Raw genomic sequence first — 115,343 nt, 5'->3', positions numbered from 1 at the left:
AGCCATCTTCGAAGTTCAGCACCATTACCTCACCGCCGTTGGCCCACACCTCTTCACTGCCGGCAATCTGTTCGGGGCGATAGTCGCCGCCCTTGACCAGCAGATCGGGCAGGATGCCGGCAATCAGCCGCTGCGGCGTATCTTCTTCAAAAGAGACCACCCAGTCCACCGACTCCAGCGCGCCCAGTACGATCATCCGCTGATCCAGCGGGTTCACGGGCCGGGTTTCGCCTTTCAGGCGGCGGGTTGAGGCGTCGCTGTTCACCGCCACAATCAGGCGATCCCCGAGGCGTCGCGCGTTGGCCAGATAGGAGACGTGGCCGGCGTGCAGAATGTCGAACACGCCGTTGGTCATTACCACTTTCTCGCCGCGTTTGCGGGCGGCGGCAACCGCCTGCTGGAGTTCGCTTTCGCTCATCACGCCGAAGCCGGTATCGGCGCGGCCGCGCACCGCATTTTCCAGCTCAATCGGCGAGACGGTGGAGGTGCCGAGCTTGCCTACCACCACGCCCGCGGCGGCGTTAGCAAAGAAGCAAGCCTCTTCCAGCGAGTTGCCCGCGGCAAGGGTCGCTGCCAGCACGCCGATCACCGTATCGCCCGCGCCGGTGACGTCGTACACCTCCTGCGCCAGCGTCGGCATGTGCAGCGGCGGCTTGCCCGGCTGCAGCAGGGTCATCCCCTGCTCCGAGCGGGTCACCAGCAGCGCGGAGAGATCGTAGTCGGCGATAATGTTCATGCCGCGCGCCACCAGCTCCACTTCATCTTTGCATTTACCGGCCACCGCTTCGAATTCCGAGAGATTCGGGGTCAGCAGCGTCGCACCGCGGTAGCGCTCGAAGTTGGTGCCTTTCGGATCGATCAGCACCGGCACATTCGCCGCGCGGGCCAGCTGGATCATCGCCTGCACGCTTTCCAGCGCCCCTTTCGCGTAGTCAGAGAGCACCAGCGCGCCGATGTCGCCCAGCGCCTGCTGAATACGATCGTGAAGCGGCTGCGGATCGACGCCGGCAAAACCCTCTTCAAAATCGAGGCGGATCAGCTGCTGGTTGCGGGAGAGCACCCGCAGCTTGGTGATCGTCGGATGCGTCGGCACCGCCACGAAGTCGCACTGCACGTTGACCCCGGCCAGCGCGTTGTTAAGCGCCCGGGCCGCGTCGTCAACGCCGGTGAGGCCCACCAGCCGCGAACCGGCACCGAGCGCGGCGATGTTCATCGCCACGTTGGCCGCGCCGCCGGGACGCTCTTCAATGGTATCCACTTTGACCACCGGCACCGGGGCTTCCGGAGAGATACGGCTGGTCGGCCCATACCAGTAGCGGTCCAGCATCACGTCGCCGACCACCAGCACGCCCGCGCGTTCAAACTCCGGCAGCGTTACTTTCATTTCAGACTCCTGCAATATTCTTCATCGTGCGATTTGCGCGGGATGATAGCACAACTCACCGCGCCGCCAGCCACTTGTGCCAGCAGGCGCTAACCAGCTCACGTTCGGCGGCAAAAGCCTCCGGCGCCACGTGGCCGGGCGCCTCCTGCAGCGCCAGGTGGTGCAGCGCGTCGCGCAGCGTGGTGTAGGCGCGGCTCAGGGCCAGCGCCTGAGCATCGTCCATAATGTCGTTTTGCGCCAGCAGTTCCAGAATGCGCACGTTATCGGACCAGCGGGTCAGCTTCGGCTTATGGTGGGCGTAGCGCAGCACCAGGTACTGGGCAATAAACTCGATATCGGTGATGCCGCCCTCGTCCGCCTTGATATCAAAGCGCTCCCGATGCTTGCCGCCGAGGTGGGCGCGCATCTTCTCGCGCATCTCGCGCACGTCGGTTTGCAGTTTTTCAGCGTCGCGCGCGGTGGTCAGGATGTCCTTACGAATAGCATCGAACTGCGCGTGCAGCCGCGCGTCGCCGTAAACCACCCGGGCGCGCACCAGCGCCTGGTGCTCCCAGGTCCAGGCTTCGCTGCGCTGGTAGTCGGCGAACGCCTCGGCGGTGGTCACCAACATGCCGGCGGCACCGGACGGGCGCAGGCGCGCGTCCACTTCGTACAGGATGCCGGAGGAGGTGCGGGTGCTGAACAGGTGAATGATGCGCTGGACCAGCCGGATGTAGAACTGGCGGCCGTCGATTTCCCGCGGGCCGTCGGTCATCACGTCAGGGGGGCAGTCGTGCAGGAACACCAGATCCAGGTCGGAACTGTAGCCCAGCTCCCAGCCGCCGAGCTTGCCGTAGCCTATGACCGCGAAGCCCCGGCCTTCGCGCCCGGCCAGGTGGCGCGGCTGGCCGAAGCGGGCCACGGTGTGGGTCCACGCCTGCTGGACGACCGCGTCGATCATCGCTTCCGCCAGCCAGGTTAAGTGATCGCTCACTTTCATTACCGGTAGCGTGCCGGCGATGTCTGCCGCCGCCACGCGCAGCAGCTGCGCCTGCTTAAACTGGCGCAGGGCCTCCAGCTGCTGCTCCTCATCGTCTTCCGGCACGCGCAGCAGATACTGGCGCAGCTCGTCGCGGTAGGCGTCGGTGGCGGTCGGCTGATAGAGCGTGTTGGGATCGAGCAGCTCGTCCAGCAGCAGTGGATAGCGCGCCAGTTGGCTGGCAATCATCGGCGAAGCGGCGCACAGGCGGATCAGATGCTTGAGCGCGCCGGGAAACTCGCTCAGCAGCTCAAGATAGGTGGTGCGGGTGGCGATGCCGGTCAGCAGCGGCATAATGCGCGTCAGGGTCAGGGGCGCGTCGTTCCGGGGGCAGATTTCGCTCAGCAGGTGCGGCATCAGCGCGTCCAGCACCTGTCTGCCGCGCGGGCCGATGGGGCGCCGGTCCAGCTCTTTGCGGAAGTCGGCAATCTCCGCCACCACCCGCAGCCGCTCGACGTCGCTAAGGTGGGCGAGCACCGGCGTGGTGTCCTCCTCGTGCAGCGCGTCCTGCCACAACTCGCGCCACTGCTCCGACAGCTGCTCGTCCGGACTATCTTCTTCATCATCACCAATCAGAGCGTTGAAGATGCGGCGCACGGCAGCCATTTTTTCGCCCAGCCGCGCGTACAGCGCTTCCCAGTCGCCGTAGCCCATGCCCCACGCCAGCCGGGCGCGGCTGAGCGCGTCCTCCGGCAGGGTCTGGGTCTGCTCATCATTAATGCTCTGCAGCAGGTTTTCCAGGCGACGCAGGAACAGATAGGCGTCGCGCAGTATCCCGGCGTCCCCTTCCGGCAGCAGGTGCAGCGCGTCAATGGCATCCAGCGTCGGCAGCAGCGAGCGGCTCTGCAGTGCGGGCTCCCGCCCGCCGCGGATCAGCTGAAAGACCTGAACGATAAACTCAATTTCGCGAATACCGCCCGCCCCGAGCTTGATGTTGTCTCTCAGGCCGCGGCGGCGCACTTCCCGGGCGATCATCCCTTTCATGTTGCGCAGGGACTGGATCACGCTGAAGTCGATATAGCGGCGGAAGATAAACGGCCGCAGCATGGCGCGCAGCTCGTCGGCGTAGGCGCCGCCGCTGTCGCCCATCACCTTCGCTTTAACCATCGCATAGCGCTCCCAGTCGCGGCCCTGCTCCTGGTAGTAATCTTCCAGCGCGGAGAAGCTCAGCACCAGCGGGCCGCTTTCGCCAAACGGGCGCAGGCGCATATCCACCCGATAGACGAAGCCGTCCATGGTCGCCTGATCCAGCACTTTGATCAGCCGCTGTCCGAGCCGGGTGAAGAACTGGGCGTTATCCAGCTCCCGCCGCCCGCCCTGAGTGGCGCCGTGCTCCGGCCAGGCAAAAATCAGGTCGATATCCGAAGAGAAATTCAGCTCGCCGCCGCCGAGCTTGCCCATGCCGAGGATCAGCAGCGGCTGCGCCTCGCCCCGGGCGCTGGTCGGCGTGCCCCACTCCCGGCAGCAGGCGTAGTACAGCCAGTCGCGGGCGGCAACAATCAGCGTTTCGGCCAGCTCGCTCAGCTGCCGGAGGCTCTGTTCGGTGGTGACCTGCGATAGCGCCTGGGCCCAGGCAATGCGCACCATCACCCGGCGGCGAAACAGCCGCAGGGCGTGCATCAGGCTATTTTCATCGCCGACCTCCGCCAGCGTCTCGCTGAGCCACTGCGGGTAGTGCCGCCACTCGTCGGCCTGTACCGGCACCTGCTCCAGCTCCGCCAGCCACTGCGGATGGGCGATGAGGCCGCGGGTGATGAAATCGCTGAAGGCCATCGCCGCCCGCGCCTGCGCGCTGAGCCCGGCGGCGGGAAAATCGTCCGGGAGGCGGTCGGCAACCGTCTGCCAGTGCTGCTGTAGCGGGAGGGAGAGCGCGGTCATGGTATTCCTCTGTTATCGTCCGGTGACAAGAAATGCGGTGAGCATCAGCCTGGCGCGGGCCACCTGCGGATTGAAGGCGGCTTCGTCGGCGCTGGCGGCGGCATCAATAACCGCGCCAACCTGCGCCATCTGCTCGGCGGCCATTTCGTGCTTGTCGGCCAGCGCCTCGCGAATGGCGTTTACCGCTTTCACCACCTCCGCTTTGGCTTTTTTATTGCCGCGCAGCCACAGCTCTTCGTGGTACTGCCAGTGGGCCAGCGCCGCTTCCAGCCCGGCCTCGCCCGATACCAGCGGCGCGCTGTTAATCTCCCGGGGCGGATTGCCCTTCGCCAGATGATAGCCGCGGGCGGCTTTGCTCAGGCTGCCCTGGCGCAGCACGCCGGTGGCGATAAGCTCGCCCGCCAGCGCCAGCACGTCTTCGACCCGGCCCTCCAGCAGCTCCAGCTCCAGTTCGCCGATGGGCTCGCGGTGCTCGCCGGCGCGGACTTCACCGAGATCCAGCGCAATCTCAATCCGGCTCTCGCCCTCATCCACCAGCCACTTTTCGCGGTCAAAATCGGTGCTGAACAGCGGCTTGACGCGCGCGGCGAGATCCTCCGGCAGCGACCCGCCGGGCCAGACGTCGGCGGGCAGCTTCTCCAGCGCCAGCTCGGCGTTATCGAGCGCAATGTTGTACTCCGGGCGCTGGTGCAACCCGCCCACCACCCGCCCGGCGGTTTTCAGCGTCATTTCGTACTCGCCGCCGCGCCCGCGGATGCGCAGGCCCATGTCGTGGCGGCGTAGCCAGCTGTCGTCGGTTTCGTAATAGATGTTGAGGAGCTGCGCGGCGGGAATGTGCCGCACGCCGGGGGTATTGAGCCGCTGGCGGAGAGTCTCCACGCCGCGCGGCGCAATGATAAACTTCAATTCGATTTCCTGTTCCATGACCGCTTTCTTATGGTTGAGTTGCCGGGATTGGGGGGTAACGTCGAACTTACGCGTAATTTCCTTGTCAGTAGAGTGTATTTCTACGCACTTTGCCATGCAATCTCCTCCTGGAGGATTCCGATTGCAGCAGAATGCCTGGCGTCGTCAGACTGATGCCTCTACTATCTCGTGCGACTTTTTCGTTCCACCCCATGACTAAAATGACGACCTGATGCTTAAATTACGCCTGATTGGACTCACTTTACTTGCACTTAGCGCTTCCACCATCGCCCACGCCGATGAAAAACGTTATGTCTCCGACGAATTAAATACCTGGGTCCGCAGCGGCCCGGGCGATAACTACCGCCTGGTCGGCACCGTCAACGCCGGAGAGGCCGTCACCCTCCTGCAAACCAATAACGACACCCAGTATGCGCAGGTGAAAGACAGCAGCGGCCGCACCGTGTGGATCCCGCTGAAGGAGCTGAGCACCAGCCCGAGCCTGAAAACCCGCGTACCGGACCTGGAAAACCAGGTTAAGACCCTGACCGACAAGCTGAACAACATCGACACTACCTGGAACCAGCGCACCGCCGACATGCAGAAAAAGGTGGCGGGCAGCGATAGCGTGATTAACGGCCTGAAAGAAGAGAACCAGAAGCTGAAAAACGAGCTTATCGTGGCCCAGAAGAAGGTGAATGCCGCGAATCTGCAGCTTGATGACAAACAGCGCACTATTATTATGCAGTGGTTCATGTACGGCGGCGGCGTGCTCGGCGCGGGCCTGATCCTCGGCCTGGTGCTGCCGCACCTGGTACCGAGCCGCAAGCGCAAAGACCGCTGGATGAACTGACGCCCGATTAGCTATCGCCGCTGCACTTCCGTATCATCGGTCAATAACCAATGCGAAGAGGAGCCTGGCGGCGTGAAGAGTTACCTGGTTGGCGGGGCAGTGCGCGATGCGCTACTGGGCCTGCCGATAAAAGATAAAGATTGGGTGGTTGTCGGCGCGACGCCGCAGCAAATGCTTGACGCGGGCTACCAGCAGGTAGGCCGCGATTTTCCCGTGTTTCTCCACCCGCAAACCCACCAGGAATACGCCCTCGCCCGCACCGAGCGGAAGTCCGGCTCCGGCTACACCGGCTTTACCTGCTACGCCGCCCCCGATGTCACCCTCGAACAGGATCTGCTGCGCCGGGATCTCACCGTTAACGCACTGGCGCAGGACGACAGCGGGCAGATTATTGACCCTTACGGCGGCGAGCAGGATTTACGCGATCGCCTGCTGCGCCACGTCTCTCCCGCTTTCAGCGAAGATCCGCTGCGGGTGCTGCGGGTTGCCCGCTTTGCCGCCCGCTACGCCCACTTAAGCTTTCGCATTGCCGATGAGACCATGGACTTGATGTGCGGGATGACCGCCGCCGGCGAGCTGGCGCACCTGACGCCAGAGCGGGTGTGGAAAGAGACGGAAAGCGCGCTCGCCACCCGCAACCCGCAGGTCTACTTTCAGACGCTGCGCGACTGCGGCGCGCTGAAGGTATTGTTCCCGGAGCTGGACGCCCTGTTTGGCGTGCCCGCCCCGGCCAAATGGCATCCGGAAATCGACACCGGCGTGCACACGCTGATGACCCTGTCGATGGCCGCCATGCTGACGCCGTCGGTCGACGTGCGTTTCGCCACCCTGTGTCACGATCTCGGCAAAGGCCTGACGCCGCCGGCGCTCTGGCCGCGCCATCACGGCCACGGCCCGGCGGGGGTCAAGCTGGTAGAAGCAATGTGCGCCCGGCTGCGCATTCCTAACGACCTGCGTGATTTAGCCAGGCTGGTCGCCGAGCATCACGACCTGATCCACACCTTCCCGATCCTCAAACCCGCCACCATCGTCAAACTGTTTGATGCTATCGACGCCTGGCGCAGGCCGCAGCGGGTGGAGCAGCTGGCGCTGACCAGCGAGGCCGACGTGCGCGGGCGCACCGGCTTTGAAGCCAAAGCCTATCCGCAGGGAAGACTGCTGCGCGAAGCGTGGGAGGTGGCGCGGAACGTGCCAACTAAGCCGGTGATTGAAGCAGGATTTAAAGGTCCCGAGGTGCGGGAGGAACTGACGCGACGGCGGGTTGCCGCCGTCGCGCAGTGGAAGGATAAACGCTGTCCGCAGGCTACATAAACACCGCGAACACCGCCGCCGCCACGATAAAACGGTAGATGGCGAAAGGAATAAAGGTGATGCGCTTGATGATATGCAGGAAGGTTTTAATCGCAATCAGCGCCACCACAAAGGCGGTAACAAAGCCCACGGCAAACATCGGAATATCGGCGGCGGTCAGGAAGCCCATGCTCTTGTAGAGATCCAGCGCCGTCGCGCCCATCATCATCGGCACCGCCAGCAGGAACGAGAACTCAGCCGCTACGTAGCGGCTGATGCCGAGCAGCATACCGCCGGCGATGGTAGAGCCCGAGCGGGAGAAACCCGGCCACAGCGCCAGACACTGGAAGCAGCCAATCAAAAACGCCTGCAGGTAGGTCATGTCGTCCAGTCCCTGGGTCTTCGGCACTTTCGGCTTGAACAGTTCGGCGGCGATCAGCAGTACGCCGCCGACGATCAGGGCATACATCACGTTTATCGGATTAAACAGCGATTTGATCGTGTCATGCAGCACCAGCCCCAGCACCACGGCGGGCGCCATCGCCAGCAGGACGTGGATCAGCGACAGGCGACCGGCGCCCACGCCTTCGTGCACCGGCGGACGGCCAAAATGAATGCCAATCAGAGAGAATAAGCGGCGCCAGAACATCACGACGACTGCCAGAATTGAACCCAGCTGAATAACCACTTCGAAGGTTTCGGCCGTTTCGCCTTCAAATCCCAGCAGATGGCCAACAATGATCATGTGTCCCGTACTGGATACAGGCAGAAACTCCGTTAATCCTTCAACAATCCCCAGAATTGCCGCAATCAGCAGCGAGTGCATATCACCCATTACATAACCCTTAAAAATAATAAAAAAAGCCGTTATAGATTCACGGCGCTTAAGACACAAATATCTATGATTTGTTTAATTAATATGACTACTTTCTCAGGCGGTGATTTTTTGTCCACGCTCGATGATCACGCCAACGTTAGCCGCGCGGGCCACCGCGCCGGGCTTGCTGACCTTGATCCGCACCCACGGCGAGTTAAAGCGGGTCAGCAGCAGCTGCGCCACCTCTTCCGCCACGCGCTCCACCAGCGCAAATTTTCCGCCCTCAATGTGCGCCACCACCGCGTCGCTGATGTCGGCGTAGCTGAGGCAGTCCTCCACCGCGTCGCTGGCGGCGGCGCGGCGGTTGTCCCAGGCCATTTCGATATCGAGCACCAGCTTCTGCTCAATGGTTTGTTCCCAGTCGTAAACACCGATGGTGGTGATTACGGAAAGCTGTTCCAAAAATACAATGTCCATCACGCCCCGCCTGCTTTTTGCCCTGGCCGGATACCACTTCCGGCAAAATATGCGTATTATCCACAGATGATGAGAATACCGATACATTTTCTAAACGGAACAGGATTATGAGTGTAATCGCGCCTGGAATGGCCATCCTCGCCTACCTTTGCGGCTCTGTCTCCAGCGCGATTCTGGTCTGTCGCCTTGCCGGATTGCCCGATCCTCGCCTGAACGGCTCCGGCAACCCCGGTGCCACCAACGTGCTGCGCCTCGGCGGCAAGGGCGCGGCGGTGGCGGTTCTGGTTTTCGATATCCTCAAAGGCATGCTGCCCACCTGGGGCGCCTGGGGCCTTGGCCTCACGCCATTCTGGATCGGGATGGTGGCGCTGGCCGCCTGCCTGGGCCATATCTGGCCGGTCTTCTTTGGCTTTCGCGGCGGCAAGGGCGTCGCCACCGCCTTCGGCGCTATCGCCCCTATCGGCTGGGATTTAACCGGCGTAATGGCGGGCACCTGGCTGCTGACGGTTTTGCTCGGCGGCTACTCTTCCCTCGGGGCGATCGTCAGCGCGCTGGTGGCACCGTTCTACGTCTGGTGGTTCAAACCCCAGTTCACCTTTCCGGTCTCCATGCTCTCGTGCCTGATCCTGCTGCGCCATCACGACAATATTCAGCGCCTGTGGCGGCGGCAGGAGCCGAAAATCTGGACGCGCCTCGGCCGCGGTAAAGCGAAGCAGGACGCTGATAAAGACCCGGAGTAGCTCAGCCTCCGGGCCACTTATTCCATTTCGCAATAAACCATAACCAACCCGCCTTTTAGACGTCTATATGTCTGTGCGATGCTCAGCGCATACATTTCTTAGCGAAGCACAACGCCATGACAGACGTTTTAACAGCCTCTTCCCCCGCGCCCGCCGCGGAAAATACCGCCGGCGACGTTCACTGGATCCGCAGCGCCGCGGATGTCTCAACGCTGGTTAACCAGAGCGACCGCCCGCGCACCAACGCGCGCATCGTTATCGGCATCGCCCTGGGCGGCATTTTCCTCGACGCCTACGATTTAGGGGCGCTGGCTTTCGGGCTGAAGGACATTACCCGCCAGTTTAGTCTGTCCCCTGCCGGTACCGGCATGGTGGCGTCGGCCATTACCTTCGGAGCCATTATCGGCGCGCTGGTCGGCGGCTACCTGACGGATAAGATTGGCCGCTACCGGGTGTTTATGGCGGATATGATCTTTTTCGTGGTCGCGGCAGTAGCCTGCGCGCTGGCCCCCAATGAGTACGTCCTCGCCGGGGCGCGGTTTGTGATGGGGCTGGGGGTCGGTATCGATCTGCCGGTGGCGATGGCGTTTCTCAGCGAGTTTGCCCGGCTGAAAGGCCCCGGAAATAAAGCCGCCAGCGTCGCCATGTGGTGCCCCACCTGGTACGCCGCCATCAGTATTTCGTATCTGCTGGTGCTGCTGTTTTATACCGTGCTGCCCGCCACCCACAGCGACTGGCTGTGGCGGATTATTCTCGGCTTCGGCGCGGTGCCGGCGCTGGTGATTATTGCCATCCGCAGCCGCTATATGAGCGAATCGCCGGTGTGGGCGGCCAACCAGGGCAACCTGCAGGAGGCGGCGGCGATTTTGCGCAAGGCCTATAACATCAATGCCCGGGTAGCGGGAGATGCGCCTGCCGCCCGGCCCGCGGGACGCACTGCGGGATGGCGCAACTACGCCACCCTGTTTCGCGGACGCTACCTGCCGCGCACCGCGCTGGCGACGCTGCTGTCGGTGGTTTCCTCCTTTGCCTATAACGCCGTGGCGTTCGGCCTGCCGGTGATTATCGCCAGCTTCTTCGTGCAGTCGATGCTGACCACCATTCTTATCTCCCTGGCGCTGAACCTGCTGTTTGCCTTTACCGGCGGGCTGCTGGCGGTGCGGCTGGTGCCCCGGCTCGGGGCGTGGAAAATGTCGCTCGCCGGCTACGCCTGCCAGCTGATCGCCCTGGTGGTGCTGGCTATCGTCGGCCGCCCGGACGGCGCCGGCGAAGGTATTATTGCCGTGGCGATGCTGGCGCTGTTCCTGTTCGGTCAGGGTTTCGGACCAGGGGCGCACACCATGACCTTTGCCTCACTGAGCTATCCCACCTCCCTGCGCGGCACCGGCGTCGGCCTTAACCAGACGCTGATGCGCAGCAGCTCGACCCTGTCGCTGTTTCTGTTCCCGCTGCTGGTGGCGGCGTTCGATACCGGGGTGTTCTGGGTGATTGCCGCCGCGCCGCTGATTGGCCTGCTGTCGCTGTTGACGATCCGTTGGGAACCATCCGGCTATGATATTGACGCTGAGGATTACCCGGCATAGCCGGCGCCCGCGTCCAGATCATTTTCCTATGACGGACTGCCCCCGGTGCCGATCAATACTCATTTCATCTGTATTTACTGATTTTCAGAGGCACAACCGTGCAGGGTACTACATCCGCCAGGGGCGGCTGGCGAGCGTCGCTGGCGCTGCACTTTCGCAACGATCTCGGGCGTACGGTGCTGGCGCGCGCCGCGCACGTCGGGCCTTTGACCGTGCAGCGCCCGTTCTATCCGGAAGGGGGCACCTGCCATCTCTATCTGCTGCATCCGCCCGGCGGTATCGTCGGCGGCGACGAGCTGGACATTACGGTGATGCTCGATCCGGGCAGCCATGCGCTGATCACCATGCCCGGCGCCAGCAAATTTTACCGCAGCGCCGGGGCCGAAGCCCGGCTCAGCCAGCACATGACGGTGGGGGAAGATGCCGCGCTGGAGTGGCTGCCTCAGGACACCATTTTCTTTCCCGGCGCCCGCGCCCGGCAGACCACCGCTTTTCATTTATCCCGCGGCTCGCGCCTGCTGGCGTGGGAGCTGTTCTGCCTCGGGCGGCCGGTGAACGGCGAGGCCTTCAGCGAAGGCGAGCTGCACAGCCGACTGGAAGTGTGGCTGGAGGATAGCCCGCTGCTGGTTGAGCGCCTGCACCTGCGCGAGGGCGATTTGAGTCCGGTTGCCGAACAGCCGTGGGTCGGCACCCTGCTGTTCTATCCCGCTGATGAGCAGATGCTGGAGGCCGTCCGCGATGCTCTGCAGCCGCTGGAAAACTTCTCCGGCGCTACCTGCACCGATAACCTGATGACCGTCCGCTTTCTGGCCGACGATAACCTTATCTGCCAAAAAGCGATGCGCAACGTCTGGCAGCTGATGCGCCCGCTGCTGCTGAACAAATCCCCCGAACCGCCCCGTATCTGGCTGACCTGAGAGAAGCGTATGGAACTGACACCCAGAGAAAAAGACAAACTGCTGCTGTTTACCGCCGCGCTGGTGGCGGAGCGCCGCCTCGCCCGCGGGGTGAAGCTGAACTACCCCGAATCCGTCGCCCTGATCAGCGCCTTTCTGATGGAAGGCGCGCGGGACGGCAAAACGGTGGCCTCATTAATGGAAGAGGGCCGCCACGTGCTGACCCGGGACCAGGTGATGGAAGGCGTGCCGGAGATGATCCCCGACATCCAGGTTGAAGCCACGTTTCCGGACGGCACCAAGCTCGTGACCGTTCATAACCCGATACTCTGAGGAGAGGGCGATGATCCCAGGAGAATACCGGCTACAGCCGGGCGCTATCGAGATTAATGCCGGCCGGGAAACCCGTACGACGATCGTTGAAAACCACGGCGATCGCCCGATCCAGGTGGGATCCCACTACCATTTTTACGAAGTGAATCCGGCGCTGAAATTCGATCGCGAAGCGAGCCGCGGCTTTCGCCTCAACATTCCCGCCGGCACCGCGGTGCGTTTCGAGCCGGGGCAAAAGCGCGAGGTGGAGCTGGTGGCCGTGGCTGGCGATCGCCGGATCTTCGGCTTTCGCGGTGACGTAATGGGCGCGCTGGAGGATAAAGCATGAGCACACTTTCGCGGCAGGCCTATGCGGACATGTTTGGCCCCACCACCGGCGACAAGGTGCGGCTGGCGGATACCGAGCTGTGGATCGAGGTCGAAGACGATCTGACCACCTACGGGGAAGAGGTGAAATTCGGCGGCGGGAAGGTTATCCGCGACGGCATGGGCCAGGGGCAGATGCTCGCGGACGACTGCGTGGATCTGGTGCTGACCAACGCGCTGATCGTCGATCACTGGGGGATCGTGAAGGCGGATATCGGCGTCAAAGACGGCAGGATCTTCGCCATCGGCAAGGCGGGCAACCCCGATATTCAGCCAGACATCACCATTCCCATCGGTGCGGCGACGGAAGTGATCGCTGGCGAAGGGCGGATCGTGACCGCCGGCGGGATCGACACCCACATTCACTGGATCTCACCGCAGCAGGCCGAAGAGGCGCTGGTGTCCGGCGTCACCACGATGGTGGGCGGCGGCACCGGCCCGGCGGCGGGCACGAACGCCACTACCTGCACGCCGGGCCCGTGGTATATCGGGCGCATGCTGCAGGCTATCGACAGCCTTCCGGTCAATATCGGCCTGCTGGGCAAGGGCAACAGCGCCAACCCCGAAGCGCTGCGCGAGCAGGTGCGGGCCGGGGTTATCGGCCTGAAAATTCACGAAGACTGGGGCGCAACCCCCGCCACCATCGACTGCGCCCTGACGGTGGCCGACGAGATGGACATTCAGGTGGCGCTGCACAGCGATACCCTGAACGAATCCGGCTTTGTGGAGGATACTCTGGCGGCCATCGGCGACCGGACTATCCACACCTTCCACACCGAAGGCGCCGGCGGCGGCCACGCGCCGGACATTATAACCGCCTGCGCGCATCCCAACATTTTGCCCTCCTCTACCAACCCGACCCTGCCCTACACGGTGAATACCGTGGACGAGCACCTCGACATGCTGATGGTCTGCCACCACCTGTCGCCTGACATCGCCGAGGACGTGGCCTTCGCCGAATCGCGCATTCGCCGGGAAACGATCGCCGCCGAAGACGTGCTGCACGACATGGGCGCGTTCTCGCTGACCTCATCGGATTCCCAGGCGATGGGCCGGGTTGGCGAAGTTATCCTCCGCACCTGGCAGGTGGCGCACCGGATGAAAGTCCAGCGCGGGCCGCTGGCGGAAGAGACCGGCGATAACGACAACTTCCGCGTGAAGCGCTTCGTCGCCAAGTACACCATTAATCCGGCGCTGACCCACGGCATCGCCCACGAAGTCGGCTCGATTGAACCGGGCAAGCTGGCGGATCTGGTGCTGTGGTATCCGGCCTTTTTCGGCGTGAAGCCAGCCTGCGTACTGAAGGGCGGGATGATCGCCACCGCGCCGATGGGCGATATCAACGGCTCTATTCCCACGCCGCAGCCGGTGCACTACCGGCCGATGTTCGCCACGCTCGGCAGCGCGCGGCATCAGTCGCGGCTGACCTTTCTGCCCCAGGCGGCGCTGGACGGCGGCGTGGCACAAAAGCTGGGACTCAAAAGCCAGATTGCGGTAGTGAAAGGCTGCCGCACGGTGAAGAAGCGCGACATGATCCACAACGATTATCAGCCGGATATTACCGTCGACGCCCAGACTTACGAGGTGCGGGTAGACGGCACGCCGATCGTCAGCGAGCCGGCAGAGGTTCTGCCGATGGCCCAGCGCTATTTTCTGTTTTAAGGAGCAACGATGCTGTATCTGACTCAACGTCTTGACCACGCCCACCGGCTCACCGCCAGCGTCACGCTGCCCATCGACGTGCGGGTAAAAAGCCGGGCCAAAGTCACCCTTAGCGACGGGCGCGAAGCCGGGCTGATGCTGCCCCGCGGCCTGCTGCTGCGCGGCGGCGATATTCTCAGCAACGACGACGGCAGCGAGTGCGTGGAAGTGATTGCCGCCGACGAGGCGGTGTCCGTGGTGCGCTGCGACGATCCGTTCCAGCTGGCAAAAGCCTGCTATCACTTGGGCAACCGCCACGTGCCGCTGCAGATCATGCCCGGCGAGCTGCGCTATCACCACGATCACGTGCTGGACGAGATGCTGCGCCTGCTCGGACTGGCGGTGGATTATGCCGATCTGCCCTTCGAGCCGGAGGCCGGTGCCTATACCAGCGAGGCGCAGGGTCACCACCACCATCATCATCACGATCACTAGCGATGGAGAGCACGCGCCAACAGCTGCGCCTGATGCAGCTCGCCAGCAGCAACCTGCCGGTGGGCGGCTACAGCTGGTCGCAGGGCCTGGAGTGGGCGGTAGAAGCGGGCTGGGTGAATACCGCTGACGCCTTCGCCCGCTGGCAGCGTCAGCAGATGGAGATGAGCTTTTTCCACGTCGATTTGCCGCTGTTTGCCCGGCTATACCGCGCCTGCGAACAGGACGACGAGGCGGCCGCCCGCCGCTGGACAGCAATGCTGCTGGCCTGCCGGGAGACCAAAGAGCTGCGCGACGAAGAGCGCAACCGCGGCGCGGCTTTTACCCGGCTGCTCGCCGACTGGTGTCCGGACGCCGCCCCCGAGTGGCGCGCGCTATTTCGCCAGAGCCAGCTGTGCGGCATGGCGTGGCTCGGCGTGCGCTGGCAGCTTCCGCTCCGGGCGCTGGCGCTGGTGCTGGGCTACAGCTGGATCGAAAGCGCGGTCATGGCGGGCGTCAAGCTGGTGCCCTTTGGCCAGCAGGCGGCGCAGCAGCTGATTATTACTTTGAGCAACCATTACGCCGACTGCGTCGATCGCGGGCTTGACTGCCCGGACGACGACATCGGCTCGGCGACGCCGCTGTCGGCTATCGCCTCGGCACGTCACGAAACGCAATATTCCCGACTGTTCCGTTCCTGAGGAGAAGGTATGGCAAATTACAAACATCCCCTGCGCGTTGGCGTGGGCGGCCCGGTGGGCTCCGGTAAAACGGCCCTGCTGGAAGCGCTGTGCAAGGCAATGCGCGACAGCTACCAGCTGGCGGTGGTCACCAACGACATCTACACCAAAGAGGATCAGCGCATCCTGACCGAAGCCGGAGCGCTGGCGCCGGAGCGTATCGTCGGCGTTGAAACCGGCGGCTGCCCGCACACCGCCATTCGCGAGGATGCCTCTATGAACCTGGCGGCAGTGGAAGCCCTCAGCGAAAAATTCGGCAACCTCGATCTGATTTTCGTCGAGAGCGGCGGCGATAACCTGAGCGCCACCTTCAGCCCGGAGCTGGCGGACTTAACGATTTACGTTATCGACGTGGCGGAAGGGGAAAAGATCCCCCGCAAGGGCGGGCCGGGGATCACCAAATCCGATTTCCTGGTGATCAACAAGACCGATCTGGCCCCGTACGTTGGCGCGTCGCTGGAAGTGATGGAGCGCGATACCAACCGCATGCGCGGCGACAAACCGTGGACCTTCAGCAATCTCAAGGCGGGCGACGGGCTGCAGACGATTATTGCGTTTCTGGAAGATAAGGGAATGCTGAAGGTGTAGCGGGGAAATACCGGGCGCGGATCGGGTGATATGTCGATAAAAACCGATTTTTTAAACATATCGCCAGAACATGTTTACCGCATCGACACGTTTTGAGGACGTGTCGATAAAATGCGATTTTTTAAACATATCGCCAGAATATGTTTACCGCATCGACATATTTTGAGGACGTGTCGATAAAATGCGATTTTTTAAACATGTCGAGGTGACATGTTTACGCTATCGACCTATTATCGGGATATGTCGATAAAAACGGTTTTTTTAAACATATGACCTGGCACCCCCATATTCCCTACAATACTTTGCCGCTGCTGCCGCCCGATCTTGAGCACGTGGAGACTCGCGCCGTGCTGAAAGCATGCATCAGCGCCCGGGCGGCGCTGGCAGAGTTAAAAACGGCTGGAGAACTGCTACCCGATCAGGGATTGCTGATCAATATCCTGCCAATGCTGGAAGCGAAGGACTCCTCGCGCATTGAGAATATTGTCACCACAAGCGATCGGCTATTTCAGTACGCCGATCGCGAGGAGGGTGCCGATCCGGCGACCAAAGAGGCGCTGCGCTACCGGACAGCGCTATACGATAGCTATCGCCATCTTGAAAACTATCCTCTCTGTACAGGTACAGCGATCCTCATCTGCACTACCCTGCGCGAAGTGCAGACTGATATCCGCAAAATGCCGGGCACTGTCCTGCGCGACCGTAACAATGAAATTGTTTACTCCCCTCCTGAAGGTGAGGAAGCGATCCGCGACCTGCTGACAAACTGGGAGCAGTTCATTCACGGTGAGGACGACATCGATCCACTGATTAAAATGGCGATTGCCCACTACCAGTTTGAATGCATCCATCCTTTTCACGACGGCAACGGCCGTACCGGGCGCATTCTCAATATCCTGTACCTGATTCAGGCTGAACTGCTCTCCCTGCCAATCCTTTATCTCTCGCGCTTTATTCTTGAACGACGGGATGATTACTACACGCTTTTGCGCAATGTAACCGCAGAGGGAGACTGGCAGTCGTGGATTCTCTTCATGCTGGAAGCCGTGGAAAATACCGCCCGCTGGACAACGGAAAAAATTGCGGTTATCCGGGCGTTAATCAGCGAAACAGCGGCATACGTCCGCGAAAAGCTGCCGAAAATCTACAGCTACGAGCTTATTCAGGCCCTCTTTGCCCAGCCCTACTGCCGGATCGACAACCTTGTTGAACGCGGCATTGCCAGACGGCAGACGGCGTCAGCCTACCTTAAGCAACTGGTGGAGATTGGCGTGCTGGAAGAGATGAGTGCAGGACGGGAGAGGCTGTATCTCAATACTCAACTCCTGCAGGAGCTGAACGGATAACCCCGGCTAGCGCAGAGCCGCCGGGGGATCCGCGGTTCAGGCCGCAGGCAGCTCCGCCAGCGGCCAGCGCGGGCGGACGGTAACGCCGAGATCGGCGCGGGCGCCCGCTTTCAGGCGCACCATGCCCGCGTAGGCAATCATCGCGCCGTTATCGGTGCAGAACTCCGGCCGGGCGTAGAACACCTCTCCACCGCGCTTGTGCATCATCTCAGCCAGCTTCGCGCGCAGGGTGCGGTTGGCGCTGACGCCGCCGGCCATCACCAGCCGTTTAAAGCCGGTCTGATCCAGCGCGCGACGGCACTTAATCATTAATGTATCCACCACCGCATCTTCAAACGCGCGGGCGATGTCGGCGCGGGTCTGGTCGTCGGTGCCGTTGTCGCGAATGGTGTTGGCGGCGAACGTTTTCAGCCCGGAGAAGCTAAAGTCGAGCCCCGGACGGTCGGTCATCGGGCGCGGGAACACGAAGCGCTTTTCAACGCCCTGCGCGGCCATTTTCGACAGCAGCGGGCCACCGGGATAGTCGAGCCCCAGCAGCTTGGCGGTTTTATCAAAGGCTTCCCCGGCAGCGTCATCAATGGACTCGCCGAGCAGAGCGTATTCGCCGATGCCGGTGACGCTAATCAGCTGGGTATGACCGCCGGAAACCAGCAGCGCCACGAAGGGATATTCGGGCGGATTATCTTCAAGCATCGGCGCCAGAAGGTGGCCTTCCATATGGTGTACCGGGATAGCAGGACGATCCCAGGCAAAGGCCAGCGAGCGACCAACGGTCGCGCCGACCAGCAGCGCGCCTACCAGGCCAGGCCCGGCGGTATAGGCGACCGCGTCGATGTCGTTCGGGGTCAGGTTTGCCTCTTTCATGGCGGCCTGAATAAGCGGCACGGTTTTACGCACGTGGTCGCGGGAAGCCAGCTCCGGCACTACGCCGCCGTAGTCGGCGTGCAGTTTCACCTGACTATACAATTGGTTGGCTAACAGCCCTTTTTCATCGTCATAAATAGCGATGCCGGTTTCATCGCAGGATGTTTCGATTCCCAGTACGCGCATGGTTCTTTTTACCTCGTTTCAATACCGCGCAGTGTAGGGCGAATGCCGGTGGATGTATACCCTGCGCGGGCACTTAGTGTATACTCTGCCCCCTTACAAAAGTCCCGTTCAAAAACGGCATTGGTGCTTTACAAAGCAGCAGCAGTTGCAGTAAAATTCCGCACCATTTTGAAATAAGCTGGCGTCGATGCCAGCGGCAAACCGAATTTATTAAGGTGAGAGTTACATGCCGGTAATTAAAGTACGTGAAAACGAGCCGTTCGACGTAGCACTGCGTCGCTTCAAGCGTTCCTGCGAAAAAGCGGGTGTTCTGGCTGAAGTTCGTCGTCGTGAGTTCTATGAAAAACCGACTACCGAACGCAAGCGCGCTAAAGCTTCTGCCGTGAAACGTCACGCGAAGAAACTGGCTCGCGAAAACGCACGCCGCACTCGTCTGTACTAATGTATTGAGCGCGATGTCGCTCAATTCAGAACGAGTTCTAGCTGTAAAGGCCGTGCTTCCGGAAGGAAAGCGCGGCTTATTTTCGTTGGTTCCCTGAGCAATTCAGCGCGTTTACTGAACAGCGACAGGGCAATGTATTGGTAACATTGCGGGGCCTATGGCTGGACGAATTCCACGTGTCTTTATCAATGACCTGCTGGCAAGAACCGACATCGTCGATTTGATCGATGCGCGCGTGAAGCTCAAAAAGCAGGGCAAGAATTATCACGCGTGTTGTCCCTTCCATAACGAAAAAACGCCCTCCTTCACCGTAAACGGTGAAAAGCAGTTTTATCACTGTTTCGGCTGTGGTGCACACGGCAACGCTATCGACTTTTTGATGAACTACGACAAGCTCGAGTTCGTGGAAACCGTCGAAGAATTGGCGGCGATGCACAATCTCGACGTGCCGTACGAAGCAGGCTCCGGTCCCACGCAGATAGAGCGCCACCAGCGGCAGAATCTCTACCAGCTTCTTGATGGCCTGAGCACGTTTTATCAGCAATCCCTGAATCAGCCCGTTGCCGAACCCGCGCGCCAGTATTTAGCGCAGCGCGGCTTAAGTAGCGAGGTGATCAGCCGCTTTGCTATTGGCTACGCCCCGCCTGGCTGGGACAACGCGCTCAAGCGCTTTGGCGCCAACCGTGAGAACCAGCAGTCGCTGACTGACGCGGGCATGCTGGTGACCAATGACAAAGGGCGCAGCTACGACCGCTTCCGCGAGCGGGTCATGTTTCCGATCCGCGATAAGCGGGGCCGGGTTATAGGTTTTGGCGGGCGCGTGCTGGGCGACGGCGTGCCGAAATACCTCAACTCCCCGGAAACCGATATTTTCCACAAAGGCCGCCAGTTGTATGGCCTTTATGAAGCCCAGCAGGATAACGCGGAACCGCAGCGTCTGCTGGTGGTTGAAGGCTATATGGATGTCGTTGCGCTGGCGCAGTACGACATTAATTATGCCGTTGCGTCGCTGGGGACATCCACGACAGCCGATCATATTCAGCTGCTGTTTCGGGTGACCAACACCGTGGTCTGCTGCTACGACGGCGACCGGGCCGGACGCGATGCCGCGTGGCGCGCGCTGGAAACGGCGCTGCCGTACATGACCGACGGGCGTCAGCTACGCTTTATGTTTCTGCCCGACGGCGAAGATCCCGATACGCTGGTGCGTAAAGAGGGCAAAGCGGCGTTTGAAGCGCGGATGGAGCAGGCACAGCCGCTCTCCACGTTTTTATTTAACAGCCTGCTGCCGAAGGTGGATTTGAGTTCCCCGGACGGCCGCGCCCAGCTCAGCACGCTGGCGCTGCCGCTGATAGGCCAGGTGCCGGGCGAGACGCTGCGCATTTATTTGCGCCAGGAACTGGGTAACAAGCTCGGCATTCTCGACGATGCCCAGCTGGAGCGCCTGATGCCAAAACAGGCAGAAAGTGGCGTTCCCCGCCCGGCTCCCCAGCTAAAACGCACAACCATGCGTATACTGATAGGGTTGCTGGTGCAAAATCCGGCGCTGGCCGCACAGGTGCCGCCGCTTGCGGGATTAGATCCTAAAAAGCTCCCGGGACTGGCATTATTTGCAGAACTGGTCAATACCTGTATATCGCAGCCTGGACTGACCACCGGCCAGCTGCTTGAGCAGTATCGCGGCACGGATAAGGCCGCAACCCTTGAAAAACTGTCCATGTGGGACGATATAGCTGATAAGGATATTGCTGAACAAACCTTCACCGACTCGCTGGATCATATGTTCGATTCGCTGCTGGAGTTAAGGTTTGCAGAATTAATAGCGCGTTCCCGTACTCAGGGGCTGACCCCGGCGGAGCGTGAAGAAGTTCGCGTGATCACCGAGTCACGCGCCAAAAAATAGCATTCAACGGCTTAAGTGCCGATTAAAACTCGGGTAGAACCCGACAGCCGCACTGAGGCGCAGCGGCAAATATACAAACAAGCCCTCGCTTTTAAAGTCGGTTGTTCTGTTCGCCGACCGACACCAATCAATGAATTAAGTGTGGATACCGTCTTATGGAGCAAAACCCGCAGTCACAGCTGAAGCTTCTTGTTACCCGTGGTAAGGAGCAAGGCTATCTGACCTATGCTGAGGTCAATGACCATCTGCCGGAAGATATCGTCGACTCCGATCAGATCGAAGACATCATCCAGATGATCAACGACATGGGCATTCAGGTGATGGAAGAGGCGCCCGACGCCGATGACCTGCTGCTTGCTGAAAACTCCAACAATACCGACGAAGATGCTGAAGAAGCAGCCGCCCAGGTATTGTCCAGTGTTGAATCTGAAATCGGACGCACAACCGACCCGGTGCGCATGTACATGCGTGAAATGGGCACCGTTGAGCTGCTGACTCGCGAAGGCGAAATTGACATCGCCAAGCGCATCGAAGACGGCATCAACCAGGTTCAGTGCTCCGTGGCCGAATACCCGGAAGCGATCACCTATCTGCTGGAGCAGTACGATCGCGTTGAAGCTGGCGACGCCCGCCTTTCCGACCTTATCACCGGCTTTGTCGATCCGAATGCCGAAGCGGACATGGCGCCGACCGCCACTCACGTTGGCTCCGAGCTCTCTCAGGAAGAGCTGGACAACGATGAAGAGGAAGAAGAGGACGACGACGACTCCAGCGATGATGACAACAGCATCGATCCGGAGCTGGCCCGCGAGAAGTTCGGCGATCTGCGCACCCAGCACGAGCTGGCGCGCGATACTATCAAGGCTAAAGGCCGCAGCCACGCCGCGTCGCAGGAAGAGATCCAGAAGCTGTCCGACGTGTTCAAGCAGTTCCGCCTGGTGCCGAAGCAGTTCGACTACCTGGTGAACAGCATGCGCGTGATGATGGATCGCGTTCGTACCCAGGAACGCATCATCATGAAGCTGTGCGTCGAGCAGTGCAAAATGCCGAAGAAAAACTTCATCACTCTGTTCACCGGCAATGAAACCAGCGAAACCTGGTTCAACGCCGCCGTGGCGATGAACAAGCCGTGGTCTGAAAAACTGAACGACGTGAAAGAAGACGTTCTGCGCGGCCTGCAGAAACTGCAGCAGATTGAAGAAGAGACCGGCCTGACCATCGAGCAGGTTAAAGACATCAACCGCCGCATGTCCATCGGTGAAGCGAAAGCCCGCCGCGCGAAGAAAGAGATGGTTGAGGCAAACCTGCGTCTGGTTATTTCTATCGCCAAGAAATACACCAACCGCGGCCTGCAGTTCCTTGACCTGATTCAGGAAGGCAACATTGGCCTGATGAAGGCGGTTGATAAGTTTGAATACCGCCGCGGCTACAAGTTCTCCACCTACGCAACCTGGTGGATCCGTCAGGCCATTACCCGCTCCATCGCGGATCAGGCGCGCACCATTCGTATTCCGGTGCACATGATTGAGACCATCAACAAGCTCAATCGTATCTCCCGCCAGATGCTGCAGGAGATGGGCCGCGAGCCGACGCCGGAAGAGCTGGCCGAGCGCATGCTGATGCCGGAAGACAAAATCCGCAAAGTGCTGAAAATTGCTAAAGAGCCGATCTCCATGGAAACGCCGATTGGCGACGATGAAGATTCGCATCTGGGTGATTTCATCGAGGATACCACCCTCGAGCTGCCGCTGGACTCTGCCACTACCGAGAGCCTGCGCGCCGCCACTCACGACGTGCTGGCCGGCCTGACCGCCCGCGAAGCGAAAGTCCTGCGTATGCGCTTCGGTATCGACATGAATACCGACCACACGCTGGAAGAAGTCGGCAAGCAGTTTGACGTTACCCGCGAGCGTATCCGTCAGATTGAAGCGAAAGCACTGCGCAAACTGCGCCATCCGAGCCGCTCGGAAGTGCTGCGCAGCTTCCTCGACGATTAATCTGCCGCATCATGAAAAAGCTCCCGTTCGGGAGCTTTTTTTTGCCTGTTTTACAGCCCCCGCGCCGCCAGCGCCTCGTCCAGCTCGCGGTAGGCCTCTACCAGCTTCTCAAGCGTCGCCCGGTTCAGGCCGCTAGGGTTCGGCAGCACCCACACCTGGGTCGCGCCGATGGTTTGCGCCTGCCTGCCCCACTTCGCCCCGCGCTGGCTGAACGCCTGCTCGTACGCCTGCTTGCCAAGTACCGCCAGCGCGGCGGGCTGATAGTCCTCTATCTTATGGATCAGCTCCCGCCCGCCGCTGCGCAGCTCCTGCAGGTTCACCTCGCTGGCCTGCACCGTCGGGCGCTCTACCAGCATGGTGATGCCGCAGCGGGTATCGAGCAGGTGCTGCTCTTCCTCGGGGCGCAGCTGCCGGTCGGTAAATCCAGCCTGATGAATCACCTTCCAGAAGCGGTTGCCGGGATGGGCAAAGTGAAAGCCGGTGTGCGCCGAGGACTTGCCCGGGTTGATGCCGCAGAACACCACCCGCAGGCCCGGTGCCAGAATATCGTTGATCATCGCATTTCCTGTCTCGCTGAATACCTGACAGAGTATAGACCCGTCGATTAAGGTATAAAGGATTGAAATTGCGTTGTTTATAAAAACAGCAACTATGCGCGGCGGGCTGGATTGAGGCGCAGAGTTACTTTATAATCCCCCACCTCAGGCCCCTTAGCTCAGTGGTTAGAGCAGGCGACTCATAATCGCTTGGTCGTTGGTTCAAACCCAACAGGGGCCACCAAATTTTATTCAATATCAAAAGGTTAAGCCACTTCAATGAAGTGGCTTTTTCTTTTTGGGGTCGGGTGTGGGCAGTAAAGTGGCAGTATTAGTAGGTTCGTTAGTCATGCTGCAATTAATGCATTTTCCGTTACTGGCAGGATGGGAATAGCCGGAGGATGGCGGCATAATGCTCCAGGCAGGCTCAGAATAACGTCTGAGTGCAAAGATGGGGTATCTCAATGAAGCGTCCGTTATCCTGGTTACTGCAATCCTACATATACCTGCTACCTCTGGTGCTTATCCTGGCAGGTGTGTACATTTTCGCCCGCTTCACACCCGATTATTTTGGTGCGCTGAGTATTATCTGGATCGTCATCGTCGTCTTTTGCTATGTAAAATATAATCGCTGGTATTAAAGCAATCCTCTTAGCAGCCGTTATGTACCCTGTGCCACCTTTATAAAGACTCCTTTCATGCCCGGTTTACAGATTCCCTGGGCTTAATTTTTCAGCACATCCATTAACAACGAAATAAAATAGGCAAGAATAATAAAACCAACAAATCCAGCTAGCTTCATCCAGCCATCAAGAATATACAAACTACCAAAAGATGCAAAAGCGCACATACAAGTTGATAACCCCTGCATTATATCAGCAAATAGAACCCTGATGATTTTAAAAAACTTAGCCAGAGAGATGGTTGCAAATTTCATTCTCAATTCCTTTGCACTGCATCGGGTGGCTATTGAAGTATATTAAATATGGCTCTAGTTCATCCTCTGCAAGAAAATAGATCATATCTAAATTCATAGTGGATACCTTATAGTAGGTTTGCGGATACTGTAACCTCATTCGCCGTGATGCCCTTGCCGATTCTTCAATCAGTCCTTGTATCATTAAAATGTTGAGAGTAAAAGCAGTGCCTAACCGTACCAATTGTTGCACTCTCCTTTTCATACGTACACGCTGAACGATAATCTCTGTAATACGCTGAACTATAAAGGTCTGAGCGCCTAAACGGCTTCCCAGCTTTGCATTAGCATAGTCCTGCTTGCCTGCGATAGCCTGCTTGCCTTGCTGATCCAGCCTTGCATAAAAATCTGTGATAACAATAGTAACCAGCTGTCTGAGAGGAGACTCACTTCGGGTCATACTTTTTAATACATGAAAAAAACGTTCGTTCTCCATCTCATTTCGTATTTTATTACGACGATCGATAACACCTGACCCATCCCACGTTCTCATTATTGAGAGATAAAGCCCCTCCGGAATTGAACTCAGGCCATCAATAATGCCTCTGGCTATCTGCTCTGCATTCATAAAATCCCTCTCATGAAATTCGTAAAGACCGAATCGTAAGCCAAAGAGAGTATGGACACTAGCTGCGACTGTTCTAATTCAGAATATCCATAGTTTTTAAATCACATTATCATTAATCATTACCATCCTTACATCATAATCTTCACGACATAGTGTCCATTTTAATAGTAGATATAATTACACGAATAAGTAACAAGTCTAATTAATATTTCGGTAAAACGCCCAATTCATTGTAAATGTGGAGATGTTGCACAATAAAATATCACTTCCGCCAAAAATAAGAACCACGACTCTGACAATAAAATACCCAAATATCCGGGCAACTGGCCACTTTTAATTAAACCTTATCCCTTCTCCCCGGCCTCCCTCTCCAGAAGCACCCGCTTGCGCTCCACGCCCCAGCGGTAGCCCGGCAGCGCGCCGTCGTTGCGCACTACCCGATGGCACGGGATCGCCACCGCCAGGATGTTGGCGGCGCATGTACCAGCAACGGCGGCAGAATTCAGTCATATCGTATTATGGTCTTCTTCAAAACTGCACCTGCTTTACGCGAGCGCATTCTCTTTCTTCAACGTTCGAATGACCGTATTAGTACTCACATTCAACACGCGCGCGGTTTTCCTGATCCCTGCGCCGCTGAGATACATCTCCATAATCTTTTCTTTTACACCCGGCTTGCGGGCTTCATAGACATAGGTGAGTTGAAATACGCGTAAACAGTCGCAGCAGCGAAATCTGTCCCGGTTGTTTGGATTATGGCCGTGGCGATAAACGTGGGCGGAATGACACTGCGGGCAATGAACGTTAACGTCAGCCATTTCTAAACCTCAAAAATTTATGCTCTTGATAAATTAACAATGTGAAGTTGTCGTTCAAAAAATAACAAATGAATGAATTAAAAAAACTTCGAACATGGTCATCTGAATAAAAATATTATTCAGATGACCATGTTCGAAGTTGACATAAGCGACAATTAAATAATATAAATCTATTCCACTACAGCAGATACATTTTAATACACGGGGTGACTTAAAAGGTTCATCATCTTTGTATTAACGTAGTGTTTATAACAGGGCTCTGCTCACGAGAGTTTATCAGCGGTTAGCTTTATATCTACTCAAAAGTCAGCTTTGTATTAAAACGCTATAACCTCTATTTTGTTAAAGATTAAATAGCTTACGGGAGTTTTCACGGCCAATTTTAATACGGTCATTATCGCTGATAGGTGCCGCATCAAACCACGGACTGATCTCGCTGGCATCTTCATAAGGCGAATCCACGGAGAACAGAATGCGATCGGAACCCACTTCCAGCATCGTATCGAGCAGCGCCTGGGAACGGAAAGTACCGCTGGTGGTCAGGTAGAAGTTTTTACGCAGATACTCGGTAACAGGAAGTTTATGGCTACCCTGCGTTTCCGGGCGCTGGTGGCGCAGGCGATGCTCAAGGCGCGGCAGGGTGAACGGCAGCGCCTCACCGAGGTGACCGAGGATAATCTGCAGATTCGGATGGCGGTCAAATAAGCCGCTCAGGATCATACGCACCGCGTGGGTGGACGTCTCAACGCCAAAGCCCCAGGCAGAGCCCAGCAGCCCGTCATAACCCTCATAGATACGGCGCTGGGTCACGAGCGGGATGCGCGGGTGCAGGTATACCGGCACGCCAAGCTCTTCCACTTTCTCCCAGAACGGCTCCACCTGCGGTTCATCCAGATACTGCGCCGTTTCTTCATTGCCTACACAGGAAAAACCGTTAATTAACGCCCCGACGAAACCGTGTTGTTTCACCGCGCGCTCCAGCTCTTTCGCCGCAGCCTGCGGATTCTGCATGGGTACGCAGGCAAAGGCGCGCAGGCGATCGGGATGTTTTGAAATTAACTGAGAAGCGCAGTAATCATTCATTTTTACCGCCATTTTCTGCGCGGCTGCCGGATCGGGAATACCTTCAATACCGGGCTGGGTTAATGACATAATATAAGTTTCAATGCCATTCTTATCCATGTCCTGAATACGCAGATCGATATTCAGAAGCCTTTCCTTCACATTTCCAAAATACTCTTTTTTGGTGAAGTCGTGGGAGCCGGCAGCATTAAAGTCAGGTGATTGATAATGCTCTTCCAGTGCGATTTTAGCTTTCATATTACTTCTCCTGTTTAGATTTATAATTGTTGGAACGCGATTAATCGCTGAGTAAATTATTAATCCTCGCCAAATAATAATTCAAGCAGCTAATGAACCCTCAGCACTGATAGCTTAAAGCAGAGTGTCTCTAATTAGTTTAAATATACTTTTGGTATAATTTTTAATGACACTTCCATAACATTCAGAATAGAAAAATTTCATACGAAATAATAATAACATCCGAATAATACCGTGTATTTTCATAAAAAGATAAATAAAGAATGGCACATGTGGTGAAGAAATTAACTGGAAAGAAGTCTGTAACCTGAACATTATTGGCGGCGCATGGAAACAGGATAAAAATCAGCTCAATGTATCGCAGAATTGGAATGAATAAGTTGACCACCCTGAATATATACCTTAAGAAACTCGGGTGACATGCCGGAGTTAGTTGCCGGGAGAATGGCACATCTGTTCTGGTGTAACCAGAGGATCGACGGACGGTGCCCCTTAAGAACGAAGCTTATGGTTAACCGTTGAGATGAAAATCATTTAAAGAAGTGATAAAGCAAGCCATTGAATATATTATATATTTTAAATGTGAAATTTCTTTCCCCTTTGAGACTGAATAAGTGAAGCATGTTTTTTTCTAATTCCGCCAAAATTAACTCCATCCCCTGAAATAAAATATTTCAACGGAGCGGCGTTTCCACGCAGCCGCTCAAAATAAATAATAAAGACCGATCGTGCCCGCCTGTCAGGCGCACTGGCAGTGCTATACGGGCCAGTTGCTCAAGTCCGTCATTACCAGTCAAATACTTACTCTTATCGGTTAATGCTCTGGACGTTTATCACCCATATCCTTTCCACACGCTCACGGCTTTTCTTTAGCCTCCCTCTCCAGAAGCACCCGCTTGCGCTCCACGCCCCAGCGGTAGCCCGACAGCGCGCCGTCGTTGCGCACGACCCGATGGCACGGGATCGCCACCGCCAGGAGGTTGGCGGCGCAGGCGCCGGCAACGGCGCGGGCGGCAGTCGGAGAGCCGATGCGGCGGGCAATCTCCGCGTAGCTCACTGTTGCGCCGGGCGGCACGTTGCGCAGGGCCTGCCAGACGCGCTGCTGAAAAGCCGTACCGCGGATGTCGAGGGGCAAATCCAGCCCGGTTTCCGGGGCTTCAATAAAGCCGACAACCTGCGCCACCCGCGCCTCAAAGTCGGCGTCGCCGCCCACCAGCTCCGCCCGGGGAAAAGTATCCTGCAGCTCGCGCAGCAGCGCGTTCGCGTCGTCTCCCAGCAGGATAGCGCAGATGCCGACGCCGCTTTGCGCCACCAGAATATCCCCCAGCGAGCAAGCGCCGAGCGCAAACCAGATCCGCGCCCCCTGCCCGCCCGCGCGCCAGGCCTTCGGCGACATGCCCAGCATCGCCGGGGAAGCCTCGTAAAATCCGCCGCTGGAGGTGAACCCGGCGTCATAAAGCGCGCCGGTCACGCTGTCGGCCTCGCCGAGTGCACCGCGCAGCCGCTGCTGGCGGCGGGCGTCGGCATAGGCTTTCGGCGTCAGGCCGGTGGCGGCCTTGAAGCTGCGGTGAAAATGGGAGGGGCTCATGCCCGCCTCGGCGGCAATCTCTGCCAGAGACGGCAGCGCGTCGCGGCTTTCAATAAACCGGCAGGCGCGGGCGATGCGGGCCGCCGGGCCGTGCTGCGCCTGCTGGCGCAGGAAGCGCTTGCTCGGGCGATATCCCCGTCGCTCCGCCTCTTCTGGCGTGGCAAAAAACTCGACGTTCTCGCGCCGGGGTAGCCGCGCCGGGCTGGAAGGCAGGCAGTAGAGCCCGGTGGTACGCACGGCATAGACGAAATGGCCGTCAGCGGCGCGGTTGCGCTCTGTCACCGCCTGCCAGCGGGCGTCGTCGGTACTCCAGAGTGGGTGGCTGCTCATGGGCGCCTCCTGTCTATGGCTGCTGCATCAATAAAGTGACGTTCAGTGTGGCGCGTTTTAGCGGCAAAAACGTCCGGGTTCTTGCTTTTTATTTCTTTAAGGCATTTTCACCGCTGTCCGCACCGTTATCAAAATGTAACAAATTGTTCTTATGCTGGCTTTAAACCTCAATCCTCCGGGTAACAATAAAAAAGGAAGCAGACATGGGCAAACCACTTAAGGCGCTGTTTAAAAGCGAACACCGCGACGATATCAGCAACCGCAGCGCCAATCCGGCTTTTTCAGAGGTGGCGGATGTGTATCTCTCCCGACGCCGCCTGCTGCAGCTCGGCGCGGCGGCGGGCGCGGGCGCCGCCTTTCCGTTTTTAGCCGGTAGCGGTGAGGCACTTGCGGCAGGCGCGCCGCGGCCCTCCCCGCTGACGAAGGCCGTCTCGCTGGGCTTCAGCAGCATTCCCGTCTCATCCGCGGACGCGGTTATCGTGCCGGAGGGCTACGTCGCGCGGCCGTTTTACCGCTGGGGCGATCCGGTCGGCCTGAAAGGCAATATGCCGATCTTCAAATTTGACGCAAGCAACACCACCGATGAACAGGCGGCGCAGGCGGGGATGCACCACGACGGCATGGCGTGGTTCAGCCTGCCCCAGGGGCAGGACAACCCCGCGCACGGCCTGCTGGCGCTCAATCACGAATACATTGATAACGGCATGCTGTTCAAGGACGGCACCGCCGGCTGGAACCTCGATAAAGCCCGAAAAGGCCAGAACGCGATGGGCGTGTCGGTGATTGAAGTGAAAAAAGCGGCCGGCGAGTGGCAGGTGGTACGCCCCTCCGCCTTCGCCCGCCGCATCACCGTCAATACGCCGATACTGTTCACCGGCCCCGCCCGCCATCAGGATCTGCTCAAAACCGCCGCCGATCCGCTGGGCGAGCGGGTGCTGGGCACCATGCAGAACTGCGCCAACGGGCGCACGCCGTGGGGCACCTACCTCACCTGCGAAGAGAACTGGTCAGATATTTTCGTGAAAAAGACCGCCCTGACGCCGCTGGAAACGCGCTACGGCATCAGCACCCGCGATGCGTCCTACCGCTGGAGCGAAGTGGACCCGCGCTTTGACGTCGATAAAACCCCCAACGAGCCTAACCGCTTCGGCTGGGTGGTGGAGATTGACCCTTACGATCCCTCCTCCACTCCGCGCAAGCACACCGCGCTCGGCCGCTTCAAGCACGAAGGCGCTGCCGTCACACTGGCGGCAGACAACCGGGTGGTGGTGTACATGGGCGATGACCAGAAGTTCGAGTACATCTACAAATTTGTCTCCACTGAAAAGTACGATCCGGACAGCCACCGGGCCAGCATGGATCTGCTGGCGTCCGGGACGCTGTACGTCGCCCGCTTCAACCAGGACGGCTCCGGCGACTGGCTGCCGCTGGTGTACGGCGAAAACGGCCTGGATAAAGCGCACGGCTTCGACAGCCAGGGCGATCTGCTGATTAAAACCCGCCTCGCTGCCGACGCGGTGGGCGCCACCAAAATGGATCGCCCGGAGTGGATCGCCGTCGATCCCCACGCCGGCGGCAGCGTCTACTGCACGCTCACCAACAACAGCGATCGCGGCAAAGAGGGTAAGGCGCCCGTCGACGCCGCCAATCCGCGCGCCAATAACCTGTTTGGGCACATTATGCACTGGCTGGAAGCGGGATCGGATCCTGCCGCCGCGCAGTTTCGCTGGGATATTCTGGTACTCGCCGGACGCACCGACGGTGACGATCCGAAAGACAAAGGCAGCATGCAGGGCGCGGCGTTCGGCAGCCCGGACGGTCTGTCATTCGATCATCGCGGGGTACTGTGGATCCAGACCGACGTCTCCTCCAGCACCATCAACCAGAAAGCCTACGCGGGGATGGGCAATAACCAGATGGTAGCGACCATCCCCGGCAGCAACGTCTACCGCCGCTTTCTCACCGGGCCACGCGGCTGCGAGATAACCGGCATCGCCTTTACGCCGGACAACCGCACGCTGTTCATCAACATCCAGCATCCGGGGGAAGGCGGAGACGACATTACCGATCCGGCCAACCCGCGCGCGGTCTCCAACTGGCCAGATGCCCGCCCGGACGGACGCCCGCGTTCGTCGACGGTGGTGATTACGAAGAGGGATGGTGGGGTGATTGGGAGTTAGGTGGCTTTTAGCGGAATAACAGGCTGGACGGCAGAAGAGAAGTTCGAGGGAGCGGAGCTGTTTGTGCGTTCGGCCTGCAGGTAACGGCCGGGCTCTTCCCGTGAGCGTTATATCGGGATGAGAGTCGCCACGCGGCATGATTTTGTGAAAATCGCGCTTTCATGTATTAAAGCTGAATGATTCCGTTTAATCGTTGAAAAAAAGCCATTAAAAAACCCGCACTCGGCGGGTTTCTTAGATTATCAGCAGCGCTTAACTGCTCAAACTTGCGTTTTCATCGCTGTTGCAAGAGCGCTGATAATGAGCGCGGCTTACAGCGGGGTAACGTTACCAGCTGCCGGGCCTTTAGCGCCATTTTCGATGGTGAAGGAAACCTGCTGGCCTTCATCAAGCGTTTTGTAGTTGTCGCTCTGGATAGCAGAGAAGTGTACGAATACATCTTTACCGCCGTCGTTAGGAGTGATAAAGCCAAAACCTTTATCAGAGTTGAACCATTTTACTAAACCAGTCATTTTGTCAGACATAGATATTTCCTTTGATTTATGAGCCACTTAGCGCGGCGATTATGGCCTGTAATTAGAGATTTACTTATTGGGCACTTAGGAAGAGGCTCATGAAGGAGGGTATCTAGTGATAACACCTGAACTGAGGACTGCTTTACTAAAACTGCTTTCATAAGGTCTGTGTTCCAAACCGATGACGCTATTAAGACACAGCAAGATGCGTTTAGCAATGAGTTTTATTTTTATTTTAAACGCTTACACGCCCGGATGGCTGTATGGCTGGGTGCTTGTGGGGCGGTATAGAGATGTGGGGTCATTGATATGGGTGGGGGAAACGGAGGTTTGTTTGTTTTAAGGATTTGGTTGTTGTATTTATGAGGGGGCTTTATACGGAGGAGACATATATTTAATTAACTTATGGGCTAACGTTTAGATCTTACAGCATGCTGTTAAATGGATTTAATTAGTGCTGTGCATAGATGATATTTTGAACATCTAATGTATCGTTAATTAGGCATTGTGGTTACTTCATCCTTTTATTTATTCATTTAATAACGGAGTGAAAATGTGACACATATTAAATATCGACCTTTTAAAAATAATTTTACCTACAGGTTAATGTGAATAGCGTTGTATGATTGCCGAGATTGGCTAAGAAACCTGTAATACGAGTGAGCCATATAACATTGCAGCACCAAAGTGATTTTGCCGCAATACGACACGCGGTAACGCCAACACCATAAACTAAACTCACAAATGGGCTAATGTGCTACGGAACGATAGAGGTAATATTAGGTGGCTAAACAAAAGATTCCAGCGGGGTTCAGGATCCTTATTGGCATACTATTATTTGCCGCTACTTATTTGTTAATTGTACCATCCGCCCCTGCAAGTAAGGCACAGGTTTCATTCTGGACATGGGCCTCGCATCTTTTTGGCGAGCAGGATGTTGAAGGATTTATTGGGATTTCGGTGTTGGTTATTTGTGGTTTAGTGACGGTGGTGGGGTATTGGGTTGTGGTAAAAGCAATACATACAACTTTAAATTAATAACTTATGACAACATATTAGAGAGCTTATTAAAATATCATATTTAGCTGATACTTTATTAAAAACTACTTACATTAACAATGTAATTAATATTATGACAATTCCTAATATATAAAAAAGTGGTATTAAAAAGGTATATTTTCCCTCAAATTACGAGTGACCTGAAGGCGGTAAGTAAATGAATTGTCAGGGGCTTACTTGAAGTGATTCACTTGGACGATCCAGAGCAGCCAACACACAAGCAGCCTGGAGTATTACGGATATATGGTTTTACAATAAGATCTAAGTTGATTACTGGTACGGAAAAAATCGCGTAAAAAGACTGTGAATTTCCCCAGCTCTTACGTAAAATATCACGTAACAAGAATTAACCCTAATTTTGTGTGGATTTAAAAATGGCTAATGTTGATGCAGACTATTGCTACTCATTCCCGGCTATACGCGGCATCCAGGCCGGTCGCCCCTTCTACATAGCCACTTGCCCTATGCGTATCATACCCAAAATTTTCAGCTTCGATGAAAATGATGTCCCGCCTGAATTACGTGCACAGCGTACATTGAATAAATCGCGCATACCCGAAATGGTTCGATACCTTCTTGAAAATCCAAAGGATTACGTATTCTCTGCGCTCACAGCATCAATCGCCGTTGATGTTCAGTTTGATGAGTTTCCTGGCACTAACAACCTGGGAACACTGTGCGTCCCTATGGATGCACAAATTCTAATCAATGATGGTCAGCATCGCCGTAAAGCGATTGAGGATGCCTTAGACGCACGCCCGGAGCTAGGCCAGGACAATATTCCAGTACTGTTTTTTGTTGATGAAGGGTTAAAACGTAGTCAGCAGATGTTTGCTGACTTAAACAAATATGCCATCCGTCCCAGCCCGTCTTTGGCATCGCTATACGATCATCGTGATGCCAATTCAAATCTGGCACGTTACCTGGCAATGTCCGTAGAACCCTTCGTCGGGATGACCGAGCTGGAAAAATCAGGCATCAGTCAGCGGTCAAATAAATTATTTACGTTAAGTAGCATCAAACAGGCCACCCGTGCGTTGTTAGGCAAAGATCCTAAAGAAAGCAATTTTGAACAATGCACGCAGATAGCAACCCGCTACTGGCAGGCTATTTTTGAGGTGATGCCGGACTGGCAGTTAGCAACGAAAAAAGAAGTTTCTCCCGTTCAGCTACGACAGGACTACGTTCACGCCCACGGCATTGGTTTGCAGGCACTTGGACAACTGGGATACACATTGCTGACAGAATACCCAGAGCAATGGCCAGATAAAATTGCTGCACTCAAAGCCTTTAACTGGCGCAGAAACAACCCAGATCTTATCAAACGAGCGATGCAACACGGCAAGCTGAGTAAAACCAGTACGGCGATTCAACTCACCTGTAATGCGTTAAAAACTGCGCTCTCAATCCCCCTCACTCCTGAAGAACAGGAGCTTGAAGCTCAAATGGTTGTCTCATGAGTAAATTAGTTCAGGCCTACGATTTGGCCGAATACGAAGATTTTATTAATCAGGAGCAGTTCGCTGGACGCCCTCTAGCCGAATATGTTGCTGAGGTTCAAAGAATTTATTGTGCGGATAAACGTCCGTGGGTAATTGGCTACAGCGGCGGAAAAGATTCTTCCGCCGTGATTACGCTGGTATATCTGGCCTTGCTCGGCCTGCCCCCAGAAATGCGTAGCAAAGACGTTTTTTTGGTGTCATCCGATACGCTGGTCGAAACGCCCGTAGTTGTGGATCTAATTAAGAAAACAATGTTGCAGATTGAGGCAGGCGCAAAGCGCAATGGCCTGCCGATCACTCAACATGCCGTGATGCCAAAAACCAATGAAACCTTCTGGGTTAACTTGCTTGGGAAAGGCTATCCGGCTCCCACCCGCAGTTTCCGCTGGTGTACCGAGCGCATGAAAATCAATCCGGTGAGCGACTTTATTAAAGATAAGGTCAGCCAGTTTGATGAAGTGATTGTTGTCCTCGGCTCACGTAGTAGCGAGAGCGCCTCCCGTGCGCAGGTTATCGCAAAGCACAAAATTGATGGCTCACGCCTGGCCCGACATACCACGCTGGCAAATGCGTTTATCTATACCCCTATTGATACCTGGGATGTAGAAGACGTCTGGAAGCTGTTGCGCGGCGCGTTCCGCTATGCTCCTGAAGATATCGACGAATGGGAAAGCCCGTGGGGTGGAAACAACCGTCCTCTGTGGACGCTGTATATGGACTCGTCCGCACAGGGTGAGTGTCCACTGGTGATCGACGAAAGTACCCCCTCTTGCGGGAATTCTCGTTTTGGCTGCTGGACCTGTACCGTAGTCACCAAAGATAAAGCGATGGAAAGTCTGATCAAAAATGGCGAAGAGTGGATGTCGCCATTGCTGAAATATCGTGATCTGCTGGCTTTTACCACCGATCCCGCGAATAAAGATACCTATCGCAACTATAAACGTCGCACTGGTAAGGTGAGCTATCAGTACGCCAAAGATGGCGAAGATCGCAGTGCAGAGCGTAAGCATGTTCCTGGCCCCTACTGGCTCAAATACCGCCAGCAGTGGTTAAAAGACTTACTGGAAATTGAGCGTGATTTAAACGCCCAGGGCCACACGATTACGTTAATTACCCAACCGGAGCTGCACGCTATCCGTCAGGAGTGGTTGAAAGATCCTAACGAGCCAGACTGGCACGACACATTGCCGGGGATTTACCGCGAGGTATATCAGCAGGATTTGAATTGGGTGGTTGACGATCAGTCGCGCTTTGATGCCAGCGATGCTGATTTGCTGGCGCAGATAACGCAAGGGTTTGACGTAGTACCTGAAATGGTAATGAAACTGATTGAGCTCGAAACCGCGATGGAAGGGTTAAGTCGTCGTCAGGGGATTTTTGACAAGCTCGGCACAATTTTGAAGCAGGACTGGGGCAGCCTGGAAGAGATCCAGCAGCAACAGGCAACGCTGCAAAAACGCAACGATCGGGATATTCATCAGGATGAGGTGGATAATCTAGAAGCTGAACTCCAGACTTTACAGCGCAGAATTATCAATGCGGGCGAATCATCTGTGCTTATCGATGAGGAAAATGAACGTGCTCATTAAGCAACTAGTCTTACATAATTTTCGCGTATTTTGCGGCACACACACCATCGATCTGGCTCCCAGAAAGCGTACGCATGATGTAAACCCTCGCCCGATTGTGCTATTTGGTGGTTTAAATGGTGCAGGTAAAACATCTATTTTGTCGGCAATTCGGCTGGCACTCTATGGGCGTTTAGCGTTTGGCTCGGCAATGCAGCAGCAAGAGTATGTTGAACAACTCGGTGCACTGGTGCACAACGGGACGTATACAGCAGAGCGTCCGGATGAGGCCGCAGTAGAACTGACCTTTACCTACAACCAAAACGGCCATGAGACTGAATTCACCGTCACCCGAAGCTGGAAGAAAGGAAAGAAAGATCGTCTCTCTTTGCAGCAGGATGGACAACCGCGTAGTGAACTCAGTTATGACCAGTGCCAGGGGTTTTTGAATGAACTAATTCCTCACGGTGTCGCCGATCTTTTCTTTTTTGATGGAGAGAAGATTGCAGAGTTAGCGGAAGATGAATCTGGCAATATTCTGCGTACAGCGGTGCGTCGCTTGTTGGGACTGGATCTGATCGCCAGACTACAAAATGACCTGATGATTTTTGTCAAACGCCAGCAAACCACCCAGTTGGGTGGCTCCCAACAACAGCAGGTTGAAGCGCTTGAGGCAAAGATTAAAACGCTTGCCGGTCAGGCAGAGAAATTGCTGGAAGAGGCCGATTTCGTCAATTCGCGGATTGAATTTTTATCCCAGGACATTATTCGCCATGAGGGATTGTTAAATGCGCAGGGCGGAGCATTTGCCCAGACCAAGGCACAGGAAAAACAGAAAGTTGAAACGCTGTTAAAAGAAAAAGAGCGTCTGGAAAAAGCGTTACGACAGGAATGCGATGGATCGTTGCCCTATGCATTAGCGCCTAATACGTTGTCGCGGTTGCTGGAAAAAATTGCCAATGAAGCGCAGATCAAGCAGGCGAAAATTTTTGAGACAGAGTTAAATCAATTTTTAACTCAACTCAAAAATGATATCGCGTTCCGTTCCAGCAGTGAGAGTAGTACCAGAGCCATTGCTACCGAAGCGATTACCAATAATTTGGACGCATATATGGCAGCCAAACCAAAAGGTGATTTGCTGTTTGATATTTCTGAACGTGAAGCCGGTATGCTCCAGCAATCCATTGAGCAGGACAGCAAAAAAGCATGGCAGCGTTTTGATATGTACCGCCATCAATTAGCGGATATTGAACAACAACTGGAGCAGGCCGCTGCCAATATTGCTCGCGCCCCGGAAGACGAGCAGTTAATGGATCTCTTTGCAGCATTACGCGATCTCGATCATAATCGTGAAAAACAGCGGCAAAAATACCGCTCACTGCTGGAAGAGGCTAAACGGACGAAACAGCAGCAACTGGACTGTGTTCGTCAGGTACAGAAAGCACATGACATCACCCGTAGCCAGCATGGTTTGAGCAGCGCATTTAAAAATGCACAAGAGACCATTAACCTGCTCGATTACTACAGCAATGTACTAACGCAGGCGCGAGTGAAAAAGTTATCTGCTAACTTTGAAATTGCCTACCACAAGCTGGCCCGTAAAGAAGATTTACAGCTTAATGCGCACATAAATCCACAGACATTTGATGTTGAACTGGTGGATGAAAAGGGGTCGGTGATTAATCGTAAGCTGCTTTCTGCGGGTGAAAAGCAGATTTATGCGATTGCCATTCTTGAGGCGCTGGCAAAAACCTCTGGGCGTGATTTCCCGGTGATTATTGATACACCGTTAGGGCGTCTGGACTCTCAGCACCGGGATAAGTTGATTAATCATTATTTCCCGGAGGCCAGCCATCAGGTTGTGCTGCTATCCACCGATACTGAAGTGGACGAGCGTTATTTTGTCGATCGACTGCGTGATGATATTTCTCATGCTTATGAGATTGTGTTTAACGCGCATACCAAATCATCTGCGCTGAAACCCGGTTATTTCTGGGAACTAACTAAGGAGGCTGTCTGATGCTCCCGAATCGAATGGTGCTTAGTCGTCTGACTGAAGACCAGCTCAAGAAGTTAAAAGGATATACTGGGATTACGCCAAATGTCGCGGCTCGGCTGGCATTTTTCCGCTCGGTGGAGAGTGAGTTTCGCTATTCGCCTGAGCGGGATAGTAAGAAGCTGGATGGCTCGCTAGTACTGGATAAAATTACGTGGCTTGGGGAAACACTGCAAGCTACAGAACTGGTGTTAAAGATGCTTTATCCACAATTGGAGCAGAAGGCGATGATTAAGGCATGGGCTGCGCATGTTGAGGATGGGATTGCTGCGTTGAGGAATTATCGGAGTTTAAAGGATTTGGTTCAAGTACTATAAAAACTCGCAAGGTCTGAGCATGTTATTTTTCATATCAGGCCTTGCGAAATATATCATCCTATTTGAGTAACCTCACATAGTCGTTATAATCTTTGTGTTCAACTAGATCAGTAAGAGGTTTCAATTTTAATCTAATCAATGATATGTTCTTCATTCGTGTTGCACCAATTCCTGATGCAGTAAAGAAAATATCAGAAAAATCAATATCCACAAGCAGTTCTAATTTTTCATCAATACCATTGAGCTCATAATCAGATGTCGACAGTAAATATTGCCTAAGAATTTCAAACTGCGTTTGAAAACCGATTGTTTTTAATAAATAGCTGTTATCCGATTGATGAATCCATAATATTTCATTGATTTTAGTAAAATATTTCCTTATTATACCTTCAATTTCATCGTCTTTATATTCAATATATAAATCTCTTAACGGCTGGGAAATCATTTTTCTTGATAGAGCACTTCGGCCATTTTTATTTTTAAAGTTAAGAAGTTCATCTCTATCCTTCTTGGGATTATTAGTTATCAATTTCATCACACCATCAACAATAGTTGATAGAGAAATTAATTTCATAGAGGAACTAGTATCATCAATGTCGGAAGGCGCCCCTAGCTTTATTTTATCTTTCAAAGGTTCACAATATTTATTTAATCTTCTAGCTATAAATACAGCTAATTTCTCTGGTGACCATTCTTTCTTATCTTCTTCTTCAACTCTAAATCCATATAAATCATATGCAAGGCTTTTATTAACATTTTTTTGATTAAAATTGATGGTAGCAAAAATATATGCCTGATATGGCGCAGGAAGATCAATAAATACAGAACATAAAAGTTCCATATTTTCACGTTCTGAATACCCAAACCCTGATAATCGATGCTGCCCATCAATTATTGTTGCTACAACATTGTTTTCCGAAGGTATAACTAAGGTATATAAATCCCCATTTTTTTCCACTCGCCATCTAATATCATAATCCTCGATCAAATTCCCGTCCTTATCAAAATTGGCACCAAGAATTATAGAATTTGGGAATGTTGACTCAACACTGTCAATATATTGGCCTATTTGTTTGCTACGTTTTAAATCCAACTCACGTTGGTTACCTTTTAAAAGCGAAAAGATACCTTCTTGAAGATCGGATTTTTTATATTCAGCTCTAGAACTAAAAGCAACTTTTGATAATAGATCCGAACGCATAGAAACTGCATAAAATGATCCAATTGGTTGCTCTATTTTAATTGCTGGAAGTCTGATTTCATTACTCATACGCTCCCCCCAAGCATCTCATTAATACCTTTTGGATCATATCTTGATGTATTAACATGGTTAAGCAGCCAAACTAACATTGTAAAAAACAAAGAGATATGTACCCAACCCATCCCCCAGAATAATGGAGTCCCATTTGTAACAACACCTTTAACATATCCGATGCACAATAATATCACACCTAGCAGAACTATTAATTTAGTTACTCCAGGAGATTTAGCATCATCATTTTTATCCATAAAAAGCCTTGCTTCTAATATTATAAACAATGTCACAAGACCAAATGTTAAAACATTCATTGGATCAAAAACTGCATTCGCGCCAGAAGCCCCTAAAAAAGGAGGAAGCCATAGCCCCATACTTCCCAAGATAAAATATGCAATAAACTCTCGCCAGAAAGAAAGAGCACACATAGCATTTATACATCTTATCCCAGTAGACTTAATGTAACTGTCACTTGATGTAATAGTATTAGAGTCATCACTCATCTAACACCTCCATAAATCATAACTAGAATCATATCAGCTCCCAAAACGCTCGATCACGCATCTTCTTAACCTGCTTATCCCCATCCACATACAGGCTAAAATGCTTCTCAAGCTGACGAATTTGCCCCATCAAAGACTCCTGCTCACCTTTATCATCGACGTTAAATACAGCCTTAATATCCGCATTCCTAATCTCAGAGACACGATGGATCACCCAAGTTAAAATATAGGAGGCATAATTATTTTCTCCGGTCTTAAAGTGAGTGATCTCCTGCGTTGATAGGATCGCACCAACACCATACTCACGGCCTTCTTTAAGGATCTTACGCAGACTGGAAAAATCCTGACGCATAAAGTTATCGGCTTCGTCCACCAGAATCATTTTAGTGAGCTGACGATAATCCCCCCGCACCACCGGTTTACCGCGCTTTTGCATCTGCGCATAAAACAGATCCAGCGTGAGCGCGACTACCAGGTTTTGCACTTCTGGCGGATAGCCAGCCAACTCAATCACAGTGACACCGTCAATCAATTCGTACAAACTGGTCATCTTCTCCGGGATGGTCTCGAATATCTTGTAACGCGCCAGTTTAGAGAGTGCTGCGTAAAGCGAATCTTCTTCAACCTTCTCCTGATCGAGGAAGCGCTGCCATACATCTTCAATCGTCGGCGCAGTCCTTGACCATGTTGTCGGATCTTCCGGCGAAATGCCTGCAGCTTCGTAGCATTCTAAGATTAGATTTTCTAATTTGAGCTGCTGCTTATGACCCAACCCATAGGCTTTTGCCATCGTTTCCGATAGCCCACCAGCGGTATGGATTGGTAGCATTGGCGTGTCACCAAACAGAGATAAGGGGTTGTAAGGCAGCTTAAATAATTTGTACTTTTTGGCCCCCGTAGCATCAAGAAAAGCCTCATCCACATAGTCTGATTTGTAGTCAAAGATCAGCAAACCAATAGGTTTACCATCAACGTTACAGGACTGATTACGCATCAACTGTGTGACCAGTGATTTAGTAAACTGGGTTTTACCGGTGCCCATCGTTCCAATAATACCGGTATTGGTATTCATGAACTTAGCGGTATTGGTTGGCTCCCAATATAACGGACTCTGACGCGTAGCATCATGACCAAACAGGATCTGTAATGGAGTATCGCTAATATCAGGAGCCGCCACCGATACAGCAGGCTGTAACGACTCAGGTTCCGAAATGGACTGTGCAACAGTCGGCGTTATGACTTCTACCACGACTTCGGGTTGTGACGGACTGGCATCACACTCTGGCTTAAGCCGGTATTTTTCAGGCACCCGGTAACGTTCCGCCAAGGGTGGTTCATCCCCTTGCGCAGCAATCAACGAAGGCAGCAGTGAATAAGGGATTTCGATCTGTAAGATATTCTCCGCTGTCTCTTTATAAGAGAGATCGAAACAGGTTGCGCTGTCCACATGCGCCACAACGAAGCCGTCCACATAGTCGGCCAACTCACCTAACTGATAATCGCCCGTTAACCACCATTCGCGTCGTTCCAGCAAGGGAGCCAGTTTGTTGCTGTCCAGCACACCGTACAGACGCAGTTTCTCAACCTGCATCAACACCTGACGAATAAAGAGAGCCCGGTACAATTGTGATGCCAGCGTTTGTGGTTCCAGAATGTCCTGCTGTAAATAACGTTTCAGCTCACGAGCCTGTTGGCCTGCATAGCTGTAATCAGGCCGCGCCCCGGTTTTAACTTCCAGCGGTAACAGATAGAGGCGGTTTTCTTTGAAACCTACAAAGAGCACATCATCAGAGATCGCGCCGTTACGATAACCCTGTAAATTTCTCGATAAATCGCTCTCTTTCATTTTCAGCCCGACATTGCCGGACACGCGGATCATTTCGGCCACCGATAACGGAATCCAGCAAATGTCGGACTGGTGCAACATAGATTGTACAAACTTGTACGCACCTATAATGCCGTGCTTCTCTTTACGCTCTCTTTCATTTGAGCGCAGCATTTTCAGCAGCCATTCGCCGTTAAAGGCATTAAATTCAGCTAGCAAATGCTGACTATCAACAGCAGGTTGCCCTGACTGGCTTCCGGTCTGGAGCAACCGCAGAAACAAGTCAACCTGCTTCGTGACGGTGACGGCATCGTAGCCCGCACAACTGGTGTACTGGTCAGAATAGTGGATAAGTACCACATCTTTCTGACTGGTGAAAAAGTCGAGAGTGACTTTTGGATCAATAATGGTGGTCCAGAGCGCGCTATTGTAGGAGTAATTAAGCAGTTGTTTAAAATTGCCGCTCACAGCCAGGCCAATCCCTTGTCCATGATACTGACTGTTGCTTTGACGTGCAGGTTGCCACAGGCAGCCAATTAGTCGGGCAAGACGCAAGGCGCAGTATGACTCAGTATCCACATCACGCAGTCCAAACGCGGTAAAGTAAGCATCCCCCTGCGTTTCGGCACCTTCCCCGGCGATCAACCCATGACACAATACTCCACTGGACGCATCTTCAATGCGGATCTGGCGGCAATCCACAGGTGCTGTATTGGTGAAAAATGCCAGATGCGCATAGCCCAGCTTGTCGCTTTCTGACGGCAGGACAAACTTGCTGAACGTTAACCGGCTACGCAGCAGGTCAATCAGCATATCGGCTTCCGCTCGCCATACGCCGCTGTTCAGGTCGAGATCGTTTTTAAGCTGCTCATAGCTACTACTTTCTGCAAAGTGATCGAACATATTGGGTAGCAAACGTTCATCGTAGCAGTTCACGTGCACTGAAATAGCGTGCTCTCTTCCTTGCTTAAAATATTCTACTAATCCCAGAAACAGTTCTTTGGCGTTCCCTTGATTAATGGCATTGATAATCAACGCACTATTTTCAGTGCTCTGGAATAACCGGGCGTAAGCGTCCGTGAACTCATTTAGTTTGTCTTTTACCAGACGTTTAACGTAGTCATGGCTGACCTGTCGCTGGGGAACCACATCAACCCAGAAGCGGTTTTCATCCACCGGCTGTAATTGCGCGTATTCATGCTCACTGTGATAAACAAACGGCATTAACCCGGAAACCATCAAGCGATCAAGAGTGATTGGCGGTAGTGCAGCAAATGATGCCGAATCGTGCTGTGCCAACTCCGCAACGATAGTTTCTGCCAGTTGTAGATGGTAGGCCAGCACCAGAGGATGCAGCGGAGAGAGGCGCTCATGGCTGTCATTGCGGCAGATCCCAAGATGCAGAAGACGTTTCTCGTGCGCTGTCAGCGCTCTGCTCAGGCCTATTTGCTGGAGTGACTGTTCAAAGGTAGTAACAATGTAGCTGACCAGTGCGCGATATTCCGCTGACCACGACACCAGACTCGGCAAGGTGTTACGACGATGATAGTAGGCAAATAACTGCTCATAAGCGTTATGGAGATCGGGGTAGCTGGCAAGAAGTTCATCCAACGCAAACTCACTATCGTCACTGCCCGTACCCAGCAGACGTTGCTCAATTAATGAGGCTTCCAATATCAACAACTGCTGGCGTACACCGACGACCTTATGTTCAGTATTATCGAGTATGATGCGCCCTTTTAGTCGGTTCCAGGTTGCATTGCCCTCTTCCTTAAACAATTTGTTAAAACGGCTTTGGTCAAAAAGCAGTGGCAGCGTTAGCCCTTCTTCTGCTCCCGGCCCCTCTATGTTAAACGACAGACGGGAATCGCCAGACACGATCGCAAACTGAACCAGGTCACTTTGATTTGCTAACGTCTCAAAATTCACCTGAGCATAATGCTGACAGTCTATGTCTTCGCTCTCGTCATCCAACGTACAGGTCAGGTTGCCAGACTCGGCAATACGCAGCGTGTTATCTTCCAGTTGCAGAGTTATTTGTTCTTTACCTGGCTCAATCCGGTAACAGTGCTGAATATCGTTCAGCCAGAATTGTCCCTGCTCGACCAACAACAGGCGAAATTTATACTCTTCAGCTGAATTATTGCGGTTGGTCAGTTCGAGACTAAAGAAGCAAGGATGCCCGTCAAAAGGCACCGATGCCATAATGCGTGAAGTCTTGCCTCCCGCCCGGCTGGTGCGCCAGAAATGCGCTTTCTTTAACTGGCGATTATGGGCAATCTTTATCTGGTTATCCTGAAGATCATTACCCTGAAAACTGAACTCCAGCTCAGCCTTTGATTGCCCTGGCTGCACCTGCACCAGCAGACTGATGTCACGTTTGCCTGCCTTACTGGCGCTTTTCGCCCGTTGCCAAACTTCGCCATTTTCGACGGTGACGTTCTCATGCACCAGTTTTTGTTCACTATTCTGTTCTTTCTCTTTCCTATAGTCGGAGAAATCGAGCTCACGCCAGTCATCTTTATCGTAAAAATGCTCCTGAATAAATTTTGTACTAAACTCAGGCAGCACATTCTCCAGCTGCCCACTGTAGCGTTCAATGCTATCTTCTATCTGGCGATATAATTTCCGGTTTTCATTCAGTCGGGTGCGTAGCTGCTTCTGGCTAAAGTTTAGTAGTTCATCATCTTTAAACAGATGAAGTTCAGAGAAATCCAGATTGCCATCATCTAGCAAGCGATACAGCGATGAGAAACCAAATACGGTCGCACCTTCATCAAGTACCGTCGCCAGTTGATCCTCCAGCAAACAGCGGGACAATTCCGAACGGTTACTATCAGTAGTAATGAGCTTTCCCAGTTGATGACTGAAAGTTTGTGGGTACCAGATAGCATCCGGTGCCGCCACGTCTTTCGTGCTGTTAATCAGGGTATCAAGCATACTGTTGTGAATAATCAACAACGCCGTTTGGGCAAAAACGCAGCTGCGCCCTGCAACTTCATCACGCAAATGAGAAATGTAGTTTTCAGTGAATGCTGGAGCCTCGGCTCCGTGCAGTACAGGAATAAGCTGAACACCATTGCAGGGGAGGCAATCAATATATTGCCCTGGCGCAATTTCCAACTGATTGCCGTCTGCCAGAGAGACGAATGCCTCCCAGAGTTTTAGGGCATTATCGGGATCGGGAGATTTGAACTGGTAGCGCTCGCCGGGCTGAATGATACCAGCTACCCATTCAATAAAGGTTTCTGCCAGATAGGTTTCATACTGTTTTACGGACATACACGGCGTCTCCACTATCACTCATTCGCTCTACATTTCCCATGCGTTCATAAAACGCCACCAACGTTTGCGCCGACTGGTTATCCAGATAAAAACCGCGCTGTTCAAAACCGCGTAGCAATTCATGCAGGCGGAGTTTTTCATTTTTCCCTACGGTAAGATTAGTCAGTAATAGCAGACGATCCTGATTCAATACTAATACTTTTCCTGCCCGACCACGTACCTGAATGAAGTCAGTGCAAATCTGATTCTCCAGCTCATTAACATATTTACGGTTCACCGCCGCACGCTCAGTTTTTTTACCCTGAAACTGCTCTAGTGCAACAGATAATAACTGCCTAAAAGCACCTTCGAGGTCTGTAGCACGCTCACGAGCAGGGAGGTCTCGTTCTTCTCTACTAATAAACTTCTGTATGTAATCATTAATCTGATCTAATACCTGATTTGAGGTATCTGGATAATTCAAACAATCCTGATATACCTGCCAGAGAGGGCGTTTCCTTTCCCCTTTTACTTGTAACACCTCAAGCGCAGAAAGTATTGGAAATAGTTTTTCGCATTGCCCGGTGAACCATTTATATCCAAAGCGTTTAATTTTATCTCGCTCAGAACTCGCCTTTTCAGTATCCAGAATAAAAAATAGTGATTTACTTTTCGGCGCACCATCCTGCCAGTTATCAAGATTAAGAGCCAGTTGAGCGCACCAGCTAAAAGCATATAACCGTAGCGTATTGGTCAGTTCTTGTAAGAGATATTGTGGATGTCCCGCTAAAAACTCTAGATCTGACTGAAAACATTTTGCCATGTATGGAAGATAGGATTGTTCTTCGGCAAAAGGACCTTTACCAAGTAATTTTATTTTTTCATTGAGCTTATTTAACATCTCCTGCTCAATAAAGTTCAATTGCCCTTGTATAGGATAACGAAGACTAAAATCACCCATCAAATTGGCAAATAATGTACCAAGGCGCTTATCTGCAGTTGACCCTGAATTTATTTTTTCTCCTACAAACTGAGCATGGAAAAGCAAGAAAAGAGGTGAGATACGAAAAATATCTTTGCTGGAAAAATACATCCTTTCCAGCACCGACCAAAATGCAGGTTCATCAAGAAGCTCCTGCATATGTATTTTACAATCTTCACGAAATTGATCAGAATTATAGGATTCGATTTTACGTTTTAAAGCATAACTTAGGGCCAAGCCAGTAACAAATTGCCAATTAATCTCGTTGTTTTTATTACGTACTGGTAGATAACTATCCAGTTGGTTATTACCAACTTTCAACTCGGTTGCGATAGGATACATTCCACTAACCCTCCATGCCGCTAATCGTAATCATATCGTCATCCATTTTTGCACGATAAATACGCCTTCCGCCGTCATAAAACTTTATTTCATGGCTTGACTTGGCCTGTTCAGAAATTAGTTCAATAATTTCATCTAATAAGACAATGGCATTTTTATCGTATTTATTTGGACGATATCCATTATTTAGCTTTTCTAACAACTCAAACAAATTAAGCCCAATATGGATATGCGGAAGTGTAGCCCCCCCAACTTTCAAATATACATCGAAGCCAGTTGGATGAGCTGTATTTTTATTTCTAATTGACTCCCAGTCGGGCTTTATATCTACAGGCGCTGTTATTTTAATCCCACCAAACTCACCTAAAAAGAACTCTTCTTTTTGCATACTTAGCTCAGGGGCTTTACGGTTAGCATAACGCTGAATACCGGCAATAAGTTCAAAAGTATAGAAGCGATTCAATGATTTTTTTTGCTCCGATCCGGCTGTGTAATTTCTATGCAAATGCCAGATTTCCGAGTAACGTTCAAGCAACGATTCATTGAAAAATGCTAAGAATTTCTGATGATAATTGTTTCCCAAAGACTCGTGTTGTAACAGCCAGAAAAGTCGCACTAATGAGGTTGCATCCTCCGGCTTAACACACTGACGATCAAACTTAATGTGCAACGGCTCTAGCGAGAGTAAAAAATCATCAAGCTCAGGATCTACTACCCCAAGCTCATAACGTAAAATGAACTGATCAAGCTCATAAGTATGTAACCTGGCAGGATCAAAATCAGTTAATTTTTTTATAAGATCATTTTCCGTACCAGTAAAAAGATTATCGAAGAGATAATCAGAGCCCATTAAAAGATGATGTATAAAATCTAATAGCGTTCTGGTAGTTACAAACTGATCTTTCATTAGTCGAGCTTTAAAAAGCTGCGTAATCAAAATATCTTGAACTCCAGGCAGACATAGTAATTTATAATTAGCGACTTCTTTTAAACCTGGATTTAAATACTCTTCTCGTTTAAATATAAAATGAAATAAGTTGTCATCTCTATCTTCAGTTAAATTACCTAACAAATTTTCGATGAATGATGAATATTTTTTATTTTCATCAAACATAAATTTAGGATATTGTTCAAAATCAAAAAATATAAAATTTTCATACTGATAGGGACGATTTTCTTTTTGCCGAGAAGCCAAAAAGGAGTCAATACCAAGCCGGATTTGATTGTGAGCCTCATCACCTTCTCTTGCAAAATTTGCCAGCATGCCAGTGTTGATACCAATCAGAAGCGGGATTGATTGCTCATGATGATTAGCAAATAAACTATTCAGGGCTTCTATCGCTGATTGCCTGGGAGCAAAGCTATGCGTAGCGTCCATGTGGAAGCTGAATCGCCCTTGATAACGTGGATCTGACGCACAGCGAGTCAAGATTTCAGACTTACCATCCCCGCTGCTACCGCATAAAAAGATAACCTCACCAGGTTTTGCAACATCTAAGTAACGTTGTAAATCGACTTCTATTTCTTGTTTTACAAAGAGTTGTGCCTTTAACTGATCAAACTCATCCTTTTGCCGATCTGTGACGGTAGTCACAGAAAACGACGATGACTTTGCAAGAACGTTCAAAGCTTGTCGTAAAGTGATCGCACTCATGACGGCAGGGTCCCTATGACAAATAAGTTCCATTCTATATAAATGAGTAAGTTATCTCTACCTAACATTGATTATTTAATTACTTTAACGCATTAGTGTGAATCGTAGTAATAACTAACCGTTACTACTCTTAAAATGGTATTAATTTGGAAATCCTGATATTCTAAAAATCATGAAATTCAATGACACACATCAATAAAATAACTTTAGCGTGGGTATGTTGCTCACATTTTAATTGAAGCCTGACCTCCATAAACCTAGTACCTGTACTTGATATACGTAGGTCTGTATCACTAATTTTACCTGCTCTGTATTAGTGCGGACGTCATAGTTTTTTAAATGCTGTGCGCAGGGATCGCTACTAGAAATTAATTTATAGAATTAGATATAGTGATTACACTAAATAAAATAATATTATCTTAACAATTACCCTTCGCAATACTGATTATTTCCACTTTTATAGTCTCAATTTATAGTCATTTTAAACAAATAAAAAACCCATTAAAAATGATTTATGCATAAATGTATGTTGCAAAACATTAATAGATGTAAAACTTCAAGCTCCAATTAATATAAATCATTGATTTCACTTATTAGATTATTAAATGCCATAACACTAATTAAACCATAACCGTCCTTTATTTTAATCTTGCCACTTAATAGAGTCCTTCAGTTTAAATACGACCAATAGAGGTGCGCTATAAAGAAAATACGTTTCACTGAATCTCAGTTCCTGAGAGTTATTAAAGAAGTTGAAGACAGTCGACATGTAAGAATGTTTGCCGTGAGAATTGTATTTTATAAGTCAGTTACTATAAATGAAAATCTATATATGGTGACATTGCATTTCCTGATATTAAACGATTGAAAGATCTAGGATAATCACCTGATAAATAACCTGATTGCACCCAGTTTTAACATGCTCAGGTAGTTCCTTGCCGTTTTTTCCGAGCGTGTAACTATATGACGATGCTCTATCAATATCTCAAACAGTGTTCCACAACCTTACTTTTTTTAAAGAGTTGTTAGTCTGGAATACGACAGTTATCCCAACTAGCCTTTTCATTAGCGTTAAAAGTAATAGCAGCCTTAATTACCTTTTCTTTCAGATTAATACTGATACTTTTCCCTTAGTATCCCCTATCCGTCAGTACAGCTTTTGGACGCGATTTTACGCATCCATTTTTCGGATGATTGATCCTCGTCTTGAAATATGGATATACTCCTAAGGGAAATATTGACTTTCAAATTTTTTCGGGCTGAAACCACTGTGATGATGCTGCCGATTGTAATAGCATTCAATGTAATTAAATACTACCGCACACATACCTTCACGATTAATTAGACGCTCGCCGTGGATGCATACCACCTTCAGTGAGTGGAGAAAACAATCCGCACGGGTATTATCATGGCAATAGTCTTTTGCACTCATACTGCCCCGTAGATCATGCTACTTCAGCAGGGCCTGATACTCTTCAGAGCAGTATTGAGTAACGCGATCACTATGAGCTATCGCATCTGTTGACCGCCTACGCTGCCGGATGCTGCCGGATGCTGCCGGATGCTGCCGGATGCTGCCGGATGCTGCCGGATGCTGCCGGATGCTGCCGGATGCTGCCGGATGCTGCCGGATGCTGCCGGATGCTGCCGGATGCTGCGCAAATATAAGTATCACGAGGATTAAACACCAGGTACAGTGGAGTTGATTTTAAAACAGGCTGAAGTTCCCTCGGATCATTGGACGGTATAACGATGACTCTCCCACAACATACAATTTACTTTTAGGATTATAGACTATGGATAAAATATTGGATATTGTAAATGGATGGCTCACTGCAGCTGTATCAAGTGGAACACTGCAAATAAAACAAGTTCTCCTCTTCATTTTCATTGCTGGCCCATTGGCTCTTATCATCTGGAAAACTCGGGGAATAATAGGATTTATTAATGAAGTAAAAAATTCAAGATTAAATCAATTGCAGCACCTTCTGGACACCCACAAACTATCAAATAAAGTTAGCGCCTGCATTAAAGAGGATATTAAGAGAATTGTCAGCTATCGTATAACTGGAATTTCTGATGTTGCCAGTCAAAGAATAATCCTACGCCTACTATTAAAAAACAGAGAGTTAGTATCTATAGAATTCTTTAAAAAATTTAGATCTTTTTTATTAGTTGAAGATGGAACTCTTGTGTTCAAAAAAGGATTTTCTTTCTGGTTTGAGAACAGCATGTATGCTTTGTTTTCGTTGCAATTTCTCTCCATTTCAATTTTATCATTAATATTATCAACTTATAGACATGATCAAATCCCTATTTGGGGACATGTAATATTATACTCAGTTGCTGTGATTATGTTCCTATTCTTTATTTCTTTTGGGAGAATGATACCACACCCTAGAGAATTAAAATTACTAAAAAAGATATTACAGGACCAATAAAGTGCTTCACCTAACATTTTATTGATAGCTAGTAAGTCGAATATACCAGATACGCTGTATAGCTGTCGCCATTAAAATGATGACAGCTCATAAGACCTTATTGTAGCAATCCTGAAACATTTAAAAAAAGAGTATAATGGAAGCACGAGAATATATTCACATATATTTCCGCATGGCTGCATGTTGAATTATGATGGCTTTTTCCTCCTGAGAGCATTCAATCGAGTAAATTTTCTCGGCGACACTCTGCTATTTATCATTACCAATGAATACGTCACTTTATTTAGTCAGCCGGGTTTAATTTATAGTTAAAAGTGCACTGCTAATAAACATCTCAGACTTGCTCCTCTACTTGTAATATGGCCCATCCCTAAGCAAGGTTCTGATTTTCGAAATGTTCCGGGCTAAAACCACCACAGTCACTATGACGACACCTGTGCTGTAGCCACTGAGACACCAGACAATAACTGTATCTTCAGATAAGAGACAGGCTTAAATATACCTCTAGCACTGCCGATAATTTTGAGATAGTCAGGGCCCTGCCCGGGCAAGAAGCCCGTACAACCATATCAAACCAACACCTTCAAACCATGCTTCTGCACCACCGTAAGCAGTTTCAGCGACAATCCACTGGGGCGCTTTACGCCACTTTCCCATTTCTGTACCGTTGACACACTGGTGTTGAGGTAGCGGGCGAAAACGGGTTGGCTGACATTCAGCTTCTCGCGCAACGCCTTAATCTCAAGGGGTTGAAGTTCATCCACATTGTTCAGGCACGCTTTATCAAAGCTGCGCATCGTTTCCTGCGGGATAGCATCAACACTGAATAATCCAGAAGCCGCACTGTGGATGGCCTCAAATGCAGGACTTTTAAATTTACTTTTTGCGGTCATGGCAAATCTCCACCAGTTCTTGACTCTTAATCAGCACCGCGATCTTTTCATCGGAAAGAGCAGCGTAGTGCTTTGCTAACTCGCGAAATCCCGCCAGTTCGCGATTATCAATGTTTGCCATATCCTGTTTGGCATAAAGGAACGTGTAAAACCAGTGCTCCCCGCCTTTCGCCAGGATAATGGCGCGATCGCGATTCTGGTTCAGCCGTTTCTTATAAATTCCCCCGCCAAGGTCGTCAGCCTTACCTTGCATCACGGCCTCAATAGCCTGACATAATTCACTATCTTTAATCGCGTGCGATTTAGCCGCCTTACTGAACCATTTAGTTTTGAATACGCGCATCAGGCTAACATCCTGTCACCTTAACTATAGCACCTGGTGCTAGATTACTCATTTTACTCACCGAAGCAAGGTGTCTGGAGCTAACAATGTTTCAAGTACGAGTGCCCCATGAGCAACGCCTTCGGCCTGCCACAATGAAAGTTCCTTAAGGCTAATAACGGGTGCTTCCTCACCGGGCGGATTATTGGTGAAAAATGCTGTATCAGGTCTTCTTCTCAGTGCATGAGTTGCTGCAAGTAAGAGCCTGTAGATTCATGATGTTTGGAGGGTTTGTCGGAGGGAGTCGTAACGTTGATATCACTGTGAGCGGTCGGTTGATATCTTCAGAGCTGGTACCAAAATCAATCGAACCGGAAATACCATCATCGGTTGGTATATGTTCAAGGAATTGAGTAGACGTGGAGATACGAATAAAAGCCAAGTTTCTGATTAACTTACTGTTTTTAGAGACTAAAACAGGCGTTAGTAGACTCGGAAAAAGCTTTGTATGGTGCCGAAGGCCGGACTCGAACCGGCACGTATTTCTACGGTTGATTTTGAATCAACTGCGTCTACCGATTTCGCCACTCCGGCACGGAAGGGAATGTAAACGCATGGGATTATACCTGTCCCAGCCCTTCATGCAAGCTGCCGCCGCGCCGGGCGCCGCTAACCGGTTATAAAACCAGCGCTTACCTCTGCATGTGACTCCCCCTCCCCACCGACTAATCCCCCATTATCACTCCGCGCCAACAGCAACATGCCTACCTTCAACCACGCGCCTGAAAATTCAGGTATTAATTTCGCAACCCCACCAAACTTAACAAAATATTAATTAACTCATTCATTTTTACATCTTTACGTTAATGCAAAGTTTCCGCAATCGCGCCGGTTTACGGAATTTCCTCAGGCGTGAAAGTTCCAGAAAAGGCTATTTTGGTTAATTGCTGTACGCGTCACCCAGGACACCTTGACCCGTTAAATTCACCAGGAGAAACCACAATGCCGACGCTCAAACCTTTGCTGGCCAGAAACCGGAGCTGGGCGCTGCAGCAGCGCCAGCGGGATCCGGAATGCTTTGAAAAGTTAGTCAGCGGGCAGCAGCCCCACTCGCTGTGGATCGGTTGTTCGGACAGCCGCGTACCCGCCGAGGTGCTGACCGACGCCCGTCCGGGCGAGCTGTTCGTACACCGCAATATCGCCAACATGGTTGATGCCGACGACGACAGCTTTATGAGCGTTCTGCAGTACGCCCTGCACTACCTCAACGTTGAGCGGGTGGTGCTGTGCGGCCACTACGGCTGCGGCGGGGTGCTGGCGGCGCTGTCGCTGCCGGAGATGGCGCTGGCGAATGAGTCCTCGGCGCTGTCGCGGCGCATCGGCCAGCTGCGGGCGGCGCTGAAGGGGGAGATCCACAGCCTGCCGGCCGGGGATGAGAGCGCCGCGCTTAATGCGCTGGTGGAAGCGAATGTCCGCGCCCAGTTTGCGCATCTGCTGCGCTGCGGCCCGGTGCAGGCGCTGCTGGAGAGCGGCCGCGCCCTGAGCCTGCACGGCTGCGTGTACGATCTGGCCTCCGGGCACCTGACCACTCTCGTGGAATACGACGCAACTGAAGAGGCCTACCCATGAATACGCTGCGCCAGGACACCCTTGCCGGGGTGGTCGTCTTTCTTGTCGCCCTGCCGCTGTGCCTGGGCATCGCGCAGGCCAGCGGCCTGCCGCCGTTTGTCGGCCTGCTGACCGGGGTTATCGGCGGGATCGTGGTGACGGCGCTGAGTCCGTCGCGCTTTGCGGTAAGCGGCCCCGCGGCGGGGCTGGTAACTATCGTAGTGGCGGCGATTGAAACTCTGGGTTCGTTCTCCGCCTTTCTGGCGGCGCTGGTGCTGGCGGGGGTGCTGCAGCTGCTGCTCGGGGTGCTGCGGGCCGGGCGCTTTATCGCGCTGGTGCCCGCCAGCGTCATCAAAGGGATGCTGGCCGCGATCGGCATCCTGCTGATTATGCAGCAGAGCCCGGTGGCGCTCGGCACCGGCGACGAGACAGAGCTGAAGGATCTGTTTCGGGCGGAAACCACCTTCTCCGCCAGCGCGATGGCGGTGGCCGCGGGCGGCCTGCTGGTGCTGTGCCTGTGGGGCTCGCCGCTGATTAAGCGGGTGAAGAGCCTGGGCTGGATCCCCGGCCCGCTGATCGCGGTGCTGCTCGGCTGCGGCGCGACCCTGCTGCTGGCCCGCGCTGCGCCACAGGAGCTTGCCGCGCTACCGCGCATTAGCCTGCCGGAATTTGCCGGGCTCGGAGAGCTGGTGGCGGAGCTGGAAGCGCCCGCCTGGAGCGCCCTGCGCAATCCGGCGGTTTGGACGGTGGCGATTACGCTGGCGCTGGTGGCGAGCCTTGAAACTCTGCTCAGCCAGGAGGCGCTGAAGAAGATGCGCCCGCAGAATCCACCGCCGTCGCCGAACCGGGAGATGTTCGCTCAGGGCGTCGGCAACCTGCTCTCCGGCCTGCTCGGGGCGATGCCGATCACCGCGGTGATCGTGCGCAGCTCGGTGAACGTCAGCAGCGGGGCGCAAAGCAAGCTGTCGATCTTTATCCACGGCGGGCTGCTGCTGATCTGCGGCCTGTGGTTCAGCGGCCTGCTGGCGCTGATCCCGCTGGCGAGCCTCGCCGCGGTGCTGCTGTATACCGGCTACAAGCTGGCGACGCCGCGCCTGTTCATCGACCAGTTCCGCCTCGGCCCGACCCAGTACGTGCCGTTCCTGGCCACTATCGGCGGGATTATTGGCTTCGGCATGCTGGCGGGGATCGGCATCGGTATCGCGGTGCAGATGGCGTTCAGCCTGGCGTGCAGCCACCGCCACGCCCTGCAGCTGGCACGCTACGACGATCACTACGTGCTGCGCATCCAGCAAAACCTCACCTTCCTGCACAATCCGCACCTGCTGGCGCTGCTGGCGAAGATCCCGGAGAAGAGCGTGGTGTTTGTCGAGCAGGACAGCGCCGGCTATCTCGATCCGGACGTGCGGGCGGTGCTGGACGACTTTGCCGAAAGTGCGCCCCAGCGCGGGATCCGCCTCAATCAGTGGCCTGCTGAGGCCCGGTGACGGTATTTGCCGACGGCGATGCGCTACACTTGTCTTCACTGTGGTTAAAAAGGAAAACGTGATGAGCATCATCAAAAGCTACGCCGCCAAAGCAGCAGGCGGCGATCTTGAAGTGTGGGAGTACGACGCGGGCGACCTGAAGCCGGAAGATGTGGAAGTGCAGGTGGACTACTGCGGCATCTGCCACTCGGATCTGTCGATGATCGACAACGAATGGGGCATGTCGAGCTATCCGCTGGTGGCGGGCCACGAGGTGATTGGCCGGGTGGCGGCGCTGGGCGAGGCGGCGAAAGATAAGGGGCTGAAAATCGGCCAGCGCGTCGGGATCGGCTGGACGGCGCGCAGCTGCAACCACTGCGACGCCTGTATCAGCGGCAACCAGATCAACTGTCTGGAAGGCTCGCTGCCGACCATTATGAACCGCGGCGGCTTCGCCGATAAGCTGCGCGCCGACTGGCAGTGGGTGATCCCGCTGCCGGAGAGCATTGATATCGCCACCGCGGGCCCGCTGCTGTGCGGCGGCATCACGGTGTTCAAGCCGCTGCTGCTTAATACCGTAACCGCCACCAGCCGGGTCGGGGTGATCGGCATCGGCGGGCTGGGGCATATTGCCATCCAGCTGCTGCGGGCGATGGGCGCGGAAGTGACGGCGTTCAGCTCTAATCCGGCGAAAGAGCAGGAAGTGCGGGAGATGGGTGCCGATAAGGTGGTTAACAGCCGCGATCCGGAGGCGCTGAAGGCGCTGGCCGGACAGTTCGATTTGATCATCAACACCGTGGCGGTGGATCTCGACTGGCAGCCCTACTTCGAGGCGCTGGCCTACGGCGGCAACTTCCACACCGTCGGCGTGGTGATGAAGCCGCTGCAGGTTCCGGCCTTTACCCTGATCGGCGGCGATCGCCGCGTCTCGGGCTCTGCTACCGGCAACCCGTCCGAGCTGCGCACGCTGATGAAGTTTGCCGCCCGGGCGAAGGTGGCGCCGGTCACCGAGCTGTATCCAATGTCGAAAATTAACGACGCCCTGCGCCACGTACGCGAAGGCAAGGCGCGCTATCGGGTGGTGCTGAAAGCCGACTTCTGAGGCTTTTACTCACTCTGCGGCAGGCCACCCGGCCTGCCGCTATCGCGTAACACTCAGGCTTTCGCTACCGCCGCCAGCACTTCGGCCACCGCCACCGCGCCGGGATCGGTAACCCCATCCAGATTCTCTTTATTGACGTAGGACGAGCGTCCGGCACCGGCTTTGCCCATCTTCGCCGTGGCCTCCGCGCCCTGCTGCGCCGCGCTTGCCGCCGCGGCCAAATCGCCGTCGCGCAGCGCTTCAAGGGCCGGCTGCAGGGCGTCGATCAGGGTGCGATCCCCGAGATCCGCGCCGCCGTAGTGCTTCATCTGCCCCAGACCGCCCAGCAGCGCCTCGGCGATATTTTTGCCGTCGCGCAGGTTCTGGCCCGCCGCGGTAAACAGAATCGACATCAGCACGCCGCTGGAGCCGCCCATCACCGTCGCCAGCCGCTCGCCGATCAGCTGCAGCAGCTGGGCCGGGCTGTTCAGCGGCAGCGCGTTCTCTTTCAGCAGCCGGGCGATGTCCCGTGCCCCTTCGGCGAAAGTAGAGCCGGTGTCGCCGTCCCCCACTTTGGCATCCAGCGCGTTAAGGCGGTTTTCCAGCGCGATCAGGGTCACCACGGCGCTGCCGACCACCGCCCGCGTGCGGTCGTTTTCCGACGGCGTGTAATCAACGCTGTCGTGAATTTTGCTGAAGCGGGCGGTTTTCAGCGGGCCAAACGCCGCCGGCTTCTGCCAGCCGAGGGTTTCCACGTCGGCCTGCAGGGCTTTTTCAAAGGTCGGGTTCAGCACCAGCAGCGACAGGGAGAAGCCCTTCATGTCGAGGGCGCTCACCAGCGCCGCCGGGCCAATCAGCCAGCGGATATTCTCTTTCAGGGCAGAGTGCGCCAGCTCCTTGGTCAGCAGCGCCATCTCCAGGGCCGAGACGCCGCCGAGGTTGTTGATCAGCACCGCCACCGGGCGATCGCCCACTTTTGCCTTCAGCGGCTTGACCAGCATGTCGATGATGGCTTTGCTGTTCTGGGTGTCTGCCGTCGACGCGCCCGGCTCTCCGTGAATGCCGAGCCCCAGCTCGACGTGGCCGGGCTTGATGCGATTCTCGTCGTCGCTCTCTTCGCTGCCAGGCAGGCTGCAGGTGGCCATCGCCACGCCGAGGCTGTAGACGTTCTCGCAGGCCTGGCGGGCCAAAGAGAGCACCTCGCCCAACGATTTTCCCTGCTCGGCGGCGTAGCCGGCAATTTTGTGCACCAGCGCCGTGCCGGCGATGCCGCGCGGCTGCTTGTTGTCCGGCAGGGCGATGTCGTCCGCGACAATCACCATCTCCACTTTCAGCCCGTAGCGCTTGGCTTTTTCGGCGGCGAGGCCGAAGTTAAGGCGGTCGCCGGTGTAGTTTTTCACGATCAGCAGGCAGCCGCGATCGCCGGTCACGGCAACAATGGCGTTAAGCACCGCGTCAACGCTCGGGGAGGCAAACAGATCGCCGCAGACGGCGGCAGTGAGCATGCCTTTGCCGACAAACCCGGCGTGGGCCGGCTCGTGACCCGCGCCGCCGCCGGAGATCACCGCCACGCGGCTCTTATCCCAGTCGCCGCGGGCGATGATGCGAATGGCCGGATCGATATCCAGCCGTACGAGGTTAGCGTGGGGCGCGGAGAGTACGGTGCCTTCAATTGCGTCATTGACCAGCTGCTTGCGGTCGTCAAAAAAGAACCTGGACATATCCTTTCCTTATTTTATAAAAGGTCAGGCAAAGGATAGCGCCATTCGGCCGCCTGCGGGCAATTCTCAGCATTTATCCGCTTTTTTGCCGAACGCTTTGGCCTATACTCGACCCAGGATAAATGGAGGAATAACTATGAGCGCACCCCTGACCATCGCCCGGAGCGGAGATAACTCTCTTTGCCTGCTGCCCGGGATGGCTAACCGCCACGGCCTGATCACCGGCGCCACTGGCACTGGCAAAACCGTTACCCTGCAGAAAATCGCCGAATCCTTCTCCGAAATCGGCGTGCCGGTATTTATGGCCGATGTGAAAGGCGATTTGACCGGCATCGCCCAGCCGGGCGAAGCGTCCGAAAAGCTCACCGCCAGGCTGAATAAAATCGGCGTCACCGACTGGCAGCCGCACGGCAACCCAGTGGTGCTGTGGGATATCTTCGGCGAAAAGGGCCATCCGGTGCGGGCTACGGTGTCCGATCTTGGCCCGCTGCTGCTGGCGCGGCTGCTGGATCTCAACGAGATCCAGACCGGCGTGCTGAACATCATCTTCCGCATCGCCGACGATCGCGGCTTGCTGCTGCTGGACTTTAAAGATCTGCGCGCCATCACCCAGTACATCGGCGATAACGCCAAATCCTTCCAGAACCAGTACGGCAATATCAGCAGCGCCTCGGTAGGCGCTATCCAGCGCGGTCTGCTGACCCTGGAGCAGCAGGGCGCGGAGCACTTCTTCGGCGAGCCGATGCTGGATATCAAAGACTGGATGCGCACCGACGACAGCGGCAAAGGGGTTATCAATATCCTCAGCGCCGAGAAGCTCTACCAGATGCCGAAGCTGTACGCCGCCAGCCTGCTGTGGATGCTCTCCGAACTGTACGAGCAGCTGCCGGAAGCGGGCGATCTCGACAAGCCAAAGCTGGTGTTCTTCTTCGACGAGGCGCACCTGCTGTTCAGCGACGCGCCGCAGGTGCTGCTGGATAAAATCGAGCAGGTGATCCGCCTGATCCGTTCGAAGGGCGTCGGGGTCTACTTTGTCACCCAGAATCCGTCCGACATTCCGGATAAGGTGCTGGGCCAGCTCGGCAACCGGGTGCAGCACGCCCTGCGCGCCTTTACCCCGAAAGACCAGAAGGCGGTGAAAACCGCGGCGCAGACCATGCGCGCCAATCCGGCCTTTGATACTGAAGAGGCGATTCAGGCGCTGGGCACCGGCGAGGCGCTGATTTCGTTTCTCGACGAGAAAGGCAGCCCGACCGCCGTCGAGCGCGGCATGGTTATCGCGCCCTGCTCGCGGATGGGGCCGGTCACCGACGCCGAGCGCGGTGGGCTGATCAACCACTCGCCGCTGTACGGCAAGTATGAAGACGAGGTGGATCGCGAGTCGGCGTTCGAGATGCTGCAAAAAGGCATTCAGCAGACCACCGAAGCGCAGAACGCGCCGGCGGCGCAGGGCAAGGCCGGCGACGATGACGGCATTTTCGGCGGCCTGAAGGAGATCCTTTTTGGCAGCACCGGGCCGCGCGGCGGCAAGCACGACGGCGTGGTGCAGACGATGGCGAAAAGCGCCACCCGCCAGATAACCAACCAGATTATCCGCGGCGTGCTGGGCAGCCTGATGGGCGGCCGCAAACGCTGATTGCCGGACGCCGCGCCGCCGGTTCGCCGGGCGGCGCGGCGCTCTCCAGAAAAATCCAGTCCCCCTCCGTAACGCAGCCCGACCTCCCCGCGCCGCCTCCCCTATTTCGGGAAGCGCATCTGAATGATCGCCCCTTCTGTCGGCACCGTCTCCAGCTCGTCCACGTCCATCTTCACGCCTTCCGGCAGGGCCGAGGTATCGACGGTGATGCGGTTTACCCGCCACGGCGTCAGATAGCTGACCATGATATCGCCCCGGGCGTTGGTGGTGGAGCCGAACTGGTTATACAGCGGCACATCCGGCTTGTCCGGCACCTGCACCAGCGCCGCGGTGCTGCCCAGGGTTTGCCCCAGCACCATGCCGCCGCTGAACAGCAGCACGCTGCCGCTGGCGTCCGCGTGGGCGGTACGCTGGCGCCCGACGCGGTGCGAGCTGACGTTCAGCTCCCCGGCGTTGTACTGATAGCCGAGGCTGGCGGTGGTGCTGTCGCTGCCGTGCTCGGTGTGGGCGGCGGTCAGATCGTAGCGCAGGGAATTATCCTCCAGCGCCGAGCCGTAAAGGTTCATGCCGTGGGTGTTGTGCTCCCGGCTGACCAGATCCGAGCGCCAGCCGATATTGCTGATCTGCCCGCCGATACTGAACGGCACGCTGACGTTGACGCCCATCACCGACTCCGCCGGCTGGGTGCCGTAGCGGTCGTAGCTGCCGTACAGGGAGATATCGATATCCTGCCAGTTGGCACTGAGGCTCATCTCCACGCCGGTGGTGCCCGGCGTCTCGCGGCGCATCTGCATCCGCCGCCAGGAGAGGCTCAGGCTGGAGTCCTCGCTCATATTCTGGGTTAGCTCCAGCCGGGTTTCCAGCGCACGGTCGGTGACGTCATCGTCCCAGTCCAGCGCCAGCATCGCCTCCCGGCTGTTTTTCTCCTCCAGGGAGCGGAACTGGCTGCCGCGGGGATACCACAGCAGCTGGGCGTTAACGCTGGTTTCGGTCTGAAAGAAGGCTTTGGCGTGGCGCAGCCGCCAGACGCTGCCGCGAAGGCTCTGGCCCTGCTGGCGGTATTGCGCGGTGCGCACGTCCAGCGAGGCCGCGCCGAGCAGCCCTAAATTACCGCCGAGCCCCAGTACGGTGTTGACATAGTCCTCGCTCTGCTGCAGCCCGCCAAAAGTGGTGGTGCGCGGCGCAATACCCCAGGAGAGCGCCCCCTGCCAGAAGCGGGGCTTGTCCAGCCCGGCATTGCGCGCCGGGCGATAGTGCCCGGCCACCAGCTCGTAGCTGAACAGGCCGTGCTGCACCAGATTCGGCATCAGGGAGTAAGGCAGCCAGCGGGAGCGCTCGGTGCCATCGCTCTCCTGCACCACCAGCTCAAGGTTGCCCTGCGCGTCCGGCGGGTTGAAGTCGCGGATGGTAAACGGCCCGGGCGGCACGTGGATGCGGTACACCCGCTCGCCGCTCTGGTGGATAGTGACCTCCGCCTCGCCGCGGGCGTAGCCGTTAATTACCGGCGTGTAGGGCCGCCAGCTGTCGGGGAACATCGCTTCGCTGGAGGCCAGCGATACGCCGCTGTAGGCCATGCTGTCGAACATATTCGACGAGGTATATTCATCGCCGAGATTGAGCCGGGAGCGCAGCGGCGTAATGCTGCGCCACAGCGAGGTGCTGTCGCGGTAGCTCCGGCGCAGGCCGCTGCGCTCTCGCTGGACGGTGTTTCGCTGGCGCAGGCGCCAGGCGCCAAGGTTGACCCCGCTCTCCAGCGCCAGCAGGGCGTCGGTGCCGTCGATATCGCCGCTGGCGCGGGCGTTCTGCTTATCCACGTCTACCCGATAGTTAAAAAACAGCGCGTTGATGCCCTCGTCCCAGCGGCTGGTGCTGACGCCGTTCTGCTGCGGGTTAATGGCGTCTTCCGGAAAGAGCAGGGTCAGGAGCCGGGCGTCGGGCCGATACCAGAACTGCAGGACGTATTCGTCGGCGGAGGCTTTGGTCAGGCACTGGCGGAGATCGTATTTAACCCGATCGAGAATAAATGGCCGCACGCCCCACTCTTCGAGCAGCGGGCGGGTCAGGCACGGATCGCCGCCGTAAAAATCCAGCGCGATGCTGCCTTTGAAGGTGTTGTTGAACACAATCCACGTCTTATCTCCCGCGGCGCACGGCGGCAGCAGCAGGAGCAGCAGGATAGAAAGCGCGAAGCGGAGCATGGTCAGGGATAAAAAATGCGGGCGGACCCTGTGGCAAATCCGCCCGCAAAGATCGCGGCTAATTAACGCAGCGATCCTAACTCAGCGCGGGCCTGGCGCAGATCCTGTTCGATCTCGCGCAGGTCGGCCTGCTTCTCCATCATTTTCTTCTGATATTTAGCGATTTTCTTGCTGTCGCCCTTCGCTTTAGCTTCGTTCAGATCGCGCTCGACCTCAACGATATCCCCGCGTTTTTCAGCGGCTTTTTTCTCAAGCTTGGCGATTTTCTTCTGGGCATCGGCCTGCACGCTTTCGCTGGTGCAGTGGGCTTTAACTTCCGCCAGCGCTTTTTTCAGGCTCGCCACTTTGTAGGCGTTGCCGTACTGCTCGGCGATGCGGATCTCTTTTTCCAGCGCGCTGCGCTTGGCGGCGCAGCTTTCAGCGGCCTGAGCAGAAGCGGAAGCGAACATGCCAACGGTAGCCACGACGGCCAGTGCAGACAGTAATTTTTTCATGGTGATTCTCCTTTGTTAACCGGTTACCGCAGCCAAACGCTGCGGCACTTTCCTCGGACAAAAGAGTAAGGCCTGCGGGGGTGTCAGAACGAGACAGACGCGTCCTCATTACGCTGTAGGACGTTCATCTTCAGGACGTAGTCCGCCGTCGCGCCACTGCGCGAGCGCGTTGCGTAGCCGGTGGATCTCCCGCGCAAGCTGCGCCACGCCCGCCGCATCGGGCCGCTGCTCCTGGGCTTCGCTCAGGGCCAGCAGCGCCGGAACGCCGAGCAGCTGAAGGCCGCCGCGCAGCCGGTGCAGCACATCGTGCAGCGGCGCCTGCGGATGCTCTCCCCAGCGGGCCAGCGCCTGCAGGGTGTCGTCGATAACCTCGATTTGCAGCGTGAGAAAGCGCGTCAGGTTTTCCCCTTCCAGCAGCGCCGCGGGCAGGTCGGGCTGCAGCCGCATCCCGGGCTCTGCCGCCCCGGACGCAGACTGGACCGGGGCCAGCATCTCTTCCAGATGTTTTAAGGTGACGGGCTTAAACAGGCACTCGCGCATCCCCGCTTCCAGCGCCGCGCCGCGCACCGTTTCCCGGGCGTCGGCGGTGATGCCGAACACCGGCAGTGCCGGATGGCGCCGGAGGATCTCTGCCGCCAGCGCGGTGCCGCGGATATCCGGCAGGTTTTCGTCAGTAATCACCGCGTCCGGCAGCGCGGCCGCCAGGGCTGCCAGCGCGTCTTCGCCGCTCGCCGCGCCGCGGGGGCGGTGCCCCAGCCGGCGGAGCTGCTCAAGCAGCAGCATCTGTCCGGCGGGATTATCGTCCACCACCAGCACCGACAGCGCGCCCGCTGCCCTGATGGGCGCACTTGCCGGGGCAGCAGCAGCCTGCGGCGGCATCCGCAGCAGCTGAACCTGCGCAATGGCTAAAGTGCCCTCTCCGGGCGCGCTTTGCAGGGTGACATTGCCGCCCATCATCTGCGCCAGGCTGCGGCAGATGTACAGCCCCAGCCCGCTGCCCTGGGCCACGCTGCCCTCCGGGCCCTGCACAAAGGGCGTGAACAGCGTCGCCTGGGTGGCTTCATCAATGCCCGGCCCGGTGTCTTCAACTTCCGCGCGCAGGCGCAGGTAGTCCCCCTCGCGCCCGTCGGCCAGCACACGCAAGATCACTTTCCCGCTCGGGGTGTATTTAATGGCGTTGCCGGTAATGTTGACCAGAGTTTGGCGCAGGCGGCTGCGGTCGGCCAGCACGTCATCCTGCAAATCGGCGTCCAGCTCCAGCGCGAAGGCCAGCCCTTTTTGCGCCGCCATCCCCTCAAACAGCAGGGCTATCTCCTCAATCAGCCCGCGCAGCGGCACCCGCTCCGGGCGCAGTACCAGCCGCCCGGACTCGATACGCGACACGTCCAGAATGTTGCCTACCAGCGCCAGCAGGGAGCGGGAGGCGTCCCAGGCCATGCTGATAAACTGCGGGTTCTTCTCCCGATTGTCCGGCTGCTTCATCACCAGCTCAAGCAGGCCGATAATCGCGCCGAGCGGGGTGCGGATCTCGTGGCTCATGGTGGTCAGAAACGCGCTTTTGGCCCGGCTGGCGCTATCGGCGCGGCGCTGGCGCTGGCGCAGCCGCGCCACCAGCCCGGCGGTGCGGGACATCTCTGCCCAGCCGCCGATAAACGCTTTACTGCCGGGCAGCGGCGCGCGCCACAGGTGCAGCGTGCGCCCGTGGTGCTGCACCGTGCACCGGGTAAAATCCCCCCGCGGGCCGCCGCCGTCAAACCAGCGTTCCAGCCCGCCGCCCGCCGCCTGCGCCGGATCAATGCCGAGATCGTCGCACAGCGCCCGGTTGGCGGCCTTAACGGTGCCGTCCGGTCCGGCGATAAACAGCGGGAACGGCGCGGCTTCCAGCAGCTGACGCAGCCTGCGCCGCCGGTCGTAGCGCCACGCCGTGACCGCCAGCGCCAGCAGCAGAACAGCCAGAATCCCCGCCAGCGCCGGGCGCAGCGCGCCCCCGGGCTTCGCCCGCTCGCTGCTAAAAGTGCTTCCCGCCCCGCCGCCGCGGGTCAGGGCGTGCAGATCTTCCGGCGGGATATTGATCAGCGCCTTGTTAAGAATGGCAATCAGCGGCCAGGCTTCCCGGGACGCGCCGAAAGAGTAGCGCATCGGCTCAATATCAATACTCCCCAGGATGCGCAGCCCGGCGAAGGCTTTATCCGCCAGCCGGGCATTGGCGACAATCAGCGGCATCGCCACCATGTCCGCCTCGCCGCGGGCGACGCTCTCCAGTCCCTTCTGCCAGCCGGCCACTTTTTCGCGAGTGTCTCCACTCTGCTGACGCAGCCAGCTTTCCGGCGCCTGGCCGTCGACGCTCAGCACCACCGGATTAAAGGCCTCCGGACTGCGGTGCTCCCGGCCCACCATTACCCACGAGTTGTAGAGCCAGGTGCGGGTCGTCACCAGCTCCTCGCGCCAGATATCGTCCTGCACGCCGCCCGCCACCAGATCGGCATTCCCTTTTTTCACCGCCTCCAGCGCCGCCCGCTGGGTGGGATAGGGCTGAATGCTGAAGTTAAAGCCGGTGCGCAGGCGCAGCGCCGTCAGAATATCGGCAATGATGCCGCGCAGCTGGCCGCCGGCGCTGAACCAGGCAACCGGGGCGTTATCCACCGCCACCGCCACGCGGATAGTGTCGTGATCGGCAATCCACTTGCGCTCCAGAGAGGTATACAGCGGGCGCTGCTCGCTGAGAGACAGCGGTATGCCGCCGTTCCAGCGGCGGTGAATTTCAATCCGCGCGCCCTGCGGCAGCGCGCCCAGCACCTTATTGAGGATGGTTATCCAGGTGTGGTTGGCGGGCTGAACCGCGAAGGAGAAGCCCGCCGCAGGGAACGGTACGGCCAGCGGGCGAATGCGCAGGTTGCTGAGGTTGGACTGGCTCACCAGGTAGCGGGCGGTTATTTCGTCGCAGAAAAAGAGGTCTATCTGGCGAAAGGCCAGTGCCTCCAGCGCGTGGCGGGAGGTGGAAAACGGCACAAATTCGGCGCCGGGATAGCGCGCCAGCACCTGCTGGCGATCGTAAGAGGTGGCGCTGGCCACTTTGCTTATTCCGCCGGACTTCGCGGTATCGGTGTTGATGACTTCTACCGCCCGGTTGGCGCTGTAGGGCGCGCTGAGCAGCAGGCCGTCCGCGCGCTGGTTATCCCCCGCCTGGGCGATAAAATCCGCCGCACCCGCCCGCAGCGCCGCCAGCGCGGCAGCATAGTCCGGATAGCGCACCACCTCTATTTCAATACCCAGATTTTCAGCAATAAGCCCGAGGAAGTCAGCGTTAATGCCGCCGTAGTCGTTCAGCCCGGTGGTGATGTCGTAGGGCGGCGACATCGGCAGCCATACCGCCAGCCTGACGTTGCGGTGCTCGCGCACCCAGCGCCACTCGCTCTGGGTCAGGCCGGGATTGGCGATAGTTTCCTGGCTGCGGGCCAGCAGCTTGAGGGTTTCACCGGCCTGCAGGCTGCCCGCGCAGGCGAACAGAACCAGCAGCAGCATCCAGCGGAGGTACTTCACCTCAGGACTCCGTCGGAATAAGGGCAATCAGCTGGCTGAGGTCTTCGCAGCCGCACTTTTGCAGCATACGCGCTTTGTAGGTGCTGATGGTTTTGTTGCTGAGGGCGAGCGTGTCGGCAATCTCCTTGTTGCTTTTACCCTGGCGCAGAAAGTTAAGCACTGCCACTTCGCGATCCGACAGCCTGGCCAGCAGCGCTTCCGGCGCGGTGCGGAAATCATCCGCCACCGCGGCGCGGGTCAGGGTTCCTTCCGGGAAGCACTGGTAGCCGGCGGCAATCAGGTGGCAGAGCGGCTCGATGTGGTCCAGCGGCAGGCTTTTGTTGATAAAGCCGCTGGCGCCGGCCTGAAGCGTGCGCAGCGCGTAGACGCCCGCGGGCTGGCTGGTGAAGACAAGCACCTGCAGGTCGGGGAAATGCTGCTTGATCCTCGGCAGCAGGCTCAGCCCGTCGGCATGCTTGAGTTCAAGATCGAGGATGGCGAGCCGGGGCTGGTGCTGGTGCAGCTGCGCCAGCAGATTCTCGCCGCTGGAGAGGGTTACGCTGAACGCCCCCTGCTTCTCCAGCAGCACCTTTAAGGCAAAGCCGATGGCCGGGTGGTCGTCCACTATCATCACTGAAACCATAACACTCCCTGCGCTGGCTCCCAGCACGTTAATCCCTGTAACAAGAAGGGTATTTTTGCTGAGTGCCGGCGAGGGACGCAACCCTATTCGGATTTTTAGGATTTAGCTTGCTCTTGCGGCGCGGCAAAAAGCGGGCAAGAAAAAGGGCAGCCGGTAGGCTGCCCTGGTGCGCTGCGCTAGCTGCGTCGGAGCAGCAGCCACAGGCTGATAAGCAGGAAGGAGGCGCTCGGCAGCAGCGCGCCGACAATCGGCGGAATGCCGTAAACGATGGTCAGCGGGCCGAAGACCTGGTCCAGCACGTAGAACACGAAGCCGAAGCTGATACCGGTGATCACCCGCACGCCCATCGGCACGCTGCGCAGCGGGCCGAAGATGAACGACAGCGCCATCAGCATCATCACCGCCACCGAGAGCGGCTGGAAAATCTTGCTCCACATGTTGAGCTGGTAGCGTCCGGCGTCCTGGCCGCTGGATTTCAGGTATTTGATGTAATTGCGCAGGCCGGTGATGGACAGCGCGTCCGGGTCCAGCGCCACAACGCCGAGCTTGTCCGGCGTCAGGTTGGTTTTCCACAGGCCGCTGACGGTCTGGGAGCCGGTTATCTGCTTCGGATCGGTGAGGTCGGATTCATCCACCATCGACAGGCGCCACTGCTTGTTCTCAGGATCGAACTTGGCGCTGGACGCGTAGCGCACCGACTTCAGGCGGCGCTGGTCGTTGAAGTTGTAGATGCTAATGCCGCCCAGTTCGTCGTCGCCCTTGATGCGTTCGATATAGATGTAGCTGCTGCCGTCTTTCGCCCACACGCCCTGCTGGGTGGAGAGCAGCGAGCCACCGTACATCGACTGGGCGCGCATGTTGCGGGCCATCTGCTCGCCCTGGGGAGCGCCCCACTCGCCGATCGCCATGGTCAGCAGCACCAGCGGAATAGCGGTTTTCATGACCGACAGCGCCACCTGCATGCGTGTGTAGCCAGAGGCCTGCATCACCACCAGCTCGCTGCGCTGGGCCAGCATGCCGAGCCCCATCAGCGCGCCGAGCAGCGCCGCCATCGGGAAGAACAGCTGCACGTCTTTCGGCGCGCTGAGCAGGGTATACAGCCCCGCGCTCACTGCGTCGTAGCTGCCCTGCCCGGCTTTTTTCAGCTGGTCGACAAATTTAATGATGCCCGAGAGCGACACCAGCATGAACAGCGTCAGCATGATGGTGTTAAAGATTGTTTTACCGATATAGCGATCGAGTACGCCAAATGCCTGCATTATACCGTCCCTCTTTCGCTAAACCGCGCCCGGAGACGGCGCATCGGAATGGTGTCCCACATGTTCAGCGCCACCGCCAGCGCGATATAGCCAGCGTTGACGGTCCACATCCACAGGCCCGGGTCGAGCTTGCCTTTACTGCCGTTAGATTTAAGGGAGGTCTGCACCAGGAAGAACAGCAAATACAGCAGCATTGCCGGCAGCATCGACAGCATCCGCCCCTGGCGCGGGTTAACCACGCTGAGCGGCACCACCATCAGCGCCATAATGAATACCGCCACTACCAGCGTCAGGCGCCAGTGAAATTCCGCCTTCGCGCGATTGGTGTCGGTTTTCCACAGGGTGCTCATGCTCATCTGATCGGTATCGGTCGGATCGAACGTCACCGCCTGGTGGCCGATAATCGCCTGATAGCCGGTAAAATCGGTAATGCGGAAATCCCGCAGCAGCGCGGTGCCCTCAAAGCGCGTGCCTTTATCGAGGTGCACCACCTGCGAGCCGTCTTTGTTCTGAGACAGGCGACCGGAATCGGCAATCACCACCGACGGACGCTGGCTGCCTTTTGGCCGGATCTGCGCCATAAAGACGTTGTTGAAGCGGCTGCCCTTCACGTTCTCAATAAACAGCACCGAGTTACCGTCGCTGGCCTGCTGGAACTGGCCTTGAGCCAGGGCCGCCATACCGGGGTTGGCTTTGGCTTCCGCCAGCACTTCGTCGGTGTGGCGCTCTGACCACGGGCCGATCCACATGACGTTAATCGCCGCGGCCGCGCCGGTAAACAGCGTCAGGACCATCGCGGCTTTAATCAGCACCGCCTTGCTCAGTCCGCAGGCGTGCATCACCGTAATTTCACTTTCGGTGTAGAGTTTGCCCAGCGTCATCAGCAGGCCGAGGAACAGGCTCAGCGGCAGGATAAGCTGCGCCATATCGGGGATGCCCAGCCCGAGCAGGGAAAGCACGAGGTTGGTCGGAATTTCACCGTCCACCGCCGCGTCGAGGATCTTGACCAGCTTCTGACAAAAGAAGATCAGAAGGAGGATGAACAGGATAGCCAGCTGACTTTTCAGCGTCTCCCGCACCAGATATCTTATGATTATCACTATAAGTACGCCCGTTAATCCCGTTTAGTTACAGGAAAATTGCTTGTTTCATGGCTTAAACGTCATTTATTCTCTTTAATCGTCGAAAACAGCGCTAAGATTACGAGACTCAGCGGCCTTTCGTATCAGACCATCTGTTCTGAGAAGCCGACATTGCGATCTCGCTAAGACTAACACGAAGTCACCGCAACGGCGGGTATGAGCTACGAAAGCATCACATTCTATCCGCAGCCACCGTCGTTGTCTTTAAGATTCAGGAGCGTAGTTCATGGAGTTCAGTGTAAAAAGTGGTAGCCCGGAGAAACAGCGCAGCGCCTGCATTGTTGTTGGCGTTTTTGAACCGCGCCGCCTCTCCCCGATCGCCGAACAGCTCGATAAAATCAGCGACGGCTATATCAGCGCCCTGCTGCGTCGCGGCGAGCTGGAGGGGAAACCCGGCCAGACGCTTCTGCTGCACCATGTGCCAAACGTGCTCTCCGAGCGCATTCTGCTGATTGGCTGCGGGAAAGAGCGCGAGCTCGACGAGCGCCAGTATAAGCAGGTCATTCAGAAAACAATCAACACGCTGAACGACACCGGTTCGATGGAAGCGGTATGCTTCCTGACCGAGCTGCACGTTAAAGGGCGCAACAACTACTGGAAAGTGCGCCAGGCGGTGGAAACGGCGCAGGAAACGCTTTACAGCTTCGATCAGCTGAAGACCACCAAGAGCGAACCGCGCCGCCCGCTGCGCAAAATCGTCTTTAACGTGCCGACCCGCCGCGAGCTGACCAGCGGCGAGCGCGCCATTCAGCACGGGCTGGCCATTGCCGCTGGCATCAAGGCGGCTAAAGATCTCGGCAACATGCCGCCGAACATCTGCAACGCCGGCTACCTCGCCTCTCAGGCGCGCCAGCTGGCGGACAGCTACAGCCAGAACGTAGTGACCCGCGTGATTGGCGAGCAGCAGATGAAAGAGCTGGGAATGCACGCCTATCTGGCCGTCGGCAACGGTTCGCAGAACGAATCGCTGATGTCGGTCATTGAATACAAAGGCAATCCGGCGGAAGATGCTCGTCCTATTGTGCTGGTAGGCAAAGGGCTGACCTTTGACTCCGGCGGCATCTCCATCAAGCCGGCAGAAGGCATGGACGAGATGAAGTACGACATGTGCGGCGCGGCGGCGGTTTACGGCGTGATGCGCATGGTGGCCGAGCTGCAGCTGCCGCTGAACGTGGTGGGCGTACTGGCGGGCTGTGAAAACATGCCCGGCGGGCGCGCCTATCGTCCGGGCGACGTGCTGACCACCATGTCCGGTCAGACGGTGGAAGTGCTGAACACTGACGCAGAAGGCCGTTTGGTGCTGTGCGACGTGCTGACCTACGTGGAGCGCTTCGAGCCGGAAGCGGTGATTGACGTGGCCACCCTGACCGGCGCCTGCGTTATCGCCCTCGGCCATCACCTTACCGGCCTGATGTCGAATCACAATCCGCTGGCCCATGAGCTGATTGGCGCCTCGGAGCAGGCGGGCGACCGCGCCTGGCGTCTGCCGCTGGCGGACGAGTTCCAGGAGCAGCTGGAGTCGAACTTCGCGGACATGGCCAACATCGGCGGCCGTCCGGGCGGGGCTATTACCGCAGGCTGCTTCCTGGCGCGCTTTACCCGCAAGTACAACTGGGCGCACCTGGACATCGCCGGTACCGCGTGGCGCTCTGGCAAAGCCAAAGGCGCCACCGGCCGCCCGGTAGCGATGCTGTCGCAGTTCCTGCTGAGCCGCGCCGGTTTTACCGGCGAAGAGTAAGCGTCAACCTGTCGCCCGGCCCCGCGCCGGGCGGCTCTTATCTACAAAGGCCGGGCGCGCCCGGCCTTTGTTTAAATCGACCATAAGAAGCCCCATATTATGAAGAATGCGACGTTCTATCTGCTCGACAACGACACCGCCATCGACGGCCTGAGCGCCGTGGAGCAGCTGGTGTGCGAGCTGGCAGCGGAACGCTGGCGGGCGGGCAAGCGCATTCTGATCGCCTGTGAAGACGAGAAGCAGGCCATTCGCCTCGACGAGGCGCTGTGGGCGCGCCCGGCGGAGAGCTTCGTGCCGCACAATCTGTCCGGTGAAGGCCCGCGCGGCGGCGCGCCGGTGGAAATTGCCTGGCCGCAGAAGCGCAACAGCAGCCCGCGGGATTTGCTGATCAGCCTGCGGGGGACGTTTGCAGATTTTGCCACCGCTTTCACAGAAGTGATAGACTTCGTACCCTACGAAGACTCCCTGAAACAACTGGCGCGGGAACGCTATAAAGCGTATCGCATGGCCGGTTTTAACCTGAATACGGCAACCTGGAATAATGGAAAAGACATATAACCCCCAAGATATCGAACAGCCGCTTTACGAGCACTGGGAAAAGCAGGGCTATTTCAAACCAAACGGTGATGAAAGCCAGGAAAGCTTCTGCATCATGATCCCGCCGCCGAACGTCACCGGCAGTTTGCATATGGGTCATGCTTTCCAGCAAACCATCATGGACACGATGATCCGCTACCAGCGCATGCAGGGGAAAAATACCCTGTGGCAGGTGGGCACCGACCACGCCGGTATCGCCACCCAGATGGTGGTTGAGCGTAAGATTGCCGCTGAAGAGGGTAAAACCCGCCACGATTACGGCCGCGACGCGTTCATCGACAAAATCTGGCAGTGGAAAGCCGAATCCGGCGGTACCATCACCCGCCAGATGCGCCGCCTCGGTGCCTCCGTGGACTGGGAGCGTGAACGCTTCACCATGGATGAAGGGCTGTCCAACGCGGTGAAAGAAGTGTTCGTGCGCCTTTATAAAGAAGATCTGATTTATCGCGGCAAGCGCCTGGTCAACTGGGATCCGAAACTGCGCACCGCCATCTCCGATCTGGAAGTGGAAAACCGCGAGTCGAAAGGCTCCATGTGGCACATCCGCTATCCGCTGGCCGACGGCGCAAAAACTGCCGACGGTAAAGATTATCTGGTGGTTGCCACCACCCGTCCGGAAACCCTGCTGGGGGATACCGGCGTGGCGGTTAACCCGGAAGATCCGCGCTACAAAGATCTGATCGGCAAATTCGTGGTGCTGCCGCTGGTGAACCGCCGCATTCCCATCGTGGGCGACGAGCACGCCGACATGGAGAAAGGTACCGGCTGCGTGAAAATCACCCCGGCGCACGACTTTAACGACTACGAAGTCGGCCGCCGCCACGCCCTGCCGATGATCAACATTCTGACCTTTGACGGCGACATTCGCGAAAGCGCGGAAGTGTACGACACCAAAGGTAACGAGTCCGACGTTTACTCCAGCGACATCCCGGCTGAATTCCAGAAGATGGAACGTTTTGCCGCCCGTAAAGCTATCGTTGCTGCCGTGGACGCGCTGGGCCTGCTGGAAGAGATCAAGCCTCACGATCTGACCGTGCCGTACGGCGATCGCGGCGGCGTGGTTATCGAGCCGATGCTTACCGACCAGTGGTACGTGCGCGCTGACGTGCTGGCCAAGCCGGCAGTTGAAGCGGTTGAAAACGGCGACATTCAGTTCGTGCCGAAGCAGTATGAAAACATGTACTTCTCCTGGATGCGCGATATTCAGGACTGGTGCATCTCCCGCCAGCTGTGGTGGGGCCACCGCATTCCGGCGTGGTACGACAGCGAAGGCAACGTGTACGTTGGTCGCAGCGAAGACGAAGTGCGTCAGGAAAACAACCTGAGCGCCGACATTACCCTGCGTCAGGACGAGGACGTGCTGGATACCTGGTTCTCCTCGGCCCTGTGGACCTTCTCGACCCTAGGCTGGCCGGAAAATACCGACGCCCTGCGCCAGTTCCACCCGACCAGCGTGATGGTTTCCGGCTTCGACATCATCTTCTTCTGGATTGCCCGCATGATCATGATGACCATGCACTTCATCAAAGATGAAGACGGCAAGCCGCAGATCCCGTTCAAAACCATCTACATGACCGGGCTTATCCGCGATGACGAAGGCCAGAAGATGTCCAAGTCCAAGGGTAACGTTATCGATCCGCTGGACATGGTGGACGGCATCGCCCTGCCGGAACTGCTGGAAAAACGCACCGGCAACATGATGCAGCCGCAGCTGGCCGAGAAAATTGCCAAACGCACCGAGAAGCAGTTCCCGGACGGCATCGAGCCGCACGGCACCGACGCCCTGCGCTTTACCCTGGCAGCGCTGGCTTCTACCGGCCGCGACATCAACTGGGACATGAAGCGCCTGGAAGGCTATCGCAACTTCTGCAACAAGCTGTGGAACGCCAGCCGCTTCGTGCTGATGAACACCGAAGATCAGGACTGCGGCTTCAACGGCGGCGAAAAAGTGCTGTCCCTGGCGGACCGCTGGATCCTCGCCGAGTTTAATCAGACCGTTAAAGCCTACCGCGACGCGCTGGACAGCTTCCGCTTCGATATCGCCGCGGGCATCCTGTACGAGTTCACCTGGAACCAGTTCTGCGACTGGTATCTGGAGCTGACCAAGCCGGTGATGAATGGCGGTTCAGAAGCCGAACTGCGCGGCACCCGCCATACCCTGGTGACGGTGCTGGAAGGACTGCTGCGCCTGGCGCACCCGATCATTCCGTTTATCACCGAAGAAATCTGGCAGCGCGTGAAGGTGATTTGCGGCAATACCGACGACACCATCATGCTGCAGCCGTTCCCGCAGTACGACGCGTCTCAGGTTGACGAGGTGGCACTTGCCGATACCGAATGGCTGAAGCAGGCAATCATCGCCGTGCGTAACATCCGCGCAGAGATGAACATCGCCCCGGGCAAACCGCTGGAGCTGCTGCTGCGCGGCTGCAGCGAGGCGGCGGTACGCCGGGTTAACGGCAACCGCAACTTCCTGCAAACGCTGGCGCGTCTGGAAAGCATCACCGTGCTGCCTGCTGATGATAAAGGTCCGGTTTCCGTGACCAAGATTATCGACGGCGCCGAGCTGCTGATCCCGATGGCCGGTCTTATCGACAAAGACGCCGAGCTGGCGCGTCTGGCGAAAGAAGTGGAGAAGGTTGAAGCGGAAATCAGCCGCGTTGAGAGCAAGCTGGCTAATGAAGGTTTCGTGGCCCGCGCCCCGGAAGCGGTTATCGCCAAAGAGCGCGAGAAGCTGACCGGCTATGCGGAATCAAAAGCGAAGCTTATTGAGCAGCAGGCGGTTATCGCCGCGCTGTAATCGACGCAGGTAGGAAGAGGCCGGGCAAACGCCCGGCCTTTTTTATGCTCAGATGAACGGCAGCGCGGGCATGGTGCCCGACCCAATTGCGGCAAAGAAGCCGGTGTCTGGTTTTTCGTCGCTGTCTTTCAGCTCGACGCTGTCCAGATTGCCCACCGCAAAGGTACAGCTTGCCAGGTAGCGCATCATGCGCATTTTGGCCCACGGGTAGGCCAGCCCGAGAGTAAAAATACTGGCGAAGCTCAGGACCAGCACCTGCATCAGCAGCCCGACAAAAGTAATAGTGGAGCGGAAGGTGAGTTTGTCTTCCAGGCGCAGACCGTTAATAAACAGGTTGCGCAGCGCGGATATGGCAAATACTGACATCAGCAGGATCGCCGCGAAATAGAGCAGATAGCTGGCGCCAATCTGCCCCTGATATTGATCCATCAGGTCAATGCTGGTCTGGGGATCGATGCCCCCGGATGCGGCCCCCGCCATCAGCGCCATCAGCAACGAGCCCATCAGGCTGCCAATCACAAAGATAAACGGGATCATAATCAACATCGACACGATATTAATTACGATAGAGCGGCGCACGGAGACCGTGACCGAAAAGCGGTGAAGGCCGAAGCTGGCATTATTTCCCAGCAGCTGCATCCACTTCGCATAAACAATACCGTTAACAACGCCCATTGCCAGCAGTACAAGCAGGATTAGCACCGTAACATGCGTATAAATACCGCTGAGGGTTTCCGGCGTTGGTAATATGCTAATGCAAACCGTAATAATCAACGCGGCACCAATGCCCAGTAAAAGCGGCAGGATCAGCATCACCCACATAGCCTGTCCGCGGCCGCAGTTAAAACCGAAGCGCACATTGTTGAGAGTGGTCATCAGCGCCTGATAGCGCAGCCCCTGAACCGCCAGCAGCGGCATCACGATCGCCAGCACGAGGACCGGTAAAGAAGAGAGCGCCGGGCTAATCATGGAGCAGATAAACGACCCGATAATGAGCAGCACGCCAATCAGCAGCCAGCTCACGAAAAAGACGCTGCCGCTGGCGTTATAGCCAAAGCGCACGCCGTTGAGCTCAGTATTTTCGTAAATATAGCGGCGGCTTTTCACGAAAGCCCAGGGCAGATAAATCCCCAGAGTAATAATGGTCAGCAGCAGATTAATGAGGCAGATTTTAAAAAACGGCCATCCCTTACCGTGAAAAACGAAACTATGTTCCCCGGGTATTGCACTATTATCGTTATTAACCATAGTAAAAATATTCCTTTATTAGAGAAAAGTGTCATCGCGAATATGACTTATCTCCTGAGTAATTCGCGCTGCATTAAGATAGCCCGCGTGCAAAGTCCGGGATCTTAGTAAGTAAGACACCAGAGTGAGCCAATACATATGCAGTTTGAAGTATTAAGGTTATATTCGCGATGACATAGTATGGCCACATTTTATACAACCAACAACCCTAAGATTGAGGGGGCAGCCGCTTGCACGGCCTTTGTGACAGTGGTATTAAATGAAACTCGATGTCCCTTTCTTTTGATTGAGCAATAACATGAACGTTTCCGCTGAACCTGCCCTCGCCCTGAGGCCTCTGAGACCTGAGGATAACGCAGCGATTGCCGGGGTTATCCGCGCCGTCTCTGCCGAGCACGGGCTGACCGCCGACAAGGGCTATACCGTCGCCGATCCCGATCTGGACACGCTGTTTCAAATTTACAGCCAGCCGGGGCACGCCTACTGGATTGTCGAACTGGATAATAAGGTGGTGGGCGGCGGCGGCATCGCGCCGCTGAAGTGCAGCGAGCCGGGCATTTGCGAGCTGCAAAAGATGTATTTCTTACCCACCGCGCGCGGCAAAGGCATGGCGAAAAAGCTGGCCCTGCAGGCAATGGATCACGCGCGCCGGCAGGGTTTCACCCGATGCTATCTGGAAACCACCGCGTTTTTAACGGAGGCAATCCGCCTGTACGAGCATCTGGGCTTTGAGCACATCGACCAGCCGCTGGGCTGTACCGGCCACGTGGACTGCGAAGTCAGAATGCTCAAGCAGCTCTGACAGCCATTCTTAATAGCCCGGTACGCCGCTGTGAAAGCGAAACTCCGCATCGGGCGTCGAAATCAGGCGCGCTTCCACTTCGCCAAAAAAACGCACGCGCGGAGCGATATCCTCTGCGCTGACCTGGCGGGCCAGCGCCAGATAATCCTGATAGTGGCGGGCTTCCGAGCGCAGCAGCGACAGATAAAACTTCTGTAAATCATCGTCGAGATACGGCGCCAGCGCGGCAAAGCGTTCGCAGGATCGCGCCTCGATGTAGGCACCGCAAATCAGCTTATCGATAAGGGTCAGCGGCTCGTGGGTCCGCACCTCCTGCAGCATGCCTTTGGCATAGCGGCTGGCGGTCATTTTTACGTAAGGAATGTTGCGGGCCTGCATCGCCTCGCGCACCTGCCAGAAGTGGTGCAGCTCCTCTTTGATCAGCAGCACCATGCTGTCGATAAGCAGGCGCCCCCAGGGATCGTCGGTGTGCGGCATCGCGCTTTTGCTGAACTGGCGGTTAAGGGTGGCAAAGTCGGGCTCCGGGCCCTGGCGAAAGGCAAACGCCTCATAAGGCTGCAGCCACGCCAGCAGCGCGTCGGCCCCCTGTTTATCGCTCACATATTTACGCACCAGCAGCATTGCGGTTTGCGCGGCTTTTAGTTCGCAGACCAGATGATCGGTCAGCAGCAGCGGCAGGTTTTGCGGATCGCGGGCTTCATCAAGCCACGCCTGCGGCGTGGGGCACTGGAGAAAGGTTAAAATCGGGGCAATAATCTGCGGGTAGTCCATCCCTGACACTCTCATGGCGGTGATGCGGCGGCGGAGCGCCGCATCGCGTTGGCTTAGTGACGAACGCCGTTGTCGTCTTCGTCGATATACTCTTCGTCGCCTTCTTCACCCTCTTCGCCGTTCGGGTCTTCGTAGTAGGTTCCCCAGCCGTCGTACTCAACGCCGTGCTTTTCGGCGAGGTTCATCAGCTGCTCGACCTGCGCGTCGATCAGATCGGCATTCAGGGCACACTCGCTGAGCGCGTCGCAGCAGATAACCACGTCGCCCTCTTCCACTTCCAGCTCTTCAGGCTCGGTTACTTCGTAGCCCAGCTTAAAGACTTCAACCGCCACTTTTTCCAGGGTTTCAAAGTCATCCGCAGAGAGGTGGTGCTCAATGGTGTACAGCGCGTCCGGATCGCTGCCGTCTTCCAGTAATTCTTCAATAATCAGGCGCGTCTCTTCACGCTGCTCTTCCAGATGCTCCGGGTTTGCCATGGCTCGTTCCTCATAATGTGCGGCAGATACTTCTATTTTCACACACCGCGCGGAATGCCTCCACCTTTCCTGAAAAGATTTATAGCCCGGGGTTGCAAGTGAATATTAATCCATATAAATTGAATTTTAATTCATAACTGGCCCACGCCATGAGAGGGAACTATGACCACGCTCTATCAATACTCGTTTTTAAAATTACTCGATTTTACCCCCGCCGATATCACGCACCTGCTCGCCCTCGCCGCGAAGCTGAAAGCCGATAAAAAAAGCGGTAGCGAAGTGGCAAAACTGACCGGTAAAAACATCGCGCTCATCTTCGAAAAAGACTCGACCCGCACCCGATGCTCTTTCGAAGTTGCCGCTTACGATCAGGGTGCCCGCGTCACTTACCTCGGCTCAAGCGGCAGCCAGATTGGCCACAAGGAATCCATCAAAGACACCGCCCGGGTGCTGGGCCGGATGTACGACGGTATTCAGTACCGCGGCTACGGTCAGGAGGTGGTCGAGACGCTGGCGGAGTTTTCCGGCGTGCCGGTCTGGAACGGGCTGACCGATGAGTTTCACCCTACCCAGCTGCTGGCGGATCTGCTGACGATGCAGGAGCACCTGCCGGGTAAAGCCTTCAATGAGATGACGCTGGTTTACGCCGGCGACGCGCGCAATAACATGGGGAATTCCATGCTGGAGGCCGCCGCGCTTACCGGGCTGGACCTACGCCTGGTCGCGCCGCAGTCGTGCTGGCCGCAGGCGAGTCTCGTCACCGAATGCAAAGCGCTGGCGCAGAAGCACGGCGGTAACATTACCCTCGCCGAGGATATCGCCGCCGGCGTCAAGGGCGCGGACTTTATCTATACCGACGTCTGGGTATCAATGGGCGAAGCGAAAGAGAAGTGGGCCGAGCGTATCGCGCTGCTGCGCGACTATCAGGTTAACGCGCAGATGATGGCGCTTACCGGCAACCCGCAGACGAAATTCCTGCACTGCCTGCCCGCCTTTCACGATGACCAGACCACGCTCGGCAAGCAGATGGCGGCCGAATACGGCCTGCACGGCGGGATGGAAGTGACCGACGAGGTCTTCGAATCCCCCGCCAGCATTGTGTTTGACCAGGCGGAGAACCGCATGCACACCATCAAAGCGGTGATGGTCGCTACCCTCGCCAAGTAACCATCCAGTCTCCCGGCGTGCCGGGAGACTGCGTCTTAACGCTTGCGTCCCAGCTTAACCGCCTTCAGTACCACGAACTTTTTGTTGGTCGCGACCGTTTCGCAGTTGCCGAAAATCTTCTTCAGCTTGTGGTAATAGTCGAGGTGGCGATTGGCCACAATTACCAGCTCGCCGTTAATTTTCAGGCAGCGGCGGGCGTGGTGAAACATCTCCCAGGCAACGCTGTCCGTCAGGGCGTGCTGCTGGTGGAACGGCGGATTGCACAACACCGCGTTAAAACGGAACGGTTCGACGCCGGAAAGGCCGTTGTTAATCATAAACTCGCAGCGGTCCAGCGCTTCGGGAAGGTTCTCCTCCACGTTTAGCCGGCTGGACGCCACCGCCATCGGCGATTCATCCACGAACACCACGCTGGCCTGCGGGTTGTTCGCCAGCAGCGTCATGCCAATGACGCCGTTGCCGCAGCCGAGATCGACAATCTCGCCTTCCAGATCCTTCGGCAGGTGCTCCATAAAGAAGCGCGCGCCAATATCCAGCCCGCTGCGGGAGAAGACGTTGGCGTGGTTATGAATAGTCCAGCCGGTGCTCTCCAGCGGCCAGGAGGTTATCTGCGACTCCTCGCTAAGCGCCGGCGCCGTGAAGGCGCAGTTGATCAGCCGCGCCTTTTTCCAGGCAAGGGTGGTGGTGGTGGTGCCGAGGATCTTTTCGAACAGTTCGAGCGTGGAATTGTGAATATCCCGGGCCTTGGCGCCGCCGATAATGCGGGTTTCCGGCGTCACGACCTGGCGCAGGGCGCGCAGTTGCTGCTCAAGCAGGGCCAGGGTTTTTGGGATCTTAATCAACACGACCGCCGGTGCCTGCGGATATTCCGCGGTGCTGTCGAGGAAGCTGACGCTGTTTTCAGCGATGTCGTTGTGGCGCAGGTTTTCCCGGGTCGCCAGCTCGCTGAGGTACGAATCCCCGATGCTGTAAGGCTTGTGCTCCGCCAGCGCGCAGGCGAGCGCGCCAAACGTATCATTAAAAATCAGGACCGGGCCGCTGATGTGGGTATCGTCCAGCTGCTGGAGCAGATAGTCATCCGCCGCCTCCCACGCCTGTAGCGGGCTGACGTCGTCCGTTTCCGGGAAACGCTTTAGTGACAGTGAACGGAAACCGTTGTCTGAATGGCTCATCGGCCCTCCTGAGTGATAAAATTCGTGGTTGTGCCCCGGCGGGGCGCGTGAGTATACACTAAATCACCGGCGTTGGCGCAGGGCGACAGCCGCGCGGACGCGGCCCCTTTTATTCACCAAGAGAGCAGGATGAGCGAACTTATCTACATTAGCGGCTACCCGGAACACCTCCTGGCGCAGGTGCGCGAGCTGATTGCTCAGGAGCGGCTCGGCGCGGTGCTGGCGAAGCGCTATCCCGAGCGGCACGACGTCAGCAACGACAAGGCACTGTGGAGCTACGTTCAGGCGCTGAAGAACCGCTACATGCGCAGCGCCCCGCCGATTAACAAGGTGATGTTCGATAATAAAATTCACGTGCTGAAAAACGCGCTGGGCCTGCATACCGCCATTTCCCGGGTGCAGGGCGGCAAGCTCAAAGCCAAAGCGGAAATACGCGTCGCCAGCGTGTTTCGCGACGCGCCGGAGGCCTTTCTGCGCATGATCGTGGTCCACGAGCTGGCGCACCTGAAAGAGAAAGACCACGACAAAGCCTTCTATCAGCTCTGCTGCCACATGGAGCCGGAGTATCACCAGCTGGAGTTTGATACCCGCCTGTGGCTGACGCACCTTTCGCTAAAGGGATCTGCGTAAGCGCACGGGTTTTGTTATCGCTGCATGCTAAAGTGAAAACTGGTCTACTTTTCGGAGTACGTTAATTCTCATGATACGTTTGGCAGTGATTGGCACCAACTGGATCACCCGGCAGTTCGTTGATGCCGCCCATGAAACGGGCAAGTACCGGCTGACCGCCGTCTATTCCCGCAGCCGCGAGCAGGCGCAGCATTTCGCCGATGACTATCTGGTCGAACACCTGTTCACCTCTCTGGAGGAGATGGTCGCCAGCGACGCCATTGACGCGGTCTATATTGCCAGCCCTAACGCCCTGCACTTCGCGCAAACCCGGCTGTTTCTCAGCCATCAAAAGCACGTGATCTGCGAGAAGCCGCTGGCCTCGAACATCCGTGAAGTGGAAGCCGCCATCGCGCTGGCGCGGGAAAACCAGGTAGTGCTGTTCGAAGCGTTCAAAACCGCCAGCCTGCCTAACTTCCTGCTGCTCCAGCAGGCACTGCCGAAAGTGGGCAAGCTGCGTAAGGGCTTTATTAACTACTGCCAGTACTCCTCCCGCTACCAGCGCTATCTCGACGGGGAAAACCCGAACACCTTTAATCCGGCATTCTCCAACGGTTCGATTATGGATATCGGCTTTTACTGCCTGGCAGCGGCCGTGGCGCTGTGGGGTGAGCCGCACGGCGTGCAGGCGACCGCCTCGCTACTGGCAAGCGGCGTGGACGCCCACGGCGTGGCAGTGCTGGACTACGGCGATTTCAGCGTCACGCTCCAGCACTCGAAAGTGAGCGACTCCGGCCTGCCGAGCGAGATTCAGGGCGAAGAGGGCTGCCTGCTGATTGAAAAAATTTCCGAGTGCCAGAAAGTCGCGTTCATGCCGCGCGGCGGCAAGGCGCAGGATCTCAGCCAGCCCCAGCACATCAATACCATGCTGTATGAAGCCGAGCAGTTCGCCCGCCTTGTGGAGTCCGGGGAGGTCAATCACCCGGGGCTGGCGGTGAGCCGTACCACTGCGAAGCTGCTGACCGAAATCCGCCGCCAGACCGGCGTGGTGTTTCCGGCGGACGACAGCAGCGTGGCGGCCACGGCGTAAAGCCGTGTAAAGGTGACGGGAGCGGGCATTGACGCTCGCCATCCTGTGTAATACTTTGACACACGCAAAGGGGAGTAACTTGTTTGCCGGTGGGTCGTCATTACGAAGCGTGAAATACCGCTTCCGGTCGCCGGGCAGCGCCGATGTTTAGCGCTGTAAGTGAGACCTTGCCGAAAGGCGAGGTCCGAGCAAAAACTCCTGCAACGGCTAACGTCTTTTGACCTTAGCCGTTTTTTTTTGCATGAGGAAAAGTCATGAATACAGTTGGCAACCCGCTGCTGTGGGGTGGATTCGCGGTGGTCGTCGTTATTATGCTGGCCGTCGATCTGCTGCTGCAGGGCCGCCGCGGGGCCCAGACAATGACCATGAAGCAGGCCGCTGGCTGGTCTGTGGTGTGGGTCACCCTCTCTCTGCTGTTTAACCTGGCGTTCTGGTGGTATCTGAGCGAAACCCAGGGCCGCGCCGTCGCCGATCCGCAGGCAATGGCGTTCTTAACCGGCTATCTCATCGAAAAAGCGCTGGCGGTGGATAACGTCTTTGTCTGGCTGATGCTGTTTAGCTACTTCGCCGTTCCCGCCGCGCTGCAGCGCCGGGTGCTTATCTACGGCGTGCTCGGCGCCATTATCTTACGCACCATCATGATCTTCGCCGGCAGCTGGCTTATCGCGCAGTTTGACTGGCTGCTGTACGTCTTCGGCGCGTTCCTGCTGTTTACCGGCGTGAAGATGGCGCTGGCGAAAGAGGATGATAACGACATTGGCGACAAGCCTCTGATCCGCTGGCTGCGCGGGCACCTGCGCATGACCGATAAGATTGAGGGGGAGCACTTTTTTGTCCGCCGCAGCGGGCTGCTGTACGCCACGCCGCTGCTGCTGGTGCTGATTCTGGTTGAGCTGAGCGATGTGATTTTCGCGGTGGACAGCATCCCGGCCATTTTCGCGGTCACCACCGATCCGTTTATCGTACTGACCTCGAACCTGTTTGCGATCCTCGGCCTGCGGGCGATGTACTTCCTGCTGGCGGGCGTGGCGGAGCGCTTCTCGATGCTGAAATACGGCCTGTCGGTGATTCTGGTGTTTATCGGCGTCAAAATGCTGATCGTTGATTTTTACCATATCCCGGTAGCTATCTCGCTGGGGGTGGTGTTCGGTATCCTGATCCTGACCCTGCTGATCAATACCTGGGTTAACCGCCGCCGGGACCGCAACGCAATGTGACGGATTTTGCCGGGGGCACGCAGTGCTCTCCGGTAAAATAAGTTAATCAACAGTTAAAAAACATGATGCGTGATGTAAATCCAGCACAATGCGCTTCTTCTGCGACGTTTATTATTTATACTGCTTACTGCAAACATTTGTTACATCCTGCCCAAACGCGGTCGCAGAATCGCCGGGAGTAGCAACATCACTCAGTAAGGAAAATCAATGACTACGTCACGTTCCAGCGGACTGTTCCGGTTTATTGCCGGCGGCAGCCTCGTAAAGCAAATTCTCGTCGGCCTGGTTCTGGGGATCGCTCTCGCGGCGATTTCCGCCCCCGCAGCCATTGCCGCAGGCCTGCTCGGCACGCTGTTTGTCGGCGCGCTGAAGGCCGTTGCGCCGCTGCTGGTTTTAATGCTGGTTATGGCCTCTATTGCTAATCACCAGCAGGGCCAGAAAACCAGCATTCGCCCAATCCTGGCGCTTTATCTTTTGGGCACCTTCTCCGCCGCGCTCACGGCGGTTATCTTCAGCTTTCTGTTTCCGTCCACCCTGCATCTGACCACCGGCGCGACCGGCATTACGCCGCCGTCGGGGATCGTCGAGGTGCTGCGCGGCCTGCTGCTCAGTATGGTCTCTAACCCTGTTGATGCTCTGCTGAATGCTAACTATATCGGAATTCTGGTGTGGGCCGTGGGGCTCGGTTTTGCCCTGCGCCAGGGCAACGCCACCACTAAAAATCTGGTCAACGATGTTTCCAATGCGGTGACGTTTATGGTGAAGCTGGTTATTCGCTTCGCGCCGCTGGGGATTTTCGGGCTGGTCGCTTCCACGCTGGCGACCACCGGGTTTGCAACGCTGTATGGCTACGTTCAGCTGCTGATGGTACTGATCGGCTGTATGCTGCTGGTAGCGCTGGTGATAAACCCGCTACTGGTGTTCTGGAAGATCCGCCGCAATCCGTATCCGCTGGTGCTGCAGTGCCTGCGCGAGAGCGGGGTGTATGCCTTCTTTACCCGCAGCTCGGCGGCCAATATTCCGGTTAACATGGCGCTGGCAGAGAAGCTGAATCTGGACCGGGACACCTACTCCGTCTCAATACCCCTGGGTGCCACTATCAACATGGCCGGCGCAGCGATTACCATCACTGTGCTAACTCTGGCAGCGGTAAACACGCTGGCGATCCCGGTGGATCTGCCAACCGCGCTGCTGCTGAGCGTGGTGGCCTCCCTCTGCGCCTGCGGTGCCTCCGGCGTGGCGGGCGGATCCCTGCTGCTGATCCCGCTGGCCTGCAACATGTTCGGCATTCCCAATGACATCGCCATGCAGGTTGTGGCCGTCGGCTTTATTATCGGCGTGCTGCAGGACTCGTGCGAAACGGCGCTCAACTCCTCCACCGACGTGCTGTTTACCGCTGCGGCCTGCATGGCCGAAGATGAGCGTCTCGAAAAGAACGCCCTGCGCAGCTAGCGCTTACGCGCTTTCGCTAGCCGGCGGAGGCGCGTTTCTTCTCGGGCATCGTCTCCATTTCAAACGGATCGATGCCCCGCTTCTGCATCTGCCAGAAGCGCAGAATGTTCAGGCCGTTCATCACCAGAAAACTGCCCTCGATCAGCGTCCCGCCAATCGATCCCAGCCAGAAATTATGGATCACCCAGCAGCCGGTAGAGCACCAGATGATGCAGCGCATGGTCAGGCCACGGCAGCGGAACAGCGCCCAGGTACTGATTAGGGTGCCCGCTACCGGCAGCAGCTCCACCCAGTGATGAAACTCCGCCAGTCCGATACCGCCGGTCAGGGCGATAAAAATCGCCATTACCCACAGGCTGCGGGTGCGCAGAGTGATCAGCGTGCGCACCGAGTTCAGCATCGCGCTGGAGCCCGCTGGAAAAGCGCCCATTAAAAAAAAGTGTACGCCGATAACGGCGCTGTAGAGGGAAAGCTGCTTTTTGAACCGCCGCTCGTTGCGGTTGATAAAGGTGGTTATCCCAATCAGAAAGGCGATAACGCCGATGCCCTGGGCCAGCCAGTACGCGGTCATGATAGATCCCTTAAATGACGCGAATGAAATGCGGCGCCGGGGTTATCCGGCACCGCGGGTGAGTCTTCAGCCTACAGCGTAACGCCCGATTTGAAGAGCGCCAGCTCGCGAAAATCGTTCTTTTCATTGCAGGTCTGGCGGCCGCTGGCGAAGGCCGCAATGGCGTCGATAAAAGCGTCCAGCACCTCCGGCATAGTGCTGCCGTGGAGCAGCTGCCCGGAGTCAAAATCAATCCAGTGCTTTTTCTTCGCCGCCAGCTCGCTGTTGGTGGCAATTTTCACCGTCGGTACAAACCCGCCGTAGGGAGTACCGCGCCCGGTGCTGAACAGCACCATCTGGCAGCCCGCTCCCGCCAGCGCGCTGGTGGCGACCGCGTCGTTGCCCGGGGCGCTCAGCAGATTGAGGCCGGGGGTTTTCAGCCGCTCGCCGTAGTGCAGCACGTCCACCACCTGTCCGGAGCCCGCCTTCTGGGTGCAGCCCAGCGATTTCTCTTCCAGGGTGGTGATGCCGCCCGCCTTGTTGCCCGGCGACGGATTCTCATAAATAGGCTGATTGTGGGCGATGAAGTACTGCTTGAAGTCATTTACCATGGCGACGGTTTTCTCAAACGTCGCTTCATCCCGGCAGTGGCTCATCAGGATCTGCTCGGCGCCGAACATCTCCGGCACTTCCGTCAGCACCGTGGTGCCGCCGTTGCTGATGACGTAATCGGAGAAGCGCCCGAGCATCGGGTTTGCGGTAATGCCGGAGAGCCCGTCGGAGCCGCCGCATTCGAGACCAAACTTCAGCTCGCTCAGCCTGCCCGGTTCGCGGCGATCGCCGCGCATCGCCGCGTACAGCCGGTGCAGTTCGGCCACGCCCGCCTCAACTTCATCATCCTGCTGCTGGCAGATCATAAAGCGCACCCGCCCGGGATCGACCTCGCCGAGGGTGTCGCGAAACGCCGCCACCTGGTTATTTTCGCAGCCGAGGCCAACCACCAGCGCGGCCCCCGCGTTGGGGTGGCGCACCATGTTTTGCAGCATGGTGCGGGTGTTGAGGTGATCGTCACCGAGCTGCGAACAGCCGTAGGTGTGGCTAAAGAGGAAAACGCCGTCGATATCCGGCGCGCCGCCGGTCTCCTGTAGAAAGCGCTGCTGGATCTGGCGGGCAATACCGTTGACACAGCCCACCATCGGCAGGATCCACAGTTCATTACGCACGCCAATATCACCGCCTGCGCGACGGTAGATCTGCACCTCGCGATCGCCGCCTGCCGCCAGCGGCTTCGGAAAGTCTGGCTGATAGCGATACTGATCAACCTCGCTGAGATTGGTGCGCAGGTTGTGGGCGTGGAGATGCTCTCCCACTGCGATATCCGCCAGCGCGTGGCCGATGGGCAGGCCATACTTAATGACGTTTTCGCCTTTCGCTATTGGCCGCAGGGCAAATTTATGCCCGCGCGCCACGTCCGAGACGAGCTGCACCGTCGCCTCTTCCACCGACACCTGCGCGCCGGCGGGCAGATCCTCCAGCGCGACAGCTACGCTGTCCAGCGAATGGATCTTGATGTATTGCATATGAACCACCTTCAGGACGCTTAGTTCAGCTCGATACCGAAGTAATCGCGCGCGTTGTTAAAGCAGATATTTTTGACCATCTCACCCAGCATCGGCAGGTCGGCCGGCGCTTCCCCCGCGGCAACCCAGCGGCCGATCATCTGGCACAGAATGCGGCGGAAATACTCGTGACGGGTGTAGGAAAGGAAGCTGCGGCTGTCGGTCAGCATGCCCACAAAGCGACTCAGCAGGCCAAGCTGCGCCAGCTGGGTCATCTGCCGCTCCATGCCGTCTTTCTGATCGTTAAACCACCAGCCGGAGCCAAACTGCATTTTGCCCGCCATTCCTTCGCCCTGGAAGTTGCCGATCATGGTGCCGAGCACTTCGTTGTCGCGCGGGTTGAGGCAGTACAGGATGGTTTTCGGCAGCAGGTTTTCTTCGTTCTGCTTGCTCAGCAGCTTCGACAGCGCCTCCGCAAACGGGCGATCGTTGATGGAATCAAAGCCCACGTCCGGCCCCAGCAGCCTGAACTGGCGCTGGTTATTGTTGCGCAGCGCGCCAATGTGGTACTGCTGCACCCAGCCGCGGCGGGCGTATTCTGTCCCCAGCCACGCCAGCACTGCGGTTTTAAACTGCGCCACTTCATGCTCGCTCAGGCTCTCGCCCGCGAGGCGGCGGGCCAGAATGCTGTCCAGCTCTGCTTCGCTGGCCTCGGCAAACAGCACCACGTCCAGGCCGTGATCGGAGACTTTGCAGCCGCGGGCGTCGAAGTGGTCGAGACGGCGGCCCAGGGCGCTCTGCAGATCGGCGAAGCGGGTGATATCAACGTCAGATACCGCGGCCAGCGTCGCGATGTACTCTGCGAAAGTGGCCAGCTCGATATTGAATGCTTTATCCGGGCGCCAGCTCGGCAGCACCTTCACATCAAAACTGCCGTCGGCGGCAATCGCGGCGTGATGCTCCAATGAATCCACCGGATCGTCGGTAGTACCCACCATCTTCACGTTCATCTGCTGCATGATGCCGCGGGCGGAGAAGCTCTCCTGCGCCAGCAGGTCGCCGCAGCGGTTCCAGATAGCGTCGGCGGTAGCCGGGGAGAGCAGCGTATCGGTGATGCCGAACGGGCGGCGCAGTTCGAGGTGCGTCCAGTGATACAGCGGGTTGCCGATGGTGTGCGGCACGGTCGCGGCCCAGGCATCAAACTTCTCGCGATCGTCAGCATCGCCGGTACAGAGTCTTTCAGCCACGCCGTTAGTGCGCATCGCGCGCCACTTGTAGTGATCGCCTTTCAGCCAGATGTCATACAGGTTTTTAAAGCGATAGTTTTCTGCGATTTGCTGCGGCGGCAGATGGCAGTGATAGTCGAAAATCGGCTGATCTTTGGCGTAATCGTGGTACAGACGGCGGGCGAATTCGGTATCGAGCAGGAAATCTTCGGTCATAAACGGGGTCATTACGTCTTCCTCTTGGCGAGTGCGTCAGATGCTTAACGTATATGCTGCAAAGTTATCACACCAATTTCCATCACCTGATGCGGATTTAGTGAGTCAGATCAATAAACCCTGACAAAAAAAGTAATCCAAAAGAAGTAAACGCCCCGCCAGCCCGCGCCAGTACTGGCTTTGATGTCTACGTATTATGCCTGAGCGATTATTGTACCTTTTGTGACTGTTCTCACCCTTTAAAGCTGTATGACAAGTTATCGTTCAGCCCGTCGAAACCTATAAACCGACGGATTATCTTCCCGGTGGAACATCCACCGGCGTTCACCGGTACGGATACCGAATTAGCACGATGGCTAACGTTAAAATTCGGGTCACTCCAGGTTTTCCTGTCAGACCCTCCGTTAATGAACCTCTTCCCACCGCCGTGGAAGAGCGCCGCGCCCGGCGCGGTTATAACAAGCGATGAGGTTTTACATGCGTAAAATTAAAGGGTTGCGTTGGTATATGATTGCCCTGGTCACCTTAGGTACCGTTCTGGGATACCTGACGCGCAATACCGTGGCAGCCGCCGCACCCACGTTGATGGAGGAACTGCACATCTCCACTCAGCAGTACTCCTACATTATCGCGGCCTACTCCGCCGCCTACACCGTAATGCAGCCGGTTGCCGGCTACGTGCTGGATCTGCTGGGCACCAAAATTGGCTACGCCATGTTTGCGGTACTCTGGGCCTGCTTCTGCGGCGCAACCGCGCTGGCAGGAAGCTGGGGCGGCCTGGCCATCGCGCGCGGTGCCGTGGGTGCCGCGGAAGCGGCAATGATCCCGGCGGGCCTGAAGGCCAGCTCGGAGTGGTTCCCGGCAAAAGAGCGCTCGGTGGCCGTCGGCTATTTCAACGTGGGCTCCTCTATTGGCGCGATGATTGCGCCGCCGCTGGTGGTTTGGGCCATCGTGGCCCACAGCTGGCAAATGGCGTTCATCATCTCCGGCGTGCTGAGCTTCGCCTGGGCGATGGCGTGGCTGATATTCTATAAACACCCGCGCGACCAGAAACATCTTACCGATGAAGAGCGCGACTACATCATCAACGGTCAGGAAGCGCAGCACCAGACCAACAACGGCAAGAAGATGTCGGCGATGCAGATTATCCGCAACCGCCAGTTCTGGGGCATCGCGCTGCCGCGTTTTCTGGCGGAGCCGGCGTGGGGTACGTTTAACGCCTGGATCCCGCTGTTCATGTTTAAGGTTTACGGCTTCGACCTGAAACACATCGCTATGTTTGCCTGGATGCCGATGCTGTTTGCCGACCTGGGCTGCGTCGTTGGTGGCTACCTGCCGCCGCTGTTCCAGCGCTGGTTTGGCGTTAACCTGATTGTTTCCCGCAAGCTGGTGGTGACAATGGGCGCGGTACTGATGATTGGTCCCGGCATGATTGGCCTGTTTACCAGCCCGTATATCGCCATTGCCCTGCTCTGCGTCGGCGGCTTCGCCCACCAGGCGCTGTCCGGCGCGCTGATTACGCTCTCTTCCGACGTGTTCGGGCGTAATGAAGTCGCCACCGCTAACGGCCTGACCGGCATGGCGGCGTGGACCGCGAGCACCCTGTTTGCGCTGGTGGTCGGCGCGCTGGCCGACACCCTCGGCTTCAGCCCGCTGTTCGCCGTGCTGGCGGTATTCGACCTGCTGGGCGCGGTGGTTATCTGGACCGTTCTGCAGAACAAACCGGCAGCGGAAACCGTGCAGCCTGCGGGGCAAACGGCCGCGCAAAACTAATTGTCATACTGCTTGCTAAAGCCGCCTGCGGGCGGCTTTTTGCTGTCCTCAAGTGGTGAGGATCCCCGATAAGTGGTATAACAGATTCATACAGCCGCATCAGACTGGAGCGCATATGGAAATCACGGAATCACGCCGTTTATATCAGCAGCTTGCCGCTGAATTGAAAAATCGTATCGAAACCAGCGTTTATCTGGTGGGCGACAAGCTGCCCGCCGAGCGCTTTATCGCCGATGAGAAGAATGTCAGCCGCACCGTGGTGCGGGAAGCGATCATCATGCTGGAAGTGGAAGGCTACGTGGAGGTGCGCAAGGGCTCCGGCATCCACGTGGTATCGAACACCGCAAAATATTCCCATACGAACAATGAGTCGCTGGAATTTGCCAATTACGGGCCGTTCGAGCTTCTGCAGGCGCGCCAGCTTATCGAAAGCAACATTGCCGAGTTTGCCGCCACCCAGGTGACCAAGCAGGATATTAAAAAACTGATGGAGATCCAGGATAAAGCGCGCAAAGAGAAGTGTTTTCGCGACTCGCCGTGGGATCTGCAGTTTCACGTCCAGGTCGCGCTGGCGACCCAAAACTGCGCGCTGGCCGCCATCGTAGAAAAAATGTGGACCCAGCGCGCCCACAACCCATACTGGAAAAAACTGCACGAGCACATCGACGAGCGCACCGTTGACAGCTGGTGTGACGATCACGATCAAATCCTTAAGGCGCTGATTCGTAAAGACCCGAACGCGGCAAAACTCGCCATGTGGCAGCACATGGAAAACACCAAGCAGATGCTGTTTAACGAAACCAGCGATGACTTTGAGTTTAATGCTGACAGATACCTGTTCGCTGAAAATCCGGTGGTTCATCTGGACGCGCTGGCCAACGCCGCAAAATAATATATTTACCTTCAGCGATCGCTGAGGGTAAGTTAACCCTATATAGTGTCAGCCTGTGTAAAAACCCTCGCCTCACCGGCCCGCAATCCGCAAAATCTCCTGGCAACATCCTGTAATTTTTGTAACCTGGTCGCGCCTGCCTTTGTTACACTTAGATGCAATTTGTTGTGCCCTGAATCAGCATCTGCTGGTTTTTCAGAACATGGAAAGTTAAGAAACAAAAGCCCGCGGCCCTCATAATAGCTATAAATCACCGTCGCCTGGCCTCTTAGCCCGTTCCGCCGAGACATTAATCGATGTACCAGGAATCATGAATGGAACTGTTTACTCAATTACTTAATGCCTTGTGGAGCCAGGATTTTGAAACGCTGGCTAACCCCTCCATGATCGGCATGCTCTATGTTGTCTTGTTTATGATTCTGTTCCTGGAGAATGGGCTGCTTCCCGCCGCCTTCCTGCCCGGCGACAGTCTGCTGGTGCTGGTGGGCGTGCTGATAGCTAAAGGGGCGATGAGTTTCCCGCTAACCCTGGGGCTGCTGACCACCGCCGCAAGCCTGGGCTGCTGGCTGAGCTACTTTCAGGGGCGCTGGCTGGGCAATACCCGCATTGTGCAGAACTGGCTGTCCCATCTTCCCGCCCACTATCATCAGCGGGCGCATCACCTGTTTCACAAGCACGGGCTGTCGGCGCTGCTGGTGGGCCGCTTTATCGCCTTTGTGCGCACGCTGCTGCCGACCATCGCCGGGATTTCCGGGCTCAGCAGCGCCCGCTTTCAGTTTTTCAACTGGATGAGCGGCCTGCTATGGGTGCTTATCCTCACCTCTTTGGGCTATCTGTTGGGGAAAACGCCGGTCTTCCAGAAATACGAAGACGCGCTAATGTCGTGCCTGATGCTGCTGCCGGTGGTCCTGCTGGTGTGCGGACTGATTGGCTCGCTGGTGGTACTGTGGAAGAAAAAACACGGAAGGCAGGGCTAACCTATGCGCCTTTTTACCCACTCGCTTTGCCGCGTCACTTTTAGCGTTGGCGCATTAATTCTGCTGGGAGCCGTACTGTGGCTTTGCACCGCATTCAAGCAAAGCGAGTCCACGCTGGCCATTCGCCCCGTCAGCAGCAGCGTCAGCCTGCCGGACGGTTTTTCCGTCTGGCATCATCTGGATGCGAACGGCATCCACTTTAAGAGCATCACGCCGCAAAATAATGGGCTGGTGATTAAATTCGAGTCCAGCGATCAGAGCGCCGCCGCGAAGGCCGTTCTCGACCGCACTCTGCCTCAGGGCTATATTATTGCCCAGCAGGATGATGATTCACTCACGCCCGCATGGCTCACCCGACTGCGAAATACTACTCACCGTCTCGGCTGAGCCCTTCAAAGATTCTGAATTTTTTAACTAATTTTGGTGATTTCACGTTTTCCTAACTATTCTTAGTTAAGCGGAGGTCACCGTCTTCAACGGTAATGACTGGATCGGATAGCGTCAGCCGCTACCGCTACACAATGGAAGGTTTCTATTATGAAATACCGCATCGCTCTGGCATTTGGTCTTGCAACATTAAGCGCTCAGGCTCTCGCCGCTTCACCGTGTCTTCAGAAGCAGCAGGATATCCAGCGCGAAATCAGCTACGCCGAAAAACATCAAAACCAGCACCGCATTGATGGCCTGAACAAAGCCCTGCGCGAAGTTAAGGACAACTGCAGCGACTCCAGACTGCGCGCCGATCACAAGAAAAAGATCGCCGAGCAGAAAGACGAGATCGCTGAACGCCGCCAGGATCTGGCAGAAGCAAAAGAGAAAGGCGATGCGGAGAAAATCAGCAAGCGTGAACGTAAACTCAGCGAGGCGCAGAGCGAGCTGAAAAAGCTTGAGTCGCGCACTTACTGAGTCAAAGGATGTTTAATCGTTTAACACTGGAGAAAAGAATTATGTCTAAAGATAACCATTCAGAACACCTGCGCGCCGAACTCAAATCCCTGGCAGATACGCTGGAAGAAGTGCTTAACACCTCCTCCGACAAATCAAAAGAAGAGCTGGGCAAAATTCGCAGTAAAGCCGAGCGCGCGCTGAAAGAGAGCCGCTACCGCCTGGGCGAAACTGGCGACGCGATTGCTAAGCAGACGCGCGAAGCGGCTGCCCGCGCTGATGAATACGTGCGCGACAATCCGTGGCAGGGCGTAGGTATCGGCGCCGCTGTTGGTCTGGTGCTTGGCGTTCTGCTGTCGCGTCGTTAATTATGGCAGACTCTCATCAACCCCAGGGGCCGGGTAAAGGCGTCTTCAACATTGGTCAGCGCATGGTTACCATCCTTATCGAGATGGTGGAAACGCGCCTGCGTCTGGCCGTCGTCGAACTGGAAGAGGAGAAAGCTAATCTCTTCCAGATGCTGCTAATGCTGGGACTCACCCTTCTGTTCGCTGCGTTTGGGCTGATGAGCCTGATGGTTCTGCTTATTTGGGCCATCGACCCTCAGTATCGGCTAAATGCAATGATCGGCACTACCGTTGTACTGTTTGCGCTGGCGCTGATCGGCGGCATATGGACGATGGTCAGGGCGCGCCGCGCCACGCTGATGAGCCACACCCGCAAAGAGCTGGCCAATGACCTGGCGCTGCTGGGGAAAGATCGTGAGTAGCCGTCGGGAGCTTGAGAAGCGGAAGGCACTTTTGCTGAGTCAGGTACAGCAGCAGCGCCTGGATCTTGCAGCCTGCAGCAGAAACTGGCTCCGCACCACCGACCGCTACGATCGCGGCTGGAACACGCTATTAAGCCTCCGTTCGTGGGCCGTGGTTGGCAGCAGCGTGATGGCCATCTGGTCCGTACGCCATCCCCGCTTTTTGGTCCGCTGGGCCAAACGCGGTTTTGGCGCCTGGAGCGCGTGGCGGCTGGTGAAGAAAACCCTGAACAAGCAGCAGCTTCGCTACTGAGACGAGTCCGTTTAAAAAAGCGCTTCGGCGCTTTTTTTATATCCGCCATCCGGTGAATCAATTTTTTTGATTAAATATAACAGTATTCCTTGATAACAATCCCAAACGCTAATCATTAAACTCCCCTCATTCACTCGTTAGTCTGCATTTTTAATGCATATTTACCAAAATTAACCATATAAAAAGCCGTGTTTTGAGGAAGAGTTAAAATGAAAAAATTAGATGATGTTGGTTTGCTCGTTGCGCGTATTCTGATGCCTATCCTGTTTATCACCGCAGGCTGGGGAAAAATTACCGGTTATGCCGGCACTCAGCAGTATATGGAATCCATGGGCGTCCCGGGCGCGCTGCTGCCGCTGACCATCCTGCTGGAGTTCGGCGGCGGCCTGGCGGTGCTGTTCGGCTTCCTGACCCGCACTACCGCGCTGTTTACCGCGGGCTTTACTATCCTGACCGCATTTTTGTTCCACAGCAACTTTGCTGAAGGCGTTAACTCGCTGATGTTCATGAAAAACCTGACTATCGCGGGCGGTTACCTGCTGCTGGGCATCACCGGTCCGGGCGCTTTCAGTATTGACCGCGCGTTAAATAAAAAGTGGTAAACCTGGTGGATACCGGCACGCGGAAACATACCCGGGCGTAAAGGTATATACTGATTGAAATCAAAAGCGAGGATCTCCTCGCTTTTTTCATCTGAAGGAGGAGAGAACCATGGGACAACTGATTGACGGCGTCTGGCACGATGTCTGGTACGACACCAAATCAACCGGCGGCCGCTTTAAGCGCTCCACATCCGCTTTCCGCAACTGGCTGACTGCCGACGGCGAGCCGGGCCCTTCCGGCGACGGCGGTTTTGCTGCGGAAAAAGACCGCTACCACCTCTACGTTTCCCTCGCCTGCCCGTGGGCGCACCGCACCCTGATTGTTCGCAGCCTGAAGGGGCTTGAGCCGTTTATTGATGTTTCCGTCGTCAGCCCGCTGATGTTCGAGAACGGCTGGACTTTCGAGGATACCTTCCCGGCGGCCACCGGCGACAAGCTGTACCAGCACGAATTTCTCTATCAGCTCTATCTGCACGCCGATCCGGACTATAGCGGACGCGTTACCGTGCCGGTGCTGTGGGATAAAAAGCAGCAAACCATCGTCAGCAACGAATCGTCAGAAATCATCCGCATGTTCAATACCGCGTTTGATGCGCTGGGCGCCCGCGCCGGGGATTACTACCCGCCAGCCCTGCGTCCGCAGATTGACGAGCTGAACGGCTGGATCTATGACAGCATCAACAACGGCGTGTACAAAGCCGGTTTCGCCACTTCGCAGGAAGCCTATGATGAAGCGGTTTCCGGCGTGTTTGACGCGCTGGCGCGCGTTGAAACGATCCTCGACAAGCAGCGCTACCTGACTGGAAATCAGCTCACCGAAGCCGATATTCGCCTGTGGACCACGCTCATCCGCTTCGATCCGGTGTATGTTACCCACTTCAAGTGCGATAAACACCGCATCAGCGATTACCCGAATCTTTACGGCTTCCTGCGGGATATCTACCAGACGCCGGGTATCGCGGACACGGTGGATTTTGCGCATATCCGCAACCACTATTACCGCAGCCATAAAAATATTAATCCAACAGGCATTATCTCCGTCGGCCCGTGGCAGGATCTCAGCGAGCCGCACGGCCGGGATTTCCGCTTCGGCGAAGAGTAAAAACGCGCCTTCGGGCGCGTTTTTTATATTATTTTCCGGCGAACAGCTTGGGTATCTCCCGCAAACACCAGGACTTCGCCTCGCCCATGCTGTCCCGCCGCCAGGCCATGATAATGTCCACCTGGTTGGTGGATTCCGGGCTGATAACCCGCAGCCGGCCTTCGGCGATATCCTGTTCCACCAGGCTGTAGGGCATAGTGGCGAATCCCAGGCCCGCCAGCAGCGCCTGACGCTTATCTTCAATGCTGCTGATGGTCAGACGCGGCTGCTTGTCCAGCAGCTGCACCGTCAGCACCGGGCGCTCGCGCGCGGTGTCGGCCACGGCAATGCCGCGGTATTTCACCCGGGTGACTTCCGACAGCGGTTCCGGCTCCTGATGAATAGGATGATCCGGCGCGGCAACGTACACGCTCATCACCGAGTAGAGCTTGCGGGAGTTGATCTCCGACGAAGAGCGGAAGTGCATATCCGGCGCAATAACGATGTCGGCGCGCCCCTGCTCGAGCCGCTCCCACGCGCCGGCCAGTACTTCGGTAATCAGCGAGATCTGGGTATTGGCTTTTCCCGCCAGCTTTTCCACCAGCGGAAAAAATGCCGCCGTCGGCACCAGCGCCTCGGTGACCAGCGTGATATGCGTTTCCCAGCCGCGTGCGAGCGCTTCGGCGTCGGTAGTCAGCTTATCCGCCGCGTCAAGCAGCACGCGCCCGCGCTCGAGCAGCATCCGCCCAACGTTAGTGAACTTGGTGCGGTGTCCTGAACGATCGAATAGCACCACATCCAGCTCTTCTTCCAGTTTCTGCATGGTATAGCTCAGGGCGGAAGGCACGCGCCCCAGCTCGTCGGCCGCGGCAGCGAAACTGCCCCGGCGATCGATCGCGTCCATTACTCGTAGCGCTTCCAGCGTCAATGCTCTCTCTCTAGCCATCGTGTTCTCATTCAGGAAATTTGAATATACCGGGCAGAATATCTGGCTAACAATGCACCGTCCATCCCTTTACCATTGTTTTTAGTGTAACGAGAGGTCAAATCATGATTATTCCAAGAACGGCCAAACAGTGTGGACAGGCAGACTTCGGCTGGCTGCAGGCTCGATACACCTTCTCATTTGGACATTACTTCGACCCGAAACTGCTGGGCTATGCCTCCCTGCGCGTACTGAACCAGGAAGTGCTGGCCCCCGGCGCCTCGTTCCAGCCCCGCGCCTATCCGAAGGTCGATATTCTGAATCTGATTCTGGAAGGTGAAGCTGAATACCGCAACAGCGATGGCCACCACGTTCAGGTCAAAGCCGGCGAAGCGCTGCTGCTGGCGACCCAGCCTGGCGTAAGCTACAGCGAACATAATCTCAGTAAAGATAAGCCGTTAACCCGGATGCAGATCTGGCTTGATGCCTGCCCGGAGCGGGAAAATGCCCTGATGCAGAAGCTGGCATTAGCGGGTGCGTCCCACCAGCTTATTGCCTCCCCCGACGGGGAGCAGCACAGCATGCAGCTGCGCCAGCAGGCGTGGATCCATCAGGTTGAGCTGGCGAAAGGCGAGCGGATTAACTTTAAGATCCACGGCGCGCGCGCCTATCTGCAGTCGATTTATGGCACCTTCCACGCGGTCACCTCACAGGAAGAGAAGCAGGCGCTGGCCTGCGGCGACGGGGCGTTTATTCGCGATGAGGCCAACATTATGCTGGTGGCCGATTCGCCGCTGCGCGCGCTGCTGATCGATTTACCGGTGTAAAAGAGCGACCGTAATAAGGCTCGCCGTGAGCAAGCAAAAGCGACAGCTGGCGAAATCTGTTTCACAGGATGCCAGCGCCGGATACACACGCGAGCTTCTCTCGCCGCAGTGCGTCGCGGAGGTGCTCAATGAACTGGAAGCTATTGTCAGCGGAGCGGAAACTCGGCTCAGCACCGATGAAGAGCGAGAGAAGCCTTAAGCGCTTCACCGCCGAAGATATCCCTGCAATTGCGACTCTGCTCTCATTATCAACGCTCCGTCCGGCGCTACCATCCAGACAGGAATTCTCCTCATCGCTTAACAAGGAAGAGTCTATGTTTCCGGAATATCGAAGCTTAATAAGCCAGTTAAAAACTACCCACCCCCGCTTTCAGTCCCTGTTTGAAAAACATAACGAACTTGACCATAAGATTATTCAGATGGAAACCGGCGACGGGCAGAGCAGCCCGGAGCTGGCCACTCTCAAAAAGGAAAAGCTGTTGCTTAAGGACGAGATGTATAAGATTTTGCAGCACGAAAGTCAGCAAAGCCGCTAGCAACCTATTTATCTGATGCAGAAAGTACGAAACCCTGCCGGAGCAGGGTTTCTGAAGAGTTGAAGCTGACCGATAAGCCGGGTTCTGTCGTGGACAGTCATTCATCTAGGCCAGCAATCGCTCACTGGCTCAAGCAGCCTACCCGGGTTCAGTACGGGCCGTACCTTATGAACCCCTATTTGGCCTTGCTCCGGGTGGAGTTTACCGTGCCGCGGACTGTTACCAGCCGCGCGGTGCGCTCTTACCGCACCCTTTCACCCTTACCTGATCCCGCTTGCGCGGGCCATCGGCGGTTTGCTCTCTGTTGCACTGGTCGTGGGTTTCCCCCCCAGGCGTTACCTGGCACCCTGCCCTATGGAGCCCGGACTTTCCTCCCCTGCGCCCGTCTCCCCTAAAGGACGACGACACAGCGGCGACTGTCTGGTCAGCTTCGGCGCGCAGTATAGAAGGTTTGACCAGCGATGTCACCCTTCGTTATCCGCCGTGCGCCATTAAGAACGCTTCTATATCGGCGCGCGTGGAGGTTCCTTCCATCGGCCCGCGGCGGGAAATCGCCAGCGATCCGCTGGCGTTGGCCCACCTGAGCGCCTCCTGAGTTCCGCTACCCGCTAGCAGCATCGACACAAAGGTCGCGCCGAAGCAGTCTCCCGCGCCGGTAGGATCAACCACCTCAACCGGATAACCCGCCGCGTGGAACTGCTCGCTGGCGCTGTAATAGCTGGCGCCGCGCGGCCCGCGCTTGATAACCACCTGCCCGACGCCGCGCCGGAGCAGCTTGTCCACCAGCGTCTGCTCCTGCCGCCCGGGATTGAGGCCGAAATAGTCCAGCTCGCCGTCACTCGGCAGAAAAATATCGGTGTAATCGAGGATGTACTCAAAGGCCTGGGACATCTCCGGAATGCTGAGCATCTCCTTGCGGATATTGGGGTCGAAGGACACGGTGCCGCCGCGCCCTTTTACGTTTTCAATCGCCTTGCGCATGGCGTCAACCATGCGAAACGAGAACAGCGACGAGCCCATAATGTGGAAGTGGCTGCACTGGTCGAGCAGCGACTCGTCGATATGATCCGCGGTGAGCTGCCCGCAGGCGCTGTGGGGCATATTAAAGATGAAGTCGCGCTGGGCCTGGCTACGATAGCTGACGAACGCGCTGCCGGTGGTGGCGTTGCTAAGTACGGAGATACCGCTGACGTTGACGCCGTCCCGCGCCAGCCGGGCGATATTCATCTCGCCGAAGGCGTCGTTTCCCACGCAGCTAAACAGCACCGAGCCGAAGCCGAGACGCGCAACCTGATCGGCAAAGATCGCCGGGGCACCGCTGGGATAGGGTCCCCAGAACTCGCCCGGTCGGGAAAAGCCCTGATTAGGCTCTTTGGCCAGGAACTCGACCAGCAGCTCGCCGATCGTGCAAACAGTTACGCTCATCTCCACTCCTTCACTTTACCTGAGGCAAAGCGGGGTTAAGCCAGGTCAGGCATTCATTGTTGGTATAGCTGTTGCTCAATCCGGCCTGCTGCAGCCGGGAATGGTACTCTGCCGCCACGATTTGCGGCGTGACTACGCCCGCCAGCTGCGCGAGGTGGCCCACCACAAAGCGCATCTCGCCGTACACCGGCCGGTCTGCAATCACCGCCACGGCGCGGCGGCTGCTCTCCAGCGCCGCCGTCAGCAGCGCCGCCCGGGAGGCATCCCGCACGCTTATCGCGCCGTCCTCCGCAACGTGCTCGAGGGCAATCAGCGCCAGATCCGGCGCATGTTCGCGCAGCGCGACCGCGCCCTCTTCTCCTTCGGTAACGTCACCGGAAGGGGAAAGCCGCCCGCCCAGCAGCACGCTCTCGCCGCTGTGGAACTCCCGCACCAGCGCCACGTGGCGCAGGTCGTTGAAAATCAGCTTCGTCGCCTCACGCTCGGCCATATAGGGCAGCGTTTTTCGCAGCAGCGATCCGGCATCAAGAAAAATCGATTCGCTTCCCGACGCCAGCGCCGCCAGCTGGCGGGCTATCTCCGCCTCCAGCGCCTTATCGCCGCCGGAGATCTGCGCGGCACGCGCCGGGGCGGCGCTGTTTTGCTGAGCGGTGTAAATCGCCCCGCCAAACGATCGCTTGAGGTAGCCCTGCTGTTCGAGATAGTTCAGATCGTTGCGAATCGTCACCCCGGAGACCGCCAGCATCTCGGCTAAATCATCGACTTTGATCTCACCTTTCTTACGCACGATCTCTGCAATATCTAAGCGCCTTTTGAGCAGGCTGGTAGAGGGTTTAGCCACAATATTGAACCTTTCACGGATGTCCGCAGGGGAATGGAATAACTTTCATTTTTAAACTTCCCCTTCCGGATGTCAAACCGGCCACCAGCGCTGCGCAAGAACAGATAAAAATTGCATTAATATCATTAAATTAATCATTATCCGGCAATGAGATTACGTCCAACCCTAAAAGATAACAATCCCCTTCACCTTTCATTTTTAAAGTCAGATTGACGTTCTGTGCCTTCGATCACAACACCGAAGCACAATGATCTCTAGATTACTTTCAAAATGAATCTTAAATCAGACGTTAAACTTTAAATTTGAAAGTTATGGAGGAAGGATGTACATCATTTCCAGTAAAAACATGCTGTTAAAGGCCCAGCGCGGCGGCTATGCGGTACCCGCGTTCAATATTCATAACCTCGAAACCATGCAGGTGGTGGTCGAAACCGCCGCCGAAATGCGATCGCCGCTGATCCTCGCCGGCACCCCGGGCACCTACAGCTATGCCGGTACCGGCAACGTGGTCGCTATCGCCGCCAACCTGGCAAAAGAGTGGGATCTGCCGCTCGCCATACATCTCGATCACCACGAAACGCTGGATGACATCCGGCAAAAAGTCCACGCCGGGATCCGATCGGTAATGATCGACGGTTCGCACTTTCCGTTTGAAGAGAACGTGGCGCTGGTCAAAAGCGTAGTGGACTTCAGCCACCGCTATGACGCCAGCGTCGAAGCCGAGCTGGGGCGGCTGGGCGGCGTAGAGGACGATCTGGTGGTGGATGCCAAAGATGCCCTCTATACCAACCCGGCGCAGGCGCAGGAATTTATCGCTCGTACCGGCATCGACTCCCTGGCAGTGGCCATTGGTACCGCCCACGGTCTCTATCACCACGAGCCGAAGCTGGACTTTGAGCGCCTGGCCGCCATCCGCGACTGCGTAGACGTTCCGCTGGTACTGCACGGCGCCTCGGGCCTGCCGGAATCCGACATCCGCCGGGCGATCTCCCTGGGCGTGTGCAAAGTCAACGTCGCGACCGAACTGAAAATCGCCTTCTCCGACGCCCTCAAGCACTACCTGCTGGAAAATCCGCAAGCCAGCGATCCCCGCCACTACATGCAGCCCGCCAAAGCGGCAATGAAAGAAGTGGTGCGTAAAGTCATTCGCGACTGCGGATGTGAAGGCCAGCTGTAGACCGCAGAGAGAAAGGAGGCAAAGAGTGATCTATACGCTGACGTTAAACACCGCCGTGGACATGAATATTTTCAGCGACGCCCTGCGCCCCGCGGCGGTTAATCGCACCCGGCACACGGAGTACTGCCCGAACGGAAAAGGCGTCAATGTCTCGCTGGTGCTGAACCACTTCGGCGTTCCGAGCCATATTCTGGGCGTCTTCGGCGGATTTACCGGCCGCTACATCGTCGATGAGATCCGCCAGCGCGCTATCCCGGTCTCGCCGGTATGGGTCAGCGATCCCACGCGCATTAACGTGTTTATTCACGACGGCGCGCAGGAGTACAAGCTGGTCAACCCCGGAAACCGCGTCGACGATACCTGCAAGCAGCAGCTTCTCGCCCAGCTCGAGATCCTGCAGCCGGGTGACGCGCTGGCGATCAGCGGCAGCCTGCCGCCGGGCATCGACAGCGGTTTTTACCACGACATTCTCCGCCTCTGCCGGGAGAAAGGCTGCGAGGTCATCCTCGATATCAGCCACCCGTCCCTGCGCCAGCTGCTGGAGTACAAACCGCTGCTCATTAAACCTAACGACGATGAGCTGTTCGATATTTTTGGCCTGCGGGTTACCACGCCGCAGGAAATTGCGGCCGCCTTTAGCGAGCTGCACCGGCTGGGCGCCCGCGCCGTGTTGTTGACTCTGGGCGCCCGGGGAATGGCGTTTTCCGACGGTGAACGGCGCTGGTTCTGCCCGGCACCGGCGGTAGAGCTTATCAGCTCCGCCTGCGCCGGTGACGCCGCGCTCGGCGCCTTCCTCAGTCTCTGGCTTTCTGGTGCCAGCGTGCCGGAGGCGCTGACGCTCGCCAGCGCCACAGGCGCAGACGTGGCGGCCTCTGCCGGGCTCGGGCAGCTTGCCCGCATTGACACACTTCGCACACAGCTTCAGGTAGTCACACTTTAAAGGTCCGATGATGAAAAAAATAATTGCAGTGACCGGCTGCCCTACCGGTATCGCCCACACTTTCATGGCGGAAGAAGCCCTGAAAACCGCGGCGAAAAAACTCAACGTCACGATCAAAGTTGAAACTAACGGCGCTTCCGGGGTGGAAAACGCCATTACACCCGAGGATCTTGCCGATGCCTGCGGCATCATTATCGCCGCCGATAAAGACGTCAACGCCGACCGCTTCAACGGCCTGCCGGTGATTGAAGTACCGGTGAAAGACGCCATCCACCATCCGGCGGATCTGATTAACCGCGTGCTTCAGGGACAGGCCCCGGTGCGCGGCGGCGCCCGCCAGTCCGGGGAGATCACGGCCGCAGGGGAAAGCGCTTCGGTGGGACGCCAGGTCTATAAACACCTGATGAGCGGCGTCTCCAACATGCTGCCCTTCGTGGTCGCCGGCGGGATCCTGATTGCTATCTCTTTCCTGTGGGGCATCTTCTCCGCCGACCCGACATCGCCGGAATACAACGTGATTGCCGCCACCCTGATGAAAGTAGGTCAGCAGGCATTCTCCATCATGGTGCCGGTATTCACCGCCTATATCGCCTACTCCATTTCCGGGCGTCCCGGCATGGTGGCGGGCTTTGTCGGCGGCCTGCTGGCGAACGCCACCGGCGCGGGCTTTCTTGGCGGCATTATTGCCGGCTTCGCCGCGGGCTACTTCATGCTGCTGGTACGCAATATGCTCGACGGTCTGCCGCGCCAGTACGAAGGGCTGAAATCCATATTCATTATGCCGCTGCTCGGCGTGCTGGTTATCGGCGTGATGATGGTGCTGCTCGGCCAGCCGGTGGCCGCAATCAACAACGGCATGATGAGCTGGCTCTCTTCGCTGCAGGCGGCCAACCCGATCCTGCTCGGCATCGTGGTAGGCGCAATGTGCTCGTTCGACTTTGGCGGCCCGGTAAATAAGGCCGCCTATGTCACCGGCACGCTGCTGCTGGGCCAGGGCAACTACTTCTTTATGGCCGGGGTTTCCGCCGCCTGCATCACTCCACCGCTGGTTATCGCGCTGGCCACCACCTTCTTTCCAAAAGGCTTTAGCGACGAAGAGCGCGCTGCGGGGATGGTGAACTACATTCTCGGCTGCACCCACATTACCGAAGGCGCGATCCCCTTCGCGGCCAAAGATCCGCTGCGGGTGATCCCGATGATGATGATCGCCTCCAGCATTTCCGCAGTGCTGAGCTACAGCCTGCACATTCAGGTTCCGGCACCGCACGGTGGCTTCCTGATCCTGCCGCTGGTCAGCAGCCCGCTGGCGTGGGTGCTGTCGATACTGGCCGGATCCGCCTGCGGCGCGGTGATGCTCGGCAGCTGGCGGCTGTGGCAAAAGCGCGCACAGGCGCGGTCTGAACTGCTCGGCGCGGTCAAATAAGGAGAAGATGATGCAGCTTACTCAGGACGATATTTCATTTAACCACCAGATCCATACCAAAGACGATGCGCTGCGCGCGGTGGCGGCAGCCCTGCAGCAGGCCGGGCGGGTTGAGGGCGACTACTTAGCCGCGCTCCAGGCCCGCGAGGCGCAAATCAGCACCTTCCTTGGCAACGGCATCGCCATTCCGCACGGCACGCCGGAGCACCGCGACGCGGTGCTCAAAACCGGCGTCAGCGTGCTGGTTTGCCCGCAGGGCGTGGACTGGGGTGAAGGGCAGACCGCCCGGCTGGTTGTCGGCATTGCGGCGAGGGATACCGAACACCTCGCGATCCTTCGCCAACTGACCCACGCCCTGGGAGACGACGGCGTCCCGGCCGCGCTCTCCCGGGCAACGCATCCGCAGGAGGTGCTGGACATCCTGGCCGGACAGTACCAGCCGCAAAGCCCCGACAGCGGCGAGCGCCCGGCGTTTGACGAAGAGGCCACCTTTACCCTGCGCAATCCTCACGGCCTGCACGCCCGGCCGGGCGCGGTGCTGGTGAAAACGGTGAAGCAGTGGCAGGTCGAGATCTACGTTGAAAATCTGGATACCCACTCCGCGGCCGTAGACGCGCGCAACCTGATGCGGGTGGTCTCGCTGGGAGCTAAGCAGGGGCACCGCCTGCGCTTTACGGTGAAAGGGCCTCAGGCAAAAGCCGCGCTGGCGGCCATTGGCGAGGCGTTTGATAACGGCCTGGGCGAGATGGCAGCGCAGCCCCAGCATCTGGACGCCGCGCCGCCGGCCGAAAAGCGCAGCTGGTTTTCACGGTTGTTTAACTGAAGTGGATCGCCGGGCTGGGCCCGGCATTTTTTCAGGCTTTGACCAGCACCACGTCGGTCCCGGCACGCCGCAGTTCCTGCAGGCTCTCGTCCGGGATCCCTTCGTCGGTGATGACCATATCTATGCGCTGGGTATCAATGATTTTATGCAGGCTGGAGCAGTTAAATTTCGAGGCGTCGGTCACCACGATAATCCGGTCGGCCACTTCGCACATCCGGCGGTTGAGGCGCGCCTCGTCTTCATTGTGGGTGCTAACGCCGCGCTCGGTGTCGATGGCGTCCACCCCGAGAAACAGCATGTCGAAGTGATAGTTAAGCAGCGACTGCTCGGCCTGATCGCCGTAGAACGACAGCGACTGCCGCCGCAGGTGCCCGCCGGTCATCAGCAACTCAACGCCCTCCGCGCCGAGCAGCGCGTTGCCGACGTTCATGCCGTTGGTCATGGCGATCACCTCTTTATGCTCGCGCAGCTGCTGGGCGATTTCACAGGTGGTGGTACCGGAATCGAGAATGATCCGGTGCCCGGGCTGGATCATCCCGACGGCCACCGCCGCAATTTTGCGTTTCAGGGCGATATTCAGCGCGCTCTTATCTTCAACCGACGGCTCCAGGCCGTGCACCGGGCCGTCGCAAATCAGCGCGCCGCCGTAGGCGCGCACCGCGATGCCCTGTTTCTCAAGAAAGGCCAGATCGTTGCGAATAGTGACCGTAGAGACGCCAAAGTGGGCGGAAAGCTCGTTCACCTGCACGCTTCCATGCTGGCGCAGCCGCTGAATAATGTGCTCGCGTCGCTCGCTGGTGCCGGTGACGCGCCTGTCCGCGGAGATATCGCTGCTGCTCATAGGAGTTCCTTAGCCTGCTTCTTTCATTTCATTTCGATTCGCCTATTTACACCTTTCTCCCCATTAATTGCAAGCCTGCCAGTGCGCCGCCGAACGCAGGTTTCAGGCTATCATCACCTTTCATTATATTTCTTTTGTGAATCAGATCGGAAAACCATTATCTTTCATTTTATTTTTAAGGCAGGCTGGTGTGATATTAAATGAAACAAAACGAAAGATAGTTACCTGACAATCCAAGATGGAGAGGAAAGTGAAACATCTTATTGATCTCGTTAAACACCATAAACAGGGTAATGCCGCCGGTATTTACGCCATTTGCTCGGCCCATCCGCTGGTGCTGGAATCCGCCATTCTCTATGCCCGCGAGCAGCGCACCCCGCTGCTGATTGAAGCCACCTCCAACCAGGTCGACCAGTTTGGCGGCTACACCGGCATGACGCCCGCCGACTTCTACGCCTTCGTTGGCGAACTTGCCGACAAGCTCGACTTTCCACGGGAACAGCTGATTCTCGGCGGCGATCACCTGGGGCCAAACCGCTGGCAGGGCGAGCCGGCAGATGAGGCGATGCTGAAAGCCGAAGCGCTGATCGAAAGCTATGTCGCCGCCGGGTTCAAAAAAATTCACCTTGATTGCAGCATGTCCTGCGCCGGCGATCCGGTGCCGCTGACCGACGAAATCGTTGCCGAGCGCGCGGCGCGGCTGGCTAAAATCGCCGAAGAGACCTGCGTGGCGCACTTTGGCGAGGCGGATCTGGTTTACATCATCGGCACTGAAGTGCCGGTGCCGGGCGGCGCCCACGAAACCCTCGACGAGCTGGCGGTTACCACGCCAGACGCCGCGAAGACGACGCTGAAAGCGCACCATCAGGCCTTCGAAGCCCGGGGGCTGACCGCCCTGTGGCCGCGCATCATTGGCCTGGTAGTCCAGCCCGGCGTCGAGTTCGACCACAATAACGTTATCGACTACCGTCCGGAAAAAGCGGTAGCGCTGAGCAAGCTGGTGGACGACTACGACACGCTGGTGTTCGAGGCCCACTCCACTGACTACCAGACCACGCAGTCTCTGCGCCAGCTGGTTGTCGATCACTTTGCGATCCTCAAAGTCGGTCCCGGACTGACCTTCGCGCTGCGCGAAGCGCTTTATTCCCTCGCGGGCATTGAAGAAGAGCTGGTGCCAGAAGCGTCCCGCTCGAACCTGCGTCAGGTGCTGGAAGAGGTGATGATCCATCGTCCGGAATACTGGCAGAACCACTATCACGGCGACAGCGACTCCTTACGTCTGGCCCGCAGCTACAGCTATTCCGACCGTATTCGCTACTACTGGCCGGACCCGCAGATTGAAGCGGCGGTTGCCCGTCTGATGAGCAACCTCGGCGACGCGCCGATCCCGCTGCCGCTGATCAGCCAGTATCTGCCGCTGCAGTATTCAGCCGTGCGCGAAGGCCGCATCGCTGCCGCGCCCCAGGCGCTGATCGTCGATCATATTCAGGACGTCATCCGCCAGTATCACACCGCCTGTGTCGGTTAATCACGCGAGGAAGAGTCATGCCAAATATCGTACTGAGCCGCATTGATGAACGCCTGGTCCACGGCCAGGTGGGCGTGCAGTGGGTCGGCTTTGCCGGCGCCAACCTGGTGCTGGTTGCCAACGACGAAGTCGCAGAGGATCAGGTTCAGCAGAATCTGATGGAGATGGTACTGGCGGAAGGGATCGCCGTGCGCTTCTGGTCGCTGCAAAAAACCATCGACAACATCCACCGCGCCGCCGACAGGCAGAAGATCCTGCTGGTGTGCAAAACCCCGGCGGACTTCCTGAAGCTGGTCGAGGGCGGCGTACCCATTACCCGCATCAACGTCGGCAATATGCACTTTGCCAGCGGCAAGCAGCAGATCGCCAAAACCGTCTCTGTCGATCAGCACGATATTGCGGCATTCCAGGGGCTAAAAGCCGCCGGCGTTGAGTGTTTCGTTCAGGGGGTTCCTACCGAGCCTGCCCAGGATATCTTCAAACTGCTCTGAGAGGTCTGCAATGGAAATCAGTTTGTTACAGGCGGCCGCGCTGGGGATCCTCGCCTTTATCGCCGGGCTGGATATGTTCGATGGCTTGACGCACATGCACCGTCCGGTGGTGCTCGGCCCGCTGGTGGGACTGGTGCTCGGGGATTTACACACCGGGATCCTCACCGGCGGCACGCTGGAGCTGGTGTGGATGGGTCTGGCGCCGCTGGCGGGTGCCCAGCCGCCAAACGTCATTATCGGCACGATTGTTGGCACAACGTTCGCCATTACCACCGGCGTGAAGCCTGAAGTCGCCGTCGGCGTGGCGGTCCCTTTCGCTGTCGCCGTGCAGATGGGGATTACCTTCCTGTTCTCGGTGATGTCCGGCGTGATGTCCCGCTGCGACCGGATGGCGGCCAATGCCGATACCCGAGGCATTGAGCGGGTGAATTATATGGCGATGCTGGTGCTGGGACTGTTCTATTTCCTCTGCGCTTTCTTACCTATCTATTTTGGCGCCGACCATGCCAAAACCGTCATCGACGTGCTGCCCGCCAAGCTGATTGACGGCCTGGGCGTTGCCGGCGGCATCATGCCTGCTATTGGCTTCGCGGTACTGCTGAAAATCATGATGAAGAATGTCTACATCCCCTACTTCATCATTGGCTTCGTCGCCGCGGCCTGGCTCAAGCTGCCGGTGCTGGCCATTGCCGCTGCCGCGCTGGCGATGGCGATGATCGACCTGATGCGTAAAGCCCCCGAGTCCAGCGCGCCGGCGGCGCCGAAAGAGGAGTTCGAAGATGGTATCTAAGCAAATCACCCTGCCCGCCGCAGAGAGCAGCGAAGAAACCCTGCTCAGCGGACAGAACGAAAACATTTATGAAGATCAAAACATCGGTGCCGAACTCACCCGCAAAGACATCAACCGCGTGGCGTGGCGCTCGATGCTGCTGCAGGCCTCGTTCAACTACGAACGCATGCAGGCATCCGGCTGGCTGTACGGACTGCTGCCGGCGCTGAAAAAGATACACACCAATCCGCGGGATCTGGCCCGCGCCATGAAGGGGCACATGGGGTTCTTCAACACCCATCCGTTCCTCGTCACCTTCGTGATCGGCATCATTCTGGCAATGGAGCGTTCGAAACAGGACGTTAACAGCATCCAGAGCACCAAAATCGCCGTCGGCGCGCCGCTGGGCGGCATCGGCGATGCGATGTTCTGGCTGACGCTTCTGCCTATATGCGGCGGTATTGGCGCGAGCCTGGCGCTGCAGGGCTCGATTCTCGGCGCGGTGGTGTTTCTGATTATGTTTAACGTGGTGCATCTCGGGCTGCGCTTTGGCCTCGCCCACTACGCGTACCGCATGGGCGTGGCGGCAATTCCGCTGATCAAGGCCAACACCAAAAAAGTGGGTCACGCCGCTTCCGTGGTCGGCATGACGGTGATTGGCGCGCTGGTGGCAACTTACGTGCGCCTCAACACCACGCTGGAGATCAACGCCGGCGACGCGGTGGTGAAGCTGCAAAGCGACGTCATTGATAAGTTAATGCCCGCCTTTCTGCCGCTGGTCTATACCCTGGCGATGTACTGGCTGGTGCGCCGCGGCTGGAGCCCCCTGCGCCTGATAGGCATCACGGTGGTGCTCGGCGTGGTCGGCAAATTCTGTCATTTCCTGTGAACGAAAGAGGTGTCTGATGCTGGGTATTATTTTGACGGGACACGGCGGATTCGCCAGCGGGCTGGCGAGCGCCATGAAACAAATCCTGGGAGAGCAGCCGCAGTTTATCGCCATTGATTTTCCCGAAACGTCCAGCACCGCGCTGCTGACCGAGCAGATGGAAGAGGCGCTGTCCCGCCTCGATGCGCAGGCAGAGGTGGTCTTTCTGACCGATCTGCTCGGCGGCACGCCGTTTCGTGTCGCCTCCACGCTGGCGATGCAGTCCCCGGGACGGGAAGTGATCGCCGGCACCAACCTCCAGCTGCTGCTGGAAATGGTGCTGGAGCGTGATGACCTGAGCAGCGAAGCCTTCCGCCGGATGGCGCTGGAGTGCGGCCACCGCGGCCTTACCAGCCTGGTGGACGAGCTGGACCGCAGCCGGGAAGAGAAAACTAATGCCGTTGAGGAAGGGATATGAGCATGCTCATCCGCGCCCGGCGGGTGCTGACCGAAGCAGGCTGGCTGGACGACCACCAGCTGCGCATCGACGACGGCCAGATTATCGCTATTGAGCCGATTCCTGCGGGCGTGAGCGCCCGCGACGCCGAGCTGCTGTGCCCGTCCTATATCGACCTGCACGTTCACGGCGGCGCCGGAGTTGACGTGATGGACGAAGCCCCGACCACGCTGGATACCCTGGCGCTGCACAAGGCCCGGGAAGGCGTCGGCGCGTGGCTGCCTACCACCGTTACCGCCACAATGCCCGCTATTGAAGCAGCTCTCCAGCGTATTGCGCGCCGCCACTACGCCGGCGGCTACGGTGCAGAAGTGCTGGGCAGCTATCTGGAGGGCCCCTACTTCACGCCGGAGAATAAAGGTGCGCATCCCCCGGAGCTGTTTCGCGAGCTGGACCTTGCCGAACTGGACAGGCTGATCGTCTGCTCACAGGAGACGCTGCGGGTGGTGGCGCTGGCGCCAGAGAAACCCGACGCGCTGAATGCTATCCGCCACCTGAAGCAGCGCGGCGTGCACGTCATGCTGGGCCACGGCGCGGCCACCTACGCGCAGACCATAGCCGCCTTTGACGCCGGCGCGGACGGGCTGGTGCACTGCTTTAACGGCATGAGCGGCCTGCACCACCGGGAACCGGGCATGCTCGGTGCCGGACTCACGGACTCGCGCGCCGGCCTGGAGCTTATCGCCGACGGACACCACGTTCATCCGGCCGCAATGCGCCTGTGCTGCACCTGCGCCCATGACCGAATAATCCTGATAACCGACGCCATGCGCGCGGCGGGAATGCCTGACGGCCAGTACGACATCTGCGGCTACGACGTGGAAATGCGCGACGGTGTGGTGCGAACCGCCTTCGGCGGCCTGGCAGGCAGTACTCTGTCGCTGGATGCCGCGGTACGCAATATGGTGGAGCTAACCGGCACCAGTCCCGCCGAGGCTATCCACATGGCTTCCCTGCACCCCGCCCGACTCATCGCCGTAGACGACCGGCTGGGATCGCTGCGTCCGGGCAAGCAGGCCAGCGTGATTGCGCTTAATGACGGTCTGCATCTGCAAAAAATCTGGATTCAGGGACTGGCGCACGATCTCTGATGCAAAACCCGCGCGGGCCTTTCGCTTTGTGTTCGGCCTGCTTTTGTTTCCTTTTTTAAAATCAATTGTGTTTTCAATACAGGCACAATATTTTCGTTTTATTCCATTATCACGAATTGATGTTTCATTTTCTTTTATGTTAGTTTTTACATAACGACGGATTTGATAATGCGAAAGAAAACGAAAGACAAAATCTTGAGTGATGAGTGTCTGATGTTGATTTCACGCAACTGAAGGATAATGTTAATGCCGCAACCACAAACCCTTTCCGCCACCGGAACCTGGACGGAAGAAGAGATTCGCCAGCAGCCCGCCAGCTGGATGCGCTCCCTGACCCATATCGACAATATTCGCCGACAGATCGATGAATTTCTCCAGCCTTTGCTGACTAAAAAAGATCTGCGGATTGTACTAACAGGCGCGGGAACCTCCGCGTTTATTGGGGACATTATCGCCCCCTGGCTTACGCGCCACACCGGGAAAAACATTACCGCCATTGCGACCACCGATCTGGTGACCAACCCAATGGACTATCTGAAAACCGACAGCCCGCTGCTGCTGGTCTCCTTTGGCCGATCCGGCAACAGCCCGGAAAGCGTTGCGGCGGTTAACCTCGCCAATCAGTTCGTCAGCGAATGCTACCACCTCGCTATCACCTGTAACGAAGCCGGATCGCTGTACCAGGATTCGCTCGATGCGGATAACGCCTACGCGCTGCTGATGCCGGCGGAAACGCACGACCGCGGTTTTGCCATGACCAGCAGCATCACCACCATGATGGCCAGCTGCCTCAGCGTATTTGCACCGGATGCCATCAACAGCCGCACCTTCCACGACGTGGCGGCCCGCTGCCAGGCGATCCTCGACGGCTTTAACGACTTCGGCGGCAACGTGTTTGGCCGCGAGCCGTGGAAGCGGATTGTGTATCTCGGCAGCGGCGGCCTGTTCGGCGCGGCGCGTGAATCCGCGCTGAAAGTGCTGGAGCTGACCGCCGGCAAGCTTGCCGCCTTTTACGACACCCCCACCGGCTTTCGCCACGGGCCGAAATCGCTGGTCGACGGCGATACGCTGGTGGTGGTGTTCATCTCCAGCCATCCTTACACCCGCCAGTACGATCTCGACCTGCTCAACGAGCTGCGCCGCGATAACGAAGCGCTGCGGGTAGTAGCGATCTCCGCCGGTGCAGACGCGCCCGTGGTTGCCGGTCCGCACATTTTGCTGCCCGCCGCCCGCGAGTTTATCGACGTCGAGCAGGCCTTCTGCTTCCTGATGTACGCCCAGGTCTTCGCCCTGAGCGAATCCCTGCACGTCGGCAACACGCCGGATACCCCTTCCGCCAGCGGTACTGTTAACCGGGTGGTTAAGGGCGTGGTTATTCATCCCTGGATTGGCTGAGAGGACATCCGATGAGCATTATCTCCACTAAATACCTGCTGCAGGATGCTCAGGCAAAAGGCTACGCCGTTCCGGCGTTTAATATTCACAACGCCGAAACCATTCAGGCCATCGTGGAAGTGTGCAGCGAAATGCAGTCTCCGGTGATCCTCGCCGGGACGCCGGGCACCTTCAAGCACATTGCCTTTGAAGAGATTTACGCCCTGTGTAACGCCTACTCCACCAGCTATGGTATTCCACTGGCGCTGCACCTGGATCATCACGAGACGCTGGCCGACATCCGCCGCAAGGTCGGCGCGGGCGTGCGCAGCGCGATGATCGACGGCAGCCACTTTCCGTTCGCTGAAAACGTCCGTCTGGTGAAGTCGGTGGTGGATTTTTGCCACCTTAACGACTGCAGCGTCGAGGCCGAACTGGGTCGGCTGGGCGGCGTTGAAGATGATATGGACGTGGACGAGGAGAGCGCGTTCCTGACCGATCCGCAGGAGGCCCGGCGCTTCGTCGAGCAGACCGGCGTGGACAGCCTGGCGGTGGCTATTGGCACCGCCCACGGGCTGTACACCAAGCGGCCAAAAATTGATTTTCAGCGGCTGGGTGAGATCCGCGAAGTGGTCAACGTTCCGCTGGTGCTGCACGGCGCCAGCGACGTGCCGGACGAGGCGGTGCGCCGCACCATCGAGCTTGGCGTCTGCAAAGTGAACATCGCTACCGAGCTAAAAATGGCGTTTTCCGGCGCGGTGAAAGCCTGGTTTGCCGAGAATCCGGACGGCACCGATCCGCGCTTTTACATGCGCGTCGGCATGGATGCGATGAAAGAAGTGGTCAGAAGCAAAATTACCGTCTGCGGCTCGGCCGATCGCCTGCGCCTGCCTGCGGATTCCTGACAGGGAGAGTAATTATGAAAAACCTCCGGGGCGCCGCCCTTTTGACTGCCGTGATGTCAACCGGCAGCATGGCGGCGCAGTACCAGCTTAATAACGATAATATTGCCCTCTCTTTTGATGACGGCAGCCAGAAAATGGCGGTGGCGGACACGCTCTCCCACCGCCGGCTCGCGCCCAGTGAGCTGTTTTTTCTGACCCTGCCCGATGAAAAAGTGATCCACGCGGCGGACTTTACTGTTGGCGGCATTGAGCGTGAGGGAGATACCCTGCGCGTTACCTATACCCATCCGGCGTTTAACGTCACCGTTCTTTTCAGCCTGTTGAAGGGGAAGTACGCCAGCATCCGCTATACCGTTACCGCCGTCGGCAAACCGCAGGCGCTGGCGAAAATCACCTTTTTTCCGACGAAGGGCCAGGCGCAGGCGCCGTTCGTCGATGGCGATATTAATAGCTCGCCGATTGTGGCGGACTCCTTTTTTATCCTGCCGGACAAGCCTATCGTCAACACCTACGCCTATGAGGCAACCACCAATCTTAACGTCGAGCTGAAAACGCCGATTCAGCCGGAGGCGCCGGTCAGCTACACCGTCTATTTCGGTACTTTCCCCGACGTCAGCCAGCTGCGCCGCAGCGTCAACCTGTTTATCAACGCTCTGCGCCCGCGGCCGTACAAGCCCTATCTGCACTACAACAGCTGGATGGACATCGGCTTTTTCACGCCGTACAGCGAGAAAGATATTCTGACCCGCATGACGGAGTGGGATAACGCATTCATCACCGGCCGCGGGGTCAGGCTCGACGCCTTCCTGCTCGACGACGGCTGGGACGATTTAACCGGGCGCTGGCTGTTTGGCCCGGCGTTTAAAAACGGCTTTGGCGCAGTGCGGGAAAAGGCGGCCAGCCTCGACAGCTCGGTGGGGCTGTGGCTCTCGCCGTGGGGCGGCTACAACAAACCGCGCGACGAGCGGGTTTCCCACGCGGGGGAGTACGGCTATGAAACCGTCGACGGTAAATTTGCCCTCTCCGGACCGAACTACTTCAGAAACTTCAATCAGCAGATCCAGAGCCTGATTAAAAACGAGCGTATTACCTCGTTCAAGCTTGACGGCATGGGCAACGCCAGCGCGCATATTGAAGGCAGCCCGTACGCCTCCGATTTTGACGCCTCTATTGCCCTGCTGAACAACATGCGCAGCGCCAATCCGAATCTGTTTATTAACCTGACCACCGGCACCAACGCCAGTCCGTCGTGGCTGTTCTACGCTGATTCCATCTGGCGCCAGGGCGATGACATTAACCTGTACGGCCCCGGCACGCCGGTGCAGCAGTGGATGACCTACCGCGACGCGGAAACCTACCGCTCTATCGTGCGCAAGGGACCGCTGTTCCCACTGAACTCGCTGATGTATCACGGCATCGTGAGCGCCGCTCACGCCTATTACGGGCTGGAGAAGGTGCAAACCGACGCGGACTTCGCCGATCAGGTGTGGAGCTTCTTCGCCACCGGCACCCAGCTTCAGGAGCTGTACATCACGCCTTCAATGCTCAATGACGCTAAGTGGAATACCCTTGCGGAGGCGGCGAAGTGGTCCCGGGCCAATGCCGACGTGCTGGTTGACACCCACTGGGTAGGTGGCAATCCCACCGCGCTGGAAGTTTACGGCTGGGCGTCGTGGCGCAGCGATCGGGCAATTCTCGGCCTGCGCAACCCTTCCGATAAACCGCAGCAGTTCTTCCTCGATCTGACCAAAACGTTCGAGATCCCGCAGGGCGAAGCTACCCGATTCACGCTGAAACCGGTGTACGGCAGCAACGATACGGTGCCGGCCAATTACGATGCGCCGGTGGTTGTCACGCTTAAGCCGTTTGAAACGCTGGTGTGGGAGGCCGCGCCGGTAAAATAACCCCGTTGCCCGAACGGCGGTTCGGGCAATTTCAGGGTCTTCCGGTTATAATCCTGCCCATTCCTCCACCGATTCAGAAACCATCATGACAAAACTCACCCTTCAGGAGCAGATGCTCAAAGCGGGTCTCGTGACCAGCAAAAAAGCCGCCAAAGTGCAGCGCACGGCGAAGAAATCACGCGTTCAGGCCCGCGAGGCCAGAGAAGCCGTGGAAGAGAATAAAAAGGCGCAGATTGAGCGGGACAAGCAGCTTAACGAGCAGCACAAGCAGGCGACGCTTGCCAAAGAGTACAAAGCGCAGGTGAAGCAGCTGATTGAGATGAACCGCATCACTGTCGCCAGAGGCAGCATTGATTTCAACTTTACTGACAATAATCTGATCAAGAAAATCGCCGTGGATAAGACCACCCAGGCGCAGCTGATTAGCGGACGCCTGGCGATTGCCCGGCTGATAATCGATGCCGCCGGTAGCAGCGAATACGCGATAATTCCCGCCAGCGTTGCCGAGAAAATCGCCCAGCGCGACGCAGAAAGCATCGTGCTGCACAGCGCGCTGAGTCAGGAAGAGCAGGACGAAGACGATCCGTACGCGGACTTTAAAGTGCCGGACGATCTGATGTGGTAATGCCGGGCGGCGGGCAGTAGAGGATTAACCTTGCCCGCCGACGCATTCCGCTCGCGCGCCGCTGTTTGCGGCCGCCGCGCGCGGATACCGCCAGCGTTACTCCCCCTGCTGCTCCAGCGCGTATTTGTAGAGCGCATTTTTCTTCACCCCGTGGATCTCCGCCGCCAGCGCTGCCGCCTTTTTCAGCGGCAGCTCGGCCTGCAGCAGCGCCAGAGTGCGCAGCGCTTCGGCGGGCAGCGCATCCTCCTGGGCTTTGTGGCCTTCAATAATCAGCACCATCTCGCCCTTGCGGCGGTTCTCATCCTCTTTGACCCACGCCAGCAGTTCGCCGATGGGCGCGCCGGTAATGGTTTCCCAGGTTTTGGTCAGCTCCCGGGCCAGCACCACGTAGCGCGACTCGCCGAGCACGGCGGCAATATCTTCCAGGCTGTCCAGCAGGCGGTGAGTGGATTCGTAAAAAATCAGCGTCCGCGGCTCGTTCTCCAGCGCCCGCAGGGTGTCCCGGCGGCCTTTCGATTTGGCGGGCAGGAAGCCTTCGTAGCAGAAGCGATCCGACGGCAGCCCGGCGGCGCTCAGGGCGGCGATCGCCGCGCAGGGACCCGGCAGCGGCACGACGCGGATCCCCGCTTCGCGGCAGGCGCGCACCAGGTGGTAGCCGGGATCGTTAATCAGCGGCGTGCCGGCATCGGAGACCAGCGCGATGTTTTGCCCCTCCTGCAATTTTGCCAGCAGGGTATCGGCTTTTTGCTGCTCGTTGTGGTCATGCAGGGCAAAAAGGCGCGCGCTAATGGCAAAATGCTGCAGCAGCAGACCGGTGTGGCGCGTGTCCTCTGCGGCAATCAAATCAACGGACTGCAAAACCTCCAGCGCACGCTGAGTGATATCAGCCAGATTGCCGATGGGCGTGGGCACAATGTAAAGCTGGCCCTGAGAATTGTCCGCTGATTCACGATGTTTCATTGTTTCGTCCGTATAGCCGATTTAATATTGAGCACTAATCTAAAAAAGATCACTGGATACGTAATGGTACCGTCAACTTCTTTTCGTTCTAAAGCCGCACGCGGCCTGCCTCTTGTGCTGGCTGCGCTACTTTTTGCCGGCTGCGGCACTCACAAAAGCACCGATCGCACGACGCCCTATCTTGAAGGGAGCGCGCAGGCCGACTCCGGCTATTACCTGCAGCAGATGCAGCAGAGCGCAGATGATAGCAAGACAACCTGGCAATTACTCGCCATTCGTGCCCTGCTGAAAG

General features: G+C 56.6%; 100 protein-coding genes, 2 tRNA genes, 1 other RNA gene and 5 pseudogenes (2 of these 108 cut by a window edge). 65 read left to right on the top strand and 43 right to left on the bottom strand.

Translation table 11 applies throughout. The annotated features are described in order from the left end of the window. From hldE to QZ766_RS18535, 3 genes and pseudogenes are all read right to left on the bottom strand, one after another. Nucleotides 1-1,384, bottom strand: partial view of a bifunctional D-glycero-beta-D-manno-heptose-7-phosphate kinase/D-glycero-beta-D-manno-heptose 1-phosphate adenylyltransferase HldE gene (gene hldE, locus QZ766_RS18545; protein ID WP_297205728.1) — the 5' portion only. It extends 44 nt beyond the left edge of the window; 1,384 of the gene's 1,428 nt are visible here — the first part of the coding sequence; its start codon is at nt 1,382-1,384; the stop codon falls past the left edge of the window. Nucleotides 1,385-1,439: 55 nt separating this feature from the next. Then, the gene (glnE, locus tag QZ766_RS18540) at nt 1,440-4,280 is read right to left on the bottom strand and encodes a bifunctional [glutamate--ammonia ligase]-adenylyl-L-tyrosine phosphorylase/[glutamate--ammonia-ligase] adenylyltransferase (RefSeq protein WP_297205725.1); all 2,841 of its coding nucleotides are present in this window, start codon (nt 4,278-4,280) and stop codon (nt 1,440-1,442) included. Nucleotides 4,281-4,304: 24 nt separating this feature from the next. Further along, a pseudogene (locus QZ766_RS18535) lies at nt 4,305-5,204 on the bottom strand (CYTH domain-containing protein); the annotation flags it as partial. 214 nt (nt 5,205-5,418) lie between these two features. Between QZ766_RS18535 and QZ766_RS18530 the strand changes: the two are divergent. Beyond that, nucleotides 5,419-6,039, top strand: coding sequence for a TIGR04211 family SH3 domain-containing protein (locus QZ766_RS18530; protein WP_297205722.1), 621 nt, complete (start codon nt 5,419-5,421; stop codon nt 6,037-6,039). Between the two features lie 72 nt (nt 6,040-6,111). Further along, nucleotides 6,112-7,350 carry a multifunctional CCA addition/repair protein gene (locus QZ766_RS18525; protein WP_297205720.1) on the top strand — a complete coding sequence of 413 codons (1,239 nt, stop codon included), beginning with the start codon at nt 6,112-6,114 and terminating at the stop codon, nt 7,348-7,350. Here the strand turns inward: QZ766_RS18525 and bacA are convergent. Both bacA and folB read right to left on the bottom strand, forming a co-directional pair. Beyond that, the gene (gene bacA / locus QZ766_RS18520; protein WP_297205718.1) at nt 7,343-8,164 is read right to left on the bottom strand and encodes an undecaprenyl-diphosphate phosphatase; all 822 of its coding nucleotides are present in this window, start codon (nt 8,162-8,164) and stop codon (nt 7,343-7,345) included. The two genes, QZ766_RS18525 and bacA, sit on opposite strands and share 8 nt — an antisense overlap. A gap of 96 nt (nt 8,165-8,260) precedes the next feature. Continuing rightward, on the bottom strand, nt 8,261-8,623 hold the full coding sequence (gene folB, locus QZ766_RS18515; protein ID WP_297205714.1) for a bifunctional dihydroneopterin aldolase/7,8-dihydroneopterin epimerase: 363 nt from the start codon (nt 8,621-8,623) through the stop codon (nt 8,261-8,263). Nucleotides 8,624-8,730: 107 nt separating this feature from the next. Here folB and plsY point away from each other — a divergent pair, with 107 nt between their 5' ends. The 10 genes from plsY to fic all read left to right on the top strand — a co-directional run bounded on the left by plsY (nt 8,731) and on the right by fic (nt 17,327). Next, on the top strand, nt 8,731-9,363 hold the full coding sequence (gene plsY / locus QZ766_RS18510; protein ID WP_297205711.1) for a glycerol-3-phosphate 1-O-acyltransferase PlsY: 633 nt from the start codon (nt 8,731-8,733) through the stop codon (nt 9,361-9,363). A gap of 116 nt (nt 9,364-9,479) precedes the next feature. Then, complete coding sequence (locus tag QZ766_RS18505; RefSeq protein ID WP_297205709.1) at nt 9,480-10,946, top strand: MFS transporter; 1,467 nt, start codon at nt 9,480-9,482, stop codon at nt 10,944-10,946. A 98-nt stretch (nt 10,947-11,044) separates the two neighbouring features. Then, nucleotides 11,045-11,863 (top strand): urease accessory protein UreD, encoded by an 819-nt coding sequence (locus QZ766_RS18500; protein ID WP_297205706.1) that lies wholly within the window; start codon nt 11,045-11,047, stop codon nt 11,861-11,863. A 9-nt stretch (nt 11,864-11,872) separates the two neighbouring features. After that, nucleotides 11,873-12,175, top strand: coding sequence for an urease subunit gamma (locus QZ766_RS18495; protein WP_297205703.1), 303 nt, complete (start codon nt 11,873-11,875; stop codon nt 12,173-12,175). A 10-nt stretch (nt 12,176-12,185) separates the two neighbouring features. Then, nucleotides 12,186-12,503, top strand: coding sequence for an urease subunit beta (locus QZ766_RS18490; RefSeq protein ID WP_297205701.1), 318 nt, complete (start codon nt 12,186-12,188; stop codon nt 12,501-12,503). Then, a complete protein-coding gene (gene ureC, locus QZ766_RS18485; RefSeq protein WP_297205699.1) occupies nt 12,500-14,203 on the top strand; it encodes an urease subunit alpha in 1,704 nt (567 codons plus the stop codon). Before QZ766_RS18490 ends, ureC begins: the two co-directional genes overlap by 4 nt. A gap of 9 nt (nt 14,204-14,212) precedes the next feature. Continuing rightward, nucleotides 14,213-14,677, top strand: a complete 465-nt coding sequence (ureE, locus tag QZ766_RS18480) for an urease accessory protein UreE (RefSeq protein ID WP_297205696.1) — start codon at nt 14,213-14,215, stop codon at nt 14,675-14,677. A gap of 2 nt (nt 14,678-14,679) precedes the next feature. Beyond that, nucleotides 14,680-15,354, top strand: coding sequence for an urease accessory protein UreF (locus QZ766_RS18475; protein WP_297205693.1), 675 nt, complete (start codon nt 14,680-14,682; stop codon nt 15,352-15,354). A gap of 9 nt (nt 15,355-15,363) precedes the next feature. Next, complete coding sequence (ureG, locus tag QZ766_RS18470) at nt 15,364-15,981, top strand: urease accessory protein UreG (protein WP_297205689.1); 618 nt, start codon at nt 15,364-15,366, stop codon at nt 15,979-15,981. A 269-nt stretch (nt 15,982-16,250) separates the two neighbouring features. Next, nucleotides 16,251-17,327, top strand: a complete 1,077-nt coding sequence (gene fic, locus QZ766_RS18465; RefSeq protein ID WP_297205687.1) for a protein adenylyltransferase Fic — start codon at nt 16,251-16,253, stop codon at nt 17,325-17,327. A 36-nt stretch (nt 17,328-17,363) separates the two neighbouring features. Here the strand turns inward: fic and tsaD are convergent, their stop codons facing one another. Then, nucleotides 17,364-18,377 (bottom strand): tRNA (adenosine(37)-N6)-threonylcarbamoyltransferase complex transferase subunit TsaD, encoded by a 1,014-nt coding sequence (gene tsaD / locus QZ766_RS18460; protein ID WP_297205685.1) that lies wholly within the window; start codon nt 18,375-18,377, stop codon nt 17,364-17,366. A gap of 226 nt (nt 18,378-18,603) precedes the next feature. On the opposite strand from tsaD, the gene rpsU reads away from it, so the two are divergent. The 3 genes from rpsU to rpoD all read left to right on the top strand — a co-directional run bounded on the left by rpsU (nt 18,604) and on the right by rpoD (nt 22,719). Beyond that, nucleotides 18,604-18,819 carry a 30S ribosomal protein S21 gene (gene rpsU, locus QZ766_RS18455; RefSeq protein WP_001144069.1) on the top strand — a complete coding sequence of 72 codons (216 nt, stop codon included), beginning with the start codon at nt 18,604-18,606 and terminating at the stop codon, nt 18,817-18,819. Between the two features lie 157 nt (nt 18,820-18,976). After that, nucleotides 18,977-20,722: a DNA primase gene (gene dnaG, locus QZ766_RS18450; protein ID WP_297205668.1), complete on the top strand. Its 1,746-nt coding sequence runs from the start codon at nt 18,977-18,979 to the stop codon at nt 20,720-20,722. A gap of 155 nt (nt 20,723-20,877) precedes the next feature. Next, on the top strand, nt 20,878-22,719 hold the full coding sequence (gene rpoD / locus QZ766_RS18445; RefSeq protein WP_297205665.1) for an RNA polymerase sigma factor RpoD: 1,842 nt from the start codon (nt 20,878-20,880) through the stop codon (nt 22,717-22,719). 50 nt (nt 22,720-22,769) lie between these two features. Here rpoD and mug read toward each other — a convergent pair whose 3' ends face one another. Continuing rightward, nucleotides 22,770-23,276: a G/U mismatch-specific DNA glycosylase gene (mug, locus tag QZ766_RS18440; protein WP_297205663.1), complete on the bottom strand. Its 507-nt coding sequence runs from the start codon at nt 23,274-23,276 to the stop codon at nt 22,770-22,772. Nucleotides 23,277-23,423: 147 nt separating this feature from the next. On the opposite strand from mug, the gene QZ766_RS18435 reads away from it, so the two are divergent. Further along, nucleotides 23,424-23,499: transfer RNA gene (locus QZ766_RS18435), tRNA-Ile, on the top strand. A 480-nt stretch (nt 23,500-23,979) separates the two neighbouring features. Here the strand turns inward: QZ766_RS18435 and QZ766_RS18430 are convergent. The 6 genes and pseudogenes from QZ766_RS18430 to ada form a co-directional block, all read right to left on the bottom strand. Next, the gene (locus tag QZ766_RS18430; protein WP_297205661.1) at nt 23,980-24,192 is read right to left on the bottom strand and encodes a hypothetical protein; all 213 of its coding nucleotides are present in this window, start codon (nt 24,190-24,192) and stop codon (nt 23,980-23,982) included. Further along, entirely contained in the window at nt 24,164-24,799 is a 636-nt protein-coding gene (locus QZ766_RS18425; RefSeq protein WP_297205659.1) for a hypothetical protein, read from the bottom strand. The genes QZ766_RS18430 and QZ766_RS18425 overlap by 29 nt, the downstream gene beginning before the upstream one ends. A 344-nt stretch (nt 24,800-25,143) precedes the next feature. Beyond that, nucleotides 25,144-25,299: pseudogene (locus QZ766_RS18420) on the bottom strand (methylated-DNA--[protein]-cysteine S-methyltransferase); the annotation flags it as partial. A 63-nt stretch (nt 25,300-25,362) separates the two neighbouring features. Next, nucleotides 25,363-25,617: pseudogene (locus tag QZ766_RS18415) on the bottom strand (IS1-like element transposase); the annotation flags it as partial. A gap of 342 nt (nt 25,618-25,959) precedes the next feature. Continuing rightward, nucleotides 25,960-26,937 carry an amidohydrolase family protein gene (locus QZ766_RS18410; RefSeq protein WP_297205656.1) on the bottom strand — a complete coding sequence of 326 codons (978 nt, stop codon included), beginning with the start codon at nt 26,935-26,937 and terminating at the stop codon, nt 25,960-25,962. An 856-nt stretch (nt 26,938-27,793) separates the two neighbouring features. Further along, entirely contained in the window at nt 27,794-28,855 is a 1,062-nt protein-coding gene (ada, locus tag QZ766_RS18405) for a bifunctional DNA-binding transcriptional regulator/O6-methylguanine-DNA methyltransferase Ada (protein ID WP_297205653.1), read from the bottom strand. A gap of 203 nt (nt 28,856-29,058) precedes the next feature. Between ada and QZ766_RS18400 the strand changes: the two genes are divergently transcribed. Then, nucleotides 29,059-31,035 (top strand): PhoX family phosphatase, encoded by a 1,977-nt coding sequence (locus QZ766_RS18400; protein ID WP_297205652.1) that lies wholly within the window; start codon nt 29,059-29,061, stop codon nt 31,033-31,035. 311 nt (nt 31,036-31,346) lie between these two features. On the opposite strand, the gene cspA is transcribed toward QZ766_RS18400, so the two are convergent. Further along, on the bottom strand, nt 31,347-31,559 hold the full coding sequence (gene cspA / locus QZ766_RS18395; protein ID WP_297205650.1) for an RNA chaperone/antiterminator CspA: 213 nt from the start codon (nt 31,557-31,559) through the stop codon (nt 31,347-31,349). Between the two features lie 774 nt (nt 31,560-32,333). Between cspA and QZ766_RS18390 the strand changes: the two genes are divergently transcribed. The 5 genes from QZ766_RS18390 to dndE all read left to right on the top strand — a co-directional run bounded on the left by QZ766_RS18390 (nt 32,334) and on the right by dndE (nt 38,052). Next, nucleotides 32,334-32,588 (top strand): hypothetical protein, encoded by a 255-nt coding sequence (locus QZ766_RS18390; protein WP_297205648.1) that lies wholly within the window; start codon nt 32,334-32,336, stop codon nt 32,586-32,588. A 395-nt stretch (nt 32,589-32,983) separates the two neighbouring features. Then, the gene (dndB, locus tag QZ766_RS18385) at nt 32,984-34,069 is read left to right on the top strand and encodes a DNA sulfur modification protein DndB (protein ID WP_297205645.1); all 1,086 of its coding nucleotides are present in this window, start codon (nt 32,984-32,986) and stop codon (nt 34,067-34,069) included. Continuing rightward, nucleotides 34,066-35,700, top strand: coding sequence for a DNA phosphorothioation system sulfurtransferase DndC (gene dndC, locus QZ766_RS18380; protein ID WP_297205642.1), 1,635 nt, complete (start codon nt 34,066-34,068; stop codon nt 35,698-35,700). Before dndB ends, dndC begins: the two co-directional genes overlap by 4 nt. Beyond that, nucleotides 35,690-37,699, top strand: a complete 2,010-nt coding sequence (gene dndD / locus QZ766_RS18375) for a DNA sulfur modification protein DndD (protein ID WP_297206472.1) — start codon at nt 35,690-35,692, stop codon at nt 37,697-37,699. The genes dndC and dndD overlap by 11 nt, the downstream gene beginning before the upstream one ends. Further along, nucleotides 37,699-38,052: a DNA sulfur modification protein DndE gene (gene dndE / locus QZ766_RS18370; RefSeq protein ID WP_297205640.1), complete on the top strand. Its 354-nt coding sequence runs from the start codon at nt 37,699-37,701 to the stop codon at nt 38,050-38,052. The genes dndD and dndE overlap by 1 nt, the downstream gene beginning before the upstream one ends. Before the next feature lie 58 nt (nt 38,053-38,110). Here the strand turns inward: dndE and QZ766_RS18365 are convergent, their stop codons facing one another. Genes QZ766_RS18365 through dptF form a run of 5 tightly spaced genes read right to left on the bottom strand, consistent with a single transcriptional unit; the run spans nt 38,111 to nt 47,877 of the window. Then, a complete protein-coding gene (locus QZ766_RS18365) occupies nt 38,111-39,322 on the bottom strand; it encodes a DNA phosphorothioation-associated DGQHR protein 1 (protein WP_117363024.1) in 1,212 nt (403 codons plus the stop codon). Then, nucleotides 39,319-39,810, bottom strand: a complete 492-nt coding sequence (locus tag QZ766_RS18360; protein WP_297205635.1) for a hypothetical protein — start codon at nt 39,808-39,810, stop codon at nt 39,319-39,321. The genes QZ766_RS18365 and QZ766_RS18360 overlap by 4 nt, the downstream gene beginning before the upstream one ends. A gap of 28 nt (nt 39,811-39,838) precedes the next feature. Beyond that, entirely contained in the window at nt 39,839-44,917 is a 5,079-nt protein-coding gene (dptH, locus tag QZ766_RS18355; protein WP_297205632.1) for a DNA phosphorothioation-dependent restriction protein DptH, read from the bottom strand. Beyond that, entirely contained in the window at nt 44,898-46,223 is a 1,326-nt protein-coding gene (gene dptG, locus QZ766_RS18350) for a DNA phosphorothioation-dependent restriction protein DptG (protein ID WP_297205629.1), read from the bottom strand. Before dptG ends, dptH begins: the two co-directional genes overlap by 20 nt. Before the next feature lie 4 nt (nt 46,224-46,227). Continuing rightward, on the bottom strand, nt 46,228-47,877 hold the full coding sequence (gene dptF / locus QZ766_RS18345) for a DNA phosphorothioation-dependent restriction protein DptF (RefSeq protein WP_297205626.1): 1,650 nt from the start codon (nt 47,875-47,877) through the stop codon (nt 46,228-46,230). A gap of 700 nt (nt 47,878-48,577) precedes the next feature. Between dptF and QZ766_RS18340 the strand changes: the two are divergent. Continuing rightward, nucleotides 48,578-48,696: pseudogene (locus tag QZ766_RS18340) on the top strand (IS3 family transposase); the annotation flags it as partial. 406 nt (nt 48,697-49,102) lie between these two features. Here QZ766_RS18340 and QZ766_RS18335 read toward each other — a convergent pair. Beyond that, nucleotides 49,103-49,423: pseudogene (locus QZ766_RS18335) on the bottom strand (IS3 family transposase); the annotation flags it as partial. A gap of 15 nt (nt 49,424-49,438) precedes the next feature. Between QZ766_RS18335 and QZ766_RS18330 the strand changes: the two are divergent. Further along, the gene (locus QZ766_RS18330) at nt 49,439-49,561 is read left to right on the top strand and encodes a hypothetical protein (protein ID WP_297206495.1); all 123 of its coding nucleotides are present in this window, start codon (nt 49,439-49,441) and stop codon (nt 49,559-49,561) included. A gap of 112 nt (nt 49,562-49,673) precedes the next feature. Beyond that, nucleotides 49,674-50,318 (top strand): hypothetical protein, encoded by a 645-nt coding sequence (locus QZ766_RS18325; protein WP_297205624.1) that lies wholly within the window; start codon nt 49,674-49,676, stop codon nt 50,316-50,318. A gap of 569 nt (nt 50,319-50,887) precedes the next feature. On the opposite strand, the gene QZ766_RS18320 is transcribed toward QZ766_RS18325, so the two are convergent. The 3 genes from QZ766_RS18320 to QZ766_RS18310 all read right to left on the bottom strand — a co-directional run bounded on the left by QZ766_RS18320 (nt 50,888) and on the right by QZ766_RS18310 (nt 52,127). Next, nucleotides 50,888-51,211, bottom strand: coding sequence for a DNA-binding transcriptional regulator (locus QZ766_RS18320; RefSeq protein WP_297205622.1), 324 nt, complete (start codon nt 51,209-51,211; stop codon nt 50,888-50,890). Continuing rightward, on the bottom strand, nt 51,195-51,554 hold the full coding sequence (locus QZ766_RS18315; RefSeq protein WP_297205618.1) for a type II toxin-antitoxin system RelE/ParE family toxin: 360 nt from the start codon (nt 51,552-51,554) through the stop codon (nt 51,195-51,197). Before QZ766_RS18315 ends, QZ766_RS18320 begins: the two co-directional genes overlap by 17 nt. A gap of 488 nt (nt 51,555-52,042) precedes the next feature. Beyond that, a tRNA-Leu gene (locus QZ766_RS18310) sits at nt 52,043-52,127 on the bottom strand. A gap of 408 nt (nt 52,128-52,535) precedes the next feature. On the opposite strand from QZ766_RS18310, the gene QZ766_RS18305 reads away from it, so the two are divergent. The 3 genes from QZ766_RS18305 to QZ766_RS18295 all read left to right on the top strand — a co-directional run bounded on the left by QZ766_RS18305 (nt 52,536) and on the right by QZ766_RS18295 (nt 55,709). Next, nucleotides 52,536-53,162, top strand: a complete 627-nt coding sequence (locus tag QZ766_RS18305; protein WP_297205615.1) for a carbonic anhydrase — start codon at nt 52,536-52,538, stop codon at nt 53,160-53,162. Beyond that, on the top strand, nt 53,159-54,628 hold the full coding sequence (locus QZ766_RS18300) for a SulP family inorganic anion transporter (RefSeq protein ID WP_297205611.1): 1,470 nt from the start codon (nt 53,159-53,161) through the stop codon (nt 54,626-54,628). Before QZ766_RS18305 ends, QZ766_RS18300 begins: the two co-directional genes overlap by 4 nt. A 61-nt stretch (nt 54,629-54,689) precedes the next feature. Next, entirely contained in the window at nt 54,690-55,709 is a 1,020-nt protein-coding gene (locus QZ766_RS18295) for an NAD(P)-dependent alcohol dehydrogenase (RefSeq protein WP_297205609.1), read from the top strand. A gap of 53 nt (nt 55,710-55,762) precedes the next feature. Here the strand turns inward: QZ766_RS18295 and QZ766_RS18290 are convergent, their stop codons facing one another. Further along, a complete protein-coding gene (locus tag QZ766_RS18290; protein ID WP_297205607.1) occupies nt 55,763-57,409 on the bottom strand; it encodes a dihydroxyacetone kinase subunit DhaK in 1,647 nt (548 codons plus the stop codon). A gap of 136 nt (nt 57,410-57,545) precedes the next feature. Here QZ766_RS18290 and QZ766_RS18285 point away from each other — a divergent pair, with 136 nt between their 5' ends. After that, complete coding sequence (locus QZ766_RS18285) at nt 57,546-59,045, top strand: helicase HerA-like C-terminal domain-containing protein (protein ID WP_297205605.1); 1,500 nt, start codon at nt 57,546-57,548, stop codon at nt 59,043-59,045. Between the two features lie 101 nt (nt 59,046-59,146). On the opposite strand, the gene QZ766_RS18280 is transcribed toward QZ766_RS18285, so the two are convergent. The 6 genes from QZ766_RS18280 to lptF form a co-directional block, all read right to left on the bottom strand. Next, nucleotides 59,147-61,243 (bottom strand): fimbria/pilus outer membrane usher protein, encoded by a 2,097-nt coding sequence (locus QZ766_RS18280; RefSeq protein WP_297205602.1) that lies wholly within the window; start codon nt 61,241-61,243, stop codon nt 59,147-59,149. A 62-nt stretch (nt 61,244-61,305) separates the two neighbouring features. After that, nucleotides 61,306-61,737: a DUF1090 domain-containing protein gene (locus QZ766_RS18275; protein WP_297205599.1), complete on the bottom strand. Its 432-nt coding sequence runs from the start codon at nt 61,735-61,737 to the stop codon at nt 61,306-61,308. 108 nt (nt 61,738-61,845) lie between these two features. Next, complete coding sequence (locus QZ766_RS18270) at nt 61,846-65,277, bottom strand: transporter substrate-binding domain-containing protein (RefSeq protein ID WP_297205596.1); 3,432 nt, start codon at nt 65,275-65,277, stop codon at nt 61,846-61,848. Nucleotide 65,278: 1 nt separating this feature from the next. Further along, complete coding sequence (locus QZ766_RS18265; RefSeq protein WP_297205594.1) at nt 65,279-65,899, bottom strand: response regulator transcription factor; 621 nt, start codon at nt 65,897-65,899, stop codon at nt 65,279-65,281. A 176-nt stretch (nt 65,900-66,075) separates the two neighbouring features. Next, the gene (gene lptG, locus QZ766_RS18260) at nt 66,076-67,158 is read right to left on the bottom strand and encodes an LPS export ABC transporter permease LptG (protein WP_297205592.1); all 1,083 of its coding nucleotides are present in this window, start codon (nt 67,156-67,158) and stop codon (nt 66,076-66,078) included. Then, complete coding sequence (gene lptF / locus QZ766_RS18255; RefSeq protein ID WP_297205589.1) at nt 67,158-68,258, bottom strand: LPS export ABC transporter permease LptF; 1,101 nt, start codon at nt 68,256-68,258, stop codon at nt 67,158-67,160. Before lptF ends, lptG begins: the two co-directional genes overlap by 1 nt. A gap of 268 nt (nt 68,259-68,526) precedes the next feature. Here lptF and pepA point away from each other — a divergent pair, with 268 nt between their 5' ends. The 3 genes from pepA (at nt 68,527) to QZ766_RS18240 (ending at nt 73,435) form a co-directional block, all read left to right on the top strand. Beyond that, a complete protein-coding gene (pepA, locus tag QZ766_RS18250; protein ID WP_297205587.1) occupies nt 68,527-70,038 on the top strand; it encodes a leucyl aminopeptidase in 1,512 nt (503 codons plus the stop codon). A 99-nt stretch (nt 70,039-70,137) separates the two neighbouring features. Beyond that, complete coding sequence (gene holC / locus QZ766_RS18245; RefSeq protein ID WP_297205585.1) at nt 70,138-70,596, top strand: DNA polymerase III subunit chi; 459 nt, start codon at nt 70,138-70,140, stop codon at nt 70,594-70,596. Then, complete coding sequence (locus QZ766_RS18240) at nt 70,580-73,435, top strand: valine--tRNA ligase (RefSeq protein WP_297205583.1); 2,856 nt, start codon at nt 70,580-70,582, stop codon at nt 73,433-73,435. Before holC ends, QZ766_RS18240 begins: the two co-directional genes overlap by 17 nt. 48 nt (nt 73,436-73,483) lie before the next feature. Here QZ766_RS18240 and QZ766_RS18235 read toward each other — a convergent pair whose 3' ends face one another. Next, complete coding sequence (locus QZ766_RS18235; RefSeq protein ID WP_297205581.1) at nt 73,484-74,683, bottom strand: DUF898 family protein; 1,200 nt, start codon at nt 74,681-74,683, stop codon at nt 73,484-73,486. Nucleotides 74,684-74,981: 298 nt separating this feature from the next. Between QZ766_RS18235 and QZ766_RS18230 the strand changes: the two genes are divergently transcribed. Further along, nucleotides 74,982-75,485 (top strand): GNAT family N-acetyltransferase, encoded by a 504-nt coding sequence (locus QZ766_RS18230; protein WP_297205579.1) that lies wholly within the window; start codon nt 74,982-74,984, stop codon nt 75,483-75,485. A 9-nt stretch (nt 75,486-75,494) separates the two neighbouring features. Here the strand turns inward: QZ766_RS18230 and miaE are convergent, their stop codons facing one another. Beyond that, a complete protein-coding gene (gene miaE / locus QZ766_RS18225; protein WP_297205576.1) occupies nt 75,495-76,256 on the bottom strand; it encodes a tRNA isopentenyl-2-thiomethyl-A-37 hydroxylase MiaE in 762 nt (253 codons plus the stop codon). Between the two features lie 53 nt (nt 76,257-76,309). After that, the gene (gene rraB / locus QZ766_RS18220) at nt 76,310-76,732 is read right to left on the bottom strand and encodes a ribonuclease E inhibitor RraB (protein ID WP_297205574.1); all 423 of its coding nucleotides are present in this window, start codon (nt 76,730-76,732) and stop codon (nt 76,310-76,312) included. Between the two features lie 162 nt (nt 76,733-76,894). Here rraB and argF point away from each other — a divergent pair, with 162 nt between their 5' ends. Continuing rightward, nucleotides 76,895-77,899 (top strand): ornithine carbamoyltransferase, encoded by a 1,005-nt coding sequence (gene argF / locus QZ766_RS18215; protein ID WP_297205573.1) that lies wholly within the window; start codon nt 76,895-76,897, stop codon nt 77,897-77,899. A 35-nt stretch (nt 77,900-77,934) separates the two neighbouring features. On the opposite strand, the gene rlmG is transcribed toward argF, so the two are convergent. After that, nucleotides 77,935-79,071 (bottom strand): 23S rRNA (guanine(1835)-N(2))-methyltransferase RlmG, encoded by a 1,137-nt coding sequence (rlmG, locus tag QZ766_RS18210; protein ID WP_297205570.1) that lies wholly within the window; start codon nt 79,069-79,071, stop codon nt 77,935-77,937. A gap of 129 nt (nt 79,072-79,200) precedes the next feature. Between rlmG and QZ766_RS18205 the strand changes: the two genes are divergently transcribed. The 4 genes from QZ766_RS18205 (at nt 79,201) to sstT (ending at nt 83,439) form a co-directional block, all read left to right on the top strand. Beyond that, nucleotides 79,201-79,701, top strand: a complete 501-nt coding sequence (locus QZ766_RS18205; protein ID WP_297205567.1) for a M48 family metallopeptidase — start codon at nt 79,201-79,203, stop codon at nt 79,699-79,701. 70 nt (nt 79,702-79,771) lie between these two features. Further along, nucleotides 79,772-80,770, top strand: a complete 999-nt coding sequence (locus QZ766_RS18200) for a Gfo/Idh/MocA family oxidoreductase (RefSeq protein WP_297205564.1) — start codon at nt 79,772-79,774, stop codon at nt 80,768-80,770. Nucleotides 80,771-81,024: 254 nt separating this feature from the next. Next, nucleotides 81,025-81,987, top strand: a complete 963-nt coding sequence (locus QZ766_RS18195) for a TerC family protein (protein WP_297205561.1) — start codon at nt 81,025-81,027, stop codon at nt 81,985-81,987. 207 nt (nt 81,988-82,194) lie between these two features. After that, a complete protein-coding gene (gene sstT / locus QZ766_RS18190) occupies nt 82,195-83,439 on the top strand; it encodes a serine/threonine transporter SstT (RefSeq protein ID WP_297205559.1) in 1,245 nt (414 codons plus the stop codon). 16 nt (nt 83,440-83,455) lie between these two features. Here sstT and QZ766_RS18185 read toward each other — a convergent pair whose 3' ends face one another. From QZ766_RS18185 to uxaC, 3 genes are all read right to left on the bottom strand, one after another. Next, entirely contained in the window at nt 83,456-84,010 is a 555-nt protein-coding gene (locus QZ766_RS18185) for a YgjV family protein (RefSeq protein WP_297205556.1), read from the bottom strand. A 71-nt stretch (nt 84,011-84,081) separates the two neighbouring features. Then, nucleotides 84,082-85,569, bottom strand: a complete 1,488-nt coding sequence (locus tag QZ766_RS18180) for an altronate dehydratase family protein (RefSeq protein WP_297205553.1) — start codon at nt 85,567-85,569, stop codon at nt 84,082-84,084. 20 nt (nt 85,570-85,589) lie between these two features. Beyond that, nucleotides 85,590-87,002 carry a glucuronate isomerase gene (gene uxaC, locus QZ766_RS18175; protein ID WP_297205551.1) on the bottom strand — a complete coding sequence of 471 codons (1,413 nt, stop codon included), beginning with the start codon at nt 87,000-87,002 and terminating at the stop codon, nt 85,590-85,592. A gap of 465 nt (nt 87,003-87,467) precedes the next feature. Here uxaC and QZ766_RS18170 point away from each other — a divergent pair, with 465 nt between their 5' ends. The 10 genes from QZ766_RS18170 (at nt 87,468) to QZ766_RS18125 (ending at nt 94,282) form a co-directional block, all read left to right on the top strand. Then, on the top strand, nt 87,468-88,763 hold the full coding sequence (locus QZ766_RS18170) for an MFS transporter (protein ID WP_297205550.1): 1,296 nt from the start codon (nt 87,468-87,470) through the stop codon (nt 88,761-88,763). A gap of 115 nt (nt 88,764-88,878) precedes the next feature. After that, on the top strand, nt 88,879-89,655 hold the full coding sequence (gene exuR / locus QZ766_RS18165) for a transcriptional regulator ExuR (protein ID WP_297205548.1): 777 nt from the start codon (nt 88,879-88,881) through the stop codon (nt 89,653-89,655). Between the two features lie 314 nt (nt 89,656-89,969). Further along, nucleotides 89,970-90,632, top strand: coding sequence for a DedA family general envelope maintenance protein YqjA (gene yqjA / locus QZ766_RS18160; protein WP_297205546.1), 663 nt, complete (start codon nt 89,970-89,972; stop codon nt 90,630-90,632). Between the two features lie 3 nt (nt 90,633-90,635). Then, the gene (mzrA, locus tag QZ766_RS18155; protein WP_297205544.1) at nt 90,636-91,019 is read left to right on the top strand and encodes an EnvZ/OmpR regulon moderator MzrA; all 384 of its coding nucleotides are present in this window, start codon (nt 90,636-90,638) and stop codon (nt 91,017-91,019) included. Between the two features lie 150 nt (nt 91,020-91,169). After that, complete coding sequence (locus QZ766_RS18150) at nt 91,170-91,538, top strand: DUF1090 domain-containing protein (RefSeq protein WP_297205542.1); 369 nt, start codon at nt 91,170-91,172, stop codon at nt 91,536-91,538. Nucleotides 91,539-91,579: 41 nt separating this feature from the next. Beyond that, nucleotides 91,580-91,885, top strand: a complete 306-nt coding sequence (locus QZ766_RS18145; protein ID WP_297205540.1) for a YqjD family protein — start codon at nt 91,580-91,582, stop codon at nt 91,883-91,885. Nucleotides 91,886-91,887: 2 nt separating this feature from the next. Next, nucleotides 91,888-92,286, top strand: coding sequence for a phage holin family protein (locus tag QZ766_RS18140; protein ID WP_297205538.1), 399 nt, complete (start codon nt 91,888-91,890; stop codon nt 92,284-92,286). Further along, complete coding sequence (locus QZ766_RS18135) at nt 92,279-92,578, top strand: YqjK-like family protein (RefSeq protein WP_297205536.1); 300 nt, start codon at nt 92,279-92,281, stop codon at nt 92,576-92,578. Before QZ766_RS18140 ends, QZ766_RS18135 begins: the two co-directional genes overlap by 8 nt. Before the next feature lie 209 nt (nt 92,579-92,787). Continuing rightward, on the top strand, nt 92,788-93,180 hold the full coding sequence (locus QZ766_RS18130) for a DoxX family protein (protein ID WP_297205534.1): 393 nt from the start codon (nt 92,788-92,790) through the stop codon (nt 93,178-93,180). Between the two features lie 109 nt (nt 93,181-93,289). After that, nucleotides 93,290-94,282, top strand: coding sequence for a glutathione S-transferase family protein (locus QZ766_RS18125; RefSeq protein ID WP_297205532.1), 993 nt, complete (start codon nt 93,290-93,292; stop codon nt 94,280-94,282). A gap of 28 nt (nt 94,283-94,310) precedes the next feature. Here QZ766_RS18125 and QZ766_RS18120 read toward each other — a convergent pair whose 3' ends face one another. Further along, complete coding sequence (locus tag QZ766_RS18120) at nt 94,311-95,207, bottom strand: LysR family transcriptional regulator (RefSeq protein ID WP_297205530.1); 897 nt, start codon at nt 95,205-95,207, stop codon at nt 94,311-94,313. 104 nt (nt 95,208-95,311) lie between these two features. Here QZ766_RS18120 and QZ766_RS18115 point away from each other — a divergent pair, with 104 nt between their 5' ends. Together QZ766_RS18115 and QZ766_RS18110 are read left to right on the top strand one after the other, a co-directional pair. After that, nucleotides 95,312-96,013 carry a pirin family protein gene (locus QZ766_RS18115; protein WP_297205528.1) on the top strand — a complete coding sequence of 234 codons (702 nt, stop codon included), beginning with the start codon at nt 95,312-95,314 and terminating at the stop codon, nt 96,011-96,013. A gap of 314 nt (nt 96,014-96,327) precedes the next feature. Then, entirely contained in the window at nt 96,328-96,549 is a 222-nt protein-coding gene (locus tag QZ766_RS18110) for a DUF465 domain-containing protein (protein WP_297206470.1), read from the top strand. Between the two features lie 57 nt (nt 96,550-96,606). Here QZ766_RS18110 and rnpB read toward each other — a convergent pair. From rnpB to QZ766_RS18095, 3 genes are all read right to left on the bottom strand, one after another. Next, nucleotides 96,607-96,981, bottom strand: an RNA gene (rnpB, locus tag QZ766_RS18105) — RNase P RNA component class A. Nucleotides 96,982-97,023: 42 nt separating this feature from the next. Then, nucleotides 97,024-97,974: a sugar kinase gene (locus QZ766_RS18100; protein ID WP_297205525.1), complete on the bottom strand. Its 951-nt coding sequence runs from the start codon at nt 97,972-97,974 to the stop codon at nt 97,024-97,026. A gap of 10 nt (nt 97,975-97,984) precedes the next feature. Next, a complete protein-coding gene (locus QZ766_RS18095; RefSeq protein ID WP_297205522.1) occupies nt 97,985-98,815 on the bottom strand; it encodes a DeoR/GlpR family DNA-binding transcription regulator in 831 nt (276 codons plus the stop codon). 322 nt (nt 98,816-99,137) lie between these two features. Between QZ766_RS18095 and QZ766_RS18090 the strand changes: the two genes are divergently transcribed. The 4 genes from QZ766_RS18090 to QZ766_RS18075 are packed head-to-tail and all read left to right on the top strand — an operon-like array spanning nt 99,138 to nt 103,178. Then, the gene (locus QZ766_RS18090; RefSeq protein ID WP_297205519.1) at nt 99,138-99,992 is read left to right on the top strand and encodes a tagatose bisphosphate family class II aldolase; all 855 of its coding nucleotides are present in this window, start codon (nt 99,138-99,140) and stop codon (nt 99,990-99,992) included. A 25-nt stretch (nt 99,993-100,017) separates the two neighbouring features. Next, a complete protein-coding gene (gene pfkB, locus QZ766_RS18085) occupies nt 100,018-100,932 on the top strand; it encodes a 1-phosphofructokinase (protein WP_297205517.1) in 915 nt (304 codons plus the stop codon). A gap of 10 nt (nt 100,933-100,942) precedes the next feature. Then, nucleotides 100,943-102,355, top strand: a complete 1,413-nt coding sequence (locus QZ766_RS18080) for a PTS fructose transporter subunit IIBC (protein ID WP_297205515.1) — start codon at nt 100,943-100,945, stop codon at nt 102,353-102,355. Between the two features lie 10 nt (nt 102,356-102,365). Continuing rightward, nucleotides 102,366-103,178 carry an HPr family phosphocarrier protein gene (locus tag QZ766_RS18075; RefSeq protein WP_297206469.1) on the top strand — a complete coding sequence of 271 codons (813 nt, stop codon included), beginning with the start codon at nt 102,366-102,368 and terminating at the stop codon, nt 103,176-103,178. 31 nt (nt 103,179-103,209) lie between these two features. Here QZ766_RS18075 and QZ766_RS18070 read toward each other — a convergent pair whose 3' ends face one another. After that, nucleotides 103,210-104,019: a DeoR family transcriptional regulator gene (locus QZ766_RS18070; RefSeq protein ID WP_297205513.1), complete on the bottom strand. Its 810-nt coding sequence runs from the start codon at nt 104,017-104,019 to the stop codon at nt 103,210-103,212. Nucleotides 104,020-104,269: 250 nt separating this feature from the next. Here QZ766_RS18070 and kbaZ point away from each other — a divergent pair, with 250 nt between their 5' ends. From kbaZ to QZ766_RS18020, 10 genes are all read left to right on the top strand, one after another. After that, nucleotides 104,270-105,547, top strand: a complete 1,278-nt coding sequence (gene kbaZ / locus QZ766_RS18065; protein ID WP_297205510.1) for a tagatose-bisphosphate aldolase subunit KbaZ — start codon at nt 104,270-104,272, stop codon at nt 105,545-105,547. Nucleotides 105,548-105,564: 17 nt separating this feature from the next. Continuing rightward, entirely contained in the window at nt 105,565-106,038 is a 474-nt protein-coding gene (gene agaV / locus QZ766_RS18060; RefSeq protein WP_297205507.1) for a PTS N-acetylgalactosamine transporter subunit IIB, read from the top strand. Nucleotides 106,039-106,048: 10 nt separating this feature from the next. After that, nucleotides 106,049-106,828, top strand: a complete 780-nt coding sequence (gene agaW / locus QZ766_RS18055; protein ID WP_297205504.1) for a PTS N-acetylgalactosamine transporter subunit IIC — start codon at nt 106,049-106,051, stop codon at nt 106,826-106,828. After that, nucleotides 106,818-107,696, top strand: coding sequence for a PTS N-acetylgalactosamine transporter subunit IID (gene agaE, locus QZ766_RS18050; protein ID WP_297205501.1), 879 nt, complete (start codon nt 106,818-106,820; stop codon nt 107,694-107,696). The genes agaW and agaE overlap by 11 nt, the downstream gene beginning before the upstream one ends. 16 nt (nt 107,697-107,712) lie before the next feature. Then, the gene (gene agaF, locus QZ766_RS18045) at nt 107,713-108,153 is read left to right on the top strand and encodes a PTS galactosamine/N-acetylgalactosamine transporter subunit IIA (protein WP_297205499.1); all 441 of its coding nucleotides are present in this window, start codon (nt 107,713-107,715) and stop codon (nt 108,151-108,153) included. Beyond that, entirely contained in the window at nt 108,150-109,283 is a 1,134-nt protein-coding gene (gene nagA / locus QZ766_RS18040) for an N-acetylglucosamine-6-phosphate deacetylase (RefSeq protein ID WP_297205496.1), read from the top strand. Before agaF ends, nagA begins: the two co-directional genes overlap by 4 nt. Nucleotides 109,284-109,529: 246 nt before the next feature. Beyond that, nucleotides 109,530-110,678 carry an SIS domain-containing protein gene (locus tag QZ766_RS18035; protein ID WP_297205494.1) on the top strand — a complete coding sequence of 383 codons (1,149 nt, stop codon included), beginning with the start codon at nt 109,530-109,532 and terminating at the stop codon, nt 110,676-110,678. A gap of 11 nt (nt 110,679-110,689) precedes the next feature. Continuing rightward, nucleotides 110,690-111,562, top strand: a complete 873-nt coding sequence (kbaY, locus tag QZ766_RS18030; RefSeq protein WP_297205491.1) for a tagatose-bisphosphate aldolase subunit KbaY — start codon at nt 110,690-110,692, stop codon at nt 111,560-111,562. A gap of 14 nt (nt 111,563-111,576) precedes the next feature. Beyond that, nucleotides 111,577-113,466 carry an enterotoxin gene (locus QZ766_RS18025; protein ID WP_297205488.1) on the top strand — a complete coding sequence of 630 codons (1,890 nt, stop codon included), beginning with the start codon at nt 111,577-111,579 and terminating at the stop codon, nt 113,464-113,466. 85 nt (nt 113,467-113,551) lie between these two features. Then, complete coding sequence (locus tag QZ766_RS18020) at nt 113,552-114,091, top strand: DUF2058 domain-containing protein (protein ID WP_297205485.1); 540 nt, start codon at nt 113,552-113,554, stop codon at nt 114,089-114,091. A 96-nt stretch (nt 114,092-114,187) separates the two neighbouring features. On the opposite strand, the gene rsmI is transcribed toward QZ766_RS18020, so the two are convergent. Then, nucleotides 114,188-115,051, bottom strand: a complete 864-nt coding sequence (gene rsmI, locus QZ766_RS18015) for a 16S rRNA (cytidine(1402)-2'-O)-methyltransferase (protein WP_297205483.1) — start codon at nt 115,049-115,051, stop codon at nt 114,188-114,190. A 63-nt stretch (nt 115,052-115,114) separates the two neighbouring features. On the opposite strand from rsmI, the gene QZ766_RS18010 reads away from it, so the two are divergent. After that, nucleotides 115,115-115,343, top strand: partial view of a penicillin-binding protein activator gene (locus tag QZ766_RS18010; RefSeq protein WP_297205480.1) — the beginning only. Its footprint extends 1,970 nt past the window's final position; 229 of the gene's 2,199 nt are visible here — the first part of the coding sequence; the start codon lies at nt 115,115-115,117; its stop codon lies beyond the right edge, outside the window.

The sequence above is a fragment of the uncultured Pluralibacter sp. genome, assembly GCF_913775985.1.
Lineage (GTDB): Bacteria > Pseudomonadota > Gammaproteobacteria > Enterobacterales > Enterobacteriaceae > Pluralibacter.
This window is presented reverse-complemented; position numbering and strand designations above follow the sequence as displayed.

What these genes read in the sequence shown, in the direction of transcription:
- QZ766_RS18320 (WP_297205622.1), bottom strand. Translation starts at nt 51,211, where the DNA reads ATGACCGCAAAAAGTAAATTTAAAAGTCCTGCATTTGAGGCCATCCAC.
- pepA (WP_297205587.1), top strand. Translation starts at nt 68,527, where the DNA reads ATGGAGTTCAGTGTAAAAAGTGGTAGCCCGGAGAAACAGCGCAGCGCC.
- ureC (WP_297205699.1), top strand. Translation starts at nt 12,500, where the DNA reads ATGAGCACACTTTCGCGGCAGGCCTATGCGGACATGTTTGGCCCCACC.
- QZ766_RS18185 (WP_297205556.1), bottom strand. Translation starts at nt 84,010, where the DNA reads ATGACCGCGTACTGGCTGGCCCAGGGCATCGGCGTTATCGCCTTTCTG.
- QZ766_RS18170 (WP_297205550.1), top strand. Translation starts at nt 87,468, where the DNA reads ATGCGTAAAATTAAAGGGTTGCGTTGGTATATGATTGCCCTGGTCACC.
- QZ766_RS18325 (WP_297205624.1), top strand. Translation starts at nt 49,674, where the DNA reads ATGGATAAAATATTGGATATTGTAAATGGATGGCTCACTGCAGCTGTA.
- QZ766_RS18130 (WP_297205534.1), top strand. Translation starts at nt 92,788, where the DNA reads ATGAAAAAATTAGATGATGTTGGTTTGCTCGTTGCGCGTATTCTGATG.
- bacA (WP_297205718.1), bottom strand. Translation starts at nt 8,164, where the DNA reads ATGGGTGATATGCACTCGCTGCTGATTGCGGCAATTCTGGGGATTGTT.
- QZ766_RS18305 (WP_297205615.1), top strand. Translation starts at nt 52,536, where the DNA reads ATGCCGACGCTCAAACCTTTGCTGGCCAGAAACCGGAGCTGGGCGCTG.
- QZ766_RS18490 (WP_297205701.1), top strand. Translation starts at nt 12,186, where the DNA reads ATGATCCCAGGAGAATACCGGCTACAGCCGGGCGCTATCGAGATTAAT.
- miaE (WP_297205576.1), bottom strand. Translation starts at nt 76,256, where the DNA reads ATGGACTACCCGCAGATTATTGCCCCGATTTTAACCTTTCTCCAGTGC.
- QZ766_RS18070 (WP_297205513.1), bottom strand. Translation starts at nt 104,019, where the DNA reads ATGAGCAGCAGCGATATCTCCGCGGACAGGCGCGTCACCGGCACCAGC.
- QZ766_RS18475 (WP_297205693.1), top strand. Translation starts at nt 14,680, where the DNA reads ATGGAGAGCACGCGCCAACAGCTGCGCCTGATGCAGCTCGCCAGCAGC.
- lptG (WP_297205592.1), bottom strand. Translation starts at nt 67,158, where the DNA reads ATGCAGGCATTTGGCGTACTCGATCGCTATATCGGTAAAACAATCTTT.
- QZ766_RS18080 (WP_297205515.1), top strand. Translation starts at nt 100,943, where the DNA reads ATGAAAAAAATAATTGCAGTGACCGGCTGCCCTACCGGTATCGCCCAC.
- sstT (WP_297205559.1), top strand. Translation starts at nt 82,195, where the DNA reads ATGACTACGTCACGTTCCAGCGGACTGTTCCGGTTTATTGCCGGCGGC.
- nagA (WP_297205496.1), top strand. Translation starts at nt 108,150, where the DNA reads ATGAGCATGCTCATCCGCGCCCGGCGGGTGCTGACCGAAGCAGGCTGG.
- holC (WP_297205585.1), top strand. Translation starts at nt 70,138, where the DNA reads ATGAAGAATGCGACGTTCTATCTGCTCGACAACGACACCGCCATCGAC.
- rraB (WP_297205574.1), bottom strand. Translation starts at nt 76,732, where the DNA reads ATGGCAAACCCGGAGCATCTGGAAGAGCAGCGTGAAGAGACGCGCCTG.
- agaW (WP_297205504.1), top strand. Translation starts at nt 106,049, where the DNA reads ATGGAAATCAGTTTGTTACAGGCGGCCGCGCTGGGGATCCTCGCCTTT.
- cspA (WP_297205650.1), bottom strand. Translation starts at nt 31,559, where the DNA reads ATGTCTGACAAAATGACTGGTTTAGTAAAATGGTTCAACTCTGATAAA.
- mzrA (WP_297205544.1), top strand. Translation starts at nt 90,636, where the DNA reads ATGCGCCTTTTTACCCACTCGCTTTGCCGCGTCACTTTTAGCGTTGGC.
- QZ766_RS18285 (WP_297205605.1), top strand. Translation starts at nt 57,546, where the DNA reads ATGAGCGCACCCCTGACCATCGCCCGGAGCGGAGATAACTCTCTTTGC.
- QZ766_RS18530 (WP_297205722.1), top strand. Translation starts at nt 5,419, where the DNA reads ATGCTTAAATTACGCCTGATTGGACTCACTTTACTTGCACTTAGCGCT.
- uxaC (WP_297205551.1), bottom strand. Translation starts at nt 87,002, where the DNA reads ATGACCCCGTTTATGACCGAAGATTTCCTGCTCGATACCGAATTCGCC.
- QZ766_RS18290 (WP_297205607.1), bottom strand. Translation starts at nt 57,409, where the DNA reads ATGTCCAGGTTCTTTTTTGACGACCGCAAGCAGCTGGTCAATGACGCA.
- QZ766_RS18240 (WP_297205583.1), top strand. Translation starts at nt 70,580, where the DNA reads ATGGAAAAGACATATAACCCCCAAGATATCGAACAGCCGCTTTACGAG.
- dndC (WP_297205642.1), top strand. Translation starts at nt 34,066, where the DNA reads ATGAGTAAATTAGTTCAGGCCTACGATTTGGCCGAATACGAAGATTTT.
- QZ766_RS18115 (WP_297205528.1), top strand. Translation starts at nt 95,312, where the DNA reads ATGATTATTCCAAGAACGGCCAAACAGTGTGGACAGGCAGACTTCGGC.
- glnE (WP_297205725.1), bottom strand. Translation starts at nt 4,280, where the DNA reads ATGACCGCGCTCTCCCTCCCGCTACAGCAGCACTGGCAGACGGTTGCC.
- QZ766_RS18365 (WP_117363024.1), bottom strand. Translation starts at nt 39,322, where the DNA reads ATGAGTAATGAAATCAGACTTCCAGCAATTAAAATAGAGCAACCAATT.
- QZ766_RS18495 (WP_297205703.1), top strand. Translation starts at nt 11,873, where the DNA reads ATGGAACTGACACCCAGAGAAAAAGACAAACTGCTGCTGTTTACCGCC.
- QZ766_RS18400 (WP_297205652.1), top strand. Translation starts at nt 29,059, where the DNA reads ATGGGCAAACCACTTAAGGCGCTGTTTAAAAGCGAACACCGCGACGAT.
- QZ766_RS18300 (WP_297205611.1), top strand. Translation starts at nt 53,159, where the DNA reads ATGAATACGCTGCGCCAGGACACCCTTGCCGGGGTGGTCGTCTTTCTT.
- agaV (WP_297205507.1), top strand. Translation starts at nt 105,565, where the DNA reads ATGCCAAATATCGTACTGAGCCGCATTGATGAACGCCTGGTCCACGGC.
- plsY (WP_297205711.1), top strand. Translation starts at nt 8,731, where the DNA reads ATGAGTGTAATCGCGCCTGGAATGGCCATCCTCGCCTACCTTTGCGGC.
- QZ766_RS18075 (WP_297206469.1), top strand. Translation starts at nt 102,366, where the DNA reads ATGCAGCTTACTCAGGACGATATTTCATTTAACCACCAGATCCATACC.
- QZ766_RS18410 (WP_297205656.1), bottom strand. Translation starts at nt 26,937, where the DNA reads ATGAAAGCTAAAATCGCACTGGAAGAGCATTATCAATCACCTGACTTT.
- exuR (WP_297205548.1), top strand. Translation starts at nt 88,879, where the DNA reads ATGGAAATCACGGAATCACGCCGTTTATATCAGCAGCTTGCCGCTGAA.
- QZ766_RS18145 (WP_297205540.1), top strand. Translation starts at nt 91,580, where the DNA reads ATGTCTAAAGATAACCATTCAGAACACCTGCGCGCCGAACTCAAATCC.
- kbaY (WP_297205491.1), top strand. Translation starts at nt 110,690, where the DNA reads ATGAGCATTATCTCCACTAAATACCTGCTGCAGGATGCTCAGGCAAAA.
- QZ766_RS18235 (WP_297205581.1), bottom strand. Translation starts at nt 74,683, where the DNA reads ATGGTTAATAACGATAATAGTGCAATACCCGGGGAACATAGTTTCGTT.
- QZ766_RS18265 (WP_297205594.1), bottom strand. Translation starts at nt 65,899, where the DNA reads ATGGTTTCAGTGATGATAGTGGACGACCACCCGGCCATCGGCTTTGCC.
- agaE (WP_297205501.1), top strand. Translation starts at nt 106,818, where the DNA reads ATGGTATCTAAGCAAATCACCCTGCCCGCCGCAGAGAGCAGCGAAGAA.
- QZ766_RS18125 (WP_297205532.1), top strand. Translation starts at nt 93,290, where the DNA reads ATGGGACAACTGATTGACGGCGTCTGGCACGATGTCTGGTACGACACC.
- yqjA (WP_297205546.1), top strand. Translation starts at nt 89,970, where the DNA reads ATGGAACTGTTTACTCAATTACTTAATGCCTTGTGGAGCCAGGATTTT.
- dndE (WP_297205640.1), top strand. Translation starts at nt 37,699, where the DNA reads ATGCTCCCGAATCGAATGGTGCTTAGTCGTCTGACTGAAGACCAGCTC.
- ada (WP_297205653.1), bottom strand. Translation starts at nt 28,855, where the DNA reads ATGAGCAGCCACCCACTCTGGAGTACCGACGACGCCCGCTGGCAGGCG.
- QZ766_RS18200 (WP_297205564.1), top strand. Translation starts at nt 79,772, where the DNA reads ATGATACGTTTGGCAGTGATTGGCACCAACTGGATCACCCGGCAGTTC.
- QZ766_RS18430 (WP_297205661.1), bottom strand. Translation starts at nt 24,192, where the DNA reads ATGAAATTTGCAACCATCTCTCTGGCTAAGTTTTTTAAAATCATCAGG.
- QZ766_RS18025 (WP_297205488.1), top strand. Translation starts at nt 111,577, where the DNA reads ATGAAAAACCTCCGGGGCGCCGCCCTTTTGACTGCCGTGATGTCAACC.
- QZ766_RS18230 (WP_297205579.1), top strand. Translation starts at nt 74,982, where the DNA reads ATGAACGTTTCCGCTGAACCTGCCCTCGCCCTGAGGCCTCTGAGACCT.
- dnaG (WP_297205668.1), top strand. Translation starts at nt 18,977, where the DNA reads ATGGCTGGACGAATTCCACGTGTCTTTATCAATGACCTGCTGGCAAGA.
- tsaD (WP_297205685.1), bottom strand. Translation starts at nt 18,377, where the DNA reads ATGCGCGTACTGGGAATCGAAACATCCTGCGATGAAACCGGCATCGCT.
- rlmG (WP_297205570.1), bottom strand. Translation starts at nt 79,071, where the DNA reads ATGAGCCATTCAGACAACGGTTTCCGTTCACTGTCACTAAAGCGTTTC.
- dndB (WP_297205645.1), top strand. Translation starts at nt 32,984, where the DNA reads ATGGCTAATGTTGATGCAGACTATTGCTACTCATTCCCGGCTATACGC.
- QZ766_RS18425 (WP_297205659.1), bottom strand. Translation starts at nt 24,799, where the DNA reads ATGAATGCAGAGCAGATAGCCAGAGGCATTATTGATGGCCTGAGTTCA.
- dptH (WP_297205632.1), bottom strand. Translation starts at nt 44,917, where the DNA reads ATGTCCGTAAAACAGTATGAAACCTATCTGGCAGAAACCTTTATTGAA.
- QZ766_RS18505 (WP_297205709.1), top strand. Translation starts at nt 9,480, where the DNA reads ATGACAGACGTTTTAACAGCCTCTTCCCCCGCGCCCGCCGCGGAAAAT.
- QZ766_RS18360 (WP_297205635.1), bottom strand. Translation starts at nt 39,810, where the DNA reads ATGAGTGATGACTCTAATACTATTACATCAAGTGACAGTTACATTAAG.
- fic (WP_297205687.1), top strand. Translation starts at nt 16,251, where the DNA reads ATGACCTGGCACCCCCATATTCCCTACAATACTTTGCCGCTGCTGCCG.
- mug (WP_297205663.1), bottom strand. Translation starts at nt 23,276, where the DNA reads ATGATCAACGATATTCTGGCACCGGGCCTGCGGGTGGTGTTCTGCGGC.
- QZ766_RS18120 (WP_297205530.1), bottom strand. Translation starts at nt 95,207, where the DNA reads ATGGCTAGAGAGAGAGCATTGACGCTGGAAGCGCTACGAGTAATGGAC.
- QZ766_RS18150 (WP_297205542.1), top strand. Translation starts at nt 91,170, where the DNA reads ATGAAATACCGCATCGCTCTGGCATTTGGTCTTGCAACATTAAGCGCT.
- QZ766_RS18275 (WP_297205599.1), bottom strand. Translation starts at nt 61,737, where the DNA reads ATGAAAAAATTACTGTCTGCACTGGCCGTCGTGGCTACCGTTGGCATG.
- argF (WP_297205573.1), top strand. Translation starts at nt 76,895, where the DNA reads ATGACCACGCTCTATCAATACTCGTTTTTAAAATTACTCGATTTTACC.
- QZ766_RS18100 (WP_297205525.1), bottom strand. Translation starts at nt 97,974, where the DNA reads ATGAGCGTAACTGTTTGCACGATCGGCGAGCTGCTGGTCGAGTTCCTG.
- QZ766_RS18205 (WP_297205567.1), top strand. Translation starts at nt 79,201, where the DNA reads ATGAGCGAACTTATCTACATTAGCGGCTACCCGGAACACCTCCTGGCG.
- rpoD (WP_297205665.1), top strand. Translation starts at nt 20,878, where the DNA reads ATGGAGCAAAACCCGCAGTCACAGCTGAAGCTTCTTGTTACCCGTGGT.
- QZ766_RS18330 (WP_297206495.1), top strand. Translation starts at nt 49,439, where the DNA reads ATGCTGCCGGATGCTGCCGGATGCTGCCGGATGCTGCCGGATGCTGCC.
- rsmI (WP_297205483.1), bottom strand. Translation starts at nt 115,051, where the DNA reads ATGAAACATCGTGAATCAGCGGACAATTCTCAGGGCCAGCTTTACATT.
- rpsU (WP_001144069.1), top strand. Translation starts at nt 18,604, where the DNA reads ATGCCGGTAATTAAAGTACGTGAAAACGAGCCGTTCGACGTAGCACTG.
- folB (WP_297205714.1), bottom strand. Translation starts at nt 8,623, where the DNA reads ATGGACATTGTATTTTTGGAACAGCTTTCCGTAATCACCACCATCGGT.
- QZ766_RS18090 (WP_297205519.1), top strand. Translation starts at nt 99,138, where the DNA reads ATGTACATCATTTCCAGTAAAAACATGCTGTTAAAGGCCCAGCGCGGC.
- QZ766_RS18180 (WP_297205553.1), bottom strand. Translation starts at nt 85,569, where the DNA reads ATGCAATACATCAAGATCCATTCGCTGGACAGCGTAGCTGTCGCGCTG.
- agaF (WP_297205499.1), top strand. Translation starts at nt 107,713, where the DNA reads ATGCTGGGTATTATTTTGACGGGACACGGCGGATTCGCCAGCGGGCTG.
- dptG (WP_297205629.1), bottom strand. Translation starts at nt 46,223, where the DNA reads ATGTATCCTATCGCAACCGAGTTGAAAGTTGGTAATAACCAACTGGAT.
- dptF (WP_297205626.1), bottom strand. Translation starts at nt 47,877, where the DNA reads ATGAGTGCGATCACTTTACGACAAGCTTTGAACGTTCTTGCAAAGTCA.
- ureG (WP_297205689.1), top strand. Translation starts at nt 15,364, where the DNA reads ATGGCAAATTACAAACATCCCCTGCGCGTTGGCGTGGGCGGCCCGGTG.
- QZ766_RS18140 (WP_297205538.1), top strand. Translation starts at nt 91,888, where the DNA reads ATGGCAGACTCTCATCAACCCCAGGGGCCGGGTAAAGGCGTCTTCAAC.
- QZ766_RS18295 (WP_297205609.1), top strand. Translation starts at nt 54,690, where the DNA reads ATGAGCATCATCAAAAGCTACGCCGCCAAAGCAGCAGGCGGCGATCTT.
- QZ766_RS18280 (WP_297205602.1), bottom strand. Translation starts at nt 61,243, where the DNA reads ATGCTCCGCTTCGCGCTTTCTATCCTGCTGCTCCTGCTGCTGCCGCCG.
- QZ766_RS18020 (WP_297205485.1), top strand. Translation starts at nt 113,552, where the DNA reads ATGACAAAACTCACCCTTCAGGAGCAGATGCTCAAAGCGGGTCTCGTG.
- QZ766_RS18110 (WP_297206470.1), top strand. Translation starts at nt 96,328, where the DNA reads ATGTTTCCGGAATATCGAAGCTTAATAAGCCAGTTAAAAACTACCCAC.
- QZ766_RS18195 (WP_297205561.1), top strand. Translation starts at nt 81,025, where the DNA reads ATGAATACAGTTGGCAACCCGCTGCTGTGGGGTGGATTCGCGGTGGTC.
- ureE (WP_297205696.1), top strand. Translation starts at nt 14,213, where the DNA reads ATGCTGTATCTGACTCAACGTCTTGACCACGCCCACCGGCTCACCGCC.
- QZ766_RS18315 (WP_297205618.1), bottom strand. Translation starts at nt 51,554, where the DNA reads ATGCGCGTATTCAAAACTAAATGGTTCAGTAAGGCGGCTAAATCGCAC.
- QZ766_RS18035 (WP_297205494.1), top strand. Translation starts at nt 109,530, where the DNA reads ATGCCGCAACCACAAACCCTTTCCGCCACCGGAACCTGGACGGAAGAA.